Here is a 115343-nt window from a genome sequence, read left to right on the forward strand (position 1 = left end):
AAACCGAAAACGCCAACCACCACACCGCACGCCAACACAAACAAGCGGTAATGCAAAGCCCAACTCCTGCAAACTACAACTACCGCACAGGCTGGGCAGAAAACTACAACGACATTAAGGAAAAAACGGACTTAACAAGAGGTAATGATGCAGAATAAAATTTACCTTGCTCTCTACAAGGGCAAAGGTGGCTCTCTCTATGACAAAGTAACAGATTGGCTCATTCGCAAAATGACAAAAGGACAATACTCACATTGTGAAATTGCGATTGAACAGCAGGAATTCTTAAGTGGCGATTATTATCCTTATATCACTTACGATTGCTACACATCAAGCCCTCGTGATGGCGGCGTGAGACATAAGGTAATTAACATCAAAGACGGCAAATGGGACTTAATTGAGTTGCCTAACCTGACGGCAGAACAAGTCAAACGCTACTACGCCCAAACACAAGGTAGAGGTTACGATTGGTGGGGGATGTTGGGGGTTGCCTTTGGTATCAGGCAAAAACGCTCACGCTACTTTTGCTCTGAGTGGTGTTTTAACCTGATTTACGGCAAAGATGAAGGCTGGCGATTCAGCCCTAATGATTTAGCAGTAATAACAAGAAGATCAAAAGAGAATCAGACAGTTTAATCAAACTGCATGATCAAGTAGATTCAACCTACCAATCAACCCTGTCACAAAAAAACAAAAGTGACACACTAGATAAAAAATAAAAACAACGTTTCGGAACAAGACAGAAAAATAACGGAACACATTTTAAAAAATATTTTTATAATCTATTGATTATAAAGTAAAAATTATATTACTATTATTTTTTTAATATTTTAGATTAAAATACATTTGGTTTTTTACAAAAAGAAAGGGAAAGAAAATGAAAAAATGGCTCATTTTGATTTTAATTATCATCGTTGCAGGGTTTAGCTTAGCAGGTAGTTATAATAGCTTAGTCCAAGCAGAAGAGAAAATTGATTCTGTTTGGGCAAATGTTGAATCTCAATACCAACGCCGTGCGGATTTAATTCCAAATTTAGTTAATACAGTAAAAGGTCAAGCAAATTTTGAAAAAGAAACACTAACAGGTGTGATTGAAGCTCGCGCTAAAGCGTCACAAACTAAAATTGATCCAACAAATATGACAGAACAACAACTTGCTCAATTTCAACAAAGTCAGCAAAGTTTAGGTTCAGCTCTATCTCGTTTGCTAGTAACAGTGGAAAAATATCCTGAACTAAAAGCACATAGCGGTTTTATGGATTTACAAAAACAACTCGAGGGTACAGAAAATCGTATTAATGTCGCTCGTAACAAATTTAATGAAGCAGCAAAAGAGTACAATCAAAAAGTAAGACAATTTCCTGCAAAATTAGTGGCAATGATTTTTGGTTTCAAAGAAAAACCTTATTTCAAATCTAATGCGGGTGCAGAAAATGTCCCTGTTGTTAATTTCAACTAAATTGTTGTAAAAAGAGCGGTGTAATTTATGGGAATTTTCTCAAAGTGGCGAAATGGCTGGTTGAAATTACCTTTCGACAAAACCGCTATTGAAAATGCAATAGCACAGTTAGAAACACAAACATCGGCGGAGTTGCGAGTATTTATTGAGTCCAAAAAAAAGGTGCCTAATGGTAAAAAGAGCAGTGAGTTTTCACCTTTAGAACGGGCTTTACAAGTTTTTGATGATCTACAGATGCAAGCAACTCAAGCACGTAATGGGGTGTTGATTTACATTGCCTTTTCGGATCATCAATGTGTAGTAATGGGCGATAAAGGGATTGATCACTTTGTGCTACCAAAATTTTGGCAACAGCAATGTGATTTAATGACAGCTTGTTTCAAACAAGGTCATTATACTGAGGGAGTGGTGAAAGTTATTGAAAAAATTGGAGTAGAATTGACTGCACATTTTCCTTATTTGCCAGATGATCAAAATGAATTAGATAATGAGGTAATCATTAATGATTAAGCTTACTTTGAAATTGATCAGTTATTGGCAAAGAAGTGCGGTTGTTTTTTTGCTATTTTTAATTGCTTTTCCTAGTTTTGCTGTCGATTTTCCTCCGCCTCCGCAACCATTTCGCTATGTCAACGATTATACTCAAACACTAACAGCAGCAGAACAACAGTTTATTGAACAACATTTACGCCAATTCAGTAAAGAAACGAGTTCACAAATTGCAGTGGTGATTTTACCTACTACTGGCGAATATGAAATTGCTGATTATGCGTTTGCATTGGGCGATAAATGGGGAATTGGGCGTAAACAGTTAGATAACGGTGTATTGATGTTGGTTGCAATTAAAGATCGCAATATTTTTATTGCGACAGGACAAGGGCTAGAAGGAGCATTACCTGATGTGTTTTTGGCTCGTTTAATTCGCAATCAAATTCTACCGCACTTTAAGCAGGGACAATATGCACAAGGCATTGCCATTGGATTAGATAATATAATCGCTGCGGCTAAAGGGGAGTTCGCTCCATTAGAGCAACAAGAATCAGCCGTAGAAAAATATATTCCATTAATTTTTATGGTGATTTTTATCTTGTTCATTTTTTTAGGACGAGGTAAAGGAGTATATATCAGTCCAAGTCATCATTCAGGTGGGTTGCATTCACGTCGTCGTGGAAATTCTTCTGGATTTGGTGGAGGGTTTGGCGGCTTTGGTGGTGGTTCAAATGATGGCGGTTTTGGGGGCGGCGGCTTCGGCGGTGGCGGAGCTGGTGGTAGTTGGTAAATGTTTATGCCATTCCCATGTTATGTTACAATCGCAATACAAAATGACATTCTGAAAAATGTTAGTTGGTAATGATGACATTTCATAAGAAATGAAAATGTTAAGGAAATATTATGGAAACATTAGAAAAAATTAAAAAACAAATTAGTGAAAATCCAATTTTAATTTACATGAAAGGGTCACCAAAATTTCCATCTTGTGGATTTTCTGCAAGAGCAGTAGAAGCATTGATTAAATGTAATGTACCTTTTGGTTATGTAGATATTTTGCAACATCCTGATATTCGTTCGACTTTACCTAGTTATGCCAACTGGCCAACATTTCCACAACTTTGGGTGGAAGGTGAGTTGATTGGTGGATGTGATATTATTCTCGAAATGCTTCAACAAGGCGAGTTGCAACTCTTATTGAAAGAAGTATCAGAACGCCATCCTGAATAGTAATATTTCATTTTAATAGCGGATAGCAATATCCGCTTTTTTATTTTTCTGTTTCAAAATAGAATTTAGCGTTATTTTATTTAAATTTTAGATACTATCGCCTAAATGAATACGAAATCCAAGATCAATAGTGCTATGTTGTGGTGGTATATGATTTAGGCGATGAATCAATTCTTGAGCAGCGATTTTGCCAATTTCAAATCGAGGTGTTATAACAGTAGCAAGTTGAGGCGTCATTGATTGTCCTACATCATGTCCATGGAAACCCGCAATAGCCATTTGCTGAGGAATACAGATACCAAGTCGCTGACATTCAAATAATGCTCCAATAGCAAGATCGTCATTAGTACAAAAAATACCATTTGTATGAGGATATTTTTGTAGCGTTTGTTGCAATAATTTTGCACCTAAAGAAAAAGATGAAGCTTCATCAGTTTGTAAACTATGAGCGGTTAATCCATGTTTTTTCATTGCATTTTCATAACCTTTCATTTTTAATTGGGTGCGTTTATCCATGCGAGCAGAAAAGTAAACAATATTTTTATGACCTCGTTTGATCATGGTTTCTACCATTGCTTGTGCAGCTGCTATATTATCAAATCCAACAGATTGTTGGACGCCAATTTTACCACTGTCCATAATTTCAATTACTGGAATATCGGCAATCTCTAGCATTTTTAACGTACGTGGGCTATGGATATTTTCTGATAAAATTAGTCCATCAACGTTATAAGAAAGTAAACTCTCAATTCGCTGCTCTTCTTTTTTCATACTATACCCATAATGAGCAAGCATAGTTTGATAACCAACATTATCAGTCACTTGTTCAATACCTTTTAACACATCAGCGAACACTTGATTAGTTAATGAAGGTAATAATACACCAATAGCATGACTTTTAGCATTCGATAAAATATCAGGTGCTCGATTGGGAATATAGCCACATTGTTCTATAGCACAAGCAATCTTATTACGATTTTTTTCTGAAACAGTAAGTGGATTACGTAAATAGCGACTAATCGTCATTTTAGTGACACCGACTTGTTCTGCGATCATTTGTAAAGTTGGACGTTTTGTTTTAGTCATAAAAAATTTCCATTTCCTACCGCACTTTTATGTTGTTAACTTATTGATAAGATAGTCTTATTTTAATTTATTAGGTACATTTTAGAACAAATGTTTTTCCTCGTTAGATTTTAAATATTGTGTTTAAATTAAATTAAATTATTATATTACTTGATCTAGATCAATTGAAATCCAAATAATCATATACCTTACTCGTTTAGGTAGTTGCATATAGAAACTATATGATTACAATGCAAGAAACAGAAGTGTGTAATATTTATTAAATATTTTTATTGAAATTTATTTTTTCGGGGGAAACAATGGCAAAGTTGAATAAGAAATGGTTGCTCAGTGGGGTAGTTGGTCTGTTATTGGGGGCGGCTATCTTAGCGGGCGTCCAATATGCAATGAAAGTAACCAGTACTACTGAGTTTTGTGTTTCTTGTCATTCAATGCAAAAGCCTCAGGCTGAATGGGAAACTTCAGTGCATTTTTCTAACCGTAAAGGAATTCGTGCAGAATGTGCTGATTGCCATATTCCACAAGACAATGTGTTCCATTACGTGAAAACAAAAGTGTTTGCAGTGAAAGATCTTTGGAATACTTATGTAACGGACAAATTACCAGATGAAGAGGCATTTGAGAAACATCGTTTAGAAATGGCGAAATCGGTATGGGAAGATTTAAAACAGAATAATTCAGCTACTTGCCGTAATTGTCATAGTTTTGAAGCAATGGAAATAGCTTCACAGGTGCCAGCCGCACAAAAAATGCATAAGACAGGTATAGAAACAAATCAAACTTGTATTGATTGTCATAAAGGTGTAGCACATTTTATGCCCGAAATGGAAGTTGATGATAAAGCAGCATATGGTGAGTTAACTAAACATGCAGGTGAATTTAATGATACTGATAAAACATTATATAGCTTAATGATGAATCCTGCACAGTTAATACAAGGTGGTGAAGTGCGGTTAATGCCATTTGCAGAATTAAACAATTGGAAACAAGAAGGCGATGAAATCACGGCTACAATTCACGGTTGGCAACAAGCAGGTGCAGAAACAGTCGTTTATGCACAATTAGGGCAACGTATTATGTTAGCTTTAGGTGATGGAATTGCAAAAAATGCAAAAGTATTGCAAACTGTACATGATAAAGTGACAGATTCTGATTGGAAAGAAGTAACGTTTGAAGTAAAAGTAGCGAAAAATTCACTCACTTCTAATTTACAAGCGTTAAATCAATTTGGTAATAATTTAAATCAAACCCATTGTAGCGGTTGTCATGCTCCGATCAGTGCGGGACATTACACTGCGAATCAATGGATTGGCGTAGTAAACTCGATGAAAGATCGTACTTCAATGACAGCAGATGATGTGCGAGCAGTCACTATCTATTTACAACGCAATGCAAAAGATTTTGGCGGAAAATCCCATTAAGTTAAACTTAAAGGGAGCCGAAACTCTTGAAAAAGAGAAAACGACTCCGAGCTTGTTGACCTAAGTTGAAAAATATGGTCGCAAGCCTGCAATCTAATGTTGCACATGGTATAGCTAGAAATGGCTATGCCACTCCTCCTCAGAAAGGTGTCGAAACAAAACTTTCACAATCTATTGGCGAAAGTGCGGTGTGTTTTATAACCGTTTCGATGTCTTTTCTTTCACCAATTCATTGTGAACCTAGTAAATAACGAGGTTTAAAATGAAAAAACAAAGTAAAATTAATACAAGCCGTCGTAGCTTTTTGAAAAATTCATCACTAGGAATGGCAGGAGTATCACTCAGTGGTGGAGTTGTTGGTACATTGGCTTCAACAAAAGCTATAGCAGCTGAACAAAGTACAGTTGTTACTGCTGCACACTGGGGTGTGTTAGGTGTAGTCGTAGAAGATGGTAAAGTAGTTAAATCAGGCTCTGCGATGCCTATTTCAGTAGAAAATGAATTGCAAAGCGTAGTAGCTGATCAACTCTATAGCGACACAAGGGTAAAATATCCGATGGTTCGTAAAGGCTTTTTAGAAGGTAATAAAGACACTAGTTTACGTGGGCGTGATGAATGGGTCCGTGTTTCTTGGGATAAGGCCTTTGACCTCGTTGCAAATGAGATGAAGCGTGTACGTGAAGCTTACGGTGCAGGGGGCATTTTCGCGGGATCTTATGGATGGTACAGTTCAGGTGCTTTACATGCTAGCCGCACTTTGCTACAACGCTATATGAATGTGACAGGTGGATTTGTTGGAGTAAAAGGTGACTATTCAACAGGTGCCGCTCAAGTTATTATGCCTCATGTATTGGGAACAATTGAAGTTTATGAACAACAAACTAGCTGGGAAACAATTCTAGAAAGTTCAGATATTGTCGTATTATGGGCAGCTAATCCAATGACCACTTTACGAATTTCATGGACATCAACTGACCAACAAGGTATTGAATATTTCAAAAAACTGAAAGAAAGTGGTAAACGCATTATTTGTATTGATCCTGTACGTAGCGAAAGCTGTGAATTCTTAAATGCAGAATGGTTACCAGTTAACACTGGTACAGACGTTCCTTTAATGCTAGGTATCGCACACACTTTAGTGACTACAAATAAACATGATAAAGAATTCTTGAAAAAATATACCGCTGGCTATGATAAATTTGAAGAATATTTATTAGGAAAAACTGACGGGCAAGCTAAAGATGCTGACTGGGCAAGCAAAATTTGTGGATTACCAGCAGATACAATTAAAAAATTAGCTGCAGATTTTTCTTCAAAACGCACTATGTTAATGGGTGGCTGGGGTATGCAACGTCAACGTCACGGTGAACAAACACACTGGACATTAGTAACTTTAGCTGCAATGTTAGGTCAAATTGGATTACCTGGCGGTGGATTTGGTTTCAGTTATCATTATGCGAATGGTGGTGCACCTTCTACTGTTGGTGGAATTATTGGTTCAATTACTGCCAATCCATCAGTACAAGCAGGTGAAAAAACATGGCTTGATGACACAGCGAAATTCTCTTTCCCATTAGCTCGTATTTCTGATGTATTACTTAATCCAGGTAAAACAATTGATTATAACGGTTCAAAAGTGACTTATCCTGATATTAAATTAATTTATTGGGCTGGTGGTAATCCTTTTGTGCATCATCAAGATACTAATACATTAGTGAAAGCGTGGCAAAAACCAGAAGCAGTAATTGTAAACGAAGTTAACTGGACACCAACAGCACGTATGGCAGATATTGTGCTACCAGCTACAACTAGCTATGAACGCAATGACTTGACTATGTCTGGCGACTATTCAATGATGAACATTTTCCCAATGAAACAAGTTGTACCACCACAATTTGAAGCGAAAAATGATTATGATATTTTCGCAGAATTAGCGAAACGTGCTGGTGTTGAAGATAAATTCACTGAAGGTAAAACAGAAATGCAGTGGCTACAAGATTTTTATAACGTAGCTTTTGAAGCTGCACGTAAGAATCGTGTGTTAATGCCGAAATTCGAAAAATTCTGGCAAGATAATAAACCTGTTACTTTTAAACCAACAGAAAAATCAAAAAAATGGGTACGTTATGAATCATTCCGCAATGATCCTCTTCTTAATCCATTAGGTACACCATCAGGCAAAATTGAAATTTATTCTGATGTTGTTGCAAAAATGAATTATGATGATTGTAAAGGACACCCTTGTTGGTTTGTTCCTGAAGAATTTGCAGGAAATACTACTGCTGAAGCACCTTTAGCATTAGTAACACCACATCCTTATTATCGTTTACACAGTCAATTAGCTCACACATCATTACGGAAAAAATATGCAGTAAAAGATCGTGAACCAGTGTTAATTCATAAAGAAGATGCAGCTGCTCGTGGTATTGTTGATGGTGACATTGTTCGTATTTTCAACAAGCGTGGACAAGTACTTGCAGGTGCAGTAGTGACTGACGGCGTTATTAAAGGTACAGTAGTATTACACGAAGGGGCCTGGTATGATCCTGCTGATTTAGGTCAATCAGAACAACCTTTGTGTAAAAATGGTTGTGCCAACGTATTAACTCGTGATGAAGGTACATCAAAATTAGCTCAAGGTAACTCTCCAAACACTTGTATTGTTCAAGTTGAGAAATTTACTGGAACAGCACCAAAAGTAACAGTATTTGACCAACCAAAACAATCTGCATAATAGAGTAGTATTTGTAATAAAGGCGATCATGAGTCGCCTTTATTTTTGATTGTAAAAATTAATAACTATAAAAGTGCGGTAATAATATTTTAAATATAACCACCTCTTACTTTATTATCTTTAAAATTATTGGTTATTCTTATATTTCTTTTCTTGTTCAAGTAAATTTTCTTGCTGTTTTGGCATCTGTAGATAGAATCCATTTTGTTTAATTTGTTGTTGTACTTCTTCATTTCTAGCATTAATCAATGGTTTTCCGCTAGCTAAATTAAACAACATAACAAAAATTGGCTTACCAAATGAGTCAAGCAGAGCTTGCGGTACAGAGTCAAAATTTTCTCTTTTTTCAATATAAAGATACATCCCTTCTTTTTTATTAGTTTTGTAAATAGCACAAAGCATTTTTTCTCTCTTAATATGATAAAAATATTGCTGATTTTAACGTAATTCTTTATCATCAAACCAGTTATTTTTATTTTGGAATTTACTATGGCACAGGATATTGTCGAGCTACGAACAGGACAGTTTTCTTCCGTTTTCTTAACGATAAATAGCTCTAATTTAACGGTGATAAAACGAGCGATTACAAAAAAAGTAAAAAATTCACCGCACTTTTTTCAAAATCTTGCTGTGATTTTGCAATTTAATGCTTTATTAGAGAAGGTGAATCTGAACCAACTTCAGCAAATTTTAGCTGAATTTAATATTCAGATAATTGGTGTTACTGATTGGAAAAATTATTTGCAAAAAGAATTGATTTTAACTGCTGGATTGCCTGTATTAGCAAATAGTGAAAATATTTCTGAGATTCTACCCGAACCGCGTTATTTGCCCACTAAAGTTATTGAAAACATGGAAAAAGGGCAAATTATCTATGCTAAAAATAGTGACTTAATTATTCATGGTAATGTACCCGTTGGAGCAGAAGTAGCAGCAGAGGGCAATATTCATATTTATGGCAAACTATATGGTCGTGCTATGGCAGGTGTGAATGCAAAAGGCGGTTCAATTTACGTGCAACATCTGGCCGCTGAATTTATTTCAGTGAATAGTCGCTTCTTATATCAAGCTGATATTCCAACCGAATATTTGCAAAGAGCGGTGAGAATTTCTGCCAATAAAGACAAGTTACAATTTAGCGTTTTGGGAGAGTATTAGTAGATTTTTTTCAGTTGGCTAGTCGCAAAAATCTACTAATATGAACCGCACTTTATTTGCTATATGTTACCCATTAGCAGTTGGTTTGTTCTTTATTTTACAATTTCATAGCAAGGTTCATAAGCATTTTTGCTTGGCAGTTTCATTCGATTCTGTTTGATAAAATCTTGTAAAATACGATCTACTTTTTCCATTAAATGGGCTTCACCCTGTAGTTTAAATTTACCTTTAGTAGCTATTAAGTCTTGCGTTTCAGGCTTAATATTACCTGCAACAATAGCAGAAAATACACGGCGTAAATTAGCCGTTAGATCCATTTTAGATTGATTCATGTGTAAATTTAAATTTTCCATGTTTTGATGAGTAGGTATAAAAGGCGTTTGAAATTCTGAGGAAATTTTTAATGCCCAATTAAAACTATAAGATTGGTTGTTTTTTCTTCTATTAAGCTGAATTTCATTCATCGCTTTTTTCATATGGCGTGCTACAGTAACAGGATCATCAATAATAATCTGATACATTTTTTGAGCTTCTTTACCTAGTGTTTCACCAATAAATCGGTCTATTGAAGCAAAATAATCCGCACTTTGTTTTGGACCAGTTAGAATCACTGGCAGTTTTTGTGCTTGGTTATCAGGATTGAGTTTTATCCCTAAGATGAACAGTAACTCTTCAAATGTACCTGGACCACCTGGAAAAATAATAATACCATGTCCCATTCGCACAAAAGCTTCAAGACGTTTTTCTATATCAGGCATGATGATTAATTCATTGACAATTGGGTTAGGCGGTTCGGAGGCAATAATAGAAGGCTCAGTAATGCCAATCAAGCGAGAGTTTTTATAACGTTGATTAGCATGGCCAATAGCAGCCCCTTTCATTGGAGCCTCCATGACACCTGCACCGCAACCTGTAATGATATTTAGCTCACGATAACCCAATTCTAATCCCACTGCACGGCAATATTGATACTCTGCTTGGTTAATAGAATGACCGCCCCAACAAACAACTAAATTTGGTAACTCACCAGCAATTAAAGCGTTGGCGTTGCGTAAAATAGAAAATACTTGATTTGTAATGTGTTCACTATCTTGGATGTCATCAGGATTAATTCTTTTACTTAATACGTTAACAAAGACAATATCTCGCAATACGGCGAATAAGTGATATTGAATATTGCGGATCATTTTATCATCAACAAAAGCACTTGGCGGTGGATTATGTAATTCTAAAGAAATGCCTCTTTCTTTGGTAATAAGTCGAATTTCAAAATCATTATGTTTACTTAATAATTCACGGCTATTATCGGATTGAACGCCTGAATTTAGTACGGCTAAAGAGCAATTGCGATATAGAGAATATAACTCATACTTTGCTTTTTCTGTAAGTTGTGCCACTTCTAAATGAGAAAGCTGATCCATGCAACCTTTAGGATTTACATAATGAATATTAGCCATAATCCCTCTTTTTATTGTCTTGCTAAACGTAAATTAGTTGGAAGCGTTTCAAAATTTGATCGAAACGGATTAATATCTAAACCACCACGGCGAGTATAACGGGCATAAACACTGAGTTTTTCTGGTTGTGCAAATTTCATTAGATCGCAAAAGATCCGCTCTACACATTGTTCGTGAAACTCGTTATGTTGACGAAAAGAAATCAAATAACGAAGTAATTTTTCATGATCAATTTGCTTGCCTATATAATGGATTTGTAAACTTCCCCAATCAGGTTGATTGGTAATTAAACAATTTGATTTTAATAAATGACTTACTAAATATTCTTCAGTGTAAGTTTCAGTTGTACAGTCTTCTAAAACACGAGGATTGAATTGATAGTCGTGAATGAGAATATCTTGTTGATCGATAAGTTTTCCTTTTAGTTTTGCAATAGGCTGATCTTCATAAAAATCAAGAGAATTTAACCGCACTTTTACGTCACCTTTAGCACAATTTACTAGGTCTCGTTCAATAGTGCGTTTAACTTGTTCAAAATTAATAAATTGAGTTTGATTAAAGCTATTTAAATAAAGCTTAAAACTTTTTGATTCGATTAAGTTTTCACTGCGGAAATCAATTTCAGCTTCTGCAATAGCAACCTGTGGTACACCGTTTTGATTTAGCCATGAGACTTCATAAGCTGTCCAAACATCTGCACCAAAGCAAAAAGGTTGTTGTTGTGTAATACCTAAACTATCACGATTTAAACTGCGTGGCACGGCTTGTAATAAAGTGCGGTCGTATTGTTGTGCATAATCGGTTTTTTCTCCGAGTTTTAATTTATCTAAACTGTTGTGGTGATACATAAATAGTCCTTAATGTTAAGATTGCCAACGCCATGCCATATTAGACACAATTCGGCAATGATCGCATTTAAAATAGAAAATATCAAATAGCGGCTTGTCTAAGAGCCATTTCTGATGACAAAGAGGGCAAGTGCGGTATTTTTCTTGTTCAAAATTATTGCCTCCAACATGATATAAATAGTAATAAGTGGGAATTGCAGTACTGCGTTCAATTTCTTGAGCAAGATAATAACCATGTTTGAATAAATTGCTATTGGTATTAGAAATTTCTGCTAGAGCCTGTTGTTCCAACACAGAACCATTCATTTGTAATTGATCACAAGCCTGCCAATTTTCTTGCCACTTTATTATATCCATACTTAAGTGGGGTATATTTTGCAATTGTTTATATAGTGGAATAGGAAGAAAATCATCACCACTATGTAACGGCGAGCAGGATTGTAAATAAGTAGTGTACAAAATTTGCCAGTTAGGTGTGTTACCGTTATGAGTAATATCTGAATTTAGATCTTCTGCCAGCAACTGAAAACCGTCAAAAAAAATACCCGCACTTTCGGCGTTTTCAAAGGCAGTTGATACCTCAGAATTATTAAAGTCAAACGATAGACTTTGTTGTTCTGGACAAATAACTTTAACTGCTAATCGTAATTGCTGATCCAACTGAGCGAAAAAAAGAGGGATTTCACGTCCAATGATCTGACCGTTATATCGCCATTGGTCAATAATATTGTTCACTAGAAATGTGTAATCTGCCATTTGTTGCAAATTATCATTTTGATGTTTGAAAAAAGCTTCGACCAAATACATATTTTACCAATTGTTCAAGTTTAATTGTGGATAAAGATAGGTAATTTGAATAAAATAGGCAACTATTTTAATCAATTTTTATTTATTATGCGTAATAAAACTAAAAAACAGTTACAAATTTTACAGCAAGTTATGCAACAGCAAAATTTGTGGCAAGCCATTCCACCTGATCAAAAAGCGTTTTTAAGCACAGAACCTTTTGCCATGGATACGATGGAAGCTAATCAATGGTTACAATGGATTTTTATTCCAAGAATGCATGCTTTATTAGAAAGTAATTCACCTTTGCCAACAGAAATTGCGATCGTACCTTATGTTGAAGAAGCCTTAAAAGAACTTGAACAATTAGAGGACTTACTTGCACCGATCGCTGAAATTGAAAAACTATGTAAAAATCAATAAGATGGAACTTGAAATTATTTATCAAGATGATGTTATTGTTGCCGTCAATAAACCCGCTGGTATGTTAGTTCATCGTAGTTGGCTTGATCGGCACGAAACTCAATTTGTAATGCAAACTTTACGTGATCAAATCGGGCAACATGTTTTTCCTATTCATCGCCTAGATCGCCCTACATCAGGTGTTTTATTATTTGCTCTTAGTAGCAACGTGGCGAATTTATTGTGCTATCAGTTTGAACAAAAGCAGGTAGAAAAATCTTACTTAGCAATAGTACGTGGTTATATAACTGGGCAGGGGCGGATTGATTATTCACTCAAAGTACAACGAGATAAAATCGCGGATAAGTTTAGTCAAACAGAAAAATTAGCTCAAAGTGCGGTAACGGATTATCAAAGTTTACAACTTGTTGAAATGCCTTATGGGGCTGGGCGGTATTCATCTAGCCGTTATTCTTTGTTACGATTAATTCCTCACACGGGGCGAAAACATCAACTTCGTCGTCATTTAAAGCATATTTTTCATCCTATTTTAGGTGATACTCAATATGGCGATTTACATCAAAATCGAGCATTAACAAAACATACAGGCGTACATCGATTGATGTTACATGCTGAGAAATTAACTTTCACTCATCCAATCAGTCAAGAGAAAGTCACTCTTTTTGCAAAAACAGATCAACAATGGCAAGTGTTGTTTGAACGATTTAGTTGGCAAATTTAATTATTATCTAGGAAATAAAATGAACGATTTACTTAATTTAACTCACGAACAGCAACAAAGTGCGGTAGAAAAAATTCAACAATTGATGTCTCAAGGAATGAGTAGTGGAGAAGCAATTGCGTTAGTAGCAAAAGAATTGCGACAACAAAATTCACAATGTAAACAAAAAATTAATGAAATTTTGTGATCTATGTTGAATTTTTGAATATTGGCTCTAGCTAAAGAAGATAAATTCATGAATAATTGTTGACGAATCTTAGGTGGTAAGGCAGTAGTCTTATTGGAATTAAAATTTGTCTATCAAAGACACTAATCCATAGGAGTAAAAAATGGAAGTTGGTGTAGTAAAATGGTTCAACAATGCAAAAGGATTCGGTTTTATTTGTGCTGAGGGAAGTGAGACAGATATTTTTGCTCATTATTCAGCGATTGAAATGGACGGTTACCGTTCATTAAAAACTGGTCAAAAAGTTAATTTTGAAGCTGTACATGGTGAGAAAGGTTCTCACGCTACGAAAATTATTCCAATTGTAGAGTAATATTCTTTTTCCTTGGTTTAGTTATTCAATTTTGGCAGAGTTTATCTCTGCTTTTTTATCAATAATATACTGTTTATTTATACAGTTTATTATGTTAAATTGAGGTCAATATAATTTTTGTATTTTGACCGCACTTATATGACTGATAAAGAATGTCGAAAAATTATCCATATTGATATGGATTGCTTTTATGCTTCCATTGAAATTAGGAATAATCCCAGTTTGCAGCATCAGCCTGTTGCTGTAGGAGGAATGGTATCTCATCGAGGTGTTCTAAGCACTTGTAATTATATTGCTCGACAATATGGATTACGTAGTGCTATGCCGACAGCCCAAGCTTTTAAACTTTGCCCTAATTTAGTTCTATTGCCTGTAAATATGCCTCTGTATAAAGAAGTTTCTCAACATATACAGTCTATTTTTTATCGCTATACTGAATTAGTTGAAGCAATTTCTTTAGATGAAGCTTATTTAGACGTAACAGATTGTTCTTTTTGTTATGGCTCAGCAACATGGATTGCACAAGCTATTCGGCAAGCTATTTCTGCTGAAACAGGATTGACCGCTTCAGCAGGTATTGCACCGCTGAAATTTTTAGCTAAAGTTGCTTCAGATATAAATAAACCTAATGGTCAATTTGTAATTAAACCAGAAGAAGTTACTGAATTTATTCAAAATTTACCATTGTGTCATATTCCAGGCATTGGAAAAGTGACAACGCAACGTTTATCACAAATGGGGCTACATACTTGTGCTGATGTGCAACAAATAGAGCAATCCTTATTGTTAAACAAGTTCGGTAAAATAGGGCAGCGAATCTGGTTGTTTAGTCAAGGTAAGGATAATAGGCAAGTGCAACCTCATAGAAAACGCAAATCAGTTGGAGTAGAAATCACTTTATTAAAAAATATTACCGCACTTGATAAAGGTATTGAAATTGTTAAGACACTTTATTTCAACCTATTAACACGCATTCGCCATAGTTGTCCTTATATTCCACTGGAAAATATTCGTAGAATAGGTATAAAATTGAAGTTCGATGATTTCAAAATAACTACTTTAGAAAAAAGTGCGGTGGAATTGAATCAAGAAAATTTTATCTATTTATTAAGAAGCATTTGGCAACGTAGTGCAGGACGAGAAATTCGCTTAATCGGTTTGCATGTTCATTTACCAGAAACAACGAATGAAAAACAAATGAGTTTATTTTAGAGGGATGACGCTATGAAAAATAATTCATTACAACATATGTCGGAGCGTATTAAACAAGCTGTTAATAAAATTGAGAATAGACAGTTAGCTCAGGATTTATGGTATATATTAGGAGAACGACATTTTGAGGGATTTTTACCGCACTTTGTAGTAAATCATTTTTGTGCAAAATATCATTTAACGGATAAAGAGTTTGCTTTAATCTCGTTACCAATTAGTGCTTGTTATGCTAATACAGGAGTTTCTCATTTTAATGTTGGTGCTATTGCAAGAGGCGAAAGTGGTAATTTCTATTTTGGTGCAAATCAAGAGTTTTGTGCAACTAATATACAACAAACAATTCACGCAGAACAAAGTGCAATTTCTCATGCATGGATTAGGGGGGAAACTAAACTTACTGATATTACAGTGAATTACACGCCTTGCGGTCATTGTCGTCAATTTATGAATGAATTGAATAGTGCAGAGACTTTAAAAATTCATTTACCACACAGCCAAAACAATTCCTTACATCAATATTTACCAGATTCTTTTGGTCCTCAAAATTTAGATATTGATAATCGTTTATTTGATAAAAAAGAGAATGGATTGCGTTTTTCCACAGAAGATCCTGTTATTCAAGCAGCTCTTGAAGCAGCAAATCGATCTCATGCACCTTATTCTAATAGTTTTTCAGGAATTGCTCTGCAACTCCAAGATAAACGAATTTTTCAAGGTAGTTATGCTGAGAATGCAGCGTTTAATCCTTCTTTACCAGCTTTGCAAACAGCATTAAATTATTTGCTTTTAAGTGGTAATGAAGTTGAAAATATTGAAAGAGCTGTTTTGATAGAACATCCGATGAGTTTATCTTATCGAGCAATGGCTGAAGACTTGCTAGCTTATTTAGTAGAAAATGTGACACTAGAGTATATTAGCTTATAACAAAATATCGCTGATAGTCGTTCTATTTATTTTATTATTAATAATGTTTTTCTATAATGTGGGCGAAATTTTAAAGGTAAAAAAATGAAAATAGCATTAGGTATTGAATATAACGGCGAATCCTATTTTGGTTGGCAGCGTCAAGCAAGTGTAGAAAGCGTTCAAGAAAAACTAGAAAGTGCGGTTGCTTTTGTAGCAAATGAAGAATGCCCCATATTTTGTGCTGGGCGAACAGACGCTGGTGTACATGCTACAGGACAGGTAGTGCATTTTGATACTACAGCTGTTCGTTTAGAAAAAGCATGGAGTTTTGGAATTAATGCTAATTTACCTAATGATATCGCAGTACGTTGGGCAAAAATTGTTGATGATGATTTTCATGCTCGCTTTAGTGCTACGGCTCGTCGTTATCGCTATATCATTTATAACCATAAATTACGTCCTGCAATTTTAGCTTCTGGGCTTACTCATTATCATGGTGAATTAGATCATTCTTTAATGCATCAAGCAGCACAAGCATTACTCGGGGAGCATGATTTTTCATCGTTTCGAGCAGCACAATGTCAATCAAATACACCTTGGAGAAATATTCATCATTTAAATGTTTTTCGACAAGGAAATTACATTATCGTAGATATTCAAGCAAATGCTTTTGTTCATCATATGGTACGTAATATTGTAGGAAGTTTGCTTGAAGTGGGATGTAAAAATCAACCGATAGAATGGATTTCTTGGTTATTAGCACAAAAAGACCGCACTTTGGCAGCACCAACGGCAAAAGCAACAGGGTTATATTTAGTTGATGTACATTATCCTGATCATTTTGCATTGCCTAAAAATCAATTAGGTCCGTTATTTTTAGAACAATAACTTTAAATCACAATAGACTGTTATTACTAGCATATTATGCTAAATTATGGTCTAATACTGAGATTATTCTCGTTAGCAAAAAAGGTTAACCATGAGTTGGATTGATAAAATTTTTAGTAAAACTACATCTTCAAGTTCTCGTAAAGCTAATGTACCTGAAGGTGTATGGACCAAATGCACTTCTTGTGAGCAAGTGTTGTATCGTGATGAATTAACACGTAATTTAGAAGTTTGTCCAAAATGTGATCATCACATGCGAATTGATGCTAGAGTACGTTTGTTAGCCTTGTTAGATAAAGGTAGTACACAAGAAATAGCTGCTGATTTAGAGCCTAAAGATATTTTGAAGTTTAAAGATCTAAAGAAATATAAAGATCGACTTGTTGCTGCACAAAAAGAAACAGGGGAGAAAGATGCGTTAATTTCAATGTCTGGTACATTATATGGCATGCCAATTGTTGTAGCTGCTTCAAACTTTAATTTTATGGGTGGCTCTATGGGTGCTGTAACAGGGGCAAAATTTGTACAATCTGCAGAAAAAGCTATCGCTGAAAATTGTTCTTTTGTCTGTTTTTCTGCTAGTGGTGGTGCACGAATGCAGGAAGCATTAATTTCACTAATGCAAATGGCAAAAACAAGTGCAGTATTAGCTAAAATGCGTGAAAAAGGAATTCCTTTTATTTCTGTTTTAACGGATCCAACTCTAGGTGGAGTATCCGCTAGTTTTGCAATGCTGGGAGATATTAATATTGCTGAGCCAAAAGCATTGATAGGCTTTGCAGGACCTCGTGTTATTGAACAAACTGTGCGAGAAAAATTACCAGAGGGTTTTCAACGTAGTGAATTTTTACTAGAAAAAGGGGCAATTGATATGATTGTAAGACGTGCGGACATGAGAGAAACGTTAGCCTCTTTATTAAGTAAACTTTCTAATAAGCCATCACCTTTTGTTGAGCCTGAATTACTAGAAGATATAGCTGAAAATGAACAATAAAGTACATCAATTACAAGCCACTTCGCCACTTTCAGAGTGGCTTTCTTATTTAGAAAATGCTCATGTTAAAACTATTGATTTAGGACTTGAGCGAGTAAAATCTGTAGCAGAACAGTTAGACTTGTTGCATCCAGCCCCTTTTATTATTACGGTAGGTGGAACAAATGGGAAAGGCACAACTTGTCGTTTACTTGAAATGATTTTACTTGAAGCAAACTTAAGAGTAGGCGTTTACTCCTCTCCTCATTTGTTACATTACGCAGAGCGTGTACGGATTCAAAATCAGCAATTAGCAGATGAATTACATTGTCAATCATTTGATTTTATTAATAAAAATAAAACTCATTCACTAACTTACTTTGAGTTTTCTACTTTGTCTGCCTTGTATTTATTTAAACAAGCAAAGCTGGATGTGGTCATTCTAGAAGTCGGATTAGGTGGTCGACTTGATGCAACTAATATTGTTGATAACGATATTGCGGTAATCACTTCGATTGATATTGATCATACAGATTTTTTAGGTGACGATCGTGAAACTATTGGTTTTGAAAAAGCAGGTATTTTTCGTCAGCATAAAATGGCTATTATCGGTGAACCAAATATTCCCAATAGTATCTTTGAACAGGGTAAAATTCAAAACTGTCAGTTAATTTGTCGCGATATTGAATGGACATTTAAACAAGTAAACGAAACTTGGTGTTGGCAGCAAGGAAAAGTGCGGTTAGAAAATCTACCAATTCCGCAAATCCCCCTTGCGAATGCAGCAACGGCTCTAGCTGTAGTACAACAATTGCCTTTCTCTATATTTAAATCACAAATAGTGCGGGCTTTACAACAAGTAGAGCTGACAGGTCGTTTTCAAAAAATAAAATTAACTCAATTAAGTAATATAGCTAAAAAATTGAATATTGCAGTAGAAAATTTACCTTCAATTATTATTGATGTAGGACACAATCCTCATGCGGCTCGTTATTTAGCTGAAAAATTAACCGCACTTAAAATTCAGACTAGAGGTAAAATTTTCGCTATTTGTGGCATTCTAAAGGATAAAGATGCAAAAGGAATATTATCGCCTTTACTTTCTATAATAGACGATTGGTATTGCATTGGTTTACAGGGATCTAGAGGGCAATCGGGAAATGATTTATTAAATTTGCTGAAACAAGTTGCCGAATCAGAAAATCATTTTCTCTCAGCACAAAGTGACGATAATATTTTTTCTGTTTTTCAAACAGTGGTGAATAATTCACATAAAAATGACATTATCCTAGTTTTTGGTTCATTTTATACTGTGAGCGATTTTTTGCAGTTATTATAACCAGTCGTTTAAATCAATTTTATATTTTAAAGGGCGTAATCGCCCTTGATTTATGTATGACAATCATAATAATGGACTAAACAAGAAGAACAATCGTTCCCAAAGGCGGTGATAAACAGGACGTTTTTTCCAAGTATCTAATGCTAAAGGAGAAGATTTGCTGATATAACTTTGTTGTAATAATTTAATTTTATTTGCAAATTCAATATCTTCTACAACCATAGTTACCTCAAAATTAAGTAGAAAACTACGCATATCCATATTTACAGTACCCACTAATGATAAACATTCATCAATTAATACACTTTTTGTATGTAATAATCCCTGTTCAAATTTGTAAATTTTTACTCCAGCAGTTAAGAGTTCGTCAAAAAAAGTTCGACTTGCCCAATTAACCATGAGTGAGTCATTTCTCTTCGGCAAAATCAAAGTAACTTGAACTCCTCTTAATGCTGCGATTCTCAATGCTTCTGCAATGTTATGGCTAGGTACAAAATATGGAGAAGTAATAGTAATGCTCTTTTGGGCAGAAAAAATAGCAAGAGATAAAGCTTGAGTTACTAAGTCATCAGGAAACCCTGGTCCTGTAGCTAAAATTTGTACCGCATGACAGTTAGGCTGATCAACTGCCATAATAGGGCAAGGTGGCAGTTCTAAAGGTAGCTCCTCGTTAGTTTCAATTTCCCAATCCCAAGCATGCAGGCTATTAAAAATAGAAGAAACAGGTCCTTTAATTCTTACCATAATATCAACCCATTCACCTAATTTACTGTTTTTCTTGAAAATCTTAGGATCAACCATGTTCATGCTTCCAGTGTAAGCAATTTGATTATCGATCACAATAATTTTACGATGCTGACGTAGATCAATTCGACTAAAAAACATGCGTAATAGATTTACATGTAATGTTTCAATAATTTTTACGCCATGCCTTTCCATTAATAGTCGGCTTTGACTTTTTAAAAAACGATGGCTTCCCACACTATCTAATACTATACGAACATTAATTCCTCTTTTTGCCGCTCGAATTAAGGCTTGTTGTACATGATCAATTAAACCACCATCAGACCAAATATAAAAAACCATATTAATTGACTGATTTGCTTGATCTATATCATTGATAATACTTTGAATGATGCTATCAGGAGTAGCAAAGATTTGTAATTCATTTCCAAGTACACAAGGAATATTCAATCGATTGCGAGCTAAATCAAACAAAGGACTATAATTTAAAGTGTGATGACTTCTGATTAAATTATGACACTGTGCAAGTTCATCAAACCATTGCGTAAATTTAGGATGTAGGCGTTTGAAAGCTTTAGCTCGTTTTGTACCTAAATTAATTTCACCAAAAACTAAATAAGCGATAATACCAACAACAGGAATAAGATAAATAATCATTAGCCAAGATATTGTTGCTGATACAGATTGTTTTTTTACAATGAGTCTTATGGTAATTGTAATTGTTAAAATCCACATTATTACTGGAAAAATATAAGCAATAATTTGTTCAATTGAAAGGTTCATTTAATCACCGCACTTTTAATGATAGCTTGTTTTTATGATTATTTTGTTCGATTCTAGCACTTTTTATCGATTTTGTGACAAATATAGATGATAGTAAAGAGAATTACAAAATAGTTTAAATAAACTAAATTTCAACAGGTTGATTCTGTTAAATTTGAGATAATGACAAAATTTGATAATAAAAACGTGATTTTTTAACAAGTTAGTATTATCATTGACGGAGTATTCGTAAAATATAATTTGATTATTTAATCGTCATAGAGGATAGGTATGCAACACCTTAAAGAGATAACTGAACAGGCAGCTAAAGCCATTGCTGAATTAACAGAAGGAGACTTACAGGCACTTGATGATGTACGAGTGGCTTTTTTTGGTAAAAAAGGTCATTTCACACAGTTGATGCAAGGTCTACGCAATGTTTCTCCTGAAGAACGTCCAGCTATTGGAGCAAAAATTAATCAAGCTAGACAGCAAGTCCTTGAATTATTAAATTGCAAAAAATCCCAATGGGAAGAATCTGCATTAAATGCACAACTTGCAAAAGAAAGTATTGACGTAAGTTTGCCAGGTCGTAAATCTGAATTAGGCGGTTTACATCCTGTTACTATGACAATTGAACGTGTAGTAAAATTTTTTTCCACGCTTGGTTTTACAGTAGAAACTGGTCCTGAAGTAGAAACAGATTATTATAATTTTGATGCTTTAAATATCCCTGCACATCATCCAGCTAGAGCTGATCATGATACCTTCTGGTTTGATGCTCAACGTTTATTAAGAACACAGACTTCAGGTGTTCAAATTCGTACAATGGAAAAAATGCAACCGCCAATTCGTATTATGGCACCTGGTCGTGTTTATCGTAATGACTATGATCAAACTCACACACCTATGTTTCATCAGATTGAATTGCTTTATGTGGATAAAAAAGCAAATTTTACAGAGTTAAAAGGACTATTGCATGATTTTCTTCGAGCTTTTTTTGAAGAAGATTTACAAGTGCGGTTTCGTCCATCTTATTTTCCCTTTACTGAACCTTCCGCCGAAGTCGATGTTATGGGGAAAAATGGTAAATGGCTAGAAGTGTTGGGCTGCGGTGTCATTCATCCAAACGTGTTGCGAAACGTAGGTATTGATCCTGAACAATATTCAGGTTTTGCAGTAGGGATGGGCGTTGAACGTTTAACCATGCTTCGTTACAATGTCACAGATTTACGGGCTTTTTTTGAAAATGATTTACGCTTCTTGAAGCAATTTAAATAATGGTAATTAGAGTAGAGAAATAATATGAAATTCAGTGAATTATGGGTGCGAGAATGGGTTAATCCCACAATTAGTACAGAACAATTATGTGAACAAATTACCATGCTTGGTTTAGAAGTCGATTCGGTCGATTCTGTGGCGGGAGCATTCAACGGAGTTGTTATAGGCGAAGTGGTAGAATGTAATCAACATCCTGATGCTGATAAATTACGTGTAACAAAAGTAAACATTGGTACAGAACGCTTATTAGATATAGTATGTGGAGCTCCAAACTGTCGTTTAGGATTAAAAGTAGCCTGTGCTATTGAGGGGGTAGTTTTACCTGGTAACTTTAAAATTAAAAAAACTAAATTACGTGGGCAACCTTCAGAAGGCATGCTTTGTTCGTTCAGTGAATTGGGCATTTCAGATGAGCATAATGGCATTATTGAGCTACCGCAAGATGCTCCAATTGGTGAAGATCTACGCCGTTATTTAAATTTAGATGATAACAGTATTGAAATTAGCTTAACACCAAACCGTGCAGATTGTTTGAGTATCTCGGGTATTGCTCGTGAAATTGGTGTGGCAAATAAATTAGCCATAAATCCACCGCACTTTGAATCAGTAAATGTAACTATTACGGATAAACCAACTATCGAAGTACTTGCTCCGCAAGCTTGCCCTCGTTATTTATTGCGTACATTAAAAAATATCAATATAAAGACCAGTACACCAATATGGCTAAAAGAAAAATTACGCCGTTGTGGTATTCGTTCAGTTGACCCAGTAGTTGATGTTACTAACTATATTTTGCTAGAGCTAGGACAACCAATGCATGCTTTTGATGCGGAAAAAGTAGTGCAACCGTTTCAAGTACGATTTGCAAAAGAAGGGGAAAAACTAGTATTACTAGATGGCACGACAGCCGAGTTACAAAGTAATACGTTAGTGATTGCTGATCAAAAAGCCCCTCTTGCTATGGCTGGAATCTTTGGTGGTGAAGCTAGCGGAGTAAATAGTGAAACTAAAGATGTCATTTTAGAAGCTGCATTTTTTGCACCACTTGCGATTGCAGGTAAAGCACGACAATATGGTTTACACACTGAGTCATCTCACCGTTTTGAGCGTGGTGTCGATTTTGAATTGCAACGTCAAGCAATGGAAAGAGCAACAGCACTTTTATTAGAAATTTGCGGTGGTGAAGCTGGTGAAATTTGCGAAGTAGTAAGTGCGGTGGATTTACCAAAAGTTAATATAATAAAATTACGCCGTAACAAATTAGATCATTTACTTGGTCATCACATTGAAACTGAAGCAGTTACTGAGATTCTAACTCGCCTTGGCTTTATTGTAGACTATCAACAAGATTCATGGATTGTAACCTCTGCGAGCTGGCGTTTCGATATTGAAATTGAGGAAGATTTAATTGAAGAAGTTGCTCGCATCTATGGTTACAATAATATTCCAAATAGTGCCCCGCTTGCACATTTACAAATGAAAAAATCTTCAGAGTCGGCTCTAGATTTAAGTCGAGTTCGCACTGCATTTGTAGATAGCGACTATCAGGAAATCGTATCTTATAGTTTTGTTGATCCACAAATTCAGCAGCTATTACATCCAGAACAAGAAGCATTAATTTTACCAAATCCGATTTCTAGTGAAATGTCGGCAATGCGAGTATCATTGTTGACAGGATTATTAAATACTGTCATGTATAACCAAAATCGTCAGCAGAATCGTATTCGTCTATTTGAAACAGGTTTACGTTTTATTGTTGATAGCGAAGCTGAAAACGGTGTTCGTCAAGAAATGGTGATTGGTGGGGTAATTGTTGGTGATAAATATCCAATACACTGGGAATTTAAAGGTACGCCTGTTGATTTCTTTGATCTTAAAGGGGATCTTGAACGTGTCTTATCATTAACAAATGTAACAAACAAGTTGAGTTTTATTGCAAAATCATATCCAGCTTTACATCCAGGACAGTCTGCTGCAATCCTGCTTGATGGGCAGGAAATTGGTTTTATTGGTACTGTACATCCAAAAGTTGTGCAAAAATTAGGATTATCGGGAAAGCCAATCGTATTTGAAGTTCTATGGTCTGCAATTTCACAACGTCATGTTCCGAATGCAAAAGATATTTCTCGTTTTCCTGCTAATAAGCGAGATATTGCTGTTGTGTTAGATTGCTCCATTGCCGCAGAAGAAGTGATTAACATATGTCGTCATGCGGGTGGCAAACAACTCGTAAATGTTGATTTATTTGATGTTTATCAAGGCGATAATTTACCAGCTGGGAAAAAAAGTTTAGCTGTTAGTTTGACAATTCAAGATACTGAGAAAACGCTTGAAGAAAAAGATATTAATACCGTCATTTCTGTTGTATTATCCAAATTAGAAAAAGATCTTAATGCTTATTTGAGAGAGTAAATTATGACACTTACCAAATTAGAACTTGCAGACAACTTAATCGAAAAATTAGATGTAAATAAACAAGATGCTAAAGATTTAGTTGAAGGTTTTTTTGAAGATATTCGTCTAGCATTAGAAAATGGAGAAGATGTAAAATTATCAGGATTTGGTAATTTTGAGCTACGTGAGAAATCATCTCGTCCAGGTCGAAACCCTAAAACTGGCGAAAGTGTACCAGTTTCCGCACGTCGAGTCGTTGCGTTTAAACCAGGACAAAAATTACGTGCTAGAGTTGAAAAAACAAAAATTAAGAGCTAGTTAAAAGAGCTATTTGTAGTAACAAATAGCTCTTTTATATTTTGTTATGATGATTTCAATCAGAACAATTTTTATCCTCATTTTTATAGGATCTATAGTTGGTTGTTCTCATACAGCTTCGTTGAGTGATTCAACAATAAAGTATAAAGGGCAATTAGACGATCCTATCATTGCAATTGCGTTGTTAAATGAACAGCAATACGATTGGGCTGGTACGCCTTATGTATTAGGTGGGACAAGTCGAAAAGGTATTGATTGTTCTGGATTTGTACAAAAAACTTTTTATGATCGTTTTGCAATTAAGTTACCAAGAACAACTTTAGAACAAGCAAAATATGGGCAACGAGTCAATAAAGAAAATATCCAAACGGGTGATTTAGTTTTCTTTAAAACAGGAAGAGGACCTTTTGGGTATCATGTTGGAATCTATGTTAAAGATGGATTATTTCTTCATGCTTCAACTAAAGGTGGGGTGATCTATTCACCTTTAACTAGCCCTTACTGGAAAAAAGTTTATTGGCAAGCCAGACGAATCTAATCTACTAGTAAGTGCGGTCAAATTTTAATGAAAATCTTCAAATAATTTCACCGCACTTTTGAAAAATAATGCTAAAATTTTCGCCTATTTTACTTCTCGAATCTGAATGAGATCATTCTCAGTAAAATCGAATGGAGTTTCTTCTTGATTAGTCGGTACTGAATCAAACTCTAATTTATCAAAAGCAATATCGCCCTCAATACCATCCATCATTTGATCTTTTCTAATCGATTTAAAATCAAATAACGTTGCGTCGCATAAATGAGAAGGAACAACATTTTGTAATGCACTGAACATAGTTTCTATTCTTCCTGGATATTGACGATCCCATTTCCGCAACATCTCTTTTACTACTTGACGTTGTAAATTTGGCTGTGAACCACATAAATTGCAAGGGATAATAGGGAAATCTTTTGCTATAGCATATTTTTCAATCTCTTTTTCTTTACAATACACTAAAGGGCGAATAACAATTTGTTTTCCGTCGTCACTTACTAGTTTTGGTGGCATTGACTTTAACTTACCGCCATAAAACATATTTAAAAATAATGTTTCTAACATATCATCACGATGATGACCTAAAGCAATTTTTGTTGCTCCTAATTCGGTAGCCGTGCGATATAAAATCCCTCTACGCAAACGAGAGCAAAGAGAGCAAGTAGTTTTACCCTCAGGAATTTTCTCTTTGACAATGCCATAAGTATTTTCTTCGACAATCTTATAGTCAACACCAATAGATTTCAAATAGTTAGGTAGAATATGAGCAGGAAAATTAGGTTGTTTTTGATCTAAATTAACGGCTACTATATCAAAATGGATAGGAGCATTAAGGCGTAAATTTAATAAAATATCTAATAAAGTATAGCTATCTTTTCCACCTGATAGGCATACCATCACTTTATCACCTTGTTCAATCATATTAAAATCTGCAATAGCATTGCCGACATTACGTCGCAACCTTTTTTGTAATTTATTAAAATGATAACTTTGTTTCTTTTCTTTTTCTGTTTGTGCGATTATCGTTTTCATCATCATTGTATTTAGCCCTAAAATATTGAGCGTATAGTAAGGCCTAATTAGATTTTTTCCAATAAAAATCTTATGCTATTACACTAAAAATAGGGTAGATTAATTTACAGAACATAGTAAAGATTAAAGAGAATATCAAAAATTATCTCAATTAGACACTGATGACCATCAAGTTTTATCTAAGTAATTTTTATATTTTCCTCAATCTCAAGAACGAATATCTGTTAGATTTTATTAATCCAATTTTTTATTGCTCTTTCAAATTCTATTATACGTTCTTGTTGATTGAAAAAAGGTAATCCAAAAATTTAAAATAAATATCTCTATAGCAGAGAAACGTCGATCTTCATACTATTATGAAAGAATAAACTTCGGTATAATCAACATTAATTTTGATTTGCTTATGAGAAAACAGGATGCTTGACTCATCACATACAATTCATGAATTAGTTTCTTGGACAAAAGAACGTGAGTTTTTTTTAAACTTGTCTTCCGAACGCCTATCTTTTTTACTTGCTATCGCTGTTTACAATAATGAACGTTTAGACGGAGAAATGCTAGAAGCCGATTTAGTAGATCTTTTCCGTTATGTTTCTGCTGCCTTTGAACAATCTCAAGACACCCTTGCTATTCGTGCAAATAATGCTATCAACGAACTTGTGAAACAACGATTTTTAAATCGTTTTACTAGTGAGTTTACTGAGGGGTTATCAATTTATCGCTTAACGCCCTTAGGCGTTGGTGTATCTGATTATTATGTACGTCAACGTGAATTTTCTGCTTTACGCCTTTCAGTTCAACTTTCTATTGTGGCTGATGAGATCCAAAGAGCATCAGAAGCAGCTGAAGAGGGCGGGGACGAACATCATTGGCGACGTAATGTATTTGCTCCGTTAAAATATTCGGTTGCTGAAATTTTTGATAGTATTGATTTTTCACAACGTGCTATGGATGAAAATCAACAAATCACTAAAACTGAAATTGCAAATCTATTAACTAAAGACTGGCAAGCTGCGATTAATAGTTGTGAAAAATTACTTGATGAAACTTCAGCAAATTTACGTGAATTACAAGATATGCTAAATGCTGCGGGAGATAAATTGCAAGCTCAATTGTTACGAATTCAAGATTGTGTGATCGGAAATCAAAAACTATTTTTTATTGAGCAACTTATTGCTGATTTGCAAGCTAAATTAGATCGCATTATTAATTGGGGGCAACAAGCAATCGATTTATGGATAAGTTATGATCGCCATGTACATAAATTTATTCGTACTGCTATTGATATGGATAAAAATAGAGTGTTTTCTCGTCGTTTACGTCAATCTGTACATCATTACTTTGATTCCCCTTGGTATTTATGGGTTGCACAGACAGAAAGGCTCATTGACTTGCGAGATGAAGAGCAGATTCTCCGTGAAGAAGATGCACTTGGCGAATTACCAGAAGAGCTACAATACGAAAACTTAGCAGATTTGCACGAGCAAATTATTGAACATATGCAAACATTATTAATTAATTATCGAGAAAATAATCAACCAATCAACCTAAGTTTAGTATTAAAAGAACAGCTAGAAAATTACCCTTTACAGCGACATTTTGATGTTGCACGAATTATCGTCGATCAAGCTGTTCGATTAGGTATAGCGACTTCGGATCTTACTGGTGCTTATCCGCAATGGGCGACAATTAACTCTCATGGTGCAGAAGTGCAAGCACATTGCATTGATGAATATAAATAGGAATATAGAACACAATGACAGAAAATATTCAAGAAATTATTTCCGTTAAACTGGCTCAAGCTATTGCTAATCCTTTATTTCCTGATGTAGACAGTAAATTACGAGCGGGACGACATATTGGTACAGAGCTGTTAGATCAACATTCATTTTTAATGGATTTCCAAACAGAGATGGATCAATTTTATCGCCGTTATAATGTGGAATTGATTCGAGCACCTGAAGGTTTTTTCTATTTACGTCCTAAAGCAACGACTTTGATTGCTCGTTCTGTATTAACCGAGATTGAGATGTTAGTTGGTAAAGTTCTTTGTTATTTATATTTAAGTCCTGAACGCCTAGCTCAACAAGGTATTTTTTCTACACAAGAAGTGTATGACGAGTTACTCAATTTAGCAGATGAAAATAAATTATTAAAAACTATTAATCATCGTTCTTCAGGTTCTGATTTAGATCGGCAAAAACTAGCAGAAAAAGTGCGTTCAGCATTAAATCGCTTACGGCGTTTAGGTATGATTTATACTGTAGGGGAGCAAAATAGTAATAAATTTACTATTTCAGAGGCTGTGTTTCGTTTCGGTGCAGAAGTGCGTTCGGGGGACGATCCATTGCAAGCACAATTACGTTTGATTCGAGATGGGGAAGCCGCTAATCTAGAATCTTTACAGCAAGAAAAAAGTGCGGTAAAAAATGAAGAAATTTATGAAACTGACGAGCAAGAACAAGGAGAAGAATGATGTGGAATGAAGATAATCTTGAATTAGAAAAAGAAGAAAAAGAGCAAGATGAAATTTCATTTGTGGCATCGTCACAATCCATACAGTCTCAAGTAAAACGAGGTAAGTTTCGTTCTTTAACTTTAATTAACTGGAATGGTTTTTTTGCTCGTACTTTTGACTTAGACGAATTAGTTACTACGCTCTCAGGGGGAAATGGTGCAGGAAAATCTACTACTATGGCAGGATTTGTTACTGCATTAATTCCTGACTTAACATTATTGCATTTTCGTAATACTACAGAAGCAGGAGCAACTAGTGGATCTCGTGATAAAGGTTTACATGGTAAACTTCGACCAGGCGTTTGTTATGCAGTATTAGATACTCTTAATTCACGTCATCAGCGAATTTTAGTAGGCGTTCGACTTCAACAAATAGTGGGTAGGGATAAAAAAGTTGATTTAAAAACTTTTTCTATTCAAGGTTTAGAATTATCAATAAATCCAACTTCTATTTTTACAGAAAGTTTAAATGAACGGCAAGCTAGAGTACTAAATTTGACTGAGCTTAAAGATAGAATTGAAGAAATTGGGGGACAATTCAAACAATATCATTCTATTACTGATTATCATTCAATGATGTTTGATTTAGGATTAATTCCCAAACGCTTACGTTCGGCATCAGAACGTAGTAAGTTTTATAAATTAATTGAAGCTTCTCTTTATGGTGGAATTTCCAGTGCAATTACTCGATCTTTGCGAGACTATTTACTACCTGAAAATGTAGGTGTCAAAAAAGCCTTTCAAGACATGGAAAGTGCTTTGCGTGAAAATCGAATGACACTGGAAGCAATTAAAGTGACTCAATCTGATCGTAATTTATTTAAACATTTAATTACAGAAACGACTAATTATGTTGCATCAGATTATATGCGACATGTTAATGAGCGGCGTAGTAATATTGAAGCTGTGTTGGCTGCTAGAAAAGAATGGTATATTGCAAAATCCGAACAAAGTTTATCGCAACATAGGTTGATAGATTTAAGTCGTGAAGTGGCTGAATTAGAGGAAAATGAACACGCTTTAGAAGTGGATTATCAAAGTGCGGTTGATCATTTAAATTTAGTGATGAATGCTTTGCGTCATCAAGAAAAAATCACACGTTATCAAGAAGATCTAGCCGTATTGCAAGAGAAATTGGAAGAGCAAAAAATTGTAGTTGAAGAGGCTAATGAGCAACAAGAAGAAAGCCTGTTACGATTAGAAGAATTAGAAGAAAACATTGATCAGCTACGTAATCAATTAGCAGATTATCAACAGGCCCTCGATGCTCAACAAACCCGAGCTTTACAATATCAGCAAGCGTTGCAAGCCCTTGAAAGAGCAAAAAAATTGTGTGGATTATCGGATTTATCCAGTAAAAATATTGATGATTATTATCATGAATTTGAAGCTCAAAATGAAGATTTAACGCACAAGCGACTTGATTTTGAACAACAACTATCTGTATCTGAAATTGCAAAAACACAGTTTGATAAAGCTTACCAATTATTGTGTAAAATTGCAGGGGAAGTATCTCGTTCTGAGGCATGGGAACAAGCAAAAACTTTGTTTGCTGAATTACCATCACAACGTGTTCAAGCTCAACTTGCACCAGAGCTACGAACTAAATTACATGATTTAGAAAAACGTCAACAGCAACAACAAAGTGCGGTTCGTTTATTAAAAGAATTTAATCAACGTACAACATTAAATCTGACAAGTGCAGATGAGTTAGAGGATTATTTTTCTGAACAAGAAGCTTTATTTGAAACTTTATCAGATGAACTAGCACAACAAGTAGAAGAGCGTTCTATTTTAAAACAAAAACGAGAACAATTGACCGCACTTTATGAAGAAAAAACGCAAAAAGCTCCAGCGTGGCTGACAGCTCAATCTGCATTAGAACGTTTACAAGAGCAAAGTAATAGTGAATTTTGTGATAGCCAAGACGTAATGAATTTTATGCAGTCATTATTAGCGAAAGAACGTGAATTGACTATACAACGAGATCAATTAGACTTAAAGCATAAGCAATTAGAAGAACAAATTTCTCGTTTGAATCAACCTGATGGTTCAGAAGATGCTCGCTTAAATCTACTTGCGGAACGTTTTGGTGGTGTGTTGTTATCTGAGTTATATGATGATTTACCATTTGAAGATGCTCCTTATTTTTCTGCTTTGTATGGACCTGCTCGCCATGCTATTGTCGTTAGAGATTTAGCAGCTATAAAAGATCAATTATCTCAACTTGAAGATTGTCCTGATGATTTATACTTAATTGAAGGCGATCCTAGTGCTTTTGATGAAAGTGTGCTTGTTGCGGAAGAATTACAATTTGGTGTGGTAGTGCAAGTATCTAATCGTGAATTACGCTATTCTAAATTTCCTGAAATTCCATTATTTGGGCGTGCGGCTCGTGAAAAACATTTGGAATCTTTACAGGCACAACGTGATGAAATTGCGGAAAATTATGCACAATGTGCTTTTGATGTGCAAAAATGCCAACGATTACATGAACATTTTAGCCAGTTTATTGGTTTACATTTAGCGTTAGCATTTCAACCAGATCCCGAACAGCAGATGGCGGAATTATACAATGAACGTAGTGAAATAGATCGAAAACTTACCGCACTTTCTGCTACAGAGCAACAATTACGAAATCAACTAGATGATGTAAAAGAAAAAATTCAACTATTAAATAAATTAGCACCACAATTTAGCTTAGTAGATGATACTGATTTAATAGATCGTATTGATGAATGTAAAGAACAGCTAGATTTAGCAGAACAAGATGAATTTTTTATTCGTAAACATAGCGTGACATTGTCACAATTAGAGCCTATAGCGAATGTTCTGCAAGCTATACCTGAAAATTATGAGCAGTTAAAAGCAGACTATGATCAATTAGTTAGCTTGCAGAAGCAGGTGCAACAGCGATTATTTGCTTTAGCCGATGTAGTGCAACGTCAATCACATTTCGCTTATAAAGATGAACAAGGTGTAGAAAGTGGGGGATTAAATCAACAGCTTCGTTCAAAACTTGAGCAATTACAACAAGAGCGTGAACAACAACGTGAACAAGTTCGATTAAAGCAAATTCGTTTTTCTGAATATAACCAAGTTTTTATTGGTTTACGTAGTGCTTTTGATGAGAAAAATAAAGTATTAACGGAATTATTAGAAGAAGTCCATCAACTTGGTGTTCGAGCAGATCAAAATGCAGAGCAACGTGCAAAAACAAGGAAAGATGAACTTTATCAACAACTTTCTACTAGACGACAACGCCGTAGCTACATTGAAAAACAATTAACTTTAATTGAAAGTGAAAGTGAAAATCTCAACCGCCGTATTCGTAAAGCAGAGCGAGAATATAAAACTCAACGTGAATTAGTTGTAGCTGCGAAAGTAAGTTGGTGTGCTGTGCTATGGCTTTCTCGTCATGCTGATGTAGAAAAACGGTTAAATCGCCGTGAATTAGCTTATCTTAGTAATGATGAATTACGCTCTATGTCTGATAAAGCTTTGGGTGCATTACGAACGGCAGTTATGGATAATGAATATTTACGAGATAGTTTAAGAGTTTCTGAAGATAGCCGTAAACCTGAAAACAAAGTGCGGTTCTTTATTGCAGTTTATCAACATTTACGTGAGCGTATTCGTCAAGATATTATCAAAACTGATGATCCTATTGATGCCATTGAACAAATGGAAATTGAGCTTTCTCGATTAACTGATGAACTAAAAGGACGCGAGAAAAAGTTATCAATTAGTGCTAAAAGTGTAGCAAATATTATGCGAAAAACGATTCAACGTGAACAAAATCGCATTCGCATGCTTAATCAAGGATTACAAAATATTTCCTTTGGGCAAGTTAAATCTGTGCGTTTAGTAGTGAATATCAGAGATACTCATGCAATGTTATTAGATGCTTTATCTAATCATCAAGAACAGCATCAAGATTTGTTTAACGATAATCGTATAACTTTTTCTGAAGCTATAGCAAAACTTTATCAGCGTCTAAATCCTCATATTGATATGGGACAACGCACGGCTCAGACTGTAGGGGAGGAGTTACTAGATTATCGTAATTACCTTGAGTTAGAAGTTGAAGTTTATCGTGGCACAGATGGCTGGTTGCGGGCAGAAAGTGGTGCGTTATCCACAGGGGAAGCGATTGGTACGGGAATGTCTATCTTATTGATGGTAGTACAAAGTTGGGAAGAAGAAAGTCGTCGTATTCGAGGTAAAGATATTATACCTTGCCGTTTATTATTCTTAGATGAAGCTGCTCGATTAGATGCAAAATCTATTTCTACATTATTTGAATTATGCGAGCGTTTAGATATGCAATTATTAATCGCAGCACCTGAAAATATTAGTCCTGAAAAAGGTACAACTTATAAATTAGTTCGAAAAATTTCAGATAATCAAGAATATGTTCATGTGGTGGGGTTGCGCGGATTTGGAACATTACAAAAATAGAGTAGAGTCAAAATAGCAAAAATTTTCGCCGCACTTTTACTTATAGTGAAAATTGTCGAACAGTATTTTTTAAAAGTTTTTAACCAGGAGAAATTAAATGCATAATCTTATTATTGCTATTTTATGTAGCGTAGCCGTTTCGGCTTTATTGAAAGTTGCTCGGAAGAAGAACCTCATTGTAGAACAGATGATAGCTTTTAATTATATTACGGCGATTTTATTATCATATTTTTTATTAAAGCCTGACTTTAAAGGATTACAATTTTCAGATGTGATTATACAAAGTGAACAATCTATTGTATTTATCATATTAGGTATTTTATTACCTGCCGTATTTATTATTATGGCAAAAGCCGTTGAATTTGCGGGTATAGTCCGTTCTGATGCAGCACAAAGATTATCTTTGTTTTTACCTATTGCAGCATCCTTTTTAATTTTTGGAGAGCAATTTAGTCAATCTCGTTTAGTGAGTATTGTTCTAGCATTTTTCTCATTATTTTTCCTTTTATTGAAACCAAGTGGAAATATTTCTACCAACACTGTAAAAGGAGCTGTTACACTCATTCTAGTTTGGCTTGGTTATGGAATTATTGATATTTTATTTAAGCAAGTAGCAAAAACAGGAAGTAATTTTCCTACAGTATTATTTATCTCATTCTTTTTTTCTGCTTGCTTTACCTTTATCTATTTATTAATCAAAAAAACAACATGGACAGTATCAGGATTATTATATGGAATAATGCTAGGCTTTTTAAACTTTATGAATATATTGTTTTATATTAAAGCACATCAAAGTTTCAATCAAAATCCAACGATAGTGTTCACAGCAATGAATATTGGTGTAATTTGTTTAGGTACAGTTATTGGTGCAACAGTTTTTAAAGAGCGAATTAGTAAAACTAATGGGGTAGGCGTTGCACTTGGAATTTGTAGTATCCTATGTTTATTTTTATTATAGCTATTGAGAACAACTGTAAATCTGCATAAAAGAAGAATGAATATGAACGATGATTTTAGCTTTTTTATCTATGATTTTGAAAGTTTTGGAATTAATCCAGCTCAAGATAGACCTGCTCAATTTGCTGGAGTTCGCACGGACAAAGATTTTAACATTATTGATAAACCGATAATTTTATATTGTAAACAAACTAATGATTATTTGCCTTCCCCTGAAGCTGTATTGGTAACAGGAATAACGCCTCAAGAATGTAATGAAAAAGGAATTCCAGAACCTGAATTTGCAGAACGAATTTTACAAGAATTTAGTCGTCCCAATACTTGCATAATGGGTTATAACAATATTCGTTATGATGACGAACTTACTCGCTATTTGTTTTATCGTAACTTTTTTGATGCTTATGAATATAGTTGGAAAAATGGGAATTCACGTTGGGATTTATTAGATCTAGTACGTGCTTGCTATGCTTTACGCCCCGAAGGAATTAATTGGGCATTTGATGATCAAAATATACCTTCTTTTAAGCTAGAAAATTTGACTAAAGTAAACAACATTGAACACAGTAATGCTCATGATGCAATGGCGGATGTTTACGCAACCATTGAGCTAGCAAAATTAATCAAACAAAAACAACCCCAATTATTTAATTATCACTTTAATCATCGAATCAAAAAAAACATCATAAATGAAAAAATATATGAAAAAGGACATGAAAATGCCCTGATAAATATAGCGGAATTAAAGCCATTAGTTCATGTTTCTGGAATGCTTGGGAATTATCGAGCTAATTGCTCTTGGATTGCTCCTTTAGAATGGCATCCAACAAATCAAAATGCAATTATTGTATGTGATTTAGATAGCAATATTGATGCGTTATTAACTGAACAAGCAGAAAAATTAAGAAAAAATTTATATACTAAAAAATCAGAGTTAGAAGAAATAGGAGAATTACCAGTACCTTTAAAATTAGTTCATTTAAATAAGAGTCCTTTTTTAGCTCCACCTAAAACACTAAGTCCAACCAGAGCAGAGCAGTTGGGGATTAATCGCAAACGCTGTTTGGAGAATTTAGAAAAATTACGCAAATCTACAACTATTCGCCAAAAAGTTGTGGATATTTTTAATGAGAAAATTATTTTTAAAGATGATGATATTGAAGCTGCACTCTATAATGGATTTTTTAGTCGAAATGACAAAAGTAATATGGAAATATTACATTCCATTATTAAAACAGATCCTAAAAAATTAGCAGAACATAGGTTATGTTTTGAAGATAGTCGTATAGAAAAATTGTTATTTCATTTTAGGGCTAGACATTTCTATAAGACAATGACACGAGCAGAGCAAGTAAAGTGGGATAAATATCGCCGTCAAAAATTAGAAAAAAGTTTGACTCAATTTGAAGAGTCAATTCGTCGATTAGCAAGAGAACATGAAAACAACGCTGAAAACATAAAATTATTAAAAGATTTATATGAATACGCCTCTAAGTTATGTAATTAAATATAATCAAAAAAACTTTTTCATTTTCCTACCGCACTTTATGTGCGGTTTTTTATAATGTAGTGACAATGTCACATTAAGTTTCAATAACGCTTTTACCTTTACGTTTTATTGACAATTCAATATACCCATTTAATAACTATTTAAAGTCATAAACAATATCAATACCCCTACACAGATTTTATCTTGCTTTAGCAATGCAAACATGCTGTGCATAAGTCTGTGATTTACTTAACCCGTAGCTTTTGATAACCTTATAACTAACTTCGCATAATGTATATTATGTTAAATAAATAGACGAGGTGTAACTTTTGTTTAAAAGTTGTTATTTTTTATTATGGCTTATGTGACATTGTCACTGTTGGTTTTAATTAAATACTCTACTCTTCTGTATTATTAATATAAAAAACCGCACATAAAGTGCGGTAGGAAAATGAAAAAGTTTTAATGAATTGTGTTAATTAGACTTGTTAGTGATAATACGTAAATTAGGAGATTTTCTTTCTTTATCAAAACTTGAGCTTGAATTAAGATTATTATTCGTAATTTTATTTAATTTTAATTTCGGATTTTCTTTTTTGATATTATTTGATTTTTCATACGCTATTTCAGGCTCGAACATAACGCCATCACCATTTTCACGAGCGTAAATAGCTAAAGCAGCTCCCATAGGAATATACAGATTCTGAATTTCACCATTAAACCTTGCATTAAATTGAATATAATCATTCGTCAATTGCAAATTACCAGTAGCTCTTAGTGATAAGTTCAACACTATTTGTCCATCTTTAACGTACTCAAGAGGTACTTTAACCCCCTCGTAATCTGCATTTACAATTAAATAAGGTGTAAAATCATTATCCACTAACCAATCATAATATGCTTTTAATATATAAGGGCGTTTCGGTGACGATCTGAATTCCATTATTTATCATCCATCAAGTTTCTAGGAGTGTACTCAGTAATTGATTGTAAAAAAGAATCTCGTTGAAAAACTCGTTCCATATAAGATTTTATTGCTTTACTTCCTGCACCTGTAAATACAACGCCTAGTTGCTGCATTTTCCATAATAAAGGAGCAATATAACAATCTACTAAACTAAATTCTTCACTCATAAAATAAGGAGTTTGGTTAAAGATAGGAGCAACTGCTAAAAGCTCTTCTTTTAGTTGATTTAATATATCATCACGCTCTTTTTCTGTTGAAACTGTCTCAATTTTTTGTAGCATAGAATACCAGTCTTGCTCAATCCTCATCATTAATAGACGGCTTTTACCGCGAGAAACAGGATACACAGGCATTAATGGCGGATGTGGAAAACGCTCATCAAGATATTCCATAATGATGCGAGAATTGAATAAAACAAGATCACGATCAACTAATGTAGGCAGAGTTCCATAAGGATTAAGTTCCATTAAGTCTTCTGATGGAATTTTTGGATCAACTGTTTGTGAATCATAAGCAACCCCTTTTTCCGCTAACACAATCCGTACTTGATGACAGTAAATATCTGTTTTATTTGAAAAAAGCGTCATTATAGAACGTTTGCTTGCAGCACTAGTCATCTCATCCTCCGAGACATTTAAATATCAACATAAATATAATTTGGTATTTTACCATAAACAAGACACTAATTTCCAAATATGCGTTGATTTTTTTATCTACAATTAAAAATCTTTTTAGATTTAATCTGTATCTTTTTTATGTATAGATAGCATATTTTTTAATAAATATTCTAGTCCACTCTGTCGCTCAGTTTTTTTGCTAACCGCATTTTCCCAACTTAATTGATTAGCAAATATAGTAATTTGCTCTTTTGCTCTTGTAATGCCTGTATAGACTAGTTCTTTGGATAAAATAGCACTAGGCTCTGTTGGTAACACTAAGACTGCATGGTTAAATTCTGAGCCTTGAGCTTTATGCACAGTCATTGCAAACGCTGTTTCATGTTTTGGAATCCGACTAGGGATATATTTCTTAAATTGTTTATTATTATCATTTTTTTCAAACCAAAAATACCCTTTTGACTCTCCTACTTCATTTTTACTGATAATATATAAGCCAATATCTCCATTAAATAAGCCAACATTAGCATTGTTTTGAGTGATCATTACTGGCTTACCAGTAAACCAATCGGTATGTTGTTTAAAATTCAATAAGCCTAATTGCTGTAATTTTTCAGTGATGCGTTGATTTAAATTTTCGCTACCTAACTCACCGATTCTAAGTGCGGTTAAATATCTAATTTTATTAAATGAATCAAAAATTTGTTTAAGATGATATTCCTCTAAAAGAACATTATTTTTTTCTATTTCTTTTATTAGTTCTAGATAAGTGCGGTAGTTTTCTGCCGCATTATTTACTATAGTATTTACACAAATTTCAACATATTTTTGATACTCTTTTTCTTTGAGATCGTCTGTTACGAGTGAATCAAAATTAATTAGTTGAATTTCAGATTTAATATCTGCACTATCGTCCTGAATCATCTTCCAACTCTGTTTACCTTGAGCTGAATTGACTAATTTGGCTAAATGACCAATCTTAGATTGTTGATGAAAACGTCGACTTTCAACTAAATTGCATAAACAATTTTGAATTGGATTTCCGAGATCTATGATCTCAACTGGTTGATTTGTAGTCTGTTTTATATAATCTACTAGATCCGCAGTATATCCTTGAACAGTAAATTTACCCAACTCTCCTAATATTGCACCAGCCTCTACTGAAGCGAGTTGATCCTTATCGCCTAATAAAATTAATTTTGTTTGTGGTTTTAATGCCCGCAATAATTTTGCCATTAAAGATAAATCAATCATTGAGGCTTCATCAACTACTAATATATCAATAGGTAATGTATTTCTATCATGGTACGTTGTTTTTTCTTCATAAAAACGAATACCTAATAATCTATGAAGTGTTTCCGCCTGTGTTGGAATTGTACAAGCAATTTGTTTATCAATATTATTAAGTTGAGCAGTAATACTTTCTGTTAAACGAGCAGCAGCTTTACCTGTAGGTGCAACTAATTTTATACGTAACTCTGAATCATCTTTATATTTTAATTTATGTAGACTTTGCAGAATAGCTAAAATACGAGCAACAGTTGTTGTTTTTCCAGTACCTGGTCCGCCAGTGATCAAACAAAAAGGTTGACATATTGCAATTGTAGCAGCAACTTTTTGCCAATCTATTTTATTAGATTGCAACGAAGGAAAATATTTATCTAAAATTACTTTGATTTCAGAATAATTTAAAATTTCCTGATTAAAATTTACTTGTTTATTTACTGCTGAAAACAAATATTTTGCAATACAGTATTCGTCTTGCCATGCACGATAAAAATACAACGCATCAAATTGAAAAACTAAAGGAGCTAACTGTTCTAAAGGATTTGATGTAAAAGCAATGTGATCGGATAATGTTTGTTTCCATTGATCTGGTGCTAAATGATCAATTTTTTCTTGAATATCGGAAAGTATTGATTGAGAATTTGAATTTACTGAAAAGAATCTGTTAAGAAGATTTTTTTCTAATACTAAACAAGTATGACCTTGTTGATAATTATAATTGCAAAGTGCGGCCAGTAATATTGCCAGATTTTTAATCTTATCAGGATAGTTAAACGGTTCTTGTTTATTTGCAATTAACTTAGCAAAATAATAATCTGCTTGGCTGATAATATCCTGTTTTTCCAACTGTTCTAATATTGAAAGCATTTAAAATAAATCCTCTAATTTTTCAATTAAATGATGATGAGGCTTATCAAAATAAATACCATTATTATTTATACCGTTCATTCCTCTTAAAAATAAATAAATCACTCCTCCAAAATTTTTCTCATACTGATAATTTGAATCTCGCTGAGTTAAATAACGATGTAATGCTAAGCTATAAAATAAATATTGCCAATCATAATGGTGTTTTATCATTGCTTGCTTTATTCTGGCATCACTATAATACTCTTCTCCTTTACCGAGAAAATTAGATTTATAATCTATTAAATAGTATCTTCCATTGTGGCGAATTACTAAATCAATAAATCCTCTAAGCATACCTTGAATCTTGTCAATTCCTTCATTATTTAATTTTTCTGAGGGTAAATGATGATGTTCATTTAAAATCTCATTGAATTTTTTAACGTCAAATTTATGTTTTAATTTTAGATAAAAAGGCATTTCTTTTATGCAATTTTTTGCTGTAATTTGATTTAATTTTATTTCTGTTTCTGAGGATGTTAAAGGTGTATCTAATATAGTATTTAACCATTGAGCTAGCATAGGTATCCAAGATTCATCTAACTGTAATCGATGGCATATTTGCATAATATCTTTTTTATCAATAGAGTGCGTAAAATCTATTTTTTCAAATAAATAGTGCAATTCTGTTCCTATTTTTGCTCCACAAGGTAAATCAAAAGGTGAATAATTTAAAGGATAAAAGTTCTCTGTTACGATATTTTGATTAACCTCTTGTTCTATATCATAATCCTTAGCTTCATCAAAAAGTACTTTATCTGAAATTATATCTTGTGTATTTGTTCGATATTTATATTGCTCATGTTTATGCACAATATTTGTAAAGCTAGTTACCATCCAATTATGTTCAATAGTATTAGTAAAAGTAGCAGGTAATAATTCTAAGTTTGATATATTATCTTTTGATTGTGTTATTTTTATTGAAGTTAAATTATCTGTTTTACCAAAAACTATTTGATTATTCCCTATTTTATTCTGCCAAGATAATATTAACTTTTCTACCTCTATTGTTGTTTCTTCACTGTGATTTCCTTGCGTTAAAGCATACAATAAGCTATTCCATGTAGTATTATCAAAATATTTAGGTAATCCTAATACAATTTGATACTTAGCTCGAGTTAATGCAACATAAAGTAACCGCATTTCTTCAGCTCGTTTTTCTTTTTGTACTAATTCATTATTCTGTTTATCAATATCCCATAAAATACTTTCAGCTTGTTCAGAATAATAAGTAGCAATGTCATCAATTTTTTCTTTTGAAGATATACCAATAAAAGGTAACCATACAATATCATAAGCTAATCCTTTTGATTTATGTATAGTCACAATTTTAACAAGTTCTCGTTCGCTTTCTAAACGAATATTTTCGTCAAATTGATCCACGCTTTTAATTTTAGTTTTAAACCAATGTAATAATCCTGCTTCATTTTCATTAGTTATACTTGCTTGTTGTAGTAATTCACTTAAATGTAAGAAATCTGTAATGATTCTTTCGCCTTTAGGTAGACTCAGTAAAGTTTCACTTAATTTTTCAGTAAACAATAATTGATGCAACATCACTAGTATACCCTGTTGTTGCCAAATATAGCGATAGTTGATAAATCTGGCTACAGTTTCTTCCCAATAAGTTTCATTTTGTTTAGTATTATAAATATTCGCACAGTCACGACAGAATAAAGCTGTAGAAATAGCATTTAGAATATTACGTTCATTAAAAGGATTAAGGCAAGCTGTCAAAACTAATATTAAATCTTGTGCAGTTTGGCTATTAAATACATTACCTTTATCTGATAAATATACTGAAGGAATTCCCAATTCTTGTAATTCATTTCGGATCAAATCTGCTTCATATATATTTCTAACTAATACTGCAATATTTTTCGCTTGTAGTATCTCGTTATTAATTATAGCCTGTTTTTGTACCGCACTTTTTAACCATTGATAAATCGACATTGCACAAGATTTTGCAAGATCCTCTTTACTGTTTTTTTCACTCAAATAAATTCGGCATGCTGGCTCAATTTCATTATTTAAAATAAAAGGTAATTTTTTTTGTCCAGCTTTAACAGAAGAAAATTTGATTTGATCAAATAAAAATGGAGGTGGTTGTTGAAAATCAAATAGTGCGTTAACACAGTCAATAAGCTGCTCACTAGAACGCCAGTTATTGACTAGAGTAAAATGTTGTTCTGCTTGTTTTGCTGCTTTCAGATAAGTAAAAATATCAGCACCACGAAATTTATAAATAGATTGCTTAGGATCTCCAATAATAATAAAACCTTTGTCAATTTGTGTTTTTTCAATATAAATTTTTGAAAAAATATCATATTGTTGTGCATCAGTATCTTGAAATTCATCAATCATAGCAAAAGGATATTGACAACTAATAAGTTGTGCTAATGTTTCACCTTTTCTATTATATAAACTCTCTCTAACTAACCTTAATAAGTCATTAAAACCTTTTTGCTTGTGATCATTTTTATACTCAATTAATTTTTGTTTAATCGCAACAATACAATGATAGAGTAAAATATCTTCTTTTAATTTAATAGGAAAAGAACTCTCTTTTTCATGCAATTTTTCTGCGTAGTCAAACAAAAAGTGAGAAATTTGATTACCGCCTTTTTTAATTTTCTTTTCAATTGCTGAACGAGTGAAGTGTTCAATTAAACGTTTTGGTAATTTTAGTTGAAAACTATTTGCCCACTCTGTAATTTCTTTAGTATTTAATAAAGCTTTATAACTAGTTCCTTTAATGTGTTCTTTATTTTTTTCTAAAAAAATTTTTAATTGAGATTCTTTTTGCAACCATTGTTTTTTGAAATCTAAAATAGATCTACTTTCACTATCTAGATAGTGTAAATACTGTTGTAAAGATAATTTTAACAATTCTTCTTTTTGTGTAAATGGAATTAATTTTTCTGATGAAATATATTTATATATTTTTTGAATCAGTTGTTTTGGTGTTTCTAAACTTCTACAAACAAAATCTGCAACATAAACAGACTGCGAATAAAAATTATCTCGCCAAAATTCATTTGCAACTCGCTCAAGCAAAATACTTTCATTTGTAATTAATTCAAGGTCAAAATGAGTACTAGAATAAAAAGCATATTGCATTAACATTCGGTGACAGAAACCATGAATTGTATAAATTGCCGCCAAATCCATATTTTGTTCTGCTAGAATTAATCTGTTAATGGCTTGTTTTATATCTGGAATATAATCAACTAATTCAATTAGAAAAGAGTCATTTTTAAAAAAAGATTTATTTTTTTCTCGCTGATAAGTTTTAAGATGTTGTATCGTATCATAGATTCGCTCACGTATTCGTTTACGTAGTTCTTGTGTTGCTGCTTCTGTAAAAGTAACAACTAAAATCTGTTCGACACTCAAAGGATGTGGAAAATTTTGTTGGCCTGCTTGTAATAATAGCCGAATATAAAGCGATGCAATTGTATGCGTTTTACCTGTACCAGCAGAAGCTTCGATTAAATTGAACGTATTTAATGGAATTGTTATTGGATTTAGTGGTTCAGCTTTTTTCATAAACTCAAGTGCGGTTAAAAAATTAAAAGAAACGAAGACAATAAACCTATCTTCGTTTTAAAATTATCTTACTTTAACCAACCCAAGCAAATTTTGCAATAAATAGTAATGAAACAACCCAAACTGGTGCGTTAATTTCTTTCCAACGTCCTGTGCAAGATTTCATAATACAATAACTAATAAAACCAAATGCAATTCCTTCAGTAATGGAGTATGTAAATGGCATTGTTGCTGCCGTAATAAAAGCAGGAGTAGCTTCTGTTAGATCTTGCCATTGTACTCGAATTAAACTCGAAGCCATTAAAATTCCCACATAAACTAACGCACCAGCGGTAGCATATGGAGGAACTAAACTCGCTAAAGGTGAAAAGAAAATTGTCAGTAAAAATAATAATCCAACTACTACGGCAGTCATTCCTGTACGTCCACCAACAGAAACCCCCGCTCCACTCTCAATATAAGTACTGATCGCTGATGTACCAATGTAAGATCCTACTACTCCACTAACACTATCAACATATAAAGCTTGTTTCATATTTGGGAAACGCCCGTGTTCATCACTGATACCTGCTTTATCAGTTACACCAAGTAATGTACCAGATGAATCAAATAAGTTAACTAATAAAAAAGAAAAAATAATACCGAAAAGTGCGGTATCTAACGCACCTATAATATCTACTTCACCTATGACAGGAGATAAGCTTGGTGGCAATGATAAAATTCCGTTGAATACTACATTGTTATCAAATATAAGTGCAAGTGTAGTTACTACAGTAATAGAAATGAGAACTCCTGAGTAAATATTTCTAGCAGCTAGCACTACGATGATAAAAAAGCCTAAAATTCCCATTAATACTTGTGAATTATGTAACTCACCTAATGCGAGTAATGTAGCAGGATTAGCTACTATTAACCCCATGTTTTTAAAACCAATCAAAGAAATAAAAAAGCCAATACCAGCTCCAATCCCTACTCGCAAACTCAATGGAATAGATGACATTAACCAATAGCGGATTTGAAACAAACTTAATAATAATAAGCCAATTGAACCCCAAAAAATGGTTCCCATGCCAACTTGCCAAGAATAGCCTAATTTACCTACTACTACATAAGCAAAAAAAGCATTCAATCCCATTGCTGGTGCAAGAGCAATAGGCAAATTACTAAATAATCCCATCGCGATAGTCCCTAAAGCGGTAATTAAACAAGTAGTAACAAACACTACTTGTTTATCCATTCCTGCATCACCTAATACAGAGGGATTAACAAATACTACATACACCATTGTAAAAAAAGTAGTAATCCCAGCTACAATTTCTGTTTTCAATGTTGTATTTTTAGCTTTAAAATTAAATAATTTTGCTAGAAAATGTTGTTTCACAATAAAATCCCATCAGTTCTTGTTTTTGAAAAGAAGTTAATTAAAGAAGTTAATTTTTCCATTTTTTTAGTTAAAATGCACGATAAAATTTATCCAATAAAAAACCACCGCTATTTAGCAGTGGTTTTCTCTAAAATTTGATTTAAAAACTATACACGTTTAAAGTCAACGTGAATCAATTTAGGTTTGAATGGATGACGTTGCATTGCTTGTACTTTTACTGCAACTTCTTTACCATCAATCACCAACGTAATTACATCATTATAAAAATTCTCATGTATTTGAGCATTATTTAAATCATCATGATTTAATACGATGGAAACAGGAGCTTCTGAACCACCGTATACAATAGCAGGAATTTGACCATTGTGACGCAGGCGGCGGCTCGCACCCTTACCTTGCGATGAACGAATCTCAGCATTAAATTTAAATGTCATTTTAAAATTCTCTTTATTAAATTTACAATCAAAAACCACAGGCGACCCAGCGGTTTCACAAAACTAGTTCCCAAACTCGAACAAGATTGAGGAGCGGAATTATAATAAATTTATTGTATTAAATCAAACAAAATTCATAAATAACAAGTTTTTATAGATATTTATATAAAACTAGATAAAATAAGGGTTATTGTGATTATTTTCAAGATATTAATATAGGACTTAAATGGAGTTATTAATTCGTTTTTTTACTGATTTTGGTTATTTTGCTGTTCTCTTTGTATTGATCATCTGTGGTTTCGGTGTTCCTATTCCTGAAGATATTACTTTAGTTTCTGGTGGAGTTATTTCTGGTTTAGGCTATACCAACCCTCATATCATGCTTGTTATCAGTATGCTCGGTGTATTAATTGGTGATAGCACTATGTATTGGCTAGGGCGTATTTATGGTATAAAAATTCTTCGTTTTCGTCCAATGCGAAAAATTTTAACTCTAAAACGATTGAGAATGGTAAGAACGCAATTTGATAAATACGGCAACAGAGTTTTATTTACTGCTCGATTTTTACCTGGTTTACGTGCACCAATTTACATGGTTTCTGGAATTACTCGACGAGTTAGTTTTATTCGTTTTTTATTAATTGATTTTTTTGCAGCCATTATTTCTGTCCCTATTTGGATTTACTTAGGCTATTTCGGTGCAAGCAATTTAGATTGGCTTCATACGCAAGTTCAAAAGGGGCAATTTATCATTTATATTTTTGTTGCATTACTTGCGTTATTTTTATTTTGGAAATGGTATAAAAATAAGAAAACTAATAGAAATGAGAAATAACAAAAAAGTGCGGTTAATTTTTTAAAATTTAACCGCACTTCTATCTTCAATTTTAACTAACTACAACTTATTCACTCAATAATAAAATCAAACCAATCTATAACATCATCTTCGTGAATGCCATTATCAATTAAAATTCCAGCTTGCTTAACACTATTAAAGTTCCCTGAAATCAATGGATGCCAATCAAAAAGAGGTTTATTTTCATATAATAGACGATAAGCACAAGTTTTTGGTAGCCATTTAAAATCAGCTAAATTTCTTATCGTCAATTTAGTGCAATCAGATTCTAATTTAAATCGTTGAGAGTAATTACGACACTTTCCCGTTTCTAAATCCAGTAAATTGCAAGCAATTCGAGTAAAATAAAGTCGTTGTTTTTTACCTCGTCCTTCAATAAATTTTCGGTAACAGCATTTTCCACAGCCATCACAAAGTGCTTCCCACTCAGTTTCATTCATTTCAGTAAGTGATTTTGTTTGCCAAAAATTTGTACTTAATTGCATAACGTTACGGCTCTATCCTATAGAAATAGTCATTAATAGCTAACAAAGTGCGGTAAATTTTTTAATTTTTACTACACGTTAAGTTTAATGGATTAAAAACCTTCTTTTAAAGTTACTGTTAAATTAAAAACTAGGTGATCTTCCCTACTATCTTTACTGTCAGCACAGAAATACCCTTCTCTTTCAAATTGATAGGATTTTTCCACTACTGCATTTTGTAGACTTTTTTCAACAAAACCTTGTTTGATTACCAAGGAATTAGGATTTAATACTTCGTCAATATTTTCTGCCATACTTGGATTTGCGACTAAAAATAAGCGATCATAAAGTCGAAATTCTGCTGGTAAATTATCTGTTGCAGATACCCAATGAATCACACCTTTTACTTTACGACCATCTGCTGGATTTTTTCCTAGAGTTTGTGGATCATAAGTGCAATATACACAAATAATATTGCCATCCTCATCTTTTTCTACACGTTCAGCTTTGATTACATAAGCGTTACGTAGTCGCACTTCCTTACCTAATACAAGGCGTTTATATTGTTTATTTGCCTCTTCACGGAAATCCGCTTGATCAATATAAATTTCTCGTCCAAAAGGAATTTGCCGATGACCTAATTCTTCTCGATTTGGATGATTAGGTGCGGTTAAAATTTCACTATTTTGTAAATTTTCAATAACTACTCGCAGCGGATTTAATACAGCCATTGCTCGCGGAGCATTGTTGTTTAAATCATCACGAATACAGCTTTCTAATGCACTGTATTCTACTACATTATCTTGCTTAGTTACGCCAATACGACGACAAAATTCCCGTAGAGAAGCTGGCGTATAACCACGACGACGCAAGCCTGAAATCGTTGGCATTCTAGGATCATTCCAACCGTCTACAATACCGTCTTGAACTAATTTCAATAACTTACGTTTTGAAGTGAGAGTATATTCTAAATTCAAACGTGAAAATTCATATTGATTTGGTAGTGGTCGTTCAATTGAAATATTTTCTAATACCCAATCATATAAACGACGATTGTCTTGAAATTCCAACGTACATAAAGAATGAGTAATTCTTTCAATCGCATCAGAAATGCAATGAGTAAAATCATACATTGGATAAATACACCATTTATCACCAGTCTGATGATGAGTTGCAAATTTAATCCGATAAATGACAGGATCTCGCATGACCATAAACGGAGATGCCATGTCAATTTTAGCTCGCAAGCAAGCAGCACCTTCTGCAAATTCACCATTTTTCATTTTTTCAAATAGTTTCAAATTTTCTTCAATAGTGCGGTCACGATAAGGGCTATTTTTACCTGCTGTCGTTAATGTACCTCGATATTCACGAATTTCATCTGGTGATAATTCATCAACATAAGCTAGACCTTTTTTAATTAACTCTATTGCATAACTATAAAGTTGTTCGAAATAATCAGAAGCATAACGAGGTTGTCCCTGCCAGTGAAAACCTAACCATTCAACATCTTGTTTGATTGATTCGACATACTCTACATCCTCCTTAACGGGATTGGTGTCGTCAAAACGCAAGTTACACAAACCATTGTAATCTTCAGCAATACCAAAATTTAAACAAATTGATTTTGCGTGTCCGATATGTAAATAGCCATTAGGTTCAGGAGGAAAGCGAGTATATACATTATTATGTTTACCGCTAGCCAAATCTTGATCAATAATTTGGCGAATAAAATTATTTGGACGATGCTCCGTACTTTCTGCTATATCAATTTCACTCATTCTAGCCTCAAATCTTAAATTTTATCTTAGTCATATTGTAAAAATTTTTCTATTCTACCTTGTTTGCTTTGATAATACAAAGAAACCACACAAAAGTGCGGTTGATTTTGAATAAATTCATGATAAAATTTTTTATCAAATGAACGAACATTCATTTAGTTGTAACATACAATTACTCAGATTACAGTTAAATAGACAAAAACAGATTTTTTGCTACAATTTGCAAAGCTGTTATATAAAGATGAAGTGGTTATATTTACTGCACTTTGTAATACACTTAAGGACATAATTATGCTGAAGGTTTCAAAAATTTCTTTTGCCATAGCAACATCAATTCTATTGGTAAGTTGTGCTAATATTGATCATTCTTATCAGGCATCTCAAGCGGATTTCCAACAATATGAAGAACTTACAAAACAATATAAAATTCAAGAAAACTGGTGGACACTTTATCAAGATTCTCAGCTTAACCAATTAGTTGAAAAGGGATTAGCGAATAATAAAGACCTAGCAAAAGCAGCTATTGCAGTGAATATCGCTTTGTATAAGGCAAATTTACTAGGTGCTGCATTAGTCCCTAATTTTACTGGTGTGCTAGGATCATCGGCGAGTAAAAATATTCACATTGGCGGAAATTCATTGACTATTCATGAGGGATCTTTAAATGTGAGCTATACGCTAGACCTGTGGCGAAATTTAGCTGATTCAGCCTCAGCTGCAGAGTGGACTCATGCAGCAACAGCTAAAGATTTAGAAGCCGCTCGAATTTCTTTAATAAATTCTATCGTTACAGTTTATTATCGTCTTGCTTACTTAAATGATGCTATTAAAGTAACTGAACAAACGATTAAATATTATTCGAAAATTAATCATATCATGCATAATAAATTGAATCTCGGACTTGCTGATAGTGCAAGCACGGATCAGGCACAACAAGCTGTTTTAACCGCTCGTAATATGTTAATTGGTTATCAAACCCAACGAAAAGTCGCTGAAACAATGTTGCGAGACTTACTTAATCTTAAACCTAATGATGCGTTAAATATCAATTATCCTAAAATTCTTAGCGTTAAAAATGTGGGGATAAACTTGAATGTCCCATTTTCAACAATCGCTAATCGTCCTGATGTCAAGGCGATGCAATACCGTTTAAACTCAGCATTTAAAAATGCGAAAGCAATGCAGAAAAGTTGGTTTCCAAGTATTACGCTGGCAGCTGGCTTGAGTTCAAAAGGAAATAAAGTTGACAATACTTTTGAAGCACCTATTGCAAGTGGTTTAATAAAAGTCAATTTACCGTTCCTAAGTTGGAATACTGTAAAATGGAATGTTAAAATTTCCGAAGCAAATTATTCTGTAGCACTTGCAACTTTTGAGCAAAGTATTACTAGTGCATTAAACGATATTGATAAAAACTATTTTGCCTATACTCAAGCACAGCAAAATTTAGCTAATCTAAAACAAACTCATAATTACAATATGCGTATTACTCAATATTATAGAAATCGTTATAATGCAGGAATTGCAGAGCTTAAAGATTGGCTTAATGCGGCAAATATGGAAAAACGATCTGAATTAGCAATCTTGGATGCTAAATATAACTTAATTCAAAGTGAAAATGCAGTTTATAGCTCAATGGGGGGCTATTATTCTATTAATTAAATGTGGTTTAAAAATTTAAAAGGAAAGTACCGCACTTTCCTTTTTTATCTCATATAAAAAGGAAAATATCATGCTTAACGGTTTGTTGATTATATTAGCCCCTATGTTTTTAGGTTATTTAATCAAAACGAAAAATACTACCCTGTTACATTGGATCAACTATTCAATGATGATTTTACTTTATATCATTTTATTTTTAATGGGATTTGCCCTTGGTCAACTAGAAAACTTAGCTACCCAGTTGCCAATTATTGGTATTTCAGCTCTCACTTTTGCAGTATGTACGCAAGGGCTAAATATGATTGGATTAATTAGTTACGATAAATTTTATCCTGCTCCATTAAAACGGTCAAAGACAGATATACCCTCTCGCTGGAAATCTCTTTTAGACAGTGCCAAACTCTGTTCAATGGTTATTATTGGTTTTTTAATTGGATTTTTTAGTAAAAATTGGATCGCACTTCCTTTTGGTACAAGTACTTATGCATTGATTATTTTAATCTTTTTTGTTGGTTTACAATTGCGTAATAACGGTATTGGAATACGAGAAGTTTTTTTGAACAAACGGGGAATTCATACTGGGTTAATTTTTACCATAACTTCACTAGTTGGTGGCGTTATCGCTGCTTATATTTTAGCACTCCCAATAACACAAGGCTTAGCTATTGCTTCTGGATTCGGTTGGTATTCTCTTTCTAGTGTTACAATTAATAATGCTTGGGGGGCTGCGTTCGGTAGTATCGCATTTTTTAATGATCTTTCAAGAGAAATTGTAAGTTTGTTTATTATCCCATTTTTTATGACTAATTATCGTTCTACTGCTGTAGGCATTACAGGAGCAACTGCCTTAGATTGTACATTACCAATTATTCAACGCTCAGGTGGCATTGAGGTTGTTCCTTTAGCTATTAGTTTTGGGTTCATTACGAATATTTTACCACCTATATTACTAGTATTCTTTTCATCAATTCCAATTTAACAATAATCAACACCGCACTTTCTCTAACTTTAATAGTGCGGTATTGTGCTAATGGCATTCTTCTAATTCTTGTTTTAATGCATGAAAATAATCAAGTAATTTTAAACCATAAGGTTTTCGCCAATCACGGAGTAAATCAGGAAGAAAATTAGGATCTTCTTGTTTAATTAATATCCATTTAATAAAATTATTTAAACTTCGTCGGCTGGCTAATAGTTCATGATTCAAATTTTTAGGGCAAAGCTCTTTAAGTTTTTGGTGTAGCTTACATTCAATTTTCGAAAAGTAAGGTAGCTTGCTTACATTAATCACTAAAGGTGGAAAATATTTCTCATCACAATTCGTTGCTTGATGTAAAAGCTGTAAGATTTTTTTCCCATAACGGCGAACTTCTTGTACAGAAAAACCAAGCTCAAGAAGTGTACTAGTATGCGTTGGATTTTCATTTGCCACTTTCCATAAATTTGCCTCACGTACAACGAAGTTCAATGGTAAATTGCATTTAATAGCTTGTTCAAATCGCCATTTAGCTAATAATTTTAATCGCATTAGTGCAGCTTGATCCAATCGCCATGCATTACTTATAGACAAATAAGCTGTATCAGGATTTTGTATTGTTAATTTCTTTTCTATCATTAATTGACTATCAAAATCCACCGCTCTTTTCCATGGTGTCTGTAACAAGTCTTGCATAATTCGTTGATACAAGGGCAACAAATACCATACATCTGCTGCAGCATAATTTAATTGAAATTGGCTTAGTGGACGTTTCAACCAATTAGTACGAGTTGCTCCTTTATCAATATCAATAGAAAAATAATACTTAAGTAAATTTGCTAATCCCATTGATTGTCCTAATCCTAAAAATGCAGTTGCAATCTGTGTATCAAAGATTGGTCTTGGCATTTGCTTAAAATAATGTTGAAAAACATCCAGATCCTCACTGCAAGAATGCAATACTTTGATTACATTTTTATTTTTAAGTAAGTCAATAAAAGGCGAAAAATCATCAAGTTTAAGGGGATCAATTAAATAAACGTTCTCTCCTCCATAAAGCTGAATTAACCCTAATTTAGGAAAATAAGTACGTTCTCGTACAAATTCAGTATCTAATGCAATTGCATCTTTTTGCGAAAGTTGTTGACAAGCTTTTACTAATTGCTGATTTGAATCTATTACTTCAAAGTGCGGTAAATTTTGTAATTCTTTTTGCTGTTTTGACATAAAATAAATTATCAAATTAAAAATTAAGGGCAATTTATTTTGCCCTTAATTAAAATACTTAGCTTTATTAATTGGCAGAACGTTTTGCAATTTCTTCATCGCGTAAAACTTGACGGAGAATTTTACCTACATTGGATTTTGGTAACTCCTCACGAAACTCAATCTCTTTTGGTACCTTATATCCTGTTAAGTATTGTCGACAATGTTGACGAATCTCATCTTTAGTCAAACTTTCATCTTTTTTCACAACAAAAATTTTAATTGTTTCTCCTGAAATTTCATGAGGGACACCAATCGCAGCGACTTCAGATACTTTGTAGTTTAACATTACGACATCTTCAATTTCATTTGGATAAACATTAAAACCCGATACTATAATCATATCTTTTTTACGATCTACAATGCGGAGCGTATAATTCTGATCCATCACCACAATGTCCCCTGTCGCTAACCAGCCATCTTTTATTACTTCTGCAGTGGCTTCAGGTCTTTGCCAATAACCTTGCATTACTTGTTCACCTTTTACCCATAATTCACCTGCTTCACCTAGTTCAGCTTCTGAACCATCATCACGAACAATTTTTACATCAGTATTTGGTACAGGTACACCTATTGAACCATCGTGTTTAGTGATATTTACTGGACAAGCAGCAATTAACGGGGAGCATTCTGTCATACCATAGCCTTCAATAATATTACAACCTGTCATTTCATGCCAACGAGTTGCAACAGATTGCTGAATAGACATTCCCCCACCCACAGATAATTTTAACGATGAAAAATCAACTTCTTTGAAATTTTCATTATTTAATAAAGCATTAAATAAAGTATTCACTCCAGTAATAGCCACAAATGAATATTTTTTAATTTCTTTCACAAAGCTATCTATATCTCGAGGATTTGTAATCAACAATCCAGTTATACCTAATTCAATAAACAATAAACAATTTACAGTTAAGGCAAACACATGATATAGAGGCAAGGCTAACACTGCTGTACGTTCACGGCTGCAATCTCCTACAAAAGGTTCTGCAATCCATTTTGTTTGAAAAACGTTAGCAATAATATTTCCATGAGAAAGCATCGCTCCTTTTGCAACACCTGTTGTTCCTCCTGTATACTGCAAAAATGCAATAGAATCACGAGATACACTAGGACGCACATATTGACGATATTTACCTATTGCTAATACTTCTCGAAAAGTCACTGCATGCGGTAATTTGTATTTTGGCACTAGCTTTTTGATATATTTAACTACAAAATTCACTAAAGTGCGTTTACCAAAAGAAAGTTGATCGCCCATTCTAGTTAAAATAACGTGCTTAACTTTAGTATTAAAAACAACTTTCTCCAACGTTGAGGCAAAATTTGATACGACAACAATCGCTTTTGCACCACTGTCTTTTAGTTGATGTTCTAGCTCACGAGGAGTATAAAGTGGATTGACATTAACTATAGTTAACCCCGCTCGTAGAATACCAAAAAGTGCAATAGGATATTGTAATAAATTCGGCATCATTAATGCTACAGGATCTCCTACCTGTAATTTTAATACATTTTGTAAATAGGCTGCAAAAGCACGGCTACGCTCTTCCAACTTACGAAATGTCAAAACTTGCCCCATATTAACATATGCTGCTCGGTCAGGGTGTTCACGAATTGCTTTATCAAACATATCCAAAATATTTTCATATTTTGAAGTATCTAATTCAAACGGTGCCCCTTCGGGGTAATTTTTAAACCACGGTTTTTCCATTATTTATCCTTATCACTTTTCGGAAATTGCCGAATTTTAACATTTAATTACAAGATTATTCAAATTTAATGCAGTTGGTAATGTATTTTAATAAGAGGTTTCCAGATTGAGTCAGCGTAAATGTTAAACATTGAACGGCGAAACAAAGGGGAGCCTTCCCAATCATTTGGATCATAATATTCAAGTGAAACATTCCAACGTTTATAGTTTTCTACTTGCACTACAGGATAAGTATATTCAGCTTGATCAATATTGCCTTTTTCTTGCAAAATTAATTTACCCACTACAGTAATATATTGATCTTGCAATACTTTTGGATCAACGAATCCTTCTAAATAAGCGATAAAACGACCATCGGATTGTTTTTCTAAATTTGGTTTCGCTGAATATTTACTAATTGGAAAACTTAAAATTTCTAATTTTGTTTGTTTTTTTAAGGCTACAGCAGAAATAATTTGTCCACCTAACCGCACTTTTTTGCAACCACAAGTATAATCTTCTGCGTTAATTTGAGTTAGTGCCTGAATATCCACATTTTCTGTTTGTAAACCTGGCGGTATAGAAATACAGGCGGTCAAAAAAACACAACAAATTGTTATTAACGTAAATTTTTTCATATAACCTCCAAAATTTGAGATTCCCTATTACATTTGACCGCACTTTACCCTATTTTGTTTGAACTTTTAGGTACGATTAGGCAATTTTTTCCATGTAACTTCATTTCGCAAATAAATTGGTTCAATTTCTACCGCACTTATCCACTCTTTTTGTAAAAATTTGGGTAGAGCAAGGCTTAACATAAATTGTGCTGAAGGTAGCTCAATACCTGTATTATTAGTTAACCCTTCTACAATAAATTGAGAATAAGCATTCCAACCAGTACCCACTCTATCCCATTTTTTTTGTTTATCATTAAGTTGATTTAATAACTTTTCAGGAGAACAAACCTGCTCATTTATGATTTCATTCCACTGTAAAAACGATTGATTTTCAATCTGTATTTTTTCTCCTTGCAAAGCACTAAAATAAACTTCGTTCATTCTTGCATCAATAGCACAGATTACATCTGTGACATTGTCACGAGAATAAAGTTGCTGTGCCATTGCAGTTAAGTTTGAAATAGGTATTGTTGGTAAATCTGCCCCAAAAGCTAAACCTTGTGCAATGCCCACACCAACACGAACACCAGTAAAGCTGCCTGGTCCTCGACCAAACACTAAGGCATCAACTTGATTTAAGCCAATCGCTGATTGTTGTAGAATTTCATCGATCATCGGTAAAATACGCTTAGTGTGATTACGCTGTGCCAATTCTTGTAAAGCGGTTATTTCGCCTTTATATAATAACGCTACAGAACAAGACTCTGTAGATGTATCTAGAGCTAGTAAAGTTGTCATTGTTTTTTTGTATCCATAAAATTTTTTCGAATTGTACCACGTTGTTGAAATCTCGTGTATGTTTTGAAGTGGTTAAGTTTTTTAAAGATCTTATTGGATTTGTCATTAATGATATGGATATGGGAACACAAAGTGCGGTGCATTTTAAAGATTTTTTCTAAATTCGATAAAAACGCACCGCACTATTTTTTGTGGAATAATTTGAATCTAAACTATACTAGCTTTATTTTTCTTACTTTGATAATACACAATGATAGCAAATAATATGGAAGCCATGACAGAGAACACATCTGCTGCTATCCAAAAATAAGATAGACTTTCAAAATCGTAAATTTTTTGTCCAGCTTCATTAATTACTGTAGTTTTATCGATCATAAAACCAGTTAAAAATTCACCTAATGCGGCACCAGCATAGCCAAATACCCCCATCATACCTAATGCAATTCCAGAAGCTGATTTATGAGAAATATCAGTAGCAAGCAAACCGCCTAGGAAACAAAGCTGAATACCTAATGTAATACCAAATACAGATAAAGCAATGATAGAAAACCATGTATTTCCATTTGGAGCAAAAAGAAATGCAGCAAGAGATATTGTATTAATTAAGCTCACACCTATCGTCATCATGTTACGTTTTCCGTGTAAGAAATGATCAGATAACCAACCAGATGCAATTGTGCCTAAAATACCAACAATACTATTTACACTAATGATAGATGCAGCTTCAAGTGTGGTGTATCCTTTACCATTTTCTAAGAAGAACACTCCCCAACTATTTACGCCATAACGTGCAATATACATACAGCAAGAAGCTAATGCCAAAATCCAAATCGCTGGATTTTTTACTACTGCCCATTGATGTTTTAGTACTTCTTTGTTATCTAATTCTTCAGTTTTTGTCTCAGTTTTTATGATAGGTTTAAACCCACAAGCTGCTGGGGAATCTTTCATAAACATTACTGCAACAAGAACACCTAATAATCCCATTACACCAGCGAAACTAAAACCTGCACGCCAACCAAAAGCAGTAATAATCGCCGCAGTAACTACAAATGTAATCCCTTCCCCTACGTTATGTGCAACTGACCAAAACCCATAGTAAGATCCACGTTCTTTATCTTCATACCAGCGTGACAAAGCAACTACACAAGGTCCAACCCCCATTGATTGCACCCAACCATTAAATGCCCAGATGATCGTTAATGCAATTGCACTAGTAGTCATTCCTGTTGCAAAATTACATAATGCAGAAAAAAACAGTCCTACAGATAAAAAACGAACAACATTTGAGTGATCTGCAACTGCACTATTTACAAATTTGCCAACAGCATAAGTGATAAATACAGCTGAACCAATTACGCCTATTTCTGTTGCAGTCAGTAGGTTATTATTTACTAGTGCTGGTTTCGCTACGTTGAATGATAAACGACAAACATAGTAGAGTGCATAAGCAAAAGAAAATGCCCAAAAGTTCTTCATTCTAGTACTTTTGAACATTTTTTCTGTGTAATTCCCCAAAGGGATAGCTGGGCTTGCTTTAAAGAAAGTTAAGATAGACATAATAAAGCTCCTTTCTACATAAATACTTTGATATAATTAACCAACTTTGAAACTACAGTTTGGCTTTAAATTAAAAAGAATGCTGCCAATAACGATTGACTGTAACACGATAAAAACTAAAAACCTTTGACTTTTCTACTATTCGATATTCTTCCTTTTATTGTAAACTGTGTTTTCATCTAATTTTTCAATTAGATACGTAAATTTAAGAGAAAGAATCTCTCATATGACTTAATGTATTAAAAAGTTCTTCTGAAGAAGTGGCTAAAATATAATTTCCTTTTAGCAATCCATCGTTTTCCATGAAATTATTCGTTTTTCCACCCGCTTCATTTATCAACAATATGGCAGCAAAAGTATCCCAAGCATTAATATGTGGCTCAAAATAACCTATTAAACGTCCAGCAGCGACATAAGCAAGCATCAAGGCTCCAGAACCATTACGAATAAACATTCCACCATCAAGTAATATTTGGTGCATAATTGGAGTGAATGTACTTGGGTGAACACGATGAGAAACACCTAATCCCATTAAACCTTCTTTTAAAGAAACCGCACTTGCAGTTGATATAGGTTTATCATTTAGAAAAGCTCCCTGTCCTTTCATAGCATGGAAAAGCTCATTATGTTGAACATCAAATACCACACCTGAAACGATTTCTTGCTTATATAAAACCGCTATAGAAATACACCAAGCATGTAAACCATACAGAAACGGACTAGTTCCATCAATTGGATCAACTACCCAACAAAATTGTTGTTCTAAATGATCAGCTCCCGATTCTTCTCCTAAAAAACCGTCATCTGGAAAACGTTCTTTTAATGCTTCTTTAATGATATTTTCAACAGTTTTATCTGCAATACTCACTAAATCTTGTTGCTCACCTTTCTTGCATTCAATTTCAAGCTTATCCCTATTTAAATAAAAATTAAGAGCAGCCTCCCCTGCTTTTTTTGCAATCTCTTTTGAAAACAAGTAACGCTCTTTTATTGCAACATTCATAATAATTCCTCCTATTTTTCAGTAAGAATCTATTTAACAATCAATACTCAAACTGTACTATCACAAGCATTTTAAATATGCATAAATGACATCAAGGCATTTCAGAATGAATATTTTCTTATTTAGAATATCAAAATGTTTATTTCATTTCTATGAAATGCGTCACACTTTGGCAAAAAACAAAAAATAATGAACTAGTAATTTACTAAAGATTAAAAATAAAGATTAGATAAGCCTTGACAACATAATAATATACTAGTTTAATAGTACAAAAGTTTTTTTAAGGAAATAAGTTAATGGCTTTTGTTCATACCCTACTGCATTCTATACCTTATCATGATGATCCTACAGCAATTTTTGTTACTGTTTGTCAAAATAAAAAAAACTCCCTTTTGCTGGAATCAGCAGAAATCAGCAGTAAAAATAGTTTAAAGAGTCTGCTTTTAATTAGCCCAGCAATTAAAATTGTGTGTCATAACAACCATGTCAGTTTTTTTGCTCAATCTACAAATGGAAAGGCGACATTACCTCTGATTAAACAACGATTGCAAAATATTTCTCAACTAGTCACTGAAGATGATAATCATATTGAAGTCGCCTTTGCACCTCTATCAACTAATTTAGATGAAGATAGCAAATTACAAGCACCTACTGTTTTTGATGGTTTACGCTGTGTAGTTGGGCTTTATGCAGAAAGTGAAATCCCTGTTTTACTTGGCGGATTGTTTAGTTATGATTTAGTAACAAATTTTATTCCAATGGAAAATATTCCGTTAAAAGATGATGAATTACATTGTCCTGATTATGTATTTTATTTAGCTGAACAGTTATTAGTGATCGATCATCAAAAACAACAAACTGAACTACAAACTTTTTGCTTTGATCCTATAGAATTGCCATGTTTAAAACAGGCTGCTTTCGAGATTCAAAAAAAATTACAGAAAATTGAACCGCACTTAACTATTAAACCAGCCCCAACTACTGTCAATGAAAATTTAAATGATACTCAATTTAAAAAAATTATTGAGCAATTAAAACAGCATATTTATATGGGTGATGTATTTCAAATCGTGCCATCACGACGTTTTTCAATACCGTGTCCAAATCCTTTATCTAGTTATCGTCGTCTTAAACAAACTAATCCAAGTCCGTACATGGTATACATGCAAGATGAAGACTTCACGTTATTTTGTGCATCGCCTGAAAGTGCGTTGAAATTTAATTCAGCTAATCGCCAATTAGAAATTTATCCTATTGCTGGATCTCGCCCAAGAGGATTTAACTCAGACGGTAATATTGATCTTGAACTTGATGCCCGCTTGGAATTAGAACTTAGACTAGATAAAAAAGAATTAGCAGAGCATTTAATGTTAGTGGATTTAGCTCGAAATGATATTGCTCGAGTTTGTGAAAGTGGTAGCCGCTATGTCAAAAACCTCATGCAAGTAGATCGCTATTCACATATCATGCATTTAGTATCCCGTGTAGTAGGCAAACTGCAGTCAGAATTAGACGCATTACACGCTTACCAAGCCTGTATGAATATGGGGACATTAACTGGTGCTCCAAAAGTTAAAGCAATGCAACTCCTCTATCAATTAGAACAACAGAAACGCCATAGTTATGGTGGTGCAGTAGGATATTTATCTTCTGATGGAAATTTTGACACTTGTATCGTGATTCGTTCTGCTTTTGTACAAAATGACATTGCTTATATACAAGCAGGTTGCGGTGAAGTGTTGGATTCTGATCCGCAAATGGAAGCTGACGAAACGCGTCACAAAGCCAAAGCAGTAATTAACGCAATTTCTTATATCAACAGTAAAGGGTAAGAGAACATTATGGCAAATATCATTTTTTTAGATAATTTTGATTCCTTTACTTACAATTTAGTGGATCAATTCCGAACTCTAGGTCATCAAGTAAAAATTTATCGTAACGATTGTGACTTAAATATAGTAGAACATACCGCACTTTCATTACCTGATTGTATTTTAGCACTATCACCAGGTCCTGGTGATCCACAACAAGCAGGAATTTTACTACCATTAATTCAGCGTTTAAAAAATAAAATACCAATGATTGGCATTTGTTTAGGACATCAAGCAATAATTCAAGCTTTCGGTGGAAAAGTTGTCCATGCAGGTGAAGTAATGCACGGCAAAGTTTCTGCAATCAACCACGATGCCGAAGGACCATTTAAAAATTTAAATAATCCAATGCCAGTAGCTCGCTATCACTCGCTAATGGGAATAGACTTACCTGATGAGTTAATCGCAAATGCTGACTATAACAATATTGTTATGGCAATAAGACATCGTTCTTTACCAATTTGTGGATTTCAATTTCATCCTGAAAGCATTTTAACAGTACATGGAAATCAATTATTAGCAAATACAATAGAATGGCTATTATCACGTTAGATTTAATAGTTATTTTTTGCTTTTAACTAGTTCAAATTAAGAATAACAAGGAAATATTATGGATATTAACGAATTACTTTTATATTTATTTGAAGGTAAACCTCTTACTCAGCAACAATCAAAACATTTATTTACTGCGATCATAAACGGAGAATTACTTAATGAACAACTTTCTGCGGCACTAATCGCATTAAAATTAAGAGGAGAAACTACCAAAGAAATCACTGGTGCGGTTTATGCAGCATTAGAAAATGCTGAGTTTTTTCCATCGCCCAATTATGAATTTGCTGATATTGTTGGTACAGGAGGTGATGGTGCTAATACAATCAATATTTCTACCGCTTCAGCAATTGTCGCTGCGGCTGCAGGATTTAAAGTAGCAAAACATGGTAATCGTAGCGTATCGAGTAAAAGTGGCTCAAGTGATGTATTAAATGCCCTAGGAATAAAAATTGATATGGATGCCAACACTGCTCGTAAAGCACTTGATGAAATTAATTTATGTTTTTTATGGGCTCAACAATATCATACAGGATTTAAACATGTTGCATATGTTCGCCAACTATTAAAAACACGGACTATATTCAATATTCTAGGACCACTATGCAATCCCGCTCGTCCACCCTATCAACTTCTAGGCGTTTATTCAGCAGATTTAATTCAACCTTATGCGGAAACAGTAGCACGTTTGGGACATAAACATACTATTGTTGTACATGGTGCAGGGCTAGATGAAGTAGCTATCCATAGTAAAACAGATGTCGCTGAAATCCGTGACGGAAAAATAGCACGTTATATCCTTTCCCCTCGTGATTTTGGCTTAAAATCACAACCGCTTGAGAGCTTACGTGGTGATGATCCTAATGAAAATGCTAAAATTCTTACCGCACTTTTAAAAGGAAAAGGAAAAACAGCACATGTACAAGCAGTTGCGATGAATACAGCTTTATTAATGAAATTATTTGGACATGATGATCTAAAACAAAATACTATGCAGATCATTGAACTGATTAATTCAGGTAAAGCTTTTGAAACATTAGAAAAATTAATTGTGTACTAATTTTTAGTTATTTGGAATAAAACTATGTTGAACTTAAATGAAAAACCAACAATTTTACAAAAAATTGTGCAAGATAAATTGCAATGGTTATCTCAAAAAGAGCGAGATTTTCCTCTCGAAAAATTTAAGCAAAAAATCCTAAAATCTGACCGCTCTTTTTATCAAGCATTAAGTAAAGGTACACATAAACGTCCTGCTTTCATTTTAGAATGCAAAAAAGCTTCACCTTCTAAAGGTTTAATTCGTGAAAATTTCGATTTAACAAACATTGCTAATGTATATAAAAATTATGCTTCAGCCATTTCAGTACTAACTGACGAAAAATATTTTCAGGGAGATTTTTCTTATATTTCTCAAGTTCGTGACATTGTCACGCAGCCAATTTTATGCAAAGATTTCATCGTTAGTAAATATCAAATTTATTTAGCCCGTTTATATAAAGCTGATGCTATTTTACTCATGCTATCTGTTATTGATGATAACACTTATCGCCAGCTTGCGGATTTAGCACATTCTCTTAATATGGGGGTGTTAACAGAAATATCTAATCAAACAGAATTACAACGAGCTATTGCTTTAAATGCTAAAGTGATTGGGATTAATAATCGTGATTTGCGTGATATGTCAGTGAATTTAGATCGTACTCCTCCATTTGCTATCCAAATTCCATCAGATCGTATTATTATTAGTGAATCTGGTATTTATCATCACGCTGAAGTTAAGCAGTTAAAAACGTATGTACATGGTTTTTTAATTGGCGGTAGCTTGATGGAAAGTTACGACCTGAACAATTCAATACGAGCAATTATTTTTGGCGAAAATAAAGTCTGTGGATTAACTCGTCCACAAGATGTTAGAAAAGCGTATGCTAAAGGTGCATTATATGGTGGTTTAATTTTTGCAGAAACATCTCCACGTCAACTTTCATTACGTCAAGCCCAAGAATTAGTAACTCAAGCTCCTTTACGTTTTGTTGCCGTTTTTCAAAATCAGCCAATTGAATTTATTGTTAAAATAGCTACTCAATTAAAGCTTTTTGCAATACAGTTACATGGTTCCGAAAGTGCTGAATTTATTACCTCACTTCGTCAACAGCTACCGCCAACCTGCCAAATCTGGAAAACTATTTCAGTGCAAAATGATGATAAAAGTGCGGTACAAATTGAAAAAAATTTAATGATAGATCGCTATGTATTTGATACTAAAACTAAACACCAACAAGGTGGCACAGGGCTAACTTTCGATTGGTCGCTAATTCCTACTAAATTAAAGACTAAAGTCATGCTAGCTGGAGGCCTAAATTTAGAAAACATTGATATTGCACTCAATCAAGCATGTTTAGGACTTGATCTTAACTCAGGCGTTGAAAGTAATGTCGGTGTAAAAGACGAAAAAAAATTGAACGATATTTTTTCTAAAATATTAGATAACTAATAAAATAAAGGAGCAATTATGTCAGATACTTTATTAAATCCTTATTTTGGTGAGTTTGGTGGTATGTACGTACCTGAAATTCTGGTTCCAGTATTACAACAATTAGAAAAGGCTTTTGTCGAAGCACAGCAGGATCTTGAATTTCAGAGAGAATTTCAGGATCTATTAAAAAATTATGCAGGTCGCCCAACAGCTTTAACATTATGTCGTAATCTCACTAAAGGGACTAAAACTAAACTCTATTTAAAACGTGAAGATTTACTACATGGCGGAGCACATAAAACTAATCAAGTATTAGGGCAAATTCTACTTGCTAAGCGTATGGGAAAAACTCGTATTATTGCTGAAACGGGGGCTGGTCAACATGGCGTGGCAACCGCATTAGCATGTGCGATGCTGAGCATGCCTTGCCGTATATATATGGGAGAAAAAGACATTAAACGTCAATCACCAAATGTATTTCGAATGCGACTAATGGGAGCTGAAGTAATTGCTGTAGAAAAAGGCTCTCGTTCACTAAAAGATGCCTGTTGTGAAGCTATGCGTGATTGGGCTGCAAATTATGAAACAACGCATTATTTATTAGGTACCGCTGCTGGTCCTCATCCTTTTCCAACTATCGTACGTGAATTTCAAAAAATGATAGGAGAAGAAACTAAACGTCAACTTTTTGAAAAAGAAGGACGTTTACCCGACGCAGTGATAGCGGCTGTAGGTGGAGGATCAAACGCAATTGGAATGTTTACAGATTTTATTGAAGAAAAATCTGTTCGTTTGATTGGTGTTGAACCAGCAGGAAAAGGGATCAAAACAGGACAACATGGAGCTCCGTTAAAACATGGTTCAGTTGGCATTTATTTTGGTATGAAATCACCGCTCATGCAAACAGAAGATGGACAAATTGAAGAATCTTATAGTATTTCAGCTGGACTTGATTTCCCTTCTGTTGGTCCTCAACATGCTTACCTTAATGCTTGTGGACGAGCTGAATATGAAAGTATCACAGATGATGAAGCTCTTGATGCTTTCCAGCAATTGGCTCAACATGAAGGTATAATTCCTGCTTTGGAAAGCTCGCATGCTGTCGCGTTTGCATTAAAAATGATCAAAGAAAATCCCAATCAAGAACAACTGTTAGTTGTAAATCTGTCAGGACGTGGCGATAAAGACATTTTTACAGTAAATGATATTTTAACAACTCAGGGGAAATTTTAATGAAAACAAGATTTAATCAATTATTTACGCAGCTAGCAGAAAAACAACAAGGTTGTTTTGTACCTTTCGTTACGCTATGCGATCCTGATTTTGACCGTTCTTTCGATATTATTTGTACGCTTATAGAAAATGGAGCAGACGCCTTAGAATTAGGTTTCCCTTTTTCTGATCCCATGCTCGATGGACCTGTGATCCAAGCTGCAAACAATCGAGCCTTAAACGCAAACTGTAGTACAAAAGAAAGCTTTGAATTGGTTAAAAAAGTGCGGTCAAAATATCCTAATATTCCAATTGGATTGTTATTATGTGCCAATTTAATTTATGCTCAAGGATTAAATAATTTTTATCGACAATGTGCAGAGGTAGGTGTCGATGCTGTACTAGTTGCAGATATTCCTTTATTTGCTGCTCAACCTTATATTCAAGCTGCACAAAAGTATCATATCCAACCAGTGTTTATTTGCCCACCAAATGCAAGTGATGAAACTATTCAAAATGTTGCACAATATAGTAAAGGCTATACTTATTTAGTCTCTCGTTCAGGAATTACAGGAGCAGAAAATCAACATTGTGCGACTAATTTAGATCATTTAATCGAAAAACTCACCGCACTTAATGCTCCTCCAATTTTGCAAGGCTTTGGAATATCAACGACAGAACAAGTAAAAAATGCTATTCGATTAGGTGCTAAAGGTGCAATTTCAGGTTCTGCTACGGTAAAAATCATTGAAGATAATTTAAATAATCACGTTAACTGCCTAAAAGAATTAGCAATTTTTGTAAAAAAAATGAAACAAGCAACACTTTAATTCTTCTTTTAAAAAGAATTTTATTCTAAATGTAAAATTCTTTATTTAATTTATTGAGTTACTATATAATACGGTTGCGTACATTAAATACTCAAAGAGGATAATATGTCTTATTTAGAAAAAGCAAAAAGATTTTTTAATGAAGCACAAGCAGTAAGAAGACAAATACATGAAAATCCTGAAATAGGTTTTAAGTTGCCACAAACAATAAAATTAATTAAACAGAAACTGGATGAACATAATATTTCTTACAGTCATTTAGGCGATACAGATGCAATCGTAGGAACATTAGGCGATGCAAAAAAAGGTAAAACTTTACTGCTTAGAGCTGATATGGATGCCATACCAATGCTAGAAGAGGCTGGTCTAGAATTTTCTTCTAAAAAAGATTGTGCTCATCTTTGTGGACATGATATGCACGCAACATCATTACTTGTCGCCCTTATTATGCTAAAAGAAGATGAAGATAAATTAAACGGACAAATTAAATTTTTATTCCAACCTGCTGAAGAAACTCTAAACGGTGGCAAGTTAATGCTAGAAAGTGGCATACTTGAAAATCCTAAGCCCGATGCTGGTATGGCTATACATATGTGGCCTAGTGGAGAAAAATTAGGAATATTAATAAATAAACAAGAAGCTCTTTGCTCTGCACTAAATTTTAAAATAGAAATTGAAGGTAAAGGGGCTCACGGAGCATTGCCTTATACTGGAATTGATCCTGTATTTGTTGCTTCACAAATAATTAATGGAGCAAATGCAATTTTATCAAGAGAATTGCCATCTAACAGAGGGGCATCAATTTCTATGGGATATATTAATGCTCTAGGTGGTGCTATAAATATAATTCCACCTAAAGTATATATAGAGGGAACTTCAAGATCTTTATATGGTGATTCAGCTCAGCTTGTAGCAGAAAGACTTCCCGAAATAGTAGAACATATTGGAAAAGCATTTAGAGCAAAAACTAAGTATGAAGTAGTTGCAAATGCACCTGCACTTACTAATACACCAGCTATGTCAGCCCTTGTAAAAGAATCAGCAGAACAAGTTTTAGGCGATAATTACGAAATAAAATATATAGAACCCGCACTTGCATCAGAAGATTATGCTTACATAGCAAGCGAATTACCTGAATCTTGTTACTTCTTTGTATCTTGTCCACTTCCTGATAAAGATGGAAATGTCTTTGCAGTGCACCATCCTAAAGTTGTTTTTAATGAAGAAGCTCTCATAATTGGACCTGCTACAATGGCTCAAGCTGCGGTAAACTGGTTAAATAAACATTCTCTTTAACACGAGTAAATATAAATGGAAATAAATATAGTTATATTTCTGGAATTAATAGGCACCGTAGCATTCGCTGTTTCAGGTGCTAAAGTTGCAATTCAGGAAAAAATGGATTTATTGGGAATTTGTATACTAGGCGTTACTACAGCCGTAGGGGGAGGTATTATACGAGATATTATTTTAGGCATAACACCACCAGCTGCTTTTCAGCAACCGATTTATATTACCGTAGCTTTAATAATATCTTTTTTAACTTTTTTGCTAGATGATAAAAAAATTTTTAATATTAATAATCGATTTTATTCCTTTATTGACGCCCTTGGTCTTGCCGTATTTACAATAGTAGGTGCTTTAGCTGGAGTTTCTAGTGGAAATATGTTTTTAATTATTTTTGTTGGAACGACTACAGGTGTAGGTGGCGGTGTTATGAGAGATGTTTTTGCGAGCAGAAATCCTATAATTTTTCAAAAAAATGTTTATGCCACAGCCTCTTTAATTGGTGTTATTGCATTTACTTTAATACAAAAATACAATCAAAACTTGGCTGCTATTCTTGGAGGAACTATTATTTTCTTTCTTAGAGCTTTAGCACTTAAATTCAATTGGGAGTTACCAAAAGCTAAATAAGTCCAAGTTTACTTAAATGTTCAGAAAATTCGCATGTTTTATACTATCATCATGTTAATCCATTCTGTAATTCTAAGATATAGCTGAAGATATAATTATCACAGAGATGACATAGATTTTACTCAATTGATTTCTATTTCCTCCTTAGTTATTTTTCAGTTATACTGACCTGTCAAACTACATTGGAGCAGTAAATAATGAAAAAAATTGAGCAACTTTTTGCCAATAACTATAGTTGGGCAACTCGCATGAAGGAGGAAAATTCCAATTATTTTCAAGAACTAGCAGATCATCAAACACCAAGCTATTTATGGATTGGCTGTTCTGATAGCCGTGTTCCAGCTGAGAAATTAACTAACTTAGGACCTGGTGATCTATTTGTACATCGTAATGTAGCAAATCAAGTGATTCATACTGATTTAAACTGTTTATCAGTAGTACAATATGCTGTTGATGTGCTAGATATTGAGCATATAATAATTTGTGGCCATACTAACTGCGGTGGAATTAAAGCAGCAATGTCACAGCAAGATTTAGGATTAATCAATAATTGGCTATTGCATATTCGTGATATTTGGTTCAAACATAGTCACTTACTTGGTAAAATGTCGCCAGAAAAACGAGCCGATATGCTGACAAAACTAAATGTTGTCGAGCAAGTTTATAACTTAGGACGCTCCTCAATTGTTAAATCAGCTTGGCAGCGAAATAAAAAATTATCTTTACATGGTTGGGTATATGATGTGAACGATGGTTTTCTAGTCGATCAAGGAATGATAGCAACAAGCAGAGAAAGCTTAGAAATCAGCTACTTAAATGCTATTGCAAGAATGTTAAAATTAAATGAAGAAGATATGTTAAAAAAAGAACATCAGAAATAACCGCACTTTTCCTTATTATTTATTATTGAATAATTATTTGAACACAACATTAAAAAGGATTATACATGCAAAAAAGTACTTTATACCCTACAATTTATGTTTTGGGTAATGGTCAGTTAGGGCAAATGTTACGTTATGCAGGTGCACCTTTAGATATTGATGTACAACCATTAGCATTTACTGAACCATTGTTCGTTCTTCCTGATGACGCAATAATCACCACTGAAATTGAACGTTGGGAAAAAACACCACTTACAGAGATGTTAGCAAATCATCCTCAGTTTATTAATCGTAATGTATTTAGTTTGCTAGCAGATCGATTCTCTCAAAAAAAGCTTCTTGATGAATTAAATTTGTCTACCTCACCATGGTGTACTTTAGAGAGTTTAGGTGAATGGCAACATATTTTTGATCAAATTGGTGAAAAAGTCGTAGTAAAACGTCGTACAGGCGGGTATGATGGACGTGGACAATGGATTATTTCAAAAGAAAATCAACAAATTATTACTAAAGATCTGGTTAATAATGTTATTGTAGAAAAATTTATTCCTTTTGATTATGAAATATCACTAGTCGGAGCAAGATTTAAAAATGGTGATACTCGATTTTATTCTATAACTCATAATTTACAGCAAGATGGCATTTTGCGTTACAGCGTCACTGATATTGATTTAAATTCATTACTACAACAAAAAGCGGAACAAATGCTGTCAAAAATTATGCATAAATTAGAGTACGTCGGGGTCATGGCAATGGAATGCTTTGTTATCAACGAAAACTTGCTTATTAATGAACTAGCTCCTCGTGTACATAATAGTGGACATTGGACACAATCAGGTTGTGTAATTAGTCAATTTGAATTACATTTACGTGCTTTATTAGATCTCCCTACTCCACCGCTACAAACTATAATGCCAAGTGTTATGGTCAATCTAATTGGCACAGCACATAATAGTCAATGGCTTAGTTTGCCCTTTGTTCAATTACATTGGTATGGTAAAACAGTTCGTCAAGGTCGTAAAGTTGGGCATATCAATTTATCACATCCAAATAAAAAAGTGTTGCTAAACCAATTAGAACAATTAGGTCAAATGTTACCTGTTGATTATCAATCGGGGTTAAATTGGGTGATTGAAAAATTGAGTTAACTTAAACAAAATCAAGCAGATTTTAATTAAACAATTTATATTCAACAAAATTTTGTTAATATAATTCATTGGAAATAAAAATAACGTTAATACAACATACTATATAAGGACTAATCATTATGTTTGAAAACATTCAAGCGGCTCCAGCTGATCCAATTTTAGGATTGGGAGAAGCTTTCAAATCAGAAACTCGAGCTAATAAAATTAATTTAGGTATTGGTGTTTACAAAGACGCTAAAGGCAATACTCCGATTATGAAAGCTGTTAAAGAAGCAGAGAAGCTTTTGTTTACGACAGAAACGACAAAAAATTATTTAACAATTGATGGCATTGCAGACTTCAATCAATTAACTCAGATACTTTTATTTGGTCAAGAATCCGAAGTTATTACGAAAAAACGAGCAAAAACAGTTCAAAGTTTAGGTGGTACAGGTGCATTAAGAATTGCAGCTGAATTTATCAAGCGTCAAACTAAGGCTCAAAATGTATGGATTAGCACGCCGACTTGGCCTAATCATAATGCTATTTTCAATGCTGTAGGAATTACTATTCGTGAATATCGCTACTACGATGCTGAACGTAAGGCTTTGGATTGGGATAATTTGATAGAAGATCTCAATAATGCCAGTGAAGGCGATGTTGTGCTATTACATGGATGCTGTCACAATCCAACGGGAATTGATCTTACTCCTGCACAATGGCAAGAACTAGCACAAATGTCTGCACAAAAAGGCTGGTTACCATTATTTGATTTTGCCTATCAAGGGCTTGCTAATGGTTTAGATGAAGATGCGATAGGCTTACGCACTTTTGCTGCTAATCATAAAGAATTATTGATTGCTAGCTCTTATTCTAAAAACTTCGGCTTATACAAGGAACGCGCTGGTGCTTTTACTTTAGTAGCTGAAAGTGAAGCTATTGCTGCAACCGCATTAACACAAGTAAAATCTATTGTACGCACGCTTTACTCAAATCCTGCATCACATGGTGCAGCGACAGTAGCATTAGTACTTTCTGATGATAAGTTAAAGACAGAATGGATAGCAGAATTAACTGAAATGCGTGAACGTATTAAAAAAATGCGTCATCTTTTTGTTGAATTATTAAAGCAATATGGTGCAAAACAAGACTTTGACTTTATCATTCAACAAAATGGTATGTTTTCATTTAGTGGCTTAACTCCAGAACAAGTAGATCGCTTAAAAAATGAATTTGCTGTCTATGCTGTACGCTCTGGACGGATTAACGTTGCTGGAATCACGGAAGATAATATTAATTATCTTTGTGAAAGTATTGTGAAAGTACTATAACCTCAATATTTATTGCTAGAAATCACCGCACTTTTAAAGTGCGGTGATTTTTCAACAAGTTTTAACTTTTCAAGCCTACTCCATGACTAATTAAATAGTAAGCAACGCTATAAAGAGCAATAATAAAAATACTCAAAACACAAAAAGTGTAAATTAATCCAACGTCACTAATCCCAAGAAATCCATAGCGAAAACCATTAATCATATAAACAATAGGATTAAGTTTTGATACCCATTGCCAAAAGGTAGGTAATAAACTTATAGAATAAAAAACACCTCCTAAATAAGTAAGAGGTGTTAAAACAAAAGTAGGAATAATGCTAATATCATCGAAAGAACGAGCAAAAATAGCATTAATTAAACCGCCCAAAGCAAAAACAGCCGTAGTCATCACTAAAGTGCAAAATACAATCGACCATGAATAAACATCAAAAGAAACAAAACATAATGCTACGATAGTAACTAATCCCCCAACGCATAAACCTCGAGCAATGCCACCAGAAATATACCCTAAAATAATGACGTGAGTTGAAGTAGGTGAAATTAATAATTCCTCTACATTGCGAACAAATTTTGTACTGTAAAAAGATGATGCTACATTAGTAAAAGAATTCGTTAATGATGACATCATAATTAAGCCTGGTACAATAAATTGCATGTAGCTAAAACCACTCATCTGCCCAATACGACTACCAATCAACTGTCCAAAAATAACAAAATATAAAGTCATAGTAATAACTGGAGGCACTAGCGTTTGTATCCAAATTCGCATAAATCGTCTAATTTCTTTCGTAACGATAGTTTGATAAGCAACCCAAGTTAAATTCATTGTTTTTCTCCTTCAGGTTTGTTTAATGCCATCGAAATAAATAATTCTTCTAAACGGTTAGCTTTATTTCGCATACTTAATACTTTAACACCTTGTTCTGTTAATTGACTAAATAATAAATTTAACCCTTGTTGGCGTTTTACTTCTACTTCAAGGCAATTGTTATCGGAAAGTGCGGTACGATAATTCATAATTTTCAAATTATTCAAATTACCTGCTAAATCTAAAATAAAAGTTTCTGTTTCTAGCTTTGATAGCAGAGATTTCATTGTCGTATTCACAACTAAACGACCTTGTTGAATTATACCAATATGCCGACACAGCATTTCTGCCTCTTCTAAATAATGAGTAGTTAAAATGATCGTTGTACCCTGTTCATTAAGCTCACGCAAAAATGTCCACATCGTACGACGTAGTTCAATATCTACTCCAGCTGTAGGTTCATCTAGAATCAATAATTTAGGGTTATGCATTAATGCTCTTGCTATCATCAAGCGACGTTTCATTCCACCAGATAATTGCCGAGACTGTTGATAACGCTTATCCCATAAATCTAATTTTTTCAACCAATTTTCTGCTCGTTTTAATGCTTCTTTGCGTTCAATTCCGTAATAACCAGCTTGATTTACTAAAATATCTAACACATATTCAAAAGCATTAAAATTAAATTCTTGTGGCACAAGTCCGATATTTTGTTTAAGTGCGGTTGGATTCTCATCTAAATCTATTCCAAATACTTTTACCTTACCTGCTGTCTTATTTACTAGTGAGCAAATAATGCCAATAGCAGTGGATTTACCAGCACCATTATGTCCAAGCAATGCATAAAAATCTCCTGATTTCACTTTAAGATCAATTCCATGCAACGCTTTTACACCGTTTTTATATTCTTTTTCTAATTTACTTATTTCGAGAGCAAACATTCCATTTCCCATTAAATTCGAGTTACATCAAATTGTTTTAAATCAATGTAATTTGGTGTGCCATAAAAATCAGCTAAAGCCTGTCTTAATTTTTCCGCACGCTTAGGCAATCCTTTTTCAGCATAAATTTTAACCTGTTCATATACGGCTTGTTTGAAAGGCTGAGTATCGCCTGGATTCCCATCTAAATTGTCGCTACTAGCAAAGTAACGAAAACCAGCTGCAGTCGCTAAAATCCATTCTATCGCTTGCGGTTTTACTTCTACTTTTTCAAATTCACGCTGTCGCTGAGCTGATCTCCCATCAGGCTCATACCAATAACCGAACTCCTCTAATTTTCGTCTTTCTTTACCTGCCACTAACCAATGTGCAATTTCATGTAATGCACTACTATAAAATCCCCTTGCAAAATAAATAGCATGATATGGAACACGATCATTAGCAGGAACATAAAGAGGTTCTTCTCCCCCTTTAACTAATTTAGTGTTGTATTCCTGTTCAAAAGTGCGGTTAAAAATTCCAATAATATCTTTTAATTTATGTTCTATTTCTAACAGTTTCATCTTAATATCCTAAAAATGAAGGACGCTTAGGTGCGTCCCTCATTATCCACTGTTTTTAAATTATTTCAAACTATCTAAATTACGCAAAGCTTCGATCCGTTTTTCTAGCGGTGGATGGCTTAAAAATAACGTAAACAATCCTCCTCGCTTACTATTAATTGCGAATGCCGCTAGCTGTCCTTCCATTTCTTGTGGTTCGTGTAATTTTTGTAAACGCTGTAAAGCAGCAATCATTTTATGTTTACCAACTAACTCAGCTGAACCTGCATCCGCTCTAAATTCCCGATAACGAGAAAACCACATAGCAATAATGCTGGCAAGTAAACCAAATACGATTTCTAATACCATGGAAATGACAAAATACATACTTTGACTAACCTCACCATCTCGATTACTTGCCGCTGCTTTTGCAAGAATTCTAGAAATAAAAATGACAAACGTATTTAATACCCCTTGTAATAGAGTCATTGTGACCATGTCACCATTTTTTATATGACTGATTTCATGTGCCAGTACTGCTTCTGCCTCATCTCTCGTCATTTCATTTAACAGTCCTGTACTTACTGCTACTAATGAATTATTTTGGCTCGGACCTGTAGCAAATGCATTTACGTCTGTTGAATGATAAATTGCTACTTCTGGCATCGGTAATTGAACTTTTTGAGATTGTTGCTGTATAGTCTGAAGCAACCAACGTTCTTGTTCATTACGAGGTTGTTGGATAATTTCTCCATTAACTGAACGCAATGCCATGGTTTTTGATAAAAATAAAGAAATTAGTGAACCACTGAAACCAAATAAGGCTGCCATAATTAACAACCCCATCGTATCTTGAGAGTGAATACCAGTTAAGCTTAAAATAATATTGAATACGACTAACACAGCCATATTAGTTGCTAAAAATAGCAAAATTCTCATCATAAAAATACCTCGTTAGTAAAAGTAAAGTAGAGTTAAGTATTAATCAGTAAATAGTTGCTAAATTATCAATTTCAAGAGGTTATATAAAAATAAAAAAATTGCGATGAATTTGTAAAATTTTCACCGCACTTATCATTCATTAATAAAGGTTAACTACGTCGATAATCGTTTGCTTGTTTTAGAAGCTGATGACTTTCTTTTAGAAACTGTTGAGAATAATTACCAAACCATTGTTTTACTTGATTAAAACAATCAATAAAACCCTGTTTATCCCCATTTTCAATAAATTTTAAACTTTCTTCATAGCTTTGTTGCATACTTTTAATTACGGTTAAATTTTCTGGTTTATCCATGATAATATCCGCATAAAGTCCTCCATCTTGAGCAAATAATCTACCAATCATCGCTAATTCCAAACGATAGATAGGAGAAGATAAAGCTAATAATTTCGATAATTGGACTGGTTGCTTTGATAAGTGTAAACCACTTGCAAAAGTAGAAAAATGACGTAATGCTTGTACATAGGTCATGTTTTGATCATGCTCTATTGCATCAACGCAATAAATTTTAGCTCCCCAAATTTGAATTTGATCTAAAAACCATTGATAACGTTCTAGATAACGACCATCACAACGAACAACAATTTGTTTAGCCATACTTTCAATATCTGGACCAAACATTGGATGTAATCCTACTACCGCACCAGAATGTACTTCTAACATTTTCTTTAATGGTAAGCACTTAACAGAAGTTAAATCTGTCAATAGCATATTTTCTGTTAAATATGGTCGCAATGATTCAATAACTTCTTGTGTATCACAAATAGGTACAGAAACTATTACTACATTAGCACCAGCTAAAATTTTACCCGCATTTAACCAATCTGCTTTGTCTAAAATTGATACTGGATAACCTGATGCACTAAGATAACTAGCGAATAATCCACCTAGTTTTCCTTTCCCGCCAACAATAACAATTTTCTTAATAGCAGGATTTACTGTTTTAAAACCATATTGGTTTTCACTAGCATAAGATTCTCGCATTAAACGACGTAATACATCTTCAATTAACTCAGCGGAAACACCTATATTCTCAGCTTCTTTTCTACGAGCAAGTAACATATCAGCTTCACGATCAGGTACATAAATAGGTAAACCTTTTTTATGTTTGAGTTCTCCAACTTTTTTGACTAATGACAAGCGTTTCTCGATCAATTGCAATAGTTCGCGATCAAGCTGATCAATCTCTGCCCTTAACTCTTGTAATGATTCCACAAATATTCCTTTTTCACACTAATATTTTTAATTTTCTCTGTTTTTCAAAACATCAGCAAGTTTTCTTAATAATTGCTCTGTAGTTTCCCAGTCAATACAAGCATCCGTAATTGATACACCATATTTCATTTCACTTATTAGTTGATCCGCACTTTGATTACCTGCATAAATATTGCTTTCTAACATTAACCCAATAATAGATTCGTTACCCGCCATAATTTGTCGCACAGCTTCTTCTGCAATTATAGGTTGACGACGATAATCTTTATTTGAATTACCATGACTGCAATCTATCATAATCGCTGTTTCAAGCCCCGCTTTTTGTAATTCTTGCTCACATTGTGCCACAAATTCTGGCTGGTAGTTCGGTGCTTTGCCCCCACGCAAAATAACGTGTCCATCAGGATTTCCCGCAGTATGCAATAAATTTACTTGACCTTGTTGATTGATACCAATAAAGCTATGCCCCATTGAAGCTGCTTTCATAGCATTAATTGCCGTTGACAAACTACCATCAGTACCATTCTTAAAACCTACTGCCATTGATAATCCTGATGCTAATTCACGATGAGTCTGTGATTCTGTAGTTCTTGCTCCAATTGCTGACCAACTGAATAAATCAGCCATATATTGAGGCGTAATAGGGTCTAGAGCTTCTGTTGCTAAGGGTAATCCAAGCTCCGACAATTCAAGCAATAATTGACGAGCAATATGAAGACCGTGTTCAACATCAAAAGTACCATCTATTTTGGGGTCATTGATTAAACCTTTCCAACCTACAGTGGTTCTTGGTTTTTCAAAATAAACTCTCATTACAATGTAAAGTTGTTGTGACAGTTCTTTTGACAATTTTTGTAGTCGTTGTGCATAATCTATCGCAGCAAGAGGATCATGAATTGAACAAGGTCCAATAACCACCAACAACCGTTTATTTTTCTTATGAATAATATCTGCAACTTCTTTACGACTTCGTTCAATTTGACGATGTAATTCAGCTGGTAACGGTAATTTTTCTTTTAATTCCTGTGGTGTCACTAATACTTTTTCATTGATAATATTAACATTATGGATACTGTCTTTATAATTTACTTTATTCATACTACTTCCTTTATGCTTACAACAAAACATGTAAAATATTATATACAATATATGTACATATAAAGTTACACTTTATCTTTTAAAATTTCAACTGTTTTTATCATTTTTATCACTTAATACAATAAAAACATCTTTAATACAAAAAAGCCTTTCAAAAGAGAAAGGCTATAAATTTCTACCGCACTTTTAGATTAGTAATATCAGTTATTCCCTTATACTATTGATTTTTTTGCTACAGCAAGAGGTGAAAATGTTTGTGCTACTGGCATTACTTCAATACGATTAATATTAACATGCGGAGGTTGATTATTTAGCCATAACACAATTTCTGCAATATCTTCTGGTTTTACATAATCAATATGCTCATATACTTTCGCAGCTTTCTGAACATCACCTTTAAAGCGTACATTAGAAAATTCAGTATCACCACAAAGTCCAGGCTCAAGATTGGTCACTTTTATAGCAGTTCCTGCTAAATCAGCCCGTAAATTTAAACTAAATTGTTTAACAAAAGCTTTAGTCCCACCATAAACATTACCTCCTGGATAAGGATAATTCCCAGCGATTGAACCTAAGTTGATAATATGGCCACTATTTCTATCAACCATTTGTGGCAAAATCAATCTTGTAACAGTTACTAATCCTTTAATGTTAGTATCAATCATCTGATACCAATCATTCAGATTAGTTTTATGAGCAGGTTCTAATCCTAAAGCTAAACCAGCATTATTTATTAGTAAATCAACCGCACTTAGCGATTTCGGTAAACTATTTAATGCTTTTTCAATTGCGGCCGTATCTCTCAAGTCAAAAGCTAAAGGATAAAAACTTTCACCAAACTCATTTTTAAGCTTATCCAAACGCTCAGTGCGTCTTCCAGTACCAATTACTTGATAATTTGCTTGGATTAGCTTACGACAAATAGCCTCACCAAAGCCAGCCGTTACTCCCGTAATTAATGCTATTTTCATCTATCTATTATCCTTAATTAAAAAAAATCAGGAGTATTATACCCCTGATTTCTATCATCAAATTAATCTTGATCGGATTTTTCTGAATTTTCTACCGCACTACAACGCTTTTCACTTTCATTTGATTGAGTAACTTTAGGTTCGTTATCAACCCAGCCTGAAGGTGGCGTGACAATTTCTCTATTCATTAATTGCTTAATTTGTTCTTCTTCAATAGTTTCATATTTCACTAAAGCATCTTTCATCGCATGTAAAATATCCATATTATCATTTAGAATTTGTCTAGCTCGTTCATAATTTCTGGTCACAATTAAACGGACCTCTTCATCAATTAAATGTGCGGTTTCATCTGACATATGTTTTGCTTTAGCCATTGATCTTCCTAAAAACACTTCACCTTCATCTTCAGTATAAAGAATCGGTCCTAATTTTTCAGAAAATCCCCATTGAGTGACCATATTGCGAGCAATATTTGTTGCAACTTTAATATCATTTGATGCACCAGTAGAAATATTTTCCTCTCCATAAATCAACTCTTCTGCTAAACGCCCAGCATAAAGAGTGGAAAGTTTACTTTCCAGTTGTTTTTGACTAATACTAATCTGATCACCTTCTGGCAAAAAGAATGTAACTCCTAAAGCACGACCTCTTGGGATAATAGTAACTTTATGAACAGGATCGTGTTCAGGTACTAAATAGCCAACTATTGCATGTCCAGCTTCATGATAAGCAGTTGATTCTTTTTGTTTTTCTGTCATTATCATAGTCCGACGTTCAGGTCCCATATTGATTTTATCTTTTGCTTTTTCAAATTCCAACATAGTTACTAAACGTTTGTTAGTACGTGCAGCAAAAAGTGCGGCTTCATTAACTAAATTTGCCAAATCAGCTCCTGAATAACCTGGAGTTCCTCTTGCTAAAGTCATCGCATCAACATCATCACCGAGTGGTACTTTTCGCATGTGTACTTTTAAAATATGCTCACGTCCACGTACATCAGGCAAACCAACCACTACCTGACGATCAAATCGACCTGGACGAGTCAAAGCTGGATCAAGGACATCTGGTCGGTTAGTTGCTGCGATAACTATCACACCTTCGTTTCCTTCAAAACCGTCCATTTCTACTAACATCTGGTTAAGAGTTTGTTCACGTTCATCATGACCACCTCCTAATCCTGCTCCCCGCTGACGACCAACAGCATCAATTTCATCAATAAAAATCAGGCAAGGTGCATTCTTTTTTGCCTGCTCAAACATGTCTCTCACTCGAGAAGCCCCAACACCAACAAACATCTCGACAAAGTCAGAACCAGAGATTGTAAAAAATGGGACTTGAGCCTCACCAGCAATAGCTTTAGCTAATAAAGTTTTACCAGTTCCAGGCGGACCAACCATTAAAATACCTTTTGGAATTTTTCCTCCAAGTTTTTGGAATTTATTAGGATCACGCAAGAAATCCACGATCTCACCGACTTCTTCTTTAGCTTCATCGCAACCAGCAACATCGGCAAAAGTCGTTTTAATTTGCTCTTTAGTAAGCATTTTAGCTCGACTTTTTCCAAAGCTCATTGCTTTACCGCCACCGCCTTGCATTTGACGCATAAAAAACAACCACACGCCAATCAGCAATATCATTGGAAACCAAGAAATTAGAATTTGAGCTAAAAATCCACGTTTTTCAGGTAAACTACCTTCCACTTTAACTTTTTTATTCAATAAATCATTAAGCAACTTATCATCATAAATTGGCATAACTGTAGAATATTTTGAACCATCTGTTTTGGTTACAAGCAATTCATTTTCATTAAAACGGACCTGCCCTACTTGATTATTTCCGACATCGGAAATGAAACTCGTATAATCCGTTAAATTATCGCTAGAGTTACCGCTAAAACTTTGATATGCAGTCATCATAACAACAGCTACAATAATCCAAAGTATTAAATTTTTTACCATATCACTCAAGGTTTTACCTCGTTTATTCTTAAGTTAATAATTTGTCACAAGCTTACTACATTCGATACTAAATTTAAAGCTATCAAATTTATTGTTAATGTTTGTAACCTGTTGCAACGATATATACTTCTCGAGAACGCCCTCGTGAAGCCTCAGGTTTACGAACTTTGACTACTGAAAACAAAGATCTAATTTCTTTCAAATAATCATCAAATCCTTCACCTTGAAATACTTTTACTACAAAACTCCCTTTTGGTGCCAATACTTGCTTGCACATATCTAATGCTAACTCTACTAAATACATGGCTCGTGGAATATCTACTGAAGGCATACCGCTAAAGTTTGGAGCCATATCAGACATCACTACATCAACTTTACTCTCTCCAACTCGTTCTAGCAAAGCTTTAAGTACATTTTCATCACGAAAATCTCCTTGTAAAAAATCAACACCAACAATAGGATCCATGTCTAAAATATCACAAGCAATCACTCTACCGCGCTGACCAATCTCACTAACAACATACTGTGACCAACCACCTGGAGCAGCTCCAAGATCTACTACGGTCATGCCTTGTTTAAATAGGCGATCTGTTTGCTGAATCTCATCAAGTTTAAAATAAGCTCTAGAGCGTAATTTTTGTTTGTGTGCTTTTTGCACAAATGGATCATTAAAATGTTCGTTCAGCCAACGGCTTGAACTTGCCGATCGTTTTTTCTTTCCCATAATGTTTTAAATTTTGTGGTAGTTTTCTCAATATAAGGTTAAAATCTCAGGGTTCAAGTCGGAAATATTACTTTTTATAAATCTGACCGCACTTTTTACTATCAGGATAACAAAGATGAAATTATCAACTAAACAAAAACAGTTTCTAAAAGCACTAGCACACCACTTAAACCCTGTCGTAATGCTCGGCAACAATGGTCTTACTGAAGGTGTAGTTGCTGAAATTGACAACGCATTAAATCATCACGAACTTATAAAAGTCAAAATTAATGGTTCGGATCGCGAAACTAAACAGTTAATTATTAATGCAATCATTCGTGAAACTAAAGCCTGCGAAGTACAAACTATAGGACATATTTTGGTACTTTATCGTCCCTCAAAAGAATCAAAAATTCAGCTACCCCGTCAATGAATTAAATTCTAATCTATCTACAAAGACGCCTGAAGCGTCTTTATTTGTACTCTACTTCAATAATATCAAATTCTACTGCACCACCAGGAGTCATAATATTAACTGTATCATCAACTTCTTTACCAATTAAACCACGAGCAATAGGAGAATTGACCGAAATCAAACCGCACTTTATGTCTGCTTCATCATCACCAACAATACAATAAGTAACTTCTTCATCAGTATTAACGTTTAATAACATGACCGTTGCACCAAAAATCACTTTGCCATTATTAGGTATTTTTGTTACATCAATAATTTGACAATTAGCAAGCTTACCTTCAATTTCTTGAATACGTCCTTCACAGAAACCTTGCTGCTCTCGAGCCGCATGATACTCTGCATTTTCTTTTAAATCACCATGTTCTCGTGCTTCCGCAATAGCTTTAATGATTTCTGGGCGACGAATATTTTTTAGTACATCTAACTCTTTTCTTAACAGTTCTGCACCCCGTATTGTCATTGGAATTTGTTTCATAAAAATTAAATTACCCTTTTTAAAATAAAAAACAAAACGACGCCAGAAAATACTCTCTGTCGTAGCCTAAATATAATCAGAAAAGCGATAAAACATTTTGCTCTCGCTTACTCAATTACTATTATTGTTCGCTAAAAAAAAAATAGCAACTGAAAATACTAATTATTACTTTAACCTTGTATTAATTATCTTCAAAAGTATAAGTTTTATCACTGTATAAATTTTAAAATCCAAATTCTTTTTTTACAATAAATTTACAATAAAAATTCTTCTTATTTATAAGTAAGTTATTTACTGTCAAGAATAGGGAGAAAAATTTAACACTTGAATTTTATATGATAACACATTATCTTGTATAAAATTTTTAGATTCTCACTATATCTAGTGTTTTATATAATCTAGATAGTCATACAAATACAGAGTAAAACCGCCTATGAACAACGCATTGATGGTCACAAAGCGTGACGGAAGACTAGAGCCTATTGACTTAGATAAAATTCACCGAGTTATTACCTGGGCAGCAAAAGGATTAGAAAATGTTTCTGTTTCTCAAGTAGAGTTGCGTTCTCATATTCAATTTTATGAAGGAATCCGTACTTCTGATATTCATGAAACTATCATAAAAGCTGCAGCAGATTTAATCAGTAAAGATACACCTGATTATCAATATTTAGCAGCTCGTTTAGCAGTATTTCACCTTCGTAAAAAAGCGTATGGTCATTTTGAGCCCCCTAAACTTTATGATCATGTAAAAAAATTAGTACGTATGGGAAAATATGATACCTCCCTTTTAACTGATTATAGTCGCGAAGAATGGGATGAAATGGATAACTTTTTGGATCATTGGCGGGATATGGATTTTTCCTATGCGGCAGTGAAGCAATTAGAAGGGAAATATCTAGTACAAAATAGAGTTACTGGTGAAATTTACGAATCTGCTCAATTTTTATATTTATTAGTAGCTGCTTGTTTATTTTCAAAATACCCAAAAGAAACGCGTTTGAACTATATTAAACGTTTTTACGATGCTACATCAACTTTCAAAATTTCACTCCCAACACCGATTATGTCTGGAGTGAGAACCCCGACACGTCAATTTAGTTCTTGTGTATTGATTGAATGTGATGATAGCCTAGACTCGATCAATGCGACCGCCTCAGCAATTGTAAAATATGTATCTCAGCGTGCAGGTATAGGAGTTAATGCTGGAGCAATCCGTGCTTTAGGTAGTTCTATTCGTGATGGTGAGGCTTTCCATACAGGCTGTATCCCATTTTATAAATACTTCCAAACAGCAGTAAAGTCTTGCTCACAAGGTGGAGTTCGTGGTGGTGCTGCAACAGTTTATTATCCAATTTGGCACTTAGAAGCTGAAAGTTTGTTAGTACTGAAAAATAATCGTGGCGTAGAAGACAACCGTGTTCGCCATATGGATTATGGTGTACAACTAAACAAATTAATGTATCAACGCTTAATCAAGGGTGGCGACATTACTTTATTTAGTCCGTCAGATGTGGAAGGACTTTACGAAGCTTTTTTTGCTGATCAAGAAAAATTTGAACAACTTTATACACAATATGAACAAGATCCAAATATTCGGAAACGTACTGTAAAAGCAGTCGAATTATTCTCTTTACTCATGCAAGAGCGAGCATCTACAGGAAGAATTTATATTCAAAACGTTGATCATTGTAATACTCACTCGCCATTTGATCCAAAACTCGCACCTATTCGTCAATCAAATCTATGTTTGGAGATCGCTTTGCCAACTAAGCCGCTAACTCACATTAATGACGAAAATGGCGAAATTGCTCTTTGTACTCTTTCTGCATTCAATTTAGGGAAAATTGACAACCTTGATGAATTAGAAGAATTAGCAAATCTCGCTGTGCGTGCTTTGGATGCTTTATTAGACTATCAAAATTATCCAGTAAATGCTGCACGACATAGCTCCTTAGGTAGACGTGCATTAGGTATTGGGGTAATTAATTACGCCTACTATTTAGCTAAAAATGGTGTACGTTATTCAGATGGTAGTGCTAATGACTTAACTCATCGCACTTTTGAAGCTATACAATATTATTTACTAAAAGCTTCGATGAATTTAGCGAAAGAGCAAGGAGCATGTGAATATTTCCATCAGACTACTTATGCTAAAGGCATTTTGCCAATTGACACTTATAAAAAGGACATTGACACTCTCACTCAAGAGCCTTTACATTATGATTGGGAAACTTTACGCAAAGAGATTCAAGAATTTGGTTTAAGAAATTCCACATTAACTGCATTAATGCCATCGGAAACATCTTCTCAAATTTCTAACGCTACTAATGGCATTGAACCACCACGTGGGCATGTAAGCATTAAAGCTTCTAAAGATGGCATTTTGAAACAAGTCGTTCCTGATTATGAAAATTTAAGTGATAATTATGAATTATTATGGGATATTCCAAATAACGATGGTTACATTAAGCTAGTCGGTATTATGCAAAAATTTGTAGACCAAGCTATTTCAGCAAATACTAATTACGATCCTGCTCGTTTTGAAGATGGTAAAGTTCCAATGAAACGCTTACTAAATGATCTATTAACTGCTTATAAATATGGTTTAAAAACACTATATTATCAAAATACTCGTGATGGTGCGGAAGATGCACAGAATGACTTAGATGATGGCTGTGCTGGCGGGGCTTGTAAAATTTAAAACTTAATAAAAGAACCGCACTTTTAAAGTGCAGTTCTTTATACCTTATTGTTATTACATTTTCTTTCCTAAATAGAAATAAAAAAGGACGCACTAGCGTCCTAATTTTACACTATAATCAATTAAAGTGCAGATTTTGCTTTTTCTACTAAAGCAGCAAAAGCCACTTTATCGAATACCGCAATGTCAGCTAAAATCTTACGATCTATTTCAACAGAAGCTTTTTTCAACCCATTGATAAATTTACTGTAAGATAAACCGTTTTGACGAGCTGCTGCATTAATACGAGCAATCCACAATTGACGGAACTGACGTTTACGTTGACGACGGTCACGATATGCATATTGACCAGCTTTGATCACTGCTTGAAATGCAACACGATACACACGTGAACGTGCACCATAATAACCTTTAGCAGCCTTAAGTACTTTCTTATGGCGTGCTCTTGCAATAACACCACGTTTTACACGAGCCATTATCTAATCTCCTATGTCTTATTTAATTAACTAAAATTTACTAAATGTACGCCCATGCTTATGCGTATGGCAAGCAGGCTACGACTAAAACTTGGTCTGCTTTCGCAACCATAGATTTATGACGCAAATGACGTTTACGTTTAGTTGTTTTTTTAGTCAGAATATGACGTAAATGAGATTGTTTACGTTTGAAACCGCCTGAAGCTGTTTTCTTGAAACGCTTAGCAGCACCACGTACAGTTTTAATTTTTGGCATTTTAACTCCGCATTGTTTAAAATTTAAAATTACTACGAATTTCATGTCTATTATTCAGACTTAAGCTATCGTAGTTTCTCATCATATAATAATTAGGCGAATAAAAAGTCTAAAAACAATATCCTTTTATTACTTGACAGTGCACTAACTATTTCTTTTTAGGGGCAAGTACCATAATAGCTTGGCGACCTTCTAATTTGCCAGGAGCAGATTCTACTATAGCAATTTCCGCAAGGTCATTTTTTACACGTTCTAACACGTCCAAACCAATGTCTTGATGAGCCATTTCACGTCCACGGAAGCGAACTGTAACCTTAGCTTTATCCCCATCTTCTAAAAAGCGAATCAGGCTGCGTAGTTTTACCTGATAGTCGCCTTCATCTGTACCAGGACGGAATTTAACTTCCTTCACTTGTACAACTTTCTGCTTTTTCTTTTGCTCTTTTGCAGCTTTTCCTTTCTCATAAAGAAACTTACCATAATTCATAATTCGGCATACTGGAGGTTCAGCATTCGGACTAATTTCGACAAGATCTAATTCTACAGCCTCTGCTTGATTCAAAGCTTCTTGAATACTAACTATCCCAGCTTGCTCACCATCTTGATTAATTAAACGAACTTCTTTTACTCGAATTTCTTCATTGATTCGGTTTGGGCGATTCGTTACAGGTGCTTTTTTTACGGTTTTAATGGTTTGATCCTCCATCAGGTTAAACTACAAATCATACTTGTTAAATAATAAGCAAAAGATATGACTTCCATCCGCTCAAATTGAGCAAAACGAGCGAATTTTAAGGGATTTTTACTTTTTATGCAAGACGTTAATCATTTAAAACAATTAAATTATTATAAATATCACCGCACTTTATTCTATGATAATAATAAAGTGCGGTAATTTTAAAAACTATTCTTCTCCAATTAATTTCAGTTCACGATTTCTAATTTGAGTTTTTAAAATTTGTACAAAATCTTCTACTTTATACGTACCTAAATCAGTGCCTTTACGAGTACGTACAGAAATTTTACCTTCTGTAATTTCTTTATCGCCACATACTAACATATAAGGAACTCGACGGATTGTATGCTCTCGTACTTTAAAACCAACTTTCTCGTTACGAAGATCAGATTTAGCACGAATTCCTGCTGCGGAGAGTGCTTTTACAACATTTAGCACATAATCAGATTGACTATCGGTAATATTCATTACAACGGCTTGCACTGGTGCTAACCAAGATGGGAAAAAGCCTGCATACTCTTCAGTAAGAATACCAATAAATCGTTCAAGTGAACCTAAAATCGCTCGATGAATCATTACAGGAACATGGCGATCATTATTTTCTGCAACGTAAGATGCATTTAAGCGAGACGGTAAGGCAAAATCAAGTTGAATCGTACCACATTGCCATTCACGATCTAAGCAATCACGCAGTGCAAATTCAATTTTAGGACCATAAAATGCACCTTCTCCCTCTTGAATTTCATATTGTAAACCGTTTGCAGTCAATGCTGCAGCAAGTGCATTTTCTGAACGTTCCCAAATTTCATCAGTACCAATACGTTTTTCAGGACGAGTAGATAATTTAACTTGAATATCAGAGAATCCAAAAGTGCTATAAATATCATACACCATGCGAATACAACTAGTCACTTCGGTTTCAATTTGATTTTCAGTACAGAAAATATGAGCATCATCTTGAGTAAACCCTCTTACACGCATTAAACCGTGTAAAGAACCTGAAGGTTCATTGCGATGGCAAGATCCAAACTCTGCCATACGAATAGGTAAATCACGATAAGATTTCAAACCTTGATTAAAAATTTGCACGTGTCCAGGGCAATTCATCGGCTTGATCGCATATTCACGGTTTTCTGATGATGTAGTAAACATTAGATCACCATAATTCTGCCAATGCCCTGTTTTTTCCCATAAAACACGATCCATCATGAAAGGACCTTTGACTTCTTGATAATCATATTCTTTTAATTTAGTACGAACAAAAGTTTCTAATTCGCGAAAAATTGTCCAACCATCATTGTGCCAAAACACCATGCCTGGTGCTTCTTCTTGCATGTGATAAAGATCAAGCGCTTTACCAATTTTACGGTGATCTCGTTTTGCGGCCTCTTCCAAACGATGTAAATAATCAGCAAGTTGTTTTTTATCTGCCCATGCCGTGCCATAGATTCGTTGTAGCATTTTATTTTTACTATCACCACGCCAATATGCACCAGCAATTTTTTGCAATTTGAAATGATGACAAAAACGCATATTCGGCACATGAGGACCTCTACACATATCAATGTACTCTTGATGGAAATACAACGCTGGACGAGAAGTGCGGTCAATATTTTCATCCAAAATTGCCATTTTATAGGATTCACCACGTTGTTCAAAAGTATCTCTTGCTTCTTGCCAGCTTACAGCTTTTTTCACTACATCATAATTAGTTTTTGCCAGCTCTAACATGCGTTTTTCTAATTTATCTAAATCTTCTTGTGTTAAAGAGCGGTCAAGATCAATATCATAATAAAAACCATTATCGATAGTCGGTCCAATTGCCATTTTTACATTAGGAAATAACTGCTTAATAGCGTGCCCAAGTAAATGAGCTGTAGAATGTCTAATGATTTCTAAACCATCTTCATCTTTAGCAGTAATAATTTCAAGGCTAGCATCTTCATTAATAAGATCACAAGCATCACGGCGTTCACCGTTAACACGGCCTGCGATTGTTGCTTTAGCGAGTCCCGCCCCAATACTTTGAGCGACGTCTAACACAGAAACTGGTTGTTCAAAATGACGCTGTGAACCGTCAGGTAGAGTGATAATTGGCATTTTAAATCCTTATACAGTGGTAACCCATACGAAAGGTTACATGTTCATTTAAAAAATAAAAAAGGGAAAACTCCCCCATCATGTGATTATACGTGCAAAAACACTTTAATTTTATGCTTACAGTGTATAAAAATCGCTGTGGATTCTAACATAGTTTATTTTCTTTGAAAAATTTTTTAGCGTTTCATCAGATATAAACTAGAAAAAGCATGTGATGAACTTTATGACTAAATTTAATCCACTTAAAATATCAATATTTTGTGTGTTGTTATGGTTTTTAGTGGTTGCGATGTGGTTCGGTTGGTCTGTGTTGTTTTGTTGTTATTATTTTGTTAAATGCCTAGATATTTTAATCATTTCAAAAAATAAAGCCTATTTTTAAATAGGCTTTAGTGATAGGAGTAATATATATTATGCGTGCGTATTATATCACCCTTTTGATTTTTTAAATAGTTCAACGGCTTGAATGATTAATTGGTTTTGCGGTATGCCGTTATCTTTTGCCAGTTGTTCTATTTCTTCTACTATTGTTTTAGGGAGTTTAAAGGATTTTACTTTAATTCCGTGTTTCTCTTCGCTACGCTTAACTATTTCACTTCTTGACAATGCCATATTGTTTCCCTTATATTTATTTGAGCTAAAGGGGAGGGAACAGCCTCCCCTTAGATCTAGTCTAGTAAGCTGGTAAGCTTACCATTAATCCGACTAGCAGGATGACAATGATGATAATGAAACGGTTCATTGTTCTTTCCTCTCAAATATCGTAAGGATTAAGCCTTACACTCACTTTCAAGCCTGTTCTTGAAAGTGATTATATTATATATTAGTCTACTAATATACGCAAGCATTTTTTTATTAAAAGCCCTTGATTTTTAAGGGCTTTTTTATTGTTTGCTGATTGTTTGAGCTGTCTTTTTTTATTCTATGATTGGCGTGAGTTTGGCTTTCTCGGCGGTGGCTTGGCTTGATTGTCCGCTAAAGGTGTTTGATTGGTCTGGGGTTGGTCCGCCGTTGTGGGTGTGGCTGGCGGTTGTGCTGGCGAGGTCTGCCAATATTTGAATGATTTCCTCTAATATTCTAAATATGTTCTGTCCCTCGCTTCCCATATATGAAAGCGGTGCCACTAGTCTATTTTTTGTTTCTGATATGCGTTGGGCTACGCCTTGAACATGTTCTTGTAAGGTGCCTGCCACGCCTAGCGATTGATTTGAGGCGGTGACCTGTTGAATATTGCCAATGACATTAACCGTTTGATTGCCACCGATATTGAGTTGATGATCGGCGTCAATGTCGTGTTGTGATGTGCCTATCTGTTTCACTTCTTGGTCGGTTTTGATGTGGCGTGTGAATGATTGGTCTAATATGTCTTGGTCTGTCACTCGGCTTTTGTTGCCTGCTTGGTCGGTGCGTTCATACACTTCTGGGCGTTGTTGTTTTAATTGTTCGCCGACGGCGACCGCTGGCAGTGTTTTGCCTTGGGCTAACATGGTTCTGATGAATGGTTTGTCGCTTCGTCCATAGGCAAAACCCACCTCTACAATAGTGCCGACTTCTGGAAAACAAAAATCACCACCTTGTGAGGCGGTACTCGTGACTGGCAACGGTACAGCAGGATACGGCAGTTATGACACATTCGCCCAGATTTACGGCGATTTGCGAGAAGTCATTGAACCACAGGCACAAAAATTAAACTGGCAACAACGCACATCAATTGAAATGATATTATTCAAAATCACACGCATACTAAACAAAGGAGCCACACATCAAGACAACTGGCAAGACATCGCAGGCTACGCCCTATTAGCACTATTAGGCGGTGATTTACATAACTCAACAAAAAAATAAATAGGTAATTTAATTCAAAGTGCAGTTGGAATATTTTGTTTTTTTCTTTTTTGTGATATATTTATATCACATTATTTGTGAGTATTACTATGATTAAGAGTTTCAAGCATAAAGGCTTAAAGCAATATTTTGAAAAAGGAATAACGAAAGGTATTCAACTTAATCATCAACGAAAAATTGACGGTATTCTTGATTTGATTGATTCAGCAGAACGTGTTGATGAATTTATGTCATTTTATCAATGTCACGAATTAAAAGGTGATAGAAAGGGTGTTTATTCAATGACAGTTAATGGGAATTGGCGGATTACCTTTGAATTTATTGATGGTGATGCATATATTTTAAATTATGAAGATTATCATTAAGGAGGCTTTAATGCGTAAACCAGCACATCCAGGGCAAGTTTTATTAGATGGGTTTATTGAGTCAAATAATATTAAGATTAAAGAACTGGCAGATCATCTTGGGTTTTCTCGTGAGACGTTATCAAGAGTACTACATGGTAAAACGCCTATGACTGTGAATTTAGCATTAAGTTTAGAAGAAGCGGGGATTGGCTCCGCAAGATTGTGGCTGAATTTGCAAACTAAATATGATTTGTGGGAATTGAAACAAAAACGAAGCCATCATATTTCGCCTTTCCATATATCTGCTCATAGTTATGCTTAGAAAAGAGAAGAATTTTTAAAAGCCTGTTTAAAACACAGGCTTTTTTGTCAAACCGCCTCAATCATTTTTTTTAATTGCTGCTTGTCTTGTTCAGAGAGAAGACTGATCACATCTTCAAGTAATCTATCTTTAGAGAGTTTAGAGGTCTTTACCACGTGCGAGCGTTCAAAGTTATATACCTCAGATTGGCAGCATTGCGGATTGGTACAGGTTATATAAATTCTAGCGAAACCGTCAGAAAGAAAATCAGAACGACGGATAAAACAACGACTCCCACACACACCGCACTTCACTTTCAACACATTAGCCATAATATAACCCATTGAAAAAAATAAAAAAATATTATAGCATAATAGATATAATCAACAAGCAAACATTTATACTCAAAAGTATAAAATAATCTTGACAAATATACATAAACGTATATAATAAATTTATCTTAACCAAACATAGGAGATTAAGTGAAGCCTAAACAATTTCTAAAATATCTACAAGATAACGGCGTTTTAATTGAACAAGGTAAGAAGCATTACCAATTAAGCCTAAATGGAAATAAAACGCAACTAACACGAAGTTCAAGAGATATACCAAATGCAACTATCTCAAGAATTAAGAAAACATTAGAAATGTAATAAACTAAGCCACTATGGTGGCTTATTAGGCTCTTAATTTCAAATACAAGGAGAATAAATGCGTTATTATCCAGCAACCATAGAAAAACTAGAAGAAGATAGTAAGCCATACTATTTAGGCGTTTTACAATTTTCAGAAAATAGTAATGCCTATGCTCAAGGCAATAGCGAGGAAGAGCTTATTGCGGAGTTAGAAGGGTGTATCATAGGTGCAGTTGAATTTGCAATAAAAGGTGATGAATTATTCCCCCTACCTAATCAACCAAAAAAGGAGGAAGTGTTAATATTAATGCCAACACGTGTTGAAGCAAAAGTATTGATAAATAATGAGCGACTTAAACGCAATCTTAGTAAAACCGAATTAGGGAAGTTGGCAGGATTTAGCCCAGCAGAAATGCAACGCTTGCTTAATCCATGGTATAAAAGTGGGATTGATAAGTTAGATCAGCTTTTTAAAGCGTTAGATTTAACGGCAAGTATTAGTTTTTAAACAAAAAACGCCGTATTAATAGCAAAAATACGGCGTATTACTGACCACTATTCCGCCAACCGAGACTTAAACACCACTTTCAAATCGCGGTGAATGTCCTGATCGTGGTTGATTGTCTCCGCAATAATCGCCTGCAGTGGCTCTACTTCGTCCGCCTGATAGGTCAACCGAGCTTTAATCGGATCACCAAAACCGCCCACACTCGGAATAATCCCACTGAGACCAGGCGGAAAACGGTGAGCCGTCAACACATCTTGAGCAGAAATATTTAAAAATACAAAATTTAACGCTAATTTAAACTGACTGTATCTTATTTAATTAGCTTAAAATTTTTTGTCAAAACTTGACATTCATCACAGACTATTGATAAAAATAAAGGTATCATCTAACTAGTCATCATGTGCGGAGGTCTTTATGTGGAAATCAGTATCACAAGTATTGGCAGATCAATTTGGTGCATATTATTCAATTAAAAATAAAGTAAAAGTTCACACTGGTGAAATGCACGAGGCTTGGTTAATTGATGATGGTATTCAGCCTGTTTTTGTCAAAGTCAATGAAAAAAATTATCGCTCCATGTTTATGGCTGAGGCAGATCAACTGACTTTATTATCAAAAGCTGGTTGCTTGAAAATGCCTCTTGTTTATGGTGTCGGTTGCTCTCATAGCCATAGTTTCTTACTGCTGGAAGCTCTTAAATTTAGCCCATTGACTACTCTTACAGCTGCTGAATTAGGCATTCAACTTGCTAAACAGCATCTTTTAGCTGACACAGAACATTATGGTTTAGATTTCAATACTTGGTTAGGTCCAGTACACCAACCTAATGAATGGAAAAATAATTGGTCAAAATTTTTTAGCGAGCAACGCATTGGTTGGCAGCTGCAAATTTGTAAAGAAAAAAATATCTATTTTGGTGATATTGATAACATTATTCAAACTAGTGCTAACATATTAGCTAAACACAATCCAAAACCTTCTCTGTTACACGGTAACTTGTGGGTTGAAAATTGTGCTACTACAGATAATCATGCTGTTACTTATGATCCAGCTTGCTATTGGGGAGATCGAGAATGTGATATTGCTTTTACAGAATTGTTTCAACCTTTTCCTGCGGAATTTTATCAAAATTATCACCGCACTTTTCCATTAGATGAAAACTATCCACAACGCAAAAAATTATATCAACTTTACTATTTGTTAAATTTTAGTCATCGTTTTCGTGGAAATTACTTACAATTAACAACTAAATATATTCAACAAATGCTAAGTTAATACTGCAAATACTTTAGTAAAGCTTACTTCAATTAAAATATGGAATACATTAGATTTTGATAGACATGGATAGACATGTGAAAGATGTGCTGTGTTGTAGTTGATTTAAAATTTCTTATTTTTTTCTTGATTAATCCTAAAATCGTAGGATAATTTTCTATAGAAATAAGAATAGCTTTTATTTAGATTAGTATTAAGGTTGATTAATATGGTTTTGCTACGTTTCTTTCGCAACTTCCTTTGTTTATTTATTTTCTTTTCTTTTTTCAGTATAAATGCTAATGCGACGGACGATTACGCCCAGTGGGTCAAAGAAATTGAAAGTCGTTTGGATAAAACGGTAGCCTTATATCAACAAAATCAAATTGATGATGCAAGAACTGAAGTTCAAATGGCATATTTTGAAATATTTGAAAATTTAGAAGGTCCGATACGCATCAATTTTTCTGCTCAAAAAAGCTATCAAATGGAAGCCACGTTTGGCGAGATTCGTAAAATGATCGGTGAGAATCAACCGCTCTCTGAGATTCAAACAAAAATTAACGGACTAAAAGCAGAAATGCAAGAAGTTTTGCCTGCACTGTCTGCGGGGCATCAGCTAAATGCTGATGGACAGCATGAAGTATACAATCACGATGAAATAGCTTTGCATTGGCAACAAAGCTTTAAAACAATAGATGATTTACTTGCTCAAGCTATTTCTGCTTATGAAAAGAAAGATTTCATTACAGCGAAAAAATTAGCTCAACAAGCTCAGTATGATGGCTATAAAAATTCAGAAATGGAAATGTCTATTCGTACTAATCGCTCAGCTGCAATTTCATCAGCGATTAATCAACAATTTTACAATTTAATAAAGCTCAGTGAACAGCCTAATAAGATGAATGAGCTAGGTTATCAAACAACTGTGTTACTACAAGATATTGAAGAACAATTACCTAATCTACCAACGACACGAAAAACTCAGGCAATAACAGCACAAAGTGCGGTAGAAAATCCAATAAATGAATCACAACAGGATTGGAAAGAAGTCTCTGCTGAAATCAATCAACGTATTCAACAAGCAATTACTTTATTTGAAAAAGGTGAAAATAAAAAAGCGATGCTGTCAGTTCAAGACACTTATTTTGATGTGTTTGAAAACAGTGGTATGGAAAATAAAATTGGTGCAAGAGATAGTAATTTTAAAGCAGAATTGGAAAGCTATTTCACTAAATTAGTCGGATTAATCAAGGCGAATTCCAATAAAGAAAAGATCCAAGAACAAGCAAATTTACTTAACCAAGCCTTAACTAAAGCTGTAGATATGCTACAAACAGATAACACTGGCGGTTGGATATTGTTTATTGCTAGTTTCACTATTATTTTACGTGAGGGTTTAGAAGCTCTATTAATTGTTGCTGCTATTGTAACTTATTTAGTTAAAAATAATCATCAAAACAAATTACCTGTAATTAAACAGTCGGTTTATGTTGCACTGCTTGCGAGTTTAATTACTGCGGTGATTTTTAAATTAGTTTTTGCAAATTCAGGAGCAAGTCGTGAATTACTGGAAGGATTTACGATGCTTATCGCTGTTGTTATGCTGTTTATGATGAGTTATTGGTTATTATCGAAAGTAGAAGCAAAAAACTGGAAACGTTATTTAGAAAGTAAACTTTCTACCGTATTAACTACTGGTTCTCTTGTTGGTTTATGGTTAACAAGTTTTCTTGCGGTCTATCGTGAGGGTGCCGAAACAGTTTTATTCTACTTTGCACTTGCCTCTGATGCGACAAATATGTTGGATTACCTTTATCTACTAGGTGGCTTTATATTAGGTACAGTAATATTAATCGTATGCTATTTTATTATGCGTTACACTGTTGTGCGTTTACCACTGAAACCTTTCTTTATGTTTACAGGTTGCTTCATGTACTTAATGGCATTTATTTTTGCTGGTAAAGCTATTCTAGAATTAGTCGAAGGAAAATTATTTGAACCTACTCTACTTTCAAATGTACCCGAAATTTCTTGGTTAGGAATTTATCCTTACGTGGAAACCATAATTCCACAGATTTTTTTAATCATTGCTGCAATTTTTGCTTGGTGGTATATGAAATATGAGAGCAAAAAATCAGTATAATCACAAACTCTTACAGGAGAATACAATATGAAAAAAACCTTATTAGCAACTGTACTTGCTGCTGGAGTTTTATCTGCTCCTTCAGCCCTAGCATTCAAAGAGTATCCAATTGGTGAAGCCGTTACTATGAATGAAATGGAAATAGCCGCTGTGTATCTACAACCTGTAGATATGGAACCACGTGGCATGGGATTATCTGCTAAAGATTCCGATATTCACTTAGAAGCCGATATTCATGCGACTAAAGGTAATAAAAATGGTTTTGGTGAAGGTGAATGGATGCCATATTTAACTATTGCTTACACTTTAACAAATACCGATACTGGTGAAAAACAAGAAGGTACTTTCATGCCAATGGTAGCTGCTGATGGTCCACATTATGGTGCAAATATCAAAATGATGGGAGTAGGTAACTATAAAGTAACTTATCACATTGATCCGCCACCAAAAGCAGGTATGCATCGTCACACTGATGAAGAAACAGGCGTAGGTCGCTGGTGGAAACCATTTGACGTAAGCTATGAATTTAAATTTACAGGATTAAAATAACCTAACATATAGGCACGGTTCGCCGTGCTTTATCCATTTTAAGCAAAAATCTTGCCCCTTGTTTAAGGTATTTTATCCTTACTAAATATAGCAAAAATAAAGATGAATAATAATTTCCTTATTTTAAAGGCATTACGATGAATTACTACTTTGTTTTTCTTTTACAAGCAATGCTACCTTTGGCTATTCTTTGTGGTTGTCATTTTCACCACAGTCAAAAAAAGATGAACCTTAAGTTATTGCTTTGGATAAGTTTTTTGGGCTTATGTTTAGGTGTTTTGCTTGCTTTTCATTACCCCAAAGGGCAACAAGCAATATTAATACTAAATACTGCTTTCCTGACAAGCTTAATACTCTTTTATCTGACTCAGTTTTTTACTTCAACAAAGAGCGGTCATTTTTTTCAATTTTTTCAATTTATACTCTGCACTATAGCAAGTTACCGTTGGGCAAAGGATCCTAACATTAGTGCAATTACTAATACTGATGTTATAAATACAGATTTTATTTTGCATTTAAGTGCTGTTGCATTTGCTTTCATTTTTTGTGTTTTTATCGCCATCTGGTTATATATTTTATTAAATCAGACTCAAAATCATCAAAGAACGACTATATTTCGTCTTATTTTAACAACTCTTATGATTTTAATATTAATTATGCCTCTTATAGGTGAATTACTATTAAATTTAATGAAATTACAATTATTAGCACTCACTAAAGAACGATTGGGATTTGTTGCAAAGTCAATTAATTTGAGCAGCTATTTTAATTTTATTAGCGGATTAATTTTATTTCTTTGCATTAACTTTTTTATTATTAAAGTACATCACACTCGCAAAAGAGCGGTTTATTTTGAGCAAGATCCTATTGAAAAACGTAAAAAAATTGCATTCATGCGAAATTCTAACCGCACTATAATTTGGGGATTAATAGCAGTACTAACAATTATTGGAAGTCAATTATATTGGAATAATATTGCCTCTAAACCGCCACAATTATCGGAAGCCATTACTGTTACTTTAGATCAAAATAATAATATCCGCATCCCTATTGAACAAGTTAAAGATGGGAAATTACATCGCTTTGTATGGACTGCAAGCGATGGAAAAGCTGTTCGCTTTTTTATTATCAATAAATCAAACAAAACTTTGAATTTCGCGGCAGTGTTTGATGCTTGCATTTTATGTGGAGATCAAGGTTATGTTATGGAAGGTGAACAAGTTATTTGTATAGGTTGCGGTGTTAGAATGTTTATTCCCTCTATTGGGAAAGCTGGTGGATGCAATCCTGTTCCAATTGAAAATTGGCAACAAACAGAATCAGAAATAGTAATTCATCGTAAAAATCTAGAAGCAGGTTTAAACTATTTCTCAACTATTGTTGAATTAAATGTTATAGATCCTATTGATGGTACTAAATTAAAAAATACTACAGCTGAATTCAAATATAACTATGATCACACAACTTATTTTTTTGCTAGCGAAAAAAATCTAAATCTATTTAGAGATAATCCTGAAAAATACTTACCGCAAATGGAGAAAAAATAATAATGTTATTGCGAATGTTATTACAATCTTGGCGATATAATATAAAACGCAAATTACTGGCTATCATTACTATTTTTCTTGCGGCTAGCTTAATTTCTGCTTTACTTGCTGTGTCTATTGATATAGGTGACAAAATGGCAAAAGAATTAAAATCTTATGGTGCAAATATTTTAATTCAACCAGCCAGTAGTGCCGTACTTTCTTTAAATAATGAAAATAAAACCGCACTCTCAGCTCAAGATTTTCTAGAACAAAAAGAATTACCTAATGTTAAAGATATTTTTTGGCGAAATAATATCATCGGCTTTGCACCTTTACTTACCGCAGATGTTAAAGCATATCATCAAAATCAGCAAAAAGAACAATATATTAACATATTAGGTACATTTTTTGATCATCAGATTGCTGTTCCTGATGAGGATGATTATCATACAGGACAACGAATTATTAGCCCTTATTGGAAAGTCATTGGAGAATGGGTTGATGATATGCAAGAAGATAATACAGCTATTATTCCCGCTTTAATCGGAGAACAACTAGCAAAATCCACTCTTTGGCATATCGGAGATCAGCTTACTTTATATTACAAAGAAAGTGATTTCAGTAGTAAGATTCAGGTTCAGATTAAAGGCATTCTTACTACTGGAGGAAAAGAAGAACAACAATTAATTTTACCTTTAAGTGCGGTACAAAATTTACTTAATTTACAAGGTAAAATTCAAGCAATTAAAGTCTCAGCTCTCACTGTTCCAGAAAATGAATTATCTCGTAAAGCACGAATAAACGCCGATGCTTTAAGTGCTGAAGATTACGATCGCTGGTATTGTACTGCTTATGTATCTTCTATTTCTCATCAATTAGAAGAAGCTATTTCAGGTGCTGTTGTGCGACCAATCTGGCAAGTTGCGGCTTCCGAAGGCGTAGTGATCGAAAAAATTCAATTATTATTAGCTGTAGTAACTCTCGCAGCAGTAATCGCTGCTGCTATGGGAATCGCATCATTAATGACAGCCTCTATAATGGAACGGAGTAAAGAAATTGGCTTAATGAAAGCACTGGGAGCTTATCAATGGCAAATTGCACTGCTATTTTACTGGGAAGCTGTATTAAGTGCGTTAATTGGTGGAGTAATAGGTTGTATTGCAGGTTGGGGATTAGCAAAGTTTATCGGTATTGCACTATTTAATACTCCACTTGACTTTACTTGGATCGTAGTTCCTTGTGTCTTACTATTATCCATAGTAATTGCAATTATAGGAACTTGGCTTCCTACTTATCGCATCACTAAATTATATCCTATTGAGGTTTTATATGGTCGCAAATAAAATCAAATACAATATGTTTTTACGATTAGTATTTAATTCATTACGACTGAGATTACAACCTGCATTGATTATTTTCTCTGCATTAACTGTAGGAGCTGCAATAGTTACAGCCATGGCTGCTGTTTATTTTGATATTAATACTAAAATGAGTCATGAATTAAGAACCTTTGGAGCAAATTTTTATATTGGTTCTAACTTTGGAGGATTAATTGAAGAGAGTCAAATTCAACAAATACTCCAACAGGCACCTAAAGACTTAATAACAGCAGCTAGTCCCTATCTTTATGGTGTCGCTCGTGCAGATTTAGAAAAAATTGTTATCATGGGAGTGTGGTTTTCTGAAATGAAGACACTTGCTCCCTATTGGCAAATTACAGGAGGTTCCATTGGTGTCAATTTTGACGATCGCAATGCTATGATAGGCAAAAATTTAGCCAATCGTTTAAATTTACAAGTTGGTAGCAAAATAATACTGAGTAAGGAAAATCAAGAAAAACATACATTTAATATTAAAGGAATTATTGAAAGTGGTGATGCTACTGATAATATGTTGATAGTTAGCCTTGAATTTGCTCAACATTGGTTAAATAAAAAAGGGTTAATCAGCAATGCACAATTGAATGTAAAAAATGATCTAGGACAAGTTGATACTTTTGCTACAAAGTTAAAACAGAAATACTCAGATCTAGAGATCCATCCAATTCGCAAGGTTTCTGTTTCAGAAGGAAAAATATTAAATAAAATCAAAGGATTGATGGGGCTAATTGCTATAATTATTTTGATTTTGGCTACCCTTTGCGTGAATACAACGTTGATAGCAATTGTTGGCGAACGAGCAAAAGAATTTGCTTTGCAAAAAGCGTTAGGAGCAAAAAAAGTAGACATTATTAAACAAATTTCAACTGAAATTTTATCTATTGCTTGCTGTGCAATTATAGTGGGATTAGCAATTGGCTATATACTTGCACAAATTTTAGGAGTGATGGTGTTCAATGCAAACATCGATATGAGACTACCTGTCATTCCAATCACTATAGTTCTCTCTCTTGCTGTAGCAATGATCGCAGTAATTATGCCCACTCGCCGAGCTTTGCAAATCCAAACTGCAAATATTTTAAAAGGCGAGTAAATCGAGGTAACAAAATGGTTAATTATGTAATTGAAACTCAAGGTTTATACAAACGATTTGAACAAGTCACCGCACTTGAAAACATTAATATTAAAATTAAACAAGGAGAATTTGTCGCTATTATGGGAGCTTCAGGCTCTGGCAAAACTACCTTAATGAACATTTTAACCTGCTTAGATACTGCTAGTGAAGGTAAAGTGATATTAGATGGTATTGATGCGGCTAAGCTTGACGAAATAGGAAGACAACGCTTTCGTGCGGAGAAAATTGGATTAGTTTTTCAACAATTTCATTTAATTCCTTATTTAACCGCACTTGAGAACGTGATGCTAGCACAGCACTATCATAGTGTTGTGGATGAAACTAGTGCTAAGGCAGTACTATCACAAGTTGGATTAGCACACCGAACCAATCATCGTCCTAGTCAACTTTCTGGTGGAGAACAACAGCGAGTCTGTATCGCTCGAGCTTTAGTCAATCAGCCCCCAGTGATTTTCGCTGATGAACCAACTGGCAATCTTGACGAAAAAAATGAAAAATTGGTACTAGATCTACTCAAGAATCTCAACCAGCAGGGACGTACTATTGTCATGGTGACACATAATCCTGAATTAAGTAAATTTAGCCATCGGACTATTTACTTACAACATGGTAAATTTTTACGAGAAGAAATAAATGATAATTAAAAGTGCGGTCAGATTTTACTTAATTTTCATAACGTTATTCACATTATTAGCTTGTAAAGAGGAACAAATTGCAACTGTCGGTGACTACGCTCCTGAAATTGCAACTTTTAACTTATCAGGAGAACAAGTATTACTTCAACAATTAAAGGGGAAAATGATAGTACTAAACTTTTGGTCTGAAAGTTGTTCTGTATGTATCGCTGAACTTAAACGTTTTGATCATATTATGAAGCAATATTCCAATAAAGTTCATTTTCTTGCAATTAATATTGATGGTGATAACTCAAATACTGCTCAAGTTATCTCTAAAAATCAGCTTTCTCTACCAATAGTAAAAGATCAATTACATATTACTAGTGAACGCTATGGACTAATTGGCACGCCAACAACATTTATTATTGACCCTGAAGGTAAAATCCTTTATAAATCTGAAGGATTAATTACGGAACAAACGCTAACAAAATTACTTACTCAACATGGCAGAATAAAATGAAAAACTATTCAATTTTTTTCGCTGTTACATTGATCGTAACAGCTTCCCTTTCTCATGCACAAAATCCACTAGAAAACGATGCAGAAAAACTAAAACAAGGACAACGCTTATTTAATCACTCTTGTGCTATGTGTCATGGCAAACAAGCAGAAAAATCTGCTTTTGGTAAATCTGCTATTATCAATACATTGAAAAAAGACGAAATTATTACCGCACTTACTAAACGAAAATCAGGGGAAATTATTGGTGGTGGTAATGGAGCGAAATCTCGCCTAACTGAAAATGAAATAGAAATTATCGCTGAATATATTCAAACGTTAATAAAATAAACAATACTTATTTCTAATTTATACAAAAAATTCGCCGTTCCTACTCAAACGGTATAATCACAAGAAAGTTTACACAAGGAGTTTTTATGCAATACAATCAATTTATTGGTTTAGGCGTTGCTGGTAATTTTGCTGGACACTTAGAACAAGCTGGGGAAGCGCTTGATTTTGCTAATGTTAAAACTCAAGAAATAATTCAACCTAAAGCAATTTTTCCATTTTATGTACCTGCAAAGCAATTAGCCGAATACTCATTTCTTTCTCAGTACCCTTTGAGTTCAAGTCAAATTCAATCTCCTAAAACAGAAAAAGCAGATAATTTGCAGATTGAACCTGAGATTGCTTTAATTTGTGATATTCATTATTCAGAAAAAAAAGTAACCGCACTTACGCCTCGTTTTTTTACTGCTTATAATGACTGTTCAATTCGCCATCCAAATGCACGTAAGATATGTGAAAAAAAGAATTGGGGTGCTAATACTAAAGGAATATCCGATCATCTCATTCCATTAACGTCTTTTCAAAAAGGCTGTGAAATTGACAAGTATCGCATTGCTTGTTTTCATCAACGCAATGGTGAATTAAATCAATATGGTGTTGATAGCCCTACTATAGGTTATAGCTACTTTCATCAAAAACTATTAGATTGGATTATAGATCGCATGAATAATCAGATTGATGAAGGACCAATGAATGATATAGCATATTTATTACAACAAGCGAATTATCCTACACAAGCTATTGTCAGTATTGGTGCTACTCGTTATACAGATTTTGGTGAATATAATTTTTTACAACCTGGCGATATTTCAATGGTTATAGTTTATGATGGAAAAAAATATTCCTTATCAGAAATTGCCAAAATGGCAGAAACAGGACAATTTGCTAATGATATTTCAACACTAATTCAAAAAGTCATTTAAAGTGCGGTGTTATTTTTACATTTTTAATTAAATTAAAACATATTAGGGATGAAATTATTGGATGCAATAATTTCTCTTCGCTTAAATATTATAATTTTTTAAATTCTATTTTTAAAACACGTTAATATGCTTTAAAATAAACACATTATTTTCATGACTCTACCAATATTATGAAGTTAAATTTTCCTACGCTTTTGACTCTATTTCGTGTAATTCTTATTCCATTTTTCGTGATTGCTTTTTATCTACCTTTCTATTGGTCGCCTTTTTTAGCTACGCTCATTTTTTTTATCGCCGCCGTAACCGATTGGTTTGATGGTTATCTTGCTCGTAAATGGAATCAGAGTACACCTTTTGGTGCGTTTTTAGATCCTGTAGCTGATAAAGTAATGGTTATAGCAGCCCTTTCTTTAGTAATGGAACATTACCACAGTTTTTGGCTAACAATTCCCGCATTGATTATGATTTCTCGAGAACTAATAATTTCAGCACTACGTGAATGGATGGCTGAAATTGGCAGTCGTAATAAAGTTGCCGTATCTTGGTTAGGAAAAGTAAAAACAACAGCACAAATGATAGCATTAGGCGGATTATTGTGGCGTTACAATTTTACTATGGAAATTGCTGGTTTTGTCTGTCTTTACATAGCTGCTATACTGACTGTTTGGTCAATGCTACAATACTTAAAAGCAGCAAAAGATAACCTGCTAGAAGATAAAAAAACACATTAAAGTGCGGTTGATTTTTCTATAAAATTGCCTTCATTATAGATTTCTGTAACAGAAAAGAAGGCAATATAAATGCTTGCTTTTTATACTCAAATAAACAAATGCTGATATGCTACCAAGTCAGACCGAGAAATTGCAAAAACACCTACCCCTCCGTTTTTTAATTCAAGCCATTTAAAAGGAACCGTTGGGAATTGCTCTATGAGGTGAACCATGCTATTTCCGACTTCACAAATTAACATCGAATTTTCAGCTAAATAGTCTGTCGCATGTAATAAAATTTGCTTAGTAATTTGCAAGCCATCTATCCCTGATCCTAATGCCATTTCGGGTTCATAATGGAATTCTTCTGGCATATCAGCTAAATCTTCTTCATCAACGTAAGGTGGATTTGCGATGATTAAATCATATTTATCTTTTGGTAAATTTGAAAAAAGATCAGATTGAATTGGAAATACTCTATGACTTAATTGATGTCGTTCAATATTAATTTCTGCTACATTCAATGCTTCAACAGATAAATCTACTGCATCAACTTCTGATTGGGGAAATCTATCTGCACAAGCAATCGCAATACAGCCACTACCAGTACACATATCTAAAATTCGTTTAGGGGGGTGTTGCAAGATTCCATCAAACTTTTCTTCAATCAAGGCACTGATAGGTGAACGAGGAATAATTACTCGTTCATCAATATAAAATTCTAACCCACAAAACCATGCCCTATTTGTCAAATAAGCAACTGGGATTCGTTTCTCTATACGAGCTTCAAGTAAGTTAATAATATGTTTCTTCTCAACTGATGTTAAACGAGCATCATAAAGCTGTTCTGGAATATCTAGAGGTAAATGCAACGCAGAAAATATCAACTGTACTGCTTCATCCCAAGCGTTATCATAGCCATGACCGAAATAAATTTCTGAATCATTAAATCTACTATAACTCCAACGCAAAAAATCCTTTATAGTATGAAGCTCTGATGTAGCTTCATTAAAAAAGCGACTATCAAATGCACCTTGTAAAATCTCCATTAATCCCCCTATAAAATACTTATTTAATTTCACATTACACTGAATGTTACCGTACTTTAAATCATCATTTATTGATTAAACTTAAAAACTCTTTTCGAGTTTCTCGATCATTTAAAAATACCCCACCAAAAGCTGATGTAACAGTATAGCTATTAGTATCTTTTATGCCTCGACATTTCACACAAAAATGCGTTGCTTTAACATATACAGCCACATCTTCTGTTTCTAAAATAGTCTGAAACGCTAATAAAATCTGTTCTGTTAAACGCTCTTGCACTTGTGGACGTTGTGCAAAAAAATCTACTACACGATTAATTTTTGATAACCCAATTACCCATTTTTTAGGGTAATACGCAACAGAAACGACTCCATCAATTGTGACAAAATGATGTTCACAAGTACTGGTTAATGTAACATCATTAACTAACACCATTTCACTCACTTTCATACGATTTTCAATTCGAGTAATTTTAGGAAAATTGCCATAATCTAAACCACTGAAAATTTCATCAATATACATTTTAGCAAGACGTACTGGCGTTTCTTCTAAACTATCATCATTTAAATTTAAACCAATCAAGCGAAGTACTTCTCGCATATGTTGTTCAATCGCAGTTCTCCGTTGAGTTTTATCTTGATCCAGTTCAACCATTGGGGTTTCAATACCCTTTTCGATCAACGCACGACGAACTTTATCCGCCTCTGCTGAAATCGTTTTCATTCATTACTCCTAAAATTAATCATCTCTTCATTTTATCAAACTACAAAACAATAATAAAATGTTAATAATAGTTAGATTGTGAGAAAAAATTAAGTAAAATAGACCTAAAATTAATTAGAAGGAAATTTATTTATGCTAAGCTTTGAACAAGCCATTGAACAAATGTTAGGTTCGATACCTACGGCACAAAATCAAGAAACACTTTCTCTCACTGATGCTATCAACCGAATTTGTGCTGAAGATGTAATTTCGCCTATCAATGTGCCTTCTTTTAATAATTCTGCAATGGATGGATATGCTATACGCTTATCAGATCTTCAAAGAAGCGAAAAACTATCTGTTGTTGGAAAATCTTTGGCTGGTCATCCTTTTGATAGAGAACTCCCCCCACAAAGTGCGGTTAAAATTATGACTGGAGCTATGATACCGCAAAGAGCAGATACCGTAATAATGCAAGAGGATGTACAAGTAGATAATGACGGTAATGTAACTTTTTTGCAACCAGCAAAATTAGGACAACATATTCGTCGAGTAGGAGAAGATATTAAAAAAGGTGATGTCGTATTGAAAAAAGGCTCAAAACTCACCGCACTTTCATTACCATTACTCGCATCTTTAGGTTTTAGCCAAATTTCCGTATTCAAATCTTTAAAAGTTGCTTTGATTTCTACTGGTGATGAATTAATTTCTGTTGGAGAATCCCTACAAATGGGTAAAATTTATGATACTAATCGTTTCACGATACGCTTATTACTAGAAAAATTAAATTGTGAAATTTTAGATTTCGGTATTATAGCTGATAATGAACAACAGTTTGAAAAAGTCTTTATGCAAGCTCAACAACAAGCTGATCTGATTATTACTAGTGGTGGAGTTTCTGTGGGAGAAGCTGATTTCACTAAAAAAATATTAGAAAAATTTGGTCAAATAAGATTTTGGAAAATTGCAATGAAACCAGGTAAACCTTTCGCTTTTGGTCAATTAGGTAAAGCATGGTTTTTTGGTCTGCCAGGTAATCCTGTTTCTGCACTGGTTACATTTTATCAATTAGTTCAACCAGCAATCGCAAAATTAAGTGGTTATAGCCAATGGAAAAAATCTCCACAATTACAAGCTATTACAACTACTCCGCTAAAAAAAAGCGTTGGTCGTTTAGATTTTCAACGTGGATTTTATCAACTTAACTCACAAGGGGAAATTGAAGTTCACCCTATAGGTTTCCAAGGATCGCATATTTTCAGTGCTTTTGTAAAAAGTAATTGTTTCATTGTACTAGAAAAAGAACGGGGTCACGTTCAAGCGGGTGAAATTGTGACTATTGAACCTTTTAACGCCTTGTTAAATTAATCTAATTTGAGGATTTTTATGACCGCACTTACTCTTGAAGAAGAATTTCGTTACTGTCGTCAAATCTCACTAAAAGCTGTCGATTTTGCGGGACAAGAAACGCTAAAAGATACGACCATGCTTGTTGTTGGTCTAGGAGGATTAGGCTGTGCTGCAACACAATATCTTGCCGCTGCTGGAATAGGAAAATTAATTCTACTTGATTTTGATCATGTATCATTATCTAATCTTCAGCGACAAATCTTACATGATGACAGTCGGTTAGACATGTTGAAAGTTGAATCTGCAAAACTATCGTTACAACGAATTAATCCTCATATACAAATTGAGACTATACCAACTATTTTAGATGATGAACCTCTAAAAGAAATCATAAAAGCTGTTCATGTTGTACTAGATTGTACTGATAACTTAGCAACTCGAAATCAATTAGATCGATGTTGTCACGCATTACGAGTACCTCTCGTTTCAGGGGCCTCAATTCGTATGGAAGGACAAGTTTCAGTTTTTACTTATCAAGAAAATAGTCCTACTTATCATAATGTTAGCAATTTATTTGGTGAAAATGCTTTAACTTGCGTCGAAGCTGGTGTTCTTTCACCTATTGTGGGAATAATCGGTTCAATTCAAGCACTAGAAGCGATCAAAGTGCGGTTAGATATTGGCACAAATTTATGTGGGCGTTTGTTAATGATCGATGGACTCAATATGAAAATACAAGAATTAACTATCCCATACTGATTCCATTTATTGCAGATACTATCTTGACATCCAGCTCCTGACTAAAGACAGGAAATTTCTACTAGCTCTCACAACAAACAGAGGGCTACTCTCAATGGATTCTGGACCACTAATGCGGTTCACTTCGCAAGCTCTACAGAACTATCTCGCCCTGATGTTACTAATTCGTTCAATTATTTTTTCAGTAATCAAACAATATGAGCTTCCGCAGTAATAATTTGCCTAAACGGTCACGGAAGATGACAAAATTGTCGAACATTGTCCTCAGGATAAAAAATCCTGTTATCGGATCTTTTATAATTACTAATGATTTTATTATTTTCAAATAAACTTTTTTATGATGTTTTCCAACATTCCCAAATAGGAATACTGTTTTCAGGCAAATAAAGGGATTTTCCTAACTCAATCCAACCACAAGGAAAATGAAAATCCGATCCAGCTGATGCTCTTAATTGATATTCATTTGCCCAATTAGCAAGAGATTGTCGTTGATCTTTAGTTTGTCCACAACCTGCAACTTCTACACCATCACCACCCCATTGCTTAAAATCTAACATGAGTTTTTTTATCCATTTCGCAGATAAATTGTAACGTAAAGGATGTGCTAATACCGCCACTCCACCACTTAAATGAATTGCTTCAATTGCTGTTGGAATATCTATCCACTGCGTTTTTACATAAGCTGATTTACCTTGCGAAAGATATTTTTTAAATGCTTGCTTCTCATTAGCAACTTTACCAATTTGGATTAAATAACGAGCATAATGAACTCTGGTTACTTCTCCATTAGCTAGTTTTTGAGTTTCAGCGAAAGCATTTATAATTCCATTTTTTGCTAATTTTTCGCCAATTTGCACCGCTCTTTGTCGACGTTTTTCTGCTTGACTAGCAAGAAGAGTAATGATTCTTGGATCTCTTTCATTAAAATTCAGTCCAACTATATGAATAGATCGACTTTCCCAATTAGTAGAAATTTCTACACCATTAATAAATTTAATACCTAATAGATCGGCTTGGGCTTTTGCTTCTGCCAATCCTGAAATTGTATCATGATCTGTTAATGCTAAGACATCAACTTTATTTTCAACGGCACGCAACACTACTTGTGAAGGAGTAAGAACTCCATCCGAGGCAGTGCTATGAGAGTGTAAATCATAAACTAAGGACATTCAGCTATGTAAAACCTATTAATTTATCTCTTTAACTAATGTTTTAACTAAATTTGGTCCATGATAAATTAAACCAGAATAAAGTTGTAGTAATTCCGCACCTGCATCTATTTTTTCTTGTGCAGTTTCTACACTGTCAATACCACCACAACCAATAATTGGAATTTCTCCTTTTAACTCTCGACGAAGTGCGGTAATAATTTGTGTACTTTTTTCCCTTAGAGGCTTACCACTTAAACCTCCCGCTTCTTTTCCGTTAGGAAAATGCTCTACCATTTCTCTTGAAATCGTAGTATTAGTAGCAATGACACCATCTATTTTATGACGGCGGATACTATCGGCAATTTGTACCAATTCCCCTTCCCCTAAGTCTGGAGCAATTTTTACTGCGATAGGAACATATTTATTATATTGTTCTGCAAGAATTTTTTGACGCTCCTTAATACTATGTAGTAAATCTTCTAATGCTTCGCCATACTGTAACTGTCTCAAATCAGGTGTATTCGGTGATGAAATATTAATAGCGATATAGCCTGCGTAATCATAAGCTTTATTTAAACAATAAATATAGTCTTCTTTTCCTCTCTCAATTGATGTTGCTTTATTTTTACTAATATTGATACCAATTACACCTTTATATTTTGCTTTCTTGACGTTTTCTACTAAATAATCAATGCCTTTGTTGCTAAACCCGTTTCGATTAATTATTCCTTCTACTTGAGGAATTCTAAATTCTCGAGGTTTAGGATTGCCATCTTGTGCTAAAGGTGTGACTGTTCCAACTTCAATAAAACCAAATCCCATCATCCCCAAACCGTCAATAGCATCACCATTTTTATCGGCTCCTGCAGCTAAACCAATTGGATTTCTAAACTGTAAACCCATTACTGTTTTTTCATTGCCTTTAGGACAGTTATGCAACGTTTTAATAAGAAGATTAAAAGGGGATCTCCCTAGTGCTTTTAATAAAATAATACTTAAATCATGGGCTTTTTCTGCTTCAAGAGAAAAAATAGCTTTTCTAATCAATGAATACATTTAGTTTATTTCTCCAATCCAATTGGTAGTTGAAAAGTGCCGTCATTCTAACCGCACTTTTTTGATCATATTAATCAATTTTAAGTTACCGCAATGCTTTTTCAATTTTTTCAAAGAGATCTCTTGATAAATTTTCTACTGCACTTAAACGCTCCAATGCACGCTTCATCAAAGTCTGACGCTGTGTATCATAGCGAGAAAAACGAATCAAAGGCTCAATTAATCTTGAAGCAACTTGTGGATTTTTTTCGTTTAGGCGAATCAGTACATCAGTTAAGAACCGATAGCCTGAACCATCCGCCACATGAAAAGCCTTTAAATTACGGCTAACAAAGGTTCCAATAAGTGCTCTTACTCGATTTGGATTATTAAAATTAAAGCTAGTGTGTTCCATCAGTTGAATGACATTTTGTAATACATTTTCGTTTGGAGATGTTGCTTGTAAAGCAAACCATTTATCCATAACTAATCCATCATGTTGCCATTTCTGTTCAAAGTCTTTCATGAGTGCTTCACTGCACTGTAATTGAGCTTGTGTTGCTGCTGTTAATGCTGCAAGAGTATCTGTCATATTATCTGCATACAAATAGTGTTTATTAACTAAATTATTACCTAAATGTGTGTAAGCCAAATAATTCAAACAGAGATTTCGCACACCTCGTAATGCAATATCTGATTGTACGACTTGATAACGATCAAAATGAATTTGATTATAAGTTTTCAACAAAAGATCTTGTAAATTTTCTGCTATAAATCTTTGCATAAAAGAACGTACAATCGAGATCCCTTCAGGATCAATAACTTTGAATAATTCAGCAAAATCCGTTGTTTTTGGTAGAGTTAAAATTAATGTTGTCAGTGCTGGGTTCTGTTTCCAATTTGACAATACTTGCTCAAGTGCGGCTAAAATTTCCCGTGAAAAATCAAGATCTAGACCTTGTCTATAATTTACTAAATTACGTCGTAATTCATTATTAAATAACATTTGTACAGCATCCCAGCGAATAAATTCATTTTCTGCGAAACGAAGTAACGTAATTAACTGAGAAGTAGTATATTCATAGTCTAATTTCACTGGTGCAGAAAAATCACATAATAATGCGGGAACTGGGCGACTTGCAATCTGATCAAATTCAAAAATTTGGTCTTTATGTATTACATTTAATACATCAGTAATAGGCTGTCCTGATCTTTGTAATACTTGTTTCACCCCTCTTTCATCATAAAGCGCTATTTTCAATGGAATATGCAAATCAACTTTTTCCATTTGATCTGCTGTGGGTGGTGTAATTTGTGAAACTTGTAAGCGATAAATTTTTGTCTGTTCATCATAACTATCAGTCACAGTCAATTCAGGCGTACCAGATTGACTATACCAACGGCGGAATTGCGTAAGATCTATTCCAGATGCTCGCTCCATAGCAGAAACAAAATCCTCACATGTTGCTGCTTTTCCGTCATTTTCAGCAATATAAAGTTTCATACCAGCTTGAAAAGCGGTTTCTCCCAATAAAGTATGTAACATACGAATAACTTCAGCACCTTTTTCATAAACAGTCATCGTATAGAAATTATTCATTTCAATTACTTTTTCAGGTCGAATTGGATGAGACATTGGGCTAGCATCCTCTGGAAATTGCACGCTACGTAACAATCTTACATCTGCAATGCGTTTCACAGCTCTTGATCCAGTATCGGCAGAAAATTCTTGATCACGAAATACTGTTAATCCCTCTTTCAAACTAAGTTGAAACCAATCTCGACAGGTTACTCTATTACCTGTCCAGTTATGAAAGTACTCATGACCTATCACACTTTCTATTGCGAGATAATCTTCATCAGTTGCAGTTTGTGGATTTGCTAGTACAAATTTAGAATTAAAAATATTCAATCCTTTATTTTCCATTGCACCCATATTAAAGAAATCTACCGCTACAATCATGTAAATATCTAAATCGTATTCTAATCCAAACCGCTCTTCATCCCACTTCATCGATTTTTTTAAACTTTCCATTGCCCAGTCTGCACGATTCAAATTACCTCTATCCACATAGAGTTCTAAAGCCACATTTCTACCGCTCTTTGTAGTAAAATTATCTTTTAGTAAATCAAAATCACCTGCTACTAGTGCAAATAAGTAACAAGGTTTAGGGAAAGGATCCTGCCACTCGACCCAGTGTTTTCCATTCTCTAAATCTCCCCCTGCAATACGATTTCCGTTAGAAAGCAAATAAGGATATTTCATTTTATCTGCTGTAATTTTAGTTGTGTAACGTGCTAATACATCAGGTCTATCTAGCATATAAGTTATTTGTCTAAACCCTTCTGCTTCGCATTGTGTGCATAGTCCTTGTCCAGATTGATATAATCCTTGCAACGATGTATTTTCGGCAGGTACTAAAAATGTAACTATTTCCAATTCAAATTGATCACAATCAATAGTTTTCAAATCTAATGTTAAACTTACACTATCTTGTTGATAATCCCTAAACTCTTCGCAATTTAAACGAATTGAAACAAATTGAAATGCAGTACCATCTAAACGTAGTAACGTAGAAGTTTGATTTAAACGTTGATAACGACTTTTTGCGGTAACTATAGTCTTTTGTGGATCGAGTTGAAAATCAAGAAAAATATCTGTTACTGTGAAATCTGGTGTCTTATAGTCTTTTCGATATTTAGCTTTAGCATACATAACAATAACCTAAAATTTAAGAGAAAAAATTGGAACTAGGATATGATTTTTAAAAGAAACTTGCAAGTTTGATTTTGATTGTTTGGCTATAACAATGATAATAACAGCTTAAGCATACTTTCTAAGTTAGTTTCCTATTACTGCATAAATAAGCCCGAACCTACAAATAAATTCACCTAAGTTATTTAACTCACCTTTATCCAGTTCGTTAAATTACCTTTGTTCATAATCTTAATCTATTTCCCAATAAAATTATTTTCTTTGGGTGAGACTATCTCTAGCTCGTAAAAACAAATAAACAACCGTTCATTTCTTGTGTTCTCACTCACTATTAGAAAGTATTCTATTTATTAAATGCCGATGTGAAAATATACGTAAAGTCTGCACTCCCTCCCTAAGATTTACCACTTCTTAGTTCTGATTCCTTTTCTGAGTGCTGAGGAATCTGTGGGACTTTATTTATAGTAGGGTCTGTAAATTTTATTTTCTAATCTGAGGTGATGGGTAACCTAACTAATCTAATTCAATCATTATTATTAATAATCGAAGATTAATAATAAGAAAGTAATAAATTGTCTTTGACTTTGACATCAAACCAAGAGTTTATATATAACTCTAACAGGGAGGTTCAATCGAAGTAAACCTATCCTACTGTCATTAGCAAATTGGTCAATTTACATTACCAACTTAGAACAAGATTTTGAGCAACGCTCCGTCTCTTGTCTGTCCTCCCAACTATCTCCAAGAAACAGTTAAAAGGTCCAGAGAAAACTGGTACAATCCAGTTTTCTCCAAGCAATAACTCCTTGATATATAAGGAGTTATTGCCAAAAGTACGACGCCTTGTCGCACTTATCGTTTTGAGTATTGTGGACGACGACGAGCTTTGTGCAGCCCCACTTTTTTACGCTCTACACGACGAGCATCACGAGTAACAAATCCTGCTGCACGCAATGCTGGACGTAAAGTTTCATCATACTCAATTAATGCTCGAGTAATACCATGACGGATCGCACCCGCTTGACCAGAAATTCCACCACCTTTCACTGTGATGTAAAGATCTAACTTGTCTGTTAACTCAACTAATTCAAGTGGCTGGCGTACTATCATACGTGATGTTTCTCGTCCAAAATAGACATCCAATTCACGCTTATTTATAGTGATTTTACCACTTCCTGGTCTAATGAATACACGAGCTGAAGAGCTTTTGCGACGACCTGTGCCGTAATTTTGATTCACTGTCATTTTTAACTCCGTGATTAAATATCTAAAATTTGTGGTTGTTGTGCAACATGTTCATGAGTAGAACCCGCATACACTTTCAATTTACGGAACATTGCACGTCCCAAAGGACCTTTTGGCAACATACCTTTTACCGCAATTTCAATCACAGCCTCTGGACGACGTTGAATCATTTCTGCGAAAGTAGCTTGTTTGATACCACCTACATAGCCTGTATGCCAATAGTAAATTTTATCACTTTTTTTATTACCAGTTACTGCCACTTTATCCGCATTAATCACGATGATATAATCACCAGTATCAACGTGTGGAGTATATTCAGCTTTATGTTTACCACGTAAGCGACTTGCTAATTCAGTAGCCAAACGACCTAAAGTTTTACCTGTCGCATCGACTACATACCAGTCACGTTTTACTGTTTCTGGTTTTGCTACAAAAGTTTTCATTAATTAATTACCAATAAAAATATTAAAACCCAGTGTCTAAGAACAGACACAACCATGAATCTCCATCCTCACCCCTTCGAGTGCGATTTCAATAAAATAATGTGCGGTGGGAATTCCAACACATTCACAGGGTCGGAGAATTATACAGGAATTTACACCTAAAGCCAACTATTAATTATGGTTATTTAATTACTTTTAGAGGCTGTTTCTTAATATGTTTGCATGTTGCTTTTTAGATCTGCTTTATGGACTATGTTCATCTAAATATTTATATCTAAAAAAAGAATAAAAATACCTTATAATCAAGACTTGATAACAGAAAAATGCAATATATTCAAAAAGGCTGTGTCCAATAAACAACACAAATCCCAAATGAACTAAACAACCGCCAATGAAACAAAAATAGGCGGTTAGAGCATAAGTATCGTTAGCAGATAATGCTGAACGATAGTATTTGAAAACAGCTTTAACCCAAGTAGGATTAACAAATACAGTCAGACCATTGATTAAAAAAAATGGGGCGTTCGGACGTGAGAACAGTATTGAGAACAGATTTATTGCACAATTTGTCGCAGGTGAACGAGCGAGTTTTTCTAACGGATATGACTTCGGCAAAGAATCAAAACATCCTGTTGACCCATTATGGGCAATTGGATCAGCAACAGTAAAAGGGAAAATTAGTAACTTGAAGTTTTTGCCAAATAATACAGCAACTGCAGATATTACTTATGAATTTCGCGATAGATTCACAGATCCTTATGATACATTTAATTGGGTTGAGGGCGAATGGAACCCAAACGGTACGCCTTATGAGATTGAAGACCGCTGGACGAATAAAATGGAGTTTAAATACAGACCTCAGACTGAAAAACAACTATTAGAACTCTTAAAGCAAAATTAGGAAACTCAATGTCTCAAGGAAAGTAAAAAATTAATGGCAAGCGGAGCCAGCATTAAACAAAAAGCTAGCATAAAAACAAGCCAGCCACTGGCACGCAAGGTTATTTTTAAATCACGTTTAAAAATAACGAAGTAACTAGAAATGCCGAAACAAAGAACAACAAATAAAATTTTTACCGCATGATACAAAGTGAACATCAATAGCATTAGACGACCTTAACAATAAATTTACAATGTTTTTTTATATTATAACAACAGGACTAAATAAATCTATTTTAGAGCATACTATTATGAATAATAATTAACCTATTATTAATTGGATGAATATAAATCATTCAACAAGATAAAACAAATAGCATTACTTCCATCTAAAGTTGGAACAACGTGAAAATTCATACATCTTTCTTAAAATCTGCCATTCAATCCATGACTAATTAACTTTAAAAAATTTCAAAACTTGATCTTTTGTTTATTAGCTCAATTGAGAATATAGACCGTCTAACAAATTTTTGCTTTGCACTGCGTGGATAGCAATAATTGTATTTTTCCACAACAAAGTTTAACACCGCCTTAAGCAAACGTTTGCCCAGTTGATTTATCTTATGTTATGATGACAGTGAAATCATTAACTCATAGGAAAAATAATGAAAAATCCTCAAATTGCTATCGTGATGGGGTCACAAAGTGATTGGTCAACGATGAAAGAAGCTGCGGAAATACTTGATAGTTTAACACTTAATTATCATGTAGAAATTGTTTCAGCACATAGAACCCCCGACAAATTATTTAGTTTTGCAGAAAGTGCGGTAGAAAAAGGATACAAAGTGATCATCGCGGGAGCTGGCGGGGCGGCACACTTACCAGGTATGATCGCTGCAAAAACTGTCGCTCCTGTACTTGGCGTGCCTATAAAAAGTGCAGTATTGAACGGTATCGATAGCCTGTACTCTATCGTGCAAATGCCAAAAGGTATCCCTGTTGGTACGTTGGCAATTGGAGCAGCTGGGGCTGCAAACGCAGCTTTACTCGCAGCTCAAATTTTAGCAATGTTTGATCAATCTATTATGGGAAAATTGAATCAATTTCGCCAACATCAAACTGACATCGTTTTAAATAATCCCGATCCTAGACTGATTTGATTAATAGAGAAGGCATAGAAATCTATGCCTTTTTGAATAAGAATTACTTAAAATTGAGATCACGCCCATTTTTCTAATGCAATTTTATCGCTGTCATGTTGTTCAATCCAACGATTGCCTTTCGTGGTTGTTTCTTTTTTCCAAAACGGTGCTTTACTCTTCAAAAAATCCATAATAAATTCATTAGCATGATAAGCGTCTTTACGATGAGCGGAACTCACTCCCACAAGAACAATCTCATCACCAGCTTGTAATAAACCTATTCGATGAATTACTGCAACTCGCTGAATTTGCCAGCGTTTTTGTGCTTCAGCTACAATCTCAGCAAGTGCTTTTTCAGTCATAGCAGGATAATGCTCTAAAAACAGACTAGATACTGATTCATCTAAATTAAGATCCCGCACTTTGCCAACAAAAATGACGGTTGAACCAACAGAATTCGATTCGCTCAGCCAATGATAAATTTCATTTTGATCAAAAGGCTGAGTTTGTACTGCTATTTTACTTTGAGACATTTATCCTCCCGTCACTGGAGGGAAAAATGCTATTTCATCACCTGATTTCACCGCACTTTCTAAAGGTTGTAAACGTTGATTAATTGCAACTAATAGTTTTCCTTTTTCTAGTGCTAACGCCCATTTATCCCCTTTCATTGCTAAAGCTTGACGTAAGGCTTCTGCTGTCGGAAACCTTGCTTCAATGTTTAATTCACCGATACCAATTAGCTCTCTTGTTTGAGCAAAAAATAATACTTTCAACATTAAGTTTAAGCCTCTACTGTAAAATGCCCTGATTTTCCACCGCTCTTTTCTAATAAGCGGATCTTTTCAATACAAATATCTTTCTGCACAGCCTTGCACATATCATAAATTGTTAATGCGGCAACGCTAACTGCTGTCAGTGCTTCCATCTCCACTCCAGTTTTACCACTTAGCTTACATAAGCTTTCAATTCGCACTTGATTCGTTTCTAAAAGTGCGGTCAATTTCACTTCTACTTTTGAAAGTAATAAGGGGTGACAGAGCGGAATTAATTCCCAAGTCCGTTTTGCAGCTTGAATACCTGCTATGCGAGCTGTGGCGAACACATCACCTTTATGATGTTTACCCTCTACAATCATGGATAAAGTATCTTGTGACATTGTCACTAATGCTTCTGCTCTCGCCTCTCGGACAGTATCTAGTTTAGTGGAGATATCCACCATATTTGCTTCACCGTTAGTATTAATGTGTGTAAATTTTGTCATATTTATTAACCGCCAATTGCTGCTAAGTGATTGCGAATTCCACTATTACCATTATGTAAAAAATGATGTTCTTTTTTATTTTGTAAACTAGCAAAGATCCTTGCTTTCAATAAAGGAAGTTGTTGATCAGAGTACAATAAATCTCGTAAATCAATTCCTTCTTCACCAAATAAGCACAAATGTAATTTACCTGTAGCAGAAACACGCAAACGATTACAGTTAGCACAAAAGTGACGTTCGTA

Annotated in this window: 110 protein-coding genes, 2 pseudogenes and 1 riboswitch (1 of these 113 running past the window's edge); of the genes and pseudogenes, 62 read left to right on the forward strand and 50 right to left on the reverse strand. The window is 34.1% G+C overall.

What is annotated here, in order from left to right; genetic code table 11:
• Window positions 1-144: 144 nt before the first annotated feature.
• From ACFQ02_RS02630 to grxD, 5 genes are all read left to right on the forward strand, one after another.
• Window positions 145-636, forward strand: a complete 492-nt coding sequence (locus ACFQ02_RS02630) for an enoyl-CoA hydratase (RefSeq protein WP_380818942.1) — start codon at window positions 145-147, stop codon at window positions 634-636.
• A 241-nt stretch (window positions 637-877) separates the two neighbouring features.
• A complete protein-coding gene (locus ACFQ02_RS02635; RefSeq protein ID WP_380818944.1) occupies window positions 878-1459 on the forward strand; it encodes a LemA family protein in 582 nt (193 codons plus the stop codon).
• 27 nt (window positions 1460-1486) lie between these two features.
• Window positions 1487-1969, forward strand: a complete 483-nt coding sequence (locus tag ACFQ02_RS02640) for a TPM domain-containing protein (protein ID WP_380818947.1) — start codon at window positions 1487-1489, stop codon at window positions 1967-1969.
• A gap of 16 nt (window positions 1970-1985) precedes the next feature.
• A complete protein-coding gene (locus ACFQ02_RS02645) occupies window positions 1986-2738 on the forward strand; it encodes a TPM domain-containing protein (RefSeq protein ID WP_380819573.1) in 753 nt (250 codons plus the stop codon).
• A 113-nt stretch (window positions 2739-2851) separates the two neighbouring features.
• Complete coding sequence (gene grxD, locus ACFQ02_RS02650) at window positions 2852-3178, forward strand: Grx4 family monothiol glutaredoxin (RefSeq protein WP_380818949.1); 327 nt, start codon at window positions 2852-2854, stop codon at window positions 3176-3178.
• An 87-nt stretch (window positions 3179-3265) separates the two neighbouring features.
• On the opposite strand, the gene gntR is transcribed toward grxD, so the two are convergent.
• Window positions 3266-4264: a gluconate operon transcriptional repressor GntR gene (gene gntR, locus ACFQ02_RS02655; protein WP_380818952.1), complete on the reverse strand. Its 999-nt coding sequence runs from the start codon at window positions 4262-4264 to the stop codon at window positions 3266-3268.
• Between the two features lie 299 nt (window positions 4265-4563).
• Here gntR and ACFQ02_RS02660 point away from each other — a divergent pair, with 299 nt between their 5' ends.
• Both ACFQ02_RS02660 and torA read left to right on the forward strand, forming a co-directional pair.
• The gene (locus ACFQ02_RS02660) at window positions 4564-5685 is read left to right on the forward strand and encodes a NapC/NirT family cytochrome c (protein ID WP_380818954.1); all 1122 of its coding nucleotides are present in this window, start codon (window positions 4564-4566) and stop codon (window positions 5683-5685) included.
• 32 nt (window positions 5686-5717) lie between these two features.
• A riboswitch (molybdenum cofactor riboswitch) is annotated at window positions 5718-5851 on the forward strand.
• A gap of 96 nt (window positions 5852-5947) precedes the next feature.
• Entirely contained in the window at window positions 5948-8419 is a 2472-nt protein-coding gene (gene torA / locus ACFQ02_RS02665; protein ID WP_380818957.1) for a trimethylamine-N-oxide reductase TorA, read from the forward strand.
• 126 nt (window positions 8420-8545) lie between these two features.
• Here torA and ACFQ02_RS02670 read toward each other — a convergent pair whose 3' ends face one another.
• Entirely contained in the window at window positions 8546-8821 is a 276-nt protein-coding gene (locus tag ACFQ02_RS02670) for a YcgL domain-containing protein (protein WP_380818960.1), read from the reverse strand.
• Between the two features lie 87 nt (window positions 8822-8908).
• Between ACFQ02_RS02670 and minC the strand changes: the two genes are divergently transcribed.
• Window positions 8909-9577: a septum site-determining protein MinC gene (gene minC / locus ACFQ02_RS02675; RefSeq protein WP_380818963.1), complete on the forward strand. Its 669-nt coding sequence runs from the start codon at window positions 8909-8911 to the stop codon at window positions 9575-9577.
• A gap of 92 nt (window positions 9578-9669) precedes the next feature.
• On the opposite strand, the gene ppnN is transcribed toward minC, so the two are convergent.
• From ppnN to ACFQ02_RS02690, 3 genes are read right to left on the reverse strand one after another with little or no spacing between them, the layout of a single operon-like run.
• Entirely contained in the window at window positions 9670-11034 is a 1365-nt protein-coding gene (gene ppnN, locus ACFQ02_RS02680; protein WP_380818966.1) for a nucleotide 5'-monophosphate nucleosidase PpnN, read from the reverse strand.
• An 11-nt stretch (window positions 11035-11045) separates the two neighbouring features.
• Window positions 11046-11882, reverse strand: a complete 837-nt coding sequence (gene queF / locus ACFQ02_RS02685; protein ID WP_380818968.1) for an NADPH-dependent 7-cyano-7-deazaguanine reductase QueF — start codon at window positions 11880-11882, stop codon at window positions 11046-11048.
• A gap of 15 nt (window positions 11883-11897) precedes the next feature.
• Window positions 11898-12689, reverse strand: coding sequence for a Zn-ribbon-containing protein (locus ACFQ02_RS02690; RefSeq protein WP_380818971.1), 792 nt, complete (start codon window positions 12687-12689; stop codon window positions 11898-11900).
• Window positions 12690-12776: 87 nt separating this feature from the next.
• Here ACFQ02_RS02690 and ACFQ02_RS02695 point away from each other — a divergent pair, with 87 nt between their 5' ends.
• The 9 genes from ACFQ02_RS02695 to folC all read left to right on the forward strand — a co-directional run bounded on the left by ACFQ02_RS02695 (window position 12777) and on the right by folC (window position 19669).
• A complete protein-coding gene (locus ACFQ02_RS02695; RefSeq protein WP_380819575.1) occupies window positions 12777-13091 on the forward strand; it encodes a YqcC family protein in 315 nt (104 codons plus the stop codon).
• Window position 13092: 1 nt separating this feature from the next.
• Window positions 13093-13812 (forward strand): tRNA pseudouridine(65) synthase TruC, encoded by a 720-nt coding sequence (gene truC / locus ACFQ02_RS02700; RefSeq protein ID WP_380818974.1) that lies wholly within the window; start codon window positions 13093-13095, stop codon window positions 13810-13812.
• 19 nt (window positions 13813-13831) lie between these two features.
• Entirely contained in the window at window positions 13832-13999 is a 168-nt protein-coding gene (locus tag ACFQ02_RS02705; RefSeq protein ID WP_380818977.1) for a YoaH family protein, read from the forward strand.
• Between the two features lie 142 nt (window positions 14000-14141).
• Complete coding sequence (cspD, locus tag ACFQ02_RS02710) at window positions 14142-14351, forward strand: cold shock domain-containing protein CspD (RefSeq protein ID WP_380818979.1); 210 nt, start codon at window positions 14142-14144, stop codon at window positions 14349-14351.
• A 138-nt stretch (window positions 14352-14489) separates the two neighbouring features.
• A complete protein-coding gene (dinB, locus tag ACFQ02_RS02715; RefSeq protein WP_380818983.1) occupies window positions 14490-15563 on the forward strand; it encodes a DNA polymerase IV in 1074 nt (357 codons plus the stop codon).
• 12 nt (window positions 15564-15575) lie between these two features.
• Window positions 15576-16487 carry a cytidine deaminase gene (cdd, locus tag ACFQ02_RS02720; RefSeq protein WP_380818986.1) on the forward strand — a complete coding sequence of 304 codons (912 nt, stop codon included), beginning with the start codon at window positions 15576-15578 and terminating at the stop codon, window positions 16485-16487.
• Window positions 16488-16571: 84 nt separating this feature from the next.
• Window positions 16572-17357, forward strand: a complete 786-nt coding sequence (truA, locus tag ACFQ02_RS02725; protein WP_380818990.1) for a tRNA pseudouridine(38-40) synthase TruA — start codon at window positions 16572-16574, stop codon at window positions 17355-17357.
• Between the two features lie 91 nt (window positions 17358-17448).
• Window positions 17449-18351, forward strand: coding sequence for an acetyl-CoA carboxylase, carboxyltransferase subunit beta (gene accD / locus ACFQ02_RS02730; protein ID WP_380818998.1), 903 nt, complete (start codon window positions 17449-17451; stop codon window positions 18349-18351).
• Window positions 18341-19669 (forward strand): bifunctional tetrahydrofolate synthase/dihydrofolate synthase, encoded by a 1329-nt coding sequence (folC, locus tag ACFQ02_RS02735; protein ID WP_380819004.1) that lies wholly within the window; start codon window positions 18341-18343, stop codon window positions 19667-19669. The genes accD and folC overlap by 11 nt, the downstream gene beginning before the upstream one ends.
• Before the next feature lie 63 nt (window positions 19670-19732).
• On the opposite strand, the gene cls is transcribed toward folC, so the two are convergent.
• On the reverse strand, window positions 19733-21196 hold the full coding sequence (gene cls / locus ACFQ02_RS02740; RefSeq protein ID WP_380819007.1) for a cardiolipin synthase: 1464 nt from the start codon (window positions 21194-21196) through the stop codon (window positions 19733-19735).
• Between the two features lie 270 nt (window positions 21197-21466).
• Here cls and pheS point away from each other — a divergent pair, with 270 nt between their 5' ends.
• From pheS to ACFQ02_RS02760, 4 genes are read left to right on the forward strand one after another with little or no spacing between them, the layout of a single operon-like run.
• On the forward strand, window positions 21467-22456 hold the full coding sequence (gene pheS / locus ACFQ02_RS02745; protein WP_380819010.1) for a phenylalanine--tRNA ligase subunit alpha: 990 nt from the start codon (window positions 21467-21469) through the stop codon (window positions 22454-22456).
• Window positions 22457-22480: 24 nt separating this feature from the next.
• Window positions 22481-24868: a phenylalanine--tRNA ligase subunit beta gene (pheT, locus tag ACFQ02_RS02750; RefSeq protein ID WP_380819014.1), complete on the forward strand. Its 2388-nt coding sequence runs from the start codon at window positions 22481-22483 to the stop codon at window positions 24866-24868.
• A 3-nt stretch (window positions 24869-24871) separates the two neighbouring features.
• Complete coding sequence (locus tag ACFQ02_RS02755; RefSeq protein WP_380819017.1) at window positions 24872-25168, forward strand: integration host factor subunit alpha; 297 nt, start codon at window positions 24872-24874, stop codon at window positions 25166-25168.
• Between the two features lie 46 nt (window positions 25169-25214).
• Complete coding sequence (locus ACFQ02_RS02760; RefSeq protein ID WP_380819020.1) at window positions 25215-25706, forward strand: C40 family peptidase; 492 nt, start codon at window positions 25215-25217, stop codon at window positions 25704-25706.
• 84 nt (window positions 25707-25790) lie between these two features.
• Here the strand turns inward: ACFQ02_RS02760 and ttcA are convergent, their stop codons facing one another.
• Window positions 25791-26738, reverse strand: a complete 948-nt coding sequence (ttcA, locus tag ACFQ02_RS02765; protein ID WP_380819577.1) for a tRNA 2-thiocytidine(32) synthetase TtcA — start codon at window positions 26736-26738, stop codon at window positions 25791-25793.
• A gap of 413 nt (window positions 26739-27151) precedes the next feature.
• On the opposite strand from ttcA, the gene mukF reads away from it, so the two are divergent.
• The 5 genes from mukF (at window position 27152) to sbcB (ending at window position 36174) form a co-directional block, all read left to right on the forward strand.
• Complete coding sequence (gene mukF, locus ACFQ02_RS02770) at window positions 27152-28477, forward strand: chromosome partition protein MukF (RefSeq protein ID WP_380819023.1); 1326 nt, start codon at window positions 27152-27154, stop codon at window positions 28475-28477.
• A 14-nt stretch (window positions 28478-28491) separates the two neighbouring features.
• The gene (mukE, locus tag ACFQ02_RS02775; protein WP_380819026.1) at window positions 28492-29211 is read left to right on the forward strand and encodes a chromosome partition protein MukE; all 720 of its coding nucleotides are present in this window, start codon (window positions 28492-28494) and stop codon (window positions 29209-29211) included.
• Window positions 29211-33713 carry a chromosome partition protein MukB gene (gene mukB / locus ACFQ02_RS02780; RefSeq protein ID WP_380819579.1) on the forward strand — a complete coding sequence of 1501 codons (4503 nt, stop codon included), beginning with the start codon at window positions 29211-29213 and terminating at the stop codon, window positions 33711-33713. Before mukE ends, mukB begins: the two co-directional genes overlap by 1 nt.
• Window positions 33714-33810: 97 nt before the next feature.
• Window positions 33811-34671, forward strand: a complete 861-nt coding sequence (locus tag ACFQ02_RS02785; protein ID WP_380819029.1) for an EamA/RhaT family transporter — start codon at window positions 33811-33813, stop codon at window positions 34669-34671.
• A gap of 42 nt (window positions 34672-34713) precedes the next feature.
• Entirely contained in the window at window positions 34714-36174 is a 1461-nt protein-coding gene (gene sbcB, locus ACFQ02_RS02790; RefSeq protein ID WP_380819032.1) for an exodeoxyribonuclease I, read from the forward strand.
• 457 nt (window positions 36175-36631) lie between these two features.
• On the opposite strand, the gene ACFQ02_RS02795 is transcribed toward sbcB, so the two are convergent.
• From ACFQ02_RS02795 to rplY, 6 genes are all read right to left on the reverse strand, one after another.
• The gene (locus tag ACFQ02_RS02795; RefSeq protein WP_380819034.1) at window positions 36632-37099 is read right to left on the reverse strand and encodes a ClpXP protease specificity-enhancing factor; all 468 of its coding nucleotides are present in this window, start codon (window positions 37097-37099) and stop codon (window positions 36632-36634) included.
• Window positions 37099-37740: a stringent starvation protein SspA gene (sspA, locus tag ACFQ02_RS02800; protein ID WP_380819037.1), complete on the reverse strand. Its 642-nt coding sequence runs from the start codon at window positions 37738-37740 to the stop codon at window positions 37099-37101. Before sspA ends, ACFQ02_RS02795 begins: the two co-directional genes overlap by 1 nt.
• Window positions 37741-37860: 120 nt before the next feature.
• On the reverse strand, window positions 37861-39894 hold the full coding sequence (gene recD, locus ACFQ02_RS02805) for an exodeoxyribonuclease V subunit alpha (RefSeq protein ID WP_380819040.1): 2034 nt from the start codon (window positions 39892-39894) through the stop codon (window positions 37861-37863).
• Window positions 39895-43482 (reverse strand): exodeoxyribonuclease V subunit beta, encoded by a 3588-nt coding sequence (gene recB, locus ACFQ02_RS02810; protein WP_380819043.1) that lies wholly within the window; start codon window positions 43480-43482, stop codon window positions 39895-39897.
• A gap of 73 nt (window positions 43483-43555) precedes the next feature.
• On the reverse strand, window positions 43556-44866 hold the full coding sequence (locus ACFQ02_RS02815) for an NCS2 family permease (protein ID WP_380819581.1): 1311 nt from the start codon (window positions 44864-44866) through the stop codon (window positions 43556-43558).
• Window positions 44867-45012: 146 nt separating this feature from the next.
• Window positions 45013-45300, reverse strand: a complete 288-nt coding sequence (rplY, locus tag ACFQ02_RS02820) for a 50S ribosomal protein L25 (RefSeq protein WP_380819045.1) — start codon at window positions 45298-45300, stop codon at window positions 45013-45015.
• Window positions 45301-45526: 226 nt separating this feature from the next.
• Between rplY and ACFQ02_RS02825 the strand changes: the two genes are divergently transcribed.
• Window positions 45527-46135, forward strand: a complete 609-nt coding sequence (locus ACFQ02_RS02825; protein WP_380819048.1) for a DedA family protein — start codon at window positions 45527-45529, stop codon at window positions 46133-46135.
• Between the two features lie 71 nt (window positions 46136-46206).
• Here the strand turns inward: ACFQ02_RS02825 and ACFQ02_RS02830 are convergent, their stop codons facing one another.
• The gene (locus tag ACFQ02_RS02830; protein ID WP_380819051.1) at window positions 46207-46641 is read right to left on the reverse strand and encodes a YcgN family cysteine cluster protein; all 435 of its coding nucleotides are present in this window, start codon (window positions 46639-46641) and stop codon (window positions 46207-46209) included.
• A 92-nt stretch (window positions 46642-46733) separates the two neighbouring features.
• Entirely contained in the window at window positions 46734-48401 is a 1668-nt protein-coding gene (glnS, locus tag ACFQ02_RS02835; RefSeq protein WP_380819054.1) for a glutamine--tRNA ligase, read from the reverse strand.
• Window positions 48402-48692: 291 nt separating this feature from the next.
• Here glnS and tdeA point away from each other — a divergent pair, with 291 nt between their 5' ends.
• Window positions 48693-50063, forward strand: a complete 1371-nt coding sequence (tdeA, locus tag ACFQ02_RS02840; protein ID WP_380819056.1) for a toxin/drug exporter TdeA — start codon at window positions 48693-48695, stop codon at window positions 50061-50063.
• Window positions 50064-50133: 70 nt separating this feature from the next.
• Window positions 50134-51042, forward strand: coding sequence for a lysine exporter LysO family protein (locus ACFQ02_RS02845; RefSeq protein ID WP_380819059.1), 909 nt, complete (start codon window positions 50134-50136; stop codon window positions 51040-51042).
• 48 nt (window positions 51043-51090) lie between these two features.
• Here ACFQ02_RS02845 and rnd read toward each other — a convergent pair whose 3' ends face one another.
• From rnd to ACFQ02_RS02875, 6 genes are all read right to left on the reverse strand, one after another.
• Window positions 51091-52266: a ribonuclease D gene (rnd, locus tag ACFQ02_RS02850; RefSeq protein WP_380819062.1), complete on the reverse strand. Its 1176-nt coding sequence runs from the start codon at window positions 52264-52266 to the stop codon at window positions 51091-51093.
• 67 nt (window positions 52267-52333) lie between these two features.
• Window positions 52334-54022, reverse strand: a complete 1689-nt coding sequence (fadD, locus tag ACFQ02_RS02855; RefSeq protein ID WP_380819064.1) for a long-chain-fatty-acid--CoA ligase FadD — start codon at window positions 54020-54022, stop codon at window positions 52334-52336.
• A gap of 65 nt (window positions 54023-54087) precedes the next feature.
• Window positions 54088-54639 (reverse strand): Slp family lipoprotein, encoded by a 552-nt coding sequence (locus tag ACFQ02_RS02860; RefSeq protein ID WP_380819067.1) that lies wholly within the window; start codon window positions 54637-54639, stop codon window positions 54088-54090.
• A gap of 66 nt (window positions 54640-54705) precedes the next feature.
• The gene (gene tsaB / locus ACFQ02_RS02865) at window positions 54706-55419 is read right to left on the reverse strand and encodes a tRNA (adenosine(37)-N6)-threonylcarbamoyltransferase complex dimerization subunit type 1 TsaB (protein ID WP_380819070.1); all 714 of its coding nucleotides are present in this window, start codon (window positions 55417-55419) and stop codon (window positions 54706-54708) included.
• Window positions 55420-55626: 207 nt separating this feature from the next.
• The gene (locus ACFQ02_RS02870) at window positions 55627-56979 is read right to left on the reverse strand and encodes an MFS transporter (RefSeq protein WP_380819071.1); all 1353 of its coding nucleotides are present in this window, start codon (window positions 56977-56979) and stop codon (window positions 55627-55629) included.
• A gap of 205 nt (window positions 56980-57184) precedes the next feature.
• Window positions 57185-57982 (reverse strand): inositol monophosphatase family protein, encoded by a 798-nt coding sequence (locus ACFQ02_RS02875; protein ID WP_380819073.1) that lies wholly within the window; start codon window positions 57980-57982, stop codon window positions 57185-57187.
• 296 nt (window positions 57983-58278) lie between these two features.
• On the opposite strand from ACFQ02_RS02875, the gene trpE reads away from it, so the two are divergent.
• The 11 genes from trpE (at window position 58279) to ACFQ02_RS02930 (ending at window position 70179) form a co-directional block, all read left to right on the forward strand.
• Window positions 58279-59814, forward strand: a complete 1536-nt coding sequence (trpE, locus tag ACFQ02_RS02880) for an anthranilate synthase component I (protein ID WP_380819074.1) — start codon at window positions 58279-58281, stop codon at window positions 59812-59814.
• Between the two features lie 9 nt (window positions 59815-59823).
• Window positions 59824-60405 (forward strand): aminodeoxychorismate/anthranilate synthase component II, encoded by a 582-nt coding sequence (locus ACFQ02_RS02885; RefSeq protein ID WP_380819075.1) that lies wholly within the window; start codon window positions 59824-59826, stop codon window positions 60403-60405.
• Window positions 60406-60463: 58 nt separating this feature from the next.
• Complete coding sequence (gene trpD / locus ACFQ02_RS02890) at window positions 60464-61465, forward strand: anthranilate phosphoribosyltransferase (protein ID WP_380819076.1); 1002 nt, start codon at window positions 60464-60466, stop codon at window positions 61463-61465.
• A 24-nt stretch (window positions 61466-61489) separates the two neighbouring features.
• Entirely contained in the window at window positions 61490-62899 is a 1410-nt protein-coding gene (gene trpCF, locus ACFQ02_RS02895; RefSeq protein ID WP_380819079.1) for a bifunctional indole-3-glycerol-phosphate synthase TrpC/phosphoribosylanthranilate isomerase TrpF, read from the forward strand.
• An 18-nt stretch (window positions 62900-62917) separates the two neighbouring features.
• Window positions 62918-64114, forward strand: a complete 1197-nt coding sequence (trpB, locus tag ACFQ02_RS02900) for a tryptophan synthase subunit beta (protein WP_380819081.1) — start codon at window positions 62918-62920, stop codon at window positions 64112-64114.
• Entirely contained in the window at window positions 64114-64923 is an 810-nt protein-coding gene (gene trpA / locus ACFQ02_RS02905; RefSeq protein WP_380819083.1) for a tryptophan synthase subunit alpha, read from the forward strand. The genes trpB and trpA overlap by 1 nt, the downstream gene beginning before the upstream one ends.
• A gap of 105 nt (window positions 64924-65028) precedes the next feature.
• Window positions 65029-66219, forward strand: a complete 1191-nt coding sequence (locus tag ACFQ02_RS02910; protein WP_380819084.1) for a M20 metallopeptidase family protein — start codon at window positions 65029-65031, stop codon at window positions 66217-66219.
• 15 nt (window positions 66220-66234) lie between these two features.
• Entirely contained in the window at window positions 66235-66840 is a 606-nt protein-coding gene (locus ACFQ02_RS02915) for a trimeric intracellular cation channel family protein (protein WP_380819086.1), read from the forward strand.
• 197 nt (window positions 66841-67037) lie between these two features.
• Complete coding sequence (gene can, locus ACFQ02_RS02920) at window positions 67038-67721, forward strand: carbonate dehydratase (protein WP_380819088.1); 684 nt, start codon at window positions 67038-67040, stop codon at window positions 67719-67721.
• A 65-nt stretch (window positions 67722-67786) separates the two neighbouring features.
• The gene (purK, locus tag ACFQ02_RS02925) at window positions 67787-68869 is read left to right on the forward strand and encodes a 5-(carboxyamino)imidazole ribonucleotide synthase (RefSeq protein WP_380819090.1); all 1083 of its coding nucleotides are present in this window, start codon (window positions 67787-67789) and stop codon (window positions 68867-68869) included.
• Between the two features lie 119 nt (window positions 68870-68988).
• Complete coding sequence (locus ACFQ02_RS02930; protein ID WP_380819092.1) at window positions 68989-70179, forward strand: amino acid aminotransferase; 1191 nt, start codon at window positions 68989-68991, stop codon at window positions 70177-70179.
• Between the two features lie 61 nt (window positions 70180-70240).
• Here the strand turns inward: ACFQ02_RS02930 and ACFQ02_RS02935 are convergent, their stop codons facing one another.
• The 9 genes from ACFQ02_RS02935 to rlmE form a co-directional block, all read right to left on the reverse strand.
• Window positions 70241-71008 carry an ABC transporter permease gene (locus ACFQ02_RS02935; protein WP_380819096.1) on the reverse strand — a complete coding sequence of 256 codons (768 nt, stop codon included), beginning with the start codon at window positions 71006-71008 and terminating at the stop codon, window positions 70241-70243.
• Window positions 71005-71931 (reverse strand): ABC transporter ATP-binding protein, encoded by a 927-nt coding sequence (locus ACFQ02_RS02940; protein WP_380819099.1) that lies wholly within the window; start codon window positions 71929-71931, stop codon window positions 71005-71007. Before ACFQ02_RS02940 ends, ACFQ02_RS02935 begins: the two co-directional genes overlap by 4 nt.
• Before the next feature lie 11 nt (window positions 71932-71942).
• Window positions 71943-72479 carry an elongation factor P hydroxylase gene (locus ACFQ02_RS02945; protein WP_380819584.1) on the reverse strand — a complete coding sequence of 179 codons (537 nt, stop codon included), beginning with the start codon at window positions 72477-72479 and terminating at the stop codon, window positions 71943-71945.
• Window positions 72480-72554: 75 nt separating this feature from the next.
• Complete coding sequence (gene htpX, locus ACFQ02_RS02950; RefSeq protein WP_380819102.1) at window positions 72555-73415, reverse strand: protease HtpX; 861 nt, start codon at window positions 73413-73415, stop codon at window positions 72555-72557.
• A gap of 149 nt (window positions 73416-73564) precedes the next feature.
• Complete coding sequence (tyrA, locus tag ACFQ02_RS02955) at window positions 73565-74689, reverse strand: bifunctional chorismate mutase/prephenate dehydrogenase (protein WP_380819104.1); 1125 nt, start codon at window positions 74687-74689, stop codon at window positions 73565-73567.
• Between the two features lie 27 nt (window positions 74690-74716).
• On the reverse strand, window positions 74717-75787 hold the full coding sequence (locus tag ACFQ02_RS02960; protein WP_380819107.1) for a 3-deoxy-7-phosphoheptulonate synthase: 1071 nt from the start codon (window positions 75785-75787) through the stop codon (window positions 74717-74719).
• Between the two features lie 212 nt (window positions 75788-75999).
• Window positions 76000-76758, reverse strand: a complete 759-nt coding sequence (locus tag ACFQ02_RS02965; protein WP_380819109.1) for an SDR family oxidoreductase — start codon at window positions 76756-76758, stop codon at window positions 76000-76002.
• Window positions 76759-76820: 62 nt separating this feature from the next.
• Entirely contained in the window at window positions 76821-78716 is a 1896-nt protein-coding gene (ftsH, locus tag ACFQ02_RS02970; protein ID WP_380819111.1) for an ATP-dependent zinc metalloprotease FtsH, read from the reverse strand.
• A gap of 94 nt (window positions 78717-78810) precedes the next feature.
• Window positions 78811-79440: a 23S rRNA (uridine(2552)-2'-O)-methyltransferase RlmE gene (gene rlmE / locus ACFQ02_RS02975; protein ID WP_380819112.1), complete on the reverse strand. Its 630-nt coding sequence runs from the start codon at window positions 79438-79440 to the stop codon at window positions 78811-78813.
• Between the two features lie 115 nt (window positions 79441-79555).
• Between rlmE and yhbY the strand changes: the two genes are divergently transcribed.
• A complete protein-coding gene (gene yhbY / locus ACFQ02_RS02980) occupies window positions 79556-79852 on the forward strand; it encodes a ribosome assembly RNA-binding protein YhbY (protein WP_380819113.1) in 297 nt (98 codons plus the stop codon).
• A gap of 40 nt (window positions 79853-79892) precedes the next feature.
• On the opposite strand, the gene greA is transcribed toward yhbY, so the two are convergent.
• The gene (gene greA / locus ACFQ02_RS02985) at window positions 79893-80369 is read right to left on the reverse strand and encodes a transcription elongation factor GreA (RefSeq protein ID WP_380819115.1); all 477 of its coding nucleotides are present in this window, start codon (window positions 80367-80369) and stop codon (window positions 79893-79895) included.
• Between the two features lie 433 nt (window positions 80370-80802).
• Here greA and nrdA point away from each other — a divergent pair, with 433 nt between their 5' ends.
• Window positions 80803-83073 (forward strand): class 1a ribonucleoside-diphosphate reductase subunit alpha, encoded by a 2271-nt coding sequence (nrdA, locus tag ACFQ02_RS02990; RefSeq protein ID WP_380819117.1) that lies wholly within the window; start codon window positions 80803-80805, stop codon window positions 83071-83073.
• A gap of 122 nt (window positions 83074-83195) precedes the next feature.
• On the opposite strand, the gene rplT is transcribed toward nrdA, so the two are convergent.
• The 6 genes and pseudogenes from rplT to ACFQ02_RS03020 form a co-directional block, all read right to left on the reverse strand.
• Window positions 83196-83549, reverse strand: a complete 354-nt coding sequence (gene rplT, locus ACFQ02_RS02995; protein ID WP_005596075.1) for a 50S ribosomal protein L20 — start codon at window positions 83547-83549, stop codon at window positions 83196-83198.
• Window positions 83550-83607: 58 nt separating this feature from the next.
• Window positions 83608-83805 (reverse strand): 50S ribosomal protein L35, encoded by a 198-nt coding sequence (gene rpmI / locus ACFQ02_RS03000; RefSeq protein ID WP_005596065.1) that lies wholly within the window; start codon window positions 83803-83805, stop codon window positions 83608-83610.
• Between the two features lie 148 nt (window positions 83806-83953).
• Complete coding sequence (gene infC, locus ACFQ02_RS03005; protein WP_380819120.1) at window positions 83954-84511, reverse strand: translation initiation factor IF-3; 558 nt, start codon at window positions 84509-84511, stop codon at window positions 83954-83956.
• Window positions 84512-84709: 198 nt separating this feature from the next.
• Window positions 84710-86641 carry a threonine--tRNA ligase gene (gene thrS, locus ACFQ02_RS03010; protein ID WP_380819122.1) on the reverse strand — a complete coding sequence of 644 codons (1932 nt, stop codon included), beginning with the start codon at window positions 86639-86641 and terminating at the stop codon, window positions 84710-84712.
• Window positions 86642-87070: 429 nt separating this feature from the next.
• Window positions 87071-87253 carry a ribbon-helix-helix protein, CopG family gene (locus tag ACFQ02_RS03015; protein ID WP_380819124.1) on the reverse strand — a complete coding sequence of 61 codons (183 nt, stop codon included), beginning with the start codon at window positions 87251-87253 and terminating at the stop codon, window positions 87071-87073.
• A 305-nt stretch (window positions 87254-87558) separates the two neighbouring features.
• A pseudogene (locus tag ACFQ02_RS03020) lies at window positions 87559-88257 on the reverse strand (hypothetical protein); the annotation flags it as partial.
• Here ACFQ02_RS03020 and ACFQ02_RS03025 point away from each other — a divergent pair.
• The 3 genes from ACFQ02_RS03025 to ACFQ02_RS03035 all read left to right on the forward strand — a co-directional run bounded on the left by ACFQ02_RS03025 (window position 88232) and on the right by ACFQ02_RS03035 (window position 89155).
• Window positions 88232-88486 carry a DUF6378 domain-containing protein gene (locus ACFQ02_RS03025; RefSeq protein WP_380819126.1) on the forward strand — a complete coding sequence of 85 codons (255 nt, stop codon included), beginning with the start codon at window positions 88232-88234 and terminating at the stop codon, window positions 88484-88486. The pseudogene ACFQ02_RS03020 and the gene ACFQ02_RS03025 sit on opposite strands and share 26 nt — an antisense overlap.
• Before the next feature lie 89 nt (window positions 88487-88575).
• Complete coding sequence (locus ACFQ02_RS03030) at window positions 88576-88851, forward strand: type II toxin-antitoxin system RelE/ParE family toxin (RefSeq protein WP_380819128.1); 276 nt, start codon at window positions 88576-88578, stop codon at window positions 88849-88851.
• Window positions 88852-88861: 10 nt separating this feature from the next.
• Complete coding sequence (locus ACFQ02_RS03035) at window positions 88862-89155, forward strand: HigA family addiction module antitoxin (protein ID WP_380819130.1); 294 nt, start codon at window positions 88862-88864, stop codon at window positions 89153-89155.
• 47 nt (window positions 89156-89202) lie between these two features.
• Here ACFQ02_RS03035 and ACFQ02_RS03040 read toward each other — a convergent pair whose 3' ends face one another.
• Window positions 89203-89466, reverse strand: coding sequence for an ogr/Delta-like zinc finger family protein (locus ACFQ02_RS03040; protein WP_380819132.1), 264 nt, complete (start codon window positions 89464-89466; stop codon window positions 89203-89205).
• A gap of 150 nt (window positions 89467-89616) precedes the next feature.
• Between ACFQ02_RS03040 and ACFQ02_RS03045 the strand changes: the two genes are divergently transcribed.
• The gene (locus ACFQ02_RS03045; RefSeq protein WP_380819134.1) at window positions 89617-89787 is read left to right on the forward strand and encodes an mRNA interferase; all 171 of its coding nucleotides are present in this window, start codon (window positions 89617-89619) and stop codon (window positions 89785-89787) included.
• Window positions 89788-89845: 58 nt separating this feature from the next.
• Complete coding sequence (locus ACFQ02_RS03050; protein ID WP_380819136.1) at window positions 89846-90277, forward strand: type II toxin-antitoxin system HicB family antitoxin; 432 nt, start codon at window positions 89846-89848, stop codon at window positions 90275-90277.
• Between the two features lie 47 nt (window positions 90278-90324).
• Here the strand turns inward: ACFQ02_RS03050 and ACFQ02_RS03055 are convergent.
• Window positions 90325-90546 (reverse strand): annotated as a pseudogene (locus ACFQ02_RS03055) (phage portal protein); the annotation flags it as partial.
• Between the two features lie 145 nt (window positions 90547-90691).
• On the opposite strand from ACFQ02_RS03055, the gene ACFQ02_RS03060 reads away from it, so the two are divergent.
• The 11 genes from ACFQ02_RS03060 to pgsA all read left to right on the forward strand — a co-directional run bounded on the left by ACFQ02_RS03060 (window position 90692) and on the right by pgsA (window position 101389).
• Window positions 90692-91552: a fructosamine kinase family protein gene (locus tag ACFQ02_RS03060; RefSeq protein WP_380819138.1), complete on the forward strand. Its 861-nt coding sequence runs from the start codon at window positions 90692-90694 to the stop codon at window positions 91550-91552.
• Window positions 91553-91760: 208 nt separating this feature from the next.
• Window positions 91761-93677, forward strand: a complete 1917-nt coding sequence (locus ACFQ02_RS03065) for an FTR1 family iron permease (RefSeq protein WP_380819141.1) — start codon at window positions 91761-91763, stop codon at window positions 93675-93677.
• Between the two features lie 27 nt (window positions 93678-93704).
• A complete protein-coding gene (locus ACFQ02_RS03070) occupies window positions 93705-94226 on the forward strand; it encodes an iron transporter (protein ID WP_380819144.1) in 522 nt (173 codons plus the stop codon).
• Window positions 94227-94363: 137 nt separating this feature from the next.
• Window positions 94364-95773, forward strand: coding sequence for a Fe-S-containing protein (locus ACFQ02_RS03075; protein WP_380819146.1), 1410 nt, complete (start codon window positions 94364-94366; stop codon window positions 95771-95773).
• 2 nt (window positions 95774-95775) lie between these two features.
• Complete coding sequence (locus ACFQ02_RS03080) at window positions 95776-97098, forward strand: ABC transporter permease (RefSeq protein WP_380819148.1); 1323 nt, start codon at window positions 95776-95778, stop codon at window positions 97096-97098.
• Complete coding sequence (locus tag ACFQ02_RS03085) at window positions 97085-98227, forward strand: ABC transporter permease (protein ID WP_380819150.1); 1143 nt, start codon at window positions 97085-97087, stop codon at window positions 98225-98227. Before ACFQ02_RS03080 ends, ACFQ02_RS03085 begins: the two co-directional genes overlap by 14 nt.
• Window positions 98228-98241: 14 nt before the next feature.
• The gene (locus ACFQ02_RS03090) at window positions 98242-98913 is read left to right on the forward strand and encodes an ABC transporter ATP-binding protein (protein ID WP_380819152.1); all 672 of its coding nucleotides are present in this window, start codon (window positions 98242-98244) and stop codon (window positions 98911-98913) included.
• Window positions 98903-99406, forward strand: a complete 504-nt coding sequence (locus ACFQ02_RS03095) for a TlpA family protein disulfide reductase (RefSeq protein WP_380819155.1) — start codon at window positions 98903-98905, stop codon at window positions 99404-99406. The genes ACFQ02_RS03090 and ACFQ02_RS03095 overlap by 11 nt, the downstream gene beginning before the upstream one ends.
• Window positions 99403-99735: a c-type cytochrome gene (locus tag ACFQ02_RS03100; protein WP_380819157.1), complete on the forward strand. Its 333-nt coding sequence runs from the start codon at window positions 99403-99405 to the stop codon at window positions 99733-99735. Before ACFQ02_RS03095 ends, ACFQ02_RS03100 begins: the two co-directional genes overlap by 4 nt.
• Window positions 99736-99821: 86 nt before the next feature.
• A complete protein-coding gene (locus tag ACFQ02_RS03105; RefSeq protein WP_380819160.1) occupies window positions 99822-100658 on the forward strand; it encodes a DUF5718 family protein in 837 nt (278 codons plus the stop codon).
• A 170-nt stretch (window positions 100659-100828) separates the two neighbouring features.
• A complete protein-coding gene (gene pgsA / locus ACFQ02_RS03110; protein ID WP_380819163.1) occupies window positions 100829-101389 on the forward strand; it encodes a CDP-diacylglycerol--glycerol-3-phosphate 3-phosphatidyltransferase in 561 nt (186 codons plus the stop codon).
• A gap of 86 nt (window positions 101390-101475) precedes the next feature.
• Here pgsA and prmB read toward each other — a convergent pair whose 3' ends face one another.
• Complete coding sequence (prmB, locus tag ACFQ02_RS03115; protein ID WP_380819165.1) at window positions 101476-102417, reverse strand: 50S ribosomal protein L3 N(5)-glutamine methyltransferase; 942 nt, start codon at window positions 102415-102417, stop codon at window positions 101476-101478.
• A gap of 64 nt (window positions 102418-102481) precedes the next feature.
• On the reverse strand, window positions 102482-103138 hold the full coding sequence (folE, locus tag ACFQ02_RS03120) for a GTP cyclohydrolase I FolE (RefSeq protein WP_380819168.1): 657 nt from the start codon (window positions 103136-103138) through the stop codon (window positions 102482-102484).
• 132 nt (window positions 103139-103270) lie between these two features.
• Between folE and moeA the strand changes: the two genes are divergently transcribed.
• Together moeA and ACFQ02_RS03130 are read left to right on the forward strand one after the other, a co-directional pair.
• Window positions 103271-104485 (forward strand): molybdopterin molybdotransferase MoeA, encoded by a 1215-nt coding sequence (gene moeA, locus ACFQ02_RS03125; RefSeq protein ID WP_380819171.1) that lies wholly within the window; start codon window positions 103271-103273, stop codon window positions 104483-104485.
• Window positions 104486-104503: 18 nt separating this feature from the next.
• The gene (locus ACFQ02_RS03130; protein ID WP_380819176.1) at window positions 104504-105226 is read left to right on the forward strand and encodes a molybdopterin-synthase adenylyltransferase MoeB; all 723 of its coding nucleotides are present in this window, start codon (window positions 104504-104506) and stop codon (window positions 105224-105226) included.
• 335 nt (window positions 105227-105561) lie between these two features.
• Here the strand turns inward: ACFQ02_RS03130 and rnm are convergent, their stop codons facing one another.
• The 5 genes from rnm to rplM form a co-directional block, all read right to left on the reverse strand.
• A complete protein-coding gene (gene rnm, locus ACFQ02_RS03135) occupies window positions 105562-106395 on the reverse strand; it encodes an RNase RNM (protein WP_380819179.1) in 834 nt (277 codons plus the stop codon).
• 18 nt (window positions 106396-106413) lie between these two features.
• Window positions 106414-107433 carry a quinone-dependent dihydroorotate dehydrogenase gene (pyrD, locus tag ACFQ02_RS03140; protein WP_380819183.1) on the reverse strand — a complete coding sequence of 340 codons (1020 nt, stop codon included), beginning with the start codon at window positions 107431-107433 and terminating at the stop codon, window positions 106414-106416.
• 85 nt (window positions 107434-107518) lie between these two features.
• Window positions 107519-110128 carry an aminopeptidase N gene (pepN, locus tag ACFQ02_RS03145; RefSeq protein WP_380819186.1) on the reverse strand — a complete coding sequence of 870 codons (2610 nt, stop codon included), beginning with the start codon at window positions 110126-110128 and terminating at the stop codon, window positions 107519-107521.
• Window positions 110129-110980: 852 nt separating this feature from the next.
• The gene (rpsI, locus tag ACFQ02_RS03150; protein WP_380819188.1) at window positions 110981-111373 is read right to left on the reverse strand and encodes a 30S ribosomal protein S9; all 393 of its coding nucleotides are present in this window, start codon (window positions 111371-111373) and stop codon (window positions 110981-110983) included.
• Window positions 111374-111387: 14 nt separating this feature from the next.
• Window positions 111388-111816, reverse strand: coding sequence for a 50S ribosomal protein L13 (rplM, locus tag ACFQ02_RS03155; RefSeq protein ID WP_380819191.1), 429 nt, complete (start codon window positions 111814-111816; stop codon window positions 111388-111390).
• 454 nt (window positions 111817-112270) lie between these two features.
• On the opposite strand from rplM, the gene ACFQ02_RS03160 reads away from it, so the two are divergent.
• Both ACFQ02_RS03160 and purE read left to right on the forward strand, forming a co-directional pair.
• A complete protein-coding gene (locus ACFQ02_RS03160) occupies window positions 112271-112717 on the forward strand; it encodes a hypothetical protein (protein WP_380819194.1) in 447 nt (148 codons plus the stop codon).
• Window positions 112718-113360: 643 nt separating this feature from the next.
• Window positions 113361-113855: a 5-(carboxyamino)imidazole ribonucleotide mutase gene (purE, locus tag ACFQ02_RS03165; protein ID WP_380819197.1), complete on the forward strand. Its 495-nt coding sequence runs from the start codon at window positions 113361-113363 to the stop codon at window positions 113853-113855.
• 59 nt (window positions 113856-113914) lie between these two features.
• On the opposite strand, the gene moaE is transcribed toward purE, so the two are convergent.
• The 4 genes in view from moaE to moaA are tightly spaced (at most 5 nt apart) and all read right to left on the reverse strand, a layout consistent with a single transcriptional unit that may run on beyond the window.
• Window positions 113915-114370, reverse strand: a complete 456-nt coding sequence (gene moaE, locus ACFQ02_RS03170) for a molybdopterin synthase catalytic subunit MoaE (protein WP_380819200.1) — start codon at window positions 114368-114370, stop codon at window positions 113915-113917.
• Window positions 114371-114616: a molybdopterin synthase sulfur carrier subunit gene (gene moaD / locus ACFQ02_RS03175; protein ID WP_380819203.1), complete on the reverse strand. Its 246-nt coding sequence runs from the start codon at window positions 114614-114616 to the stop codon at window positions 114371-114373.
• 5 nt (window positions 114617-114621) lie between these two features.
• The gene (gene moaC, locus ACFQ02_RS03180; RefSeq protein ID WP_380819206.1) at window positions 114622-115101 is read right to left on the reverse strand and encodes a cyclic pyranopterin monophosphate synthase MoaC; all 480 of its coding nucleotides are present in this window, start codon (window positions 115099-115101) and stop codon (window positions 114622-114624) included.
• A gap of 5 nt (window positions 115102-115106) precedes the next feature.
• Window positions 115107-115343 carry the 3' end of a GTP 3',8-cyclase MoaA gene (gene moaA / locus ACFQ02_RS03185; RefSeq protein ID WP_380819208.1) on the reverse strand. 780 nt of this gene lie beyond the right edge of the window, so the window shows 237 of its 1017 coding nt (coding positions 781-1017); its start codon lies off the right edge, out of view; it ends in the stop codon at window positions 115107-115109.

The organism is Seminibacterium arietis (assembly GCF_042675725.1).
In the GTDB taxonomy this organism is placed as follows: domain Bacteria; phylum Pseudomonadota; class Gammaproteobacteria; order Enterobacterales; family Pasteurellaceae; genus Seminibacterium; species Seminibacterium arietis.

Bases quoted from the DNA above. Each gene is read 5' to 3' on its own strand.
- ACFQ02_RS02630 (WP_380818942.1), top strand. From the start codon at position 145: ATGATGCAGAATAAAATTTACCTTGCTCTCTACAAGGGCAAAGGTGGC.
- ACFQ02_RS02635 (WP_380818944.1), top strand. From the start codon at position 878: ATGAAAAAATGGCTCATTTTGATTTTAATTATCATCGTTGCAGGGTTT.
- ACFQ02_RS02640 (WP_380818947.1), top strand. From the start codon at position 1,487: ATGGGAATTTTCTCAAAGTGGCGAAATGGCTGGTTGAAATTACCTTTC.
- grxD (WP_380818949.1), top strand. From the start codon at position 2,852: ATGGAAACATTAGAAAAAATTAAAAAACAAATTAGTGAAAATCCAATT.
- gntR (WP_380818952.1), bottom strand. From the start codon at position 4,264: ATGACTAAAACAAAACGTCCAACTTTACAAATGATCGCAGAACAAGTC.
- ACFQ02_RS02660 (WP_380818954.1), top strand. From the start codon at position 4,564: ATGGCAAAGTTGAATAAGAAATGGTTGCTCAGTGGGGTAGTTGGTCTG.
- torA (WP_380818957.1), top strand. From the start codon at position 5,948: ATGAAAAAACAAAGTAAAATTAATACAAGCCGTCGTAGCTTTTTGAAA.
- ACFQ02_RS02670 (WP_380818960.1), bottom strand. From the start codon at position 8,821: ATGCTTTGTGCTATTTACAAAACTAATAAAAAAGAAGGGATGTATCTT.
- minC (WP_380818963.1), top strand. From the start codon at position 8,909: ATGGCACAGGATATTGTCGAGCTACGAACAGGACAGTTTTCTTCCGTT.
- ppnN (WP_380818966.1), bottom strand. From the start codon at position 11,034: ATGGCTAATATTCATTATGTAAATCCTAAAGGTTGCATGGATCAGCTT.
- queF (WP_380818968.1), bottom strand. From the start codon at position 11,882: ATGTATCACCACAACAGTTTAGATAAATTAAAACTCGGAGAAAAAACC.
- ACFQ02_RS02690 (WP_380818971.1), bottom strand. From the start codon at position 12,689: ATGTATTTGGTCGAAGCTTTTTTCAAACATCAAAATGATAATTTGCAA.
- ACFQ02_RS02695 (WP_380819575.1), top strand. From the start codon at position 12,777: ATGCGTAATAAAACTAAAAAACAGTTACAAATTTTACAGCAAGTTATG.
- truC (WP_380818974.1), top strand. From the start codon at position 13,093: ATGGAACTTGAAATTATTTATCAAGATGATGTTATTGTTGCCGTCAAT.
- ACFQ02_RS02705 (WP_380818977.1), top strand. From the start codon at position 13,832: ATGAACGATTTACTTAATTTAACTCACGAACAGCAACAAAGTGCGGTA.
- cspD (WP_380818979.1), top strand. From the start codon at position 14,142: ATGGAAGTTGGTGTAGTAAAATGGTTCAACAATGCAAAAGGATTCGGT.
- dinB (WP_380818983.1), top strand. From the start codon at position 14,490: ATGACTGATAAAGAATGTCGAAAAATTATCCATATTGATATGGATTGC.
- cdd (WP_380818986.1), top strand. From the start codon at position 15,576: ATGAAAAATAATTCATTACAACATATGTCGGAGCGTATTAAACAAGCT.
- truA (WP_380818990.1), top strand. From the start codon at position 16,572: ATGAAAATAGCATTAGGTATTGAATATAACGGCGAATCCTATTTTGGT.
- accD (WP_380818998.1), top strand. From the start codon at position 17,449: ATGAGTTGGATTGATAAAATTTTTAGTAAAACTACATCTTCAAGTTCT.
- folC (WP_380819004.1), top strand. From the start codon at position 18,341: ATGAACAATAAAGTACATCAATTACAAGCCACTTCGCCACTTTCAGAG.
- cls (WP_380819007.1), bottom strand. From the start codon at position 21,196: ATGAACCTTTCAATTGAACAAATTATTGCTTATATTTTTCCAGTAATA.
- pheS (WP_380819010.1), top strand. From the start codon at position 21,467: ATGCAACACCTTAAAGAGATAACTGAACAGGCAGCTAAAGCCATTGCT.
- pheT (WP_380819014.1), top strand. From the start codon at position 22,481: ATGAAATTCAGTGAATTATGGGTGCGAGAATGGGTTAATCCCACAATT.
- ACFQ02_RS02755 (WP_380819017.1), top strand. From the start codon at position 24,872: ATGACACTTACCAAATTAGAACTTGCAGACAACTTAATCGAAAAATTA.
- ACFQ02_RS02760 (WP_380819020.1), top strand. From the start codon at position 25,215: ATGATGATTTCAATCAGAACAATTTTTATCCTCATTTTTATAGGATCT.
- ttcA (WP_380819577.1), bottom strand. From the start codon at position 26,738: ATGATGAAAACGATAATCGCACAAACAGAAAAAGAAAAGAAACAAAGT.
- mukF (WP_380819023.1), top strand. From the start codon at position 27,152: ATGCTTGACTCATCACATACAATTCATGAATTAGTTTCTTGGACAAAA.
- mukE (WP_380819026.1), top strand. From the start codon at position 28,492: ATGACAGAAAATATTCAAGAAATTATTTCCGTTAAACTGGCTCAAGCT.
- mukB (WP_380819579.1), top strand. From the start codon at position 29,211: ATGTGGAATGAAGATAATCTTGAATTAGAAAAAGAAGAAAAAGAGCAA.
- ACFQ02_RS02785 (WP_380819029.1), top strand. From the start codon at position 33,811: ATGCATAATCTTATTATTGCTATTTTATGTAGCGTAGCCGTTTCGGCT.
- sbcB (WP_380819032.1), top strand. From the start codon at position 34,714: ATGAACGATGATTTTAGCTTTTTTATCTATGATTTTGAAAGTTTTGGA.
- ACFQ02_RS02795 (WP_380819034.1), bottom strand. From the start codon at position 37,099: ATGGAATTCAGATCGTCACCGAAACGCCCTTATATATTAAAAGCATAT.
- sspA (WP_380819037.1), bottom strand. From the start codon at position 37,740: ATGACTAGTGCTGCAAGCAAACGTTCTATAATGACGCTTTTTTCAAAT.
- recD (WP_380819040.1), bottom strand. From the start codon at position 39,894: ATGCTTTCAATATTAGAACAGTTGGAAAAACAGGATATTATCAGCCAA.
- recB (WP_380819043.1), bottom strand. From the start codon at position 43,482: ATGAAAAAAGCTGAACCACTAAATCCAATAACAATTCCATTAAATACG.
- rplY (WP_380819045.1), bottom strand. From the start codon at position 45,300: ATGACATTTAAATTTAATGCTGAGATTCGTTCATCGCAAGGTAAGGGT.
- ACFQ02_RS02825 (WP_380819048.1), top strand. From the start codon at position 45,527: ATGGAGTTATTAATTCGTTTTTTTACTGATTTTGGTTATTTTGCTGTT.
- ACFQ02_RS02830 (WP_380819051.1), bottom strand. From the start codon at position 46,641: ATGCAATTAAGTACAAATTTTTGGCAAACAAAATCACTTACTGAAATG.
- glnS (WP_380819054.1), bottom strand. From the start codon at position 48,401: ATGAGTGAAATTGATATAGCAGAAAGTACGGAGCATCGTCCAAATAAT.
- tdeA (WP_380819056.1), top strand. From the start codon at position 48,693: ATGCTGAAGGTTTCAAAAATTTCTTTTGCCATAGCAACATCAATTCTA.
- ACFQ02_RS02845 (WP_380819059.1), top strand. From the start codon at position 50,134: ATGCTTAACGGTTTGTTGATTATATTAGCCCCTATGTTTTTAGGTTAT.
- rnd (WP_380819062.1), bottom strand. From the start codon at position 52,266: ATGTCAAAACAGCAAAAAGAATTACAAAATTTACCGCACTTTGAAGTA.
- fadD (WP_380819064.1), bottom strand. From the start codon at position 54,022: ATGGAAAAACCGTGGTTTAAAAATTACCCCGAAGGGGCACCGTTTGAA.
- ACFQ02_RS02860 (WP_380819067.1), bottom strand. From the start codon at position 54,639: ATGAAAAAATTTACGTTAATAACAATTTGTTGTGTTTTTTTGACCGCC.
- tsaB (WP_380819070.1), bottom strand. From the start codon at position 55,419: ATGACAACTTTACTAGCTCTAGATACATCTACAGAGTCTTGTTCTGTA.
- ACFQ02_RS02870 (WP_380819071.1), bottom strand. From the start codon at position 56,979: ATGTCTATCTTAACTTTCTTTAAAGCAAGCCCAGCTATCCCTTTGGGG.
- ACFQ02_RS02875 (WP_380819073.1), bottom strand. From the start codon at position 57,982: ATGAATGTTGCAATAAAAGAGCGTTACTTGTTTTCAAAAGAGATTGCA.
- trpE (WP_380819074.1), top strand. From the start codon at position 58,279: ATGGCTTTTGTTCATACCCTACTGCATTCTATACCTTATCATGATGAT.
- ACFQ02_RS02885 (WP_380819075.1), top strand. From the start codon at position 59,824: ATGGCAAATATCATTTTTTTAGATAATTTTGATTCCTTTACTTACAAT.
- trpD (WP_380819076.1), top strand. From the start codon at position 60,464: ATGGATATTAACGAATTACTTTTATATTTATTTGAAGGTAAACCTCTT.
- trpCF (WP_380819079.1), top strand. From the start codon at position 61,490: ATGTTGAACTTAAATGAAAAACCAACAATTTTACAAAAAATTGTGCAA.
- trpB (WP_380819081.1), top strand. From the start codon at position 62,918: ATGTCAGATACTTTATTAAATCCTTATTTTGGTGAGTTTGGTGGTATG.
- trpA (WP_380819083.1), top strand. From the start codon at position 64,114: ATGAAAACAAGATTTAATCAATTATTTACGCAGCTAGCAGAAAAACAA.
- ACFQ02_RS02910 (WP_380819084.1), top strand. From the start codon at position 65,029: ATGTCTTATTTAGAAAAAGCAAAAAGATTTTTTAATGAAGCACAAGCA.
- ACFQ02_RS02915 (WP_380819086.1), top strand. From the start codon at position 66,235: ATGGAAATAAATATAGTTATATTTCTGGAATTAATAGGCACCGTAGCA.
- can (WP_380819088.1), top strand. From the start codon at position 67,038: ATGAAAAAAATTGAGCAACTTTTTGCCAATAACTATAGTTGGGCAACT.
- purK (WP_380819090.1), top strand. From the start codon at position 67,787: ATGCAAAAAAGTACTTTATACCCTACAATTTATGTTTTGGGTAATGGT.
- ACFQ02_RS02930 (WP_380819092.1), top strand. From the start codon at position 68,989: ATGTTTGAAAACATTCAAGCGGCTCCAGCTGATCCAATTTTAGGATTG.
- ACFQ02_RS02935 (WP_380819096.1), bottom strand. From the start codon at position 71,008: ATGAATTTAACTTGGGTTGCTTATCAAACTATCGTTACGAAAGAAATT.
- ACFQ02_RS02940 (WP_380819099.1), bottom strand. From the start codon at position 71,931: ATGTTTGCTCTCGAAATAAGTAAATTAGAAAAAGAATATAAAAACGGT.
- htpX (WP_380819102.1), bottom strand. From the start codon at position 73,415: ATGATGAGAATTTTGCTATTTTTAGCAACTAATATGGCTGTGTTAGTC.
- ACFQ02_RS02960 (WP_380819107.1), bottom strand. From the start codon at position 75,787: ATGAATAAAGTAAATTATAAAGACAGTATCCATAATGTTAATATTATC.
- ACFQ02_RS02965 (WP_380819109.1), bottom strand. From the start codon at position 76,758: ATGAAAATAGCATTAATTACGGGAGTAACGGCTGGCTTTGGTGAGGCT.
- ftsH (WP_380819111.1), bottom strand. From the start codon at position 78,716: ATGGTAAAAAATTTAATACTTTGGATTATTGTAGCTGTTGTTATGATG.
- rlmE (WP_380819112.1), bottom strand. From the start codon at position 79,440: ATGGGAAAGAAAAAACGATCGGCAAGTTCAAGCCGTTGGCTGAACGAA.
- yhbY (WP_380819113.1), top strand. From the start codon at position 79,556: ATGAAATTATCAACTAAACAAAAACAGTTTCTAAAAGCACTAGCACAC.
- greA (WP_380819115.1), bottom strand. From the start codon at position 80,369: ATGAAACAAATTCCAATGACAATACGGGGTGCAGAACTGTTAAGAAAA.
- nrdA (WP_380819117.1), top strand. From the start codon at position 80,803: ATGAACAACGCATTGATGGTCACAAAGCGTGACGGAAGACTAGAGCCT.
- rplT (WP_005596075.1), bottom strand. From the start codon at position 83,549: ATGGCTCGTGTAAAACGTGGTGTTATTGCAAGAGCACGCCATAAGAAA.
- rpmI (WP_005596065.1), bottom strand. From the start codon at position 83,805: ATGCCAAAAATTAAAACTGTACGTGGTGCTGCTAAGCGTTTCAAGAAA.
- infC (WP_380819120.1), bottom strand. From the start codon at position 84,511: ATGGAGGATCAAACCATTAAAACCGTAAAAAAAGCACCTGTAACGAAT.
- thrS (WP_380819122.1), bottom strand. From the start codon at position 86,641: ATGCCAATTATCACTCTACCTGACGGTTCACAGCGTCATTTTGAACAA.
- ACFQ02_RS03015 (WP_380819124.1), bottom strand. From the start codon at position 87,253: ATGGCATTGTCAAGAAGTGAAATAGTTAAGCGTAGCGAAGAGAAACAC.
- ACFQ02_RS03030 (WP_380819128.1), top strand. From the start codon at position 88,576: ATGATTAAGAGTTTCAAGCATAAAGGCTTAAAGCAATATTTTGAAAAA.
- ACFQ02_RS03035 (WP_380819130.1), top strand. From the start codon at position 88,862: ATGCGTAAACCAGCACATCCAGGGCAAGTTTTATTAGATGGGTTTATT.
- ACFQ02_RS03040 (WP_380819132.1), bottom strand. From the start codon at position 89,466: ATGGCTAATGTGTTGAAAGTGAAGTGCGGTGTGTGTGGGAGTCGTTGT.
- ACFQ02_RS03050 (WP_380819136.1), top strand. From the start codon at position 89,846: ATGCGTTATTATCCAGCAACCATAGAAAAACTAGAAGAAGATAGTAAG.
- ACFQ02_RS03060 (WP_380819138.1), top strand. From the start codon at position 90,692: ATGTGGAAATCAGTATCACAAGTATTGGCAGATCAATTTGGTGCATAT.
- ACFQ02_RS03065 (WP_380819141.1), top strand. From the start codon at position 91,761: ATGGTTTTGCTACGTTTCTTTCGCAACTTCCTTTGTTTATTTATTTTC.
- ACFQ02_RS03070 (WP_380819144.1), top strand. From the start codon at position 93,705: ATGAAAAAAACCTTATTAGCAACTGTACTTGCTGCTGGAGTTTTATCT.
- ACFQ02_RS03075 (WP_380819146.1), top strand. From the start codon at position 94,364: ATGAATTACTACTTTGTTTTTCTTTTACAAGCAATGCTACCTTTGGCT.
- ACFQ02_RS03080 (WP_380819148.1), top strand. From the start codon at position 95,776: ATGTTATTGCGAATGTTATTACAATCTTGGCGATATAATATAAAACGC.
- ACFQ02_RS03085 (WP_380819150.1), top strand. From the start codon at position 97,085: ATGGTCGCAAATAAAATCAAATACAATATGTTTTTACGATTAGTATTT.
- ACFQ02_RS03090 (WP_380819152.1), top strand. From the start codon at position 98,242: ATGGTTAATTATGTAATTGAAACTCAAGGTTTATACAAACGATTTGAA.
- ACFQ02_RS03095 (WP_380819155.1), top strand. From the start codon at position 98,903: ATGATAATTAAAAGTGCGGTCAGATTTTACTTAATTTTCATAACGTTA.
- ACFQ02_RS03100 (WP_380819157.1), top strand. From the start codon at position 99,403: ATGAAAAACTATTCAATTTTTTTCGCTGTTACATTGATCGTAACAGCT.
- ACFQ02_RS03105 (WP_380819160.1), top strand. From the start codon at position 99,822: ATGCAATACAATCAATTTATTGGTTTAGGCGTTGCTGGTAATTTTGCT.
- pgsA (WP_380819163.1), top strand. From the start codon at position 100,829: ATGAAGTTAAATTTTCCTACGCTTTTGACTCTATTTCGTGTAATTCTT.
- prmB (WP_380819165.1), bottom strand. From the start codon at position 102,417: ATGGAGATTTTACAAGGTGCATTTGATAGTCGCTTTTTTAATGAAGCT.
- folE (WP_380819168.1), bottom strand. From the start codon at position 103,138: ATGAAAACGATTTCAGCAGAGGCGGATAAAGTTCGTCGTGCGTTGATC.
- moeA (WP_380819171.1), top strand. From the start codon at position 103,271: ATGCTAAGCTTTGAACAAGCCATTGAACAAATGTTAGGTTCGATACCT.
- ACFQ02_RS03130 (WP_380819176.1), top strand. From the start codon at position 104,504: ATGACCGCACTTACTCTTGAAGAAGAATTTCGTTACTGTCGTCAAATC.
- rnm (WP_380819179.1), bottom strand. From the start codon at position 106,395: ATGTCCTTAGTTTATGATTTACACTCTCATAGCACTGCCTCGGATGGA.
- pyrD (WP_380819183.1), bottom strand. From the start codon at position 107,433: ATGTATTCATTGATTAGAAAAGCTATTTTTTCTCTTGAAGCAGAAAAA.
- pepN (WP_380819186.1), bottom strand. From the start codon at position 110,128: ATGTATGCTAAAGCTAAATATCGAAAAGACTATAAGACACCAGATTTC.
- rpsI (WP_380819188.1), bottom strand. From the start codon at position 111,373: ATGACAGTGAATCAAAATTACGGCACAGGTCGTCGCAAAAGCTCTTCA.
- rplM (WP_380819191.1), bottom strand. From the start codon at position 111,816: ATGAAAACTTTTGTAGCAAAACCAGAAACAGTAAAACGTGACTGGTAT.
- purE (WP_380819197.1), top strand. From the start codon at position 113,361: ATGAAAAATCCTCAAATTGCTATCGTGATGGGGTCACAAAGTGATTGG.
- moaE (WP_380819200.1), bottom strand. From the start codon at position 114,370: ATGTCTCAAAGTAAAATAGCAGTACAAACTCAGCCTTTTGATCAAAAT.
- moaD (WP_380819203.1), bottom strand. From the start codon at position 114,616: ATGTTGAAAGTATTATTTTTTGCTCAAACAAGAGAGCTAATTGGTATC.
- moaC (WP_380819206.1), bottom strand. From the start codon at position 115,101: ATGACAAAATTTACACACATTAATACTAACGGTGAAGCAAATATGGTG.